Below are 88,419 nucleotides of genomic sequence, written 5' to 3'. Positions count from 1 at the left end.
ACCCGGCCTTCCCTGCGCAATGGCTTTACGGCTTATGCCGTGCTCTCCCCGGAGACGAGTTCTTGGTTGACTCCGTCACCACCGGTTCAGCTTGCGCTTAGCCGACAGCTTGACACCTGCAACGGGTGCCAGGACCACACGGTTTTGCCGTACGCTTATCCACGCCGTCGTCTCAGCGTAAACAAGCGTCCACCGCAACCCGTCCAACGTCCGTGACGACGGCCGACGCCCTTCTGAGTAGGACGGGATGGGCGAATATATGCCCCTGATTTGTGTTCTGGTAAACAGAAATATTTTTTATTTCGGGGCTTGACACGATTTCCGTAAATCAGAACTGATTTGCCCGACGGGCCAGATGTTGTGGTCCGTAGCCCGGAGGAGCAGAGTGATTTTCAGGAATTCTCGCACCGGCCGCGCCTTGGCACGCGTTCTGCACTGTGCCGAGCAACAGGGTAACGGATCAAAGGAAAGACAGTGGCAAGATTTGTGAACGTCGCAGCGGGACAGTTGGGCCCTGTCGCCCGAAGCGAAACGAGGACCGAGGTTGTCGCGCGGCTGATGGCGTTGATGCGCCAGGCGCACGCCAACGGATGCGACCTGATCGTCTATCCCGAGCTGGCGCTGACGACGTTTTTTCCGCGCTGGTACATGGAGGATCAGGCGGAAATCGATTCCTTCTTCGAGCATGAGATGCCCGGTCCGCAGACGCGCGCTTTGTTCGACCTGGCCCGGGAACTGGGCATCGGATTTTGCCTGGGTTACGCCGAACTGGCGGTCGAGAACGGCGAAACCCATCGGCACAACACCTCTATCCTCGTGGACAAGCGCGGCAAAACCATTTCCAGGTATCGCAAAGTGCATTTGCCCGGCCACGCCGAACACGAGCCCTGGCGTCGATTTCAGCATCTGGAAAAGCGCTACTTCGAGCCCGGCTCCGGCTTTGTCGTGGCCGACGCGTTCAATGGCGCGATCGGCATGGCGATCTGCAATGATCGCCGCTGGCCCGAAACCTATCGCGTCATGGGACTGCAGGGCGTCGAAATGGTGCTGATCGGCTACAACACGCCGGTGCATAATCCGCCCGCGCCTGATCATGACGACCTCTCGCTGTTCCACAATCGTCTTGTGATGCAGTCCGGCGCCTACCAGAACGGGACTTGGGTCGTCGGCGTCGCCAAGGCCGGGATCGAAGAGGGCGTCGACCAGATTGGCGGTAGCTGCATTGTGGCGCCATCAGGTGAAATCGTCGCCGCCTGCACGACCAAAGGTGACGAAATCGCATTGGCGCGCTGTGATCTGGATTTGTGCAACTCCTACAAGCGCACCACCTTCAACTTCGACGTCCACCGGCAGCCCCATGCCTACGGGCTGATTGTCGAACGAAGGGGACAGCACATGATGGCGGATGGAACGCCCGTGCCTTCGGGCAAAAGCGGTCGCGGCCTGTAGCCTGGATGAACCAACGGGTCGCGCGAATGCACGCCCGATGACAGGCTCCCCGCTATCCGGGTATTTTCCCGCACGGCCCCGCATGTCGCGCGCTCATGCGGGCTACGCGCTCAACGTCGTCATGCCCGGGCTGAAGCGCGAAGCGCGTCTTCGCGCAAGATTTCCCGATTACCGAAAAATTCCGACGCGAGAGTCAGAAAGCGAACGGAAGCCCCGGCGTTAGTCAGCCATATCTTGTTCAGGCAGGCGCGAGGCGGATGTCCCAGGCAGCACCTTTAGGAAGCTCCCTCGGAAGGTCCAAGCGCAAATCCGTTGACGACTTGAAAGGATGAAAACCCGTGGGAAAGGCCGATATTAAAGCCAAAGCGAACACCGATACGCCGAATGCGAAGGTCGATACGAATGAAAAGCGGAACTTTGACGGTTTCACGATGCCGGGAATTTTCCGCGGGATCGCCGAGCAGGGTATGGTGCGGACAAAGGACAACTACGAGAAGTTACAGGCTGCCTCGGGGGAGATAGCCGACATTCTCAGCGAAACCTATTCGACCAATGCAAAGACCTCCGCGGATTACGGGATCAAGGTCATCGAGATCGCGGGCGCCAACACCAACTCCGCCTTCGATTTTCTCGCCAAACTCATGGACACGAAGTCGCTCTCGGAAATCATGCAGCTGTCAGCCGCGCAGACCCGCAAGAACTTCGAAGCCACGTCCGCGCAGAACAAGGAACTTTGGCAGCTCGCCCAGAAAGTCGCGACCGAGACGGCCGAGCCGATCAAGAAGGGCCTCACCAAGGTCCTGCAGAAAGCCTCCTAAAATCGAACTTCCCAGGTCGCCGGGATCGGCTGGAACAAGAGCCTTTTCCGTTCCGATGGAATCGGAACGGGGCTCTAGATTCCTATTTTGACGCGTTTTCTTCACGCGAACCGGTGTCCACTTCGCTGGAAAGAGCTCTAGCCGCCTCCGGTGAGAAGAGGTGCGTCCAGCCGATGGCGAACGGACACGTTGCTGCGACACGACAACGGAACAGGGAGAAACAACATGGGTATCGTCATGATCAAGTGCCCTCAAACGGGACGCGAGATCCCGACGGGTATCAAGGCGGATCGGGAAAAGTTTCGGTGCAGCGTGGTGTTCTTCGCGCGCACCTTCTGCTCACTCTGCAAAGCCAATCACGAATGGTTCGCCAAGGGTTCATGAGCCAAGCGGGGCGGCGGAGATCAATGGCCTCTTGGCCGCGGGCTAGTCCCATGCGTTCGCGGGTGCCGCTGCGCGACATCCACCTTGGCCAAAAGCGGATCTGGCGCGCGGAGGATTTTATGTACCGGAGGCATGTGAGGCTTCATTCCTTCAGGCGAAACGATATGATCGATTCTGCGGCGCATGACGTCGTAGCACTCGCATGCCGCGGATTCGAGCCGCGGCCTGTCAATCTCGATCAGGCCCCGCCGATTAGACCGGATAGCCCGCAACGTCCGCAGCTTGTGCACGACATGCGTCACGGTCGTTCGACGTACGCCAAGCAGCTCCGCAAGCGCCTCTTGCGTCAGCGGCAGGAAATCACTGTCGACGCGATCGTGGATGTGGAGCAACCACCGGGCCAAGCGGGCCTCGACCGAGTGCAGCGCATTGCAGGCGGCGACGTGCTGGAATTGCGCCAATAGCACCCTGGTGTAGATCTGGACCGCCTCTCTGATGGCGGCACTGCGGCTGAGGGCCGCCTCAAATCTTGCCGGAGAAATTTGCAACGAGGTTCCGGCCACGCGGACGACCGCCGTCATCGGAGAGCGGGAAGGTCCCAGCGCGGACAAGATGCCCACGGCGCCCTCATTGCCGACGACCGCGGTTGCCACCGTTTGTCCGTTTGGCATGTCCATGATGAACGCGATCGTCCCGCTGAGGGGGAAATAGATCTGTTCAACCAGGTCTCCCGATCGAACCAGCACTGCATCGCCTTCAAGCGACACTTTGCGCAGGTGAGGCGCAAGCAAATCAAAATCTGCCGCTGGCAACGCAGCTAACAGTCGATTACCTACCCTGGTAGTGGGCTCCATCACGGGAAACTCCTCCCTCGACGGCCGGCTCTCCGCAGAGTACTCTTGGCACCACGCTGCGCAAGTAGCAGATTGGGCCTTGGTACCGAAACCTACTGCGCCAGAGATAGTTCCAGCCTGTAGCCCGGATGAGGTATTGTCCCGGCACCGCCCGCATGTCGCTGCGCTCATGCGGGCTACGCGTTGCGCTCGATACCGCCCGCCCCCGTCATTGCGAGCGAAGCGAAGCAATCCATCGCGCCGCAAGCGGAGAAATGGATTGCTTCGTCGCTGCGCTCCCTTGCGCAAACGCATCGCGTTTATCGCAGGCAATGACGGCGCACGGCGATATCCCCTCACCCAAACCGGTGATCGTATCGGCTAAGCGCCAGCTCCTTCACATCGATATCCGGCTTGCGGCCCGAGAGCATGTCCGCGAGCACCCTCCCCGAACCGCACGCCATGGTCCAGCCGAGCGTGCCGTGTCCGGTGTTGAGATGGAGATTACTGTAGCGCGTCGGGCCGATTACCGGCGGGCCGTCGGGCGTCATCGGCCGCAGGCCGCTCCAGAATGTCGCCTTGTCGATGTCGCCGCCGCGCGGAAACAGTTCGGTCAGTGAATAATCGAGCGTCGCGCGCCGCGCCGGATAGAGCCTGTCGGAGTACCCCGAAATTTCCGCGGTGCCGCCGACACGGATTCGATCACCGAGTCGCGTGATCGCGACCTTGTAGCTTTCGTCCATCACGGTCGATACCGGTGCGGCGTCGGGATCCGATATCGGCACCGTGATCGAATAGCCTTTTACGGGATAGACCGGCAGCGAAATGCCCACCGGCCGCAGCAGCCGCGGCGACCAGCTGCCGAGTGCGACGACATAGGCATCGGCCTGCAACACGCCATTGGAGGTGGCGACGCCTGATATGCGCGACGCATCCGCGATCAACCCGTCGATGCCGACATTGAAGGCAAAGCGCACGCCGAGCTTTTCGGCTTCGAGCGCGAGCGCCTGCGTGAACATGTGGCAATCGCCGGTTTCGTCCTGCGGCAGGCGAAGCCCGCCGGCGATCTTTTCCGAAACCTTCGCTAGCGCCGGCTCCGCGGCAATGCAGCCGGCGCGATCGAGCACTTCATAAGGCACGCCGTTTTGTTTCAGTACGGCGATATCGTCGGCCGTGCCGTCGAGCTGTGCCGCGTAGCGGAACAGCTGCAACGTGCCGCGCTCGCGCTCGTCATAGCGAATGCCGATCTCGCTGCGCAACGCGCGCAAGGCATCGCGGCTGTATTCGGCGATCGGAATCATCCGCCGCTTGTTGACCGCGTAGCGCTCCGATGTGCAGTTGCGCAGCATCTTCAGCAGCCAGAGCCACATCACGGGATCGACCTTCGGCCGGATCACCAGCGGACCGTGCTTCATCAGAAGCCATTTGATCGCCTTGACCGGCACGCCGGGCCCCGCCCATGGCGATGAATAGCCGGGCGACACTTCGCCGGCGTTGGCAAAACTGGTCTCAAGCGCAGGCTTCGGCTGACGGTCGACGACCGTCACCTCGTGGCCGGCTTTGGCGAGATAATAGGCTGACGTGACGCCGATGACGCCACTGCCGAGAATCAAAACTTTCACGATCCCTCATGCTTCTGCCGCGGCATCGTTCGATCACCGCACGATAGTCGATGCCGCAGTTAGAGCAAGGATCAGGCCACGCGCTTGATCGCGTCGCCGAGGATCGAGACCATTTCGTCGATGTGGCTCTTCTCGACGATCAAGGGCGGCGATACCGCAAGGGAGTCGCCGCTCTGGCGCAAATAGAGGCCGTTGTTGAAGCAATCGACCATCAGATCATAGCCGCGCGCGGCCGGCGCGTCCTTGCGCGGTGCGACCTCGATGGCGCCCATCAGGCCGACATTGCGGATGTCGATCACGTTCGGCAGGCCCTTGAGCGAATGCAGGCCCTGTTCCCAGTAATCGGCCATCGAGGCGCCGCGCGTCAGCAGCCCCTCGTCCTTGTAGATGTCGAGCGTCGCGATACCGGCGGCGCAGGCCACCGGATGCGCCGAATAGGTGTAGCCGTGGAACAGCTCGATCTGGGCCTGCGGACCCGTCATCAGTGTGTCGTGAATCTTGCGGCTGGCGAACACCGCGCCGCAGGGAACGGTGCCGTTGGTGATGCCCTTGGCGGTCGTCATCATGTCGGGCGTAACGCCGAAATAATTGGCGGCGAACGGGGTGCCGAGGCGGCCAAAACCGGTGATGACTTCGTCGAAGATCAGGAGGATGCCGTGCTTGTCGCACAGGGTGCGCAGCCGCTGCAGGTAGTTCTTCGGCGGCGGCAGCACCGCGGTCGAGCCAGGCACCGGCTCGACGATGACGGCGGCAATGGTCTCGGCGCCATGCAACGCCACCAGCCGCTCGACATCGTCGGCGAGTTCGGCGCCGTGCTCGGGCTGACCCTTGGCGAACGCGTTGCGGGCGAGATCATGGGTGTGGCTGATATGGTCGACACCCGGCAGATGGGTCGCGAAGGCGCGCCGGTTGTTCACCATGCCGCCGACCGACATGCCGCCGAAGCCGACGCCGTGATAGCCGCGCTCGCGGCCGATCAGGCGGGTGCGGGTCGGCTGACCTGCGGCGCGCTGATAGGCCAGCGCGATCTTCAGCGCGGTATCGACCGATTCAGAGCCGGAATTGGTGAAGAAGATGCGATCGAGGCCATCAGGGGCGATCGCGGCAAGGCGCTCGGCGAAGTCGAATGCGAGCGGATGGCCCATGTTGAACGAGGGCGCAAAATCGAGGTTCATCAGCTGGCGCTCGACGGCGGCGGCGATCTCCTTGCGGCCGTGGCCGGCATTGACGCACCAGAGGCCGGCGGAACCGTCGATCACCTTGCGGCCGTCGATGGTGGTGTAATGCATGCCCGAGGCGGAGGCGAACAGCCGCGGCTCGGCCTTGAACTGCCGGTTCGCCGTGAACGGCATCCAGAACGATTCGAGCTTCACGGTGTTGGGAATCTGGTGAATCGTCATGGGGCGCTCCTGTGCGGTTTCCCTACCCGACATCATGTTGATGATGTGCAGCAAGTCCTTTTCTGATACCATCCAAGCCACTGAATTTGCTGGGGACGCTGGGTAGCATTCGTTCGATCCGCAACACACTCAACACCCCAAACCAACCCCTCGAGGCTTTGATGAGCATAGATGTCGGCGAACGGTTGCGCTTCGTTCGCGCCCGCAACAAGATATCGCAGCGTGAACTTGCCAAGCGTTCGGGGGTGACCAACTCGACGATCTCGCTGATCGAATCCAACCAGATGAACCCGTCCGTCGGCGCGCTGAAACGCATTCTCGACGGCATTCCGATGGGGATGGCTGAATTCTTCGCCCTCGAACCCGACCAGCCGCGCACGGCGTTTTACCGCGCCGACGAATTGAGCGAGATCGGCAAGGGCAAGATCTCCTTTCGCCAGGTCGGCGACAATCTGTTCGGCCGGAGCTTGCAGATATTGAAAGAGCGCTACGAGCCAGGTGGCGACACCGGACGCATTCCGCTGGTACACGACGGCGAGGAAGGCGGCATCGTTCTCTCGGGCCGGCTGGAAGTGACTGTCGATAGCGAACGCCGCATCCTCGGGCCCGGCGACGCCTATTATTTCGAGAGCCGGCGGCCGCATCGGTTTCGCTGCGTCGGCGCCAAGCCGTGCGAAGTGATCAGCGCCTGCACGCCGCCGACATTCTGAGGGCGGGCAACATCAATAGCTGGCGGCCATCAGCTTCAGGCGCGGGTAAAGCTTGTCGATCGCCACGATGTCGCTGCGCATTTGCGCGATGATCCAGTCCCTGATTTCGACCGCAACGGGACGGATCGGCCGGTTGCGCGGCGTGACGAGTTCGCAGACCCGCCGCGTGCTGACGAGTTTTGCCGACGCCGGCACCAGCGCACCGGTCAGCAGCCAATGCGCGACGACGGTGATCCAGCCGAGCGTCACGCCCTGCCCGAGCAGCGCCGCCTGCACCACGACGGCATAATCCGAGAAGCTCAGCGCCTTGGCGGGACCTGATGCGCCGGTGAGCGCGCCCGGATACTGCAGCACCCAGTCTTCGGGCGTGTCGGCCAGCTTGATGATGGTGCGTCCTTCGGCCGGCTTGCGCGAAACATTCGTATCCCGGTAGCCGGGGCTGCAGATCGGCAGCATGACTTCCTTCATGACAAGGGCGCCGTTGGTCTCGGGGTCGTCCTGGTCGCGAAACCGCATCCCGACGTCGACGTTCTCGACGGCGCCGCGCAGCGAGCCCGAGATCAACTGGAACCGGAGGTCGACATTCGGAAATGCGCGCTGCAGCTTGTCGATGCGCGGCATCAGCCAATGGTTGGTGAAGGCCGAGGAGACCGACAACGTGACGGTTTCGGTGCCCCGCCGCCGCCGCTCGATCTCGACCAGGCCGCTCTCGATGCTGCGAAAACCGTCCGTGACGCGCCGATAGAGCAGCTCGCCCTCTTCCGTCAGGGTCGCGCCCCCGGCGCTGCGGTCGAACAGGCGGACCCCGAGGTAATCCTCGAACCGCCCCAGCATGCGGCTGACCGCCGGCTGGGTCACGTTCAACTCGGCCGCCGCCGCCGTGAAGCTGCCGTTGCGCGCGGCGGCGTCGAAGACGAACAGCGCATTGCTGGAAGGCAGCATCCGGCGAAGCTCAGGCATAACTCCAGGTTATGACGCAAGTGATAATTTGGCAATTGCCGGGCCGCCCTAATTTTGATTGCCTTGCCGATCAAGGAGGCCTGCCGGGAAGCGGAGCATTCCGAGCAAACCACGGTCGGGGAGATCGCCCCTGTAGCGCGGGAAGCGTCCGCCTATAAATTGAGATCATGCCAGTTCAACCCCCTTGGCCTTGCGGCAGGGGCGCCGGGAAGCCGCATTCATGCGGCCAGCGGCGAAGCGCAACAGGAAGGTCGTTCATTGGGCAGCGGTGGCGAAAGCGTCGAAATCAAATCCGCGAGCAAGCACTATGGTGCTGTCGTGGCGCTCGACAATGTCACGCTGGGCGTCGCACCACGTGAATTCGTCTCGCTGCTGGGGCCATCCGGATCCGGCAAGACCACCCTGCTCGGCCTGCTCGGCGGCTTCATCCAGCCCACATCAGGTTCGATCCATTTCGGCGAGCGCGACGTCACGCTGGAGCCGCCGCACAAGCGCAACATCGGCGTCGTGTTCCAGAACTACGCGCTGTTTCCGCATATGAGCGTCGGCGAGAACGTCGCCTTCCCGCTGCGCGCGCGGCGGCTGCCGAAGGCCGATTGGCCCGCGAAAGTGCGCGGCGCTCTGGCGATGGTCGGCCTCGCCGGTTACGAGGAACGCGGCGTGGCCCAGCTCTCCGGCGGTCAGCGCCAGCGCGTGGCACTGGCTCGCGCGATGATCTTCGAGCCGCGTTTGATCCTGATGGACGAGCCGCTTTCCGCACTCGACAAGCAGCTGCGGGAATCGATGCAGATCGAGCTGCGCCAGCTCCACAAGCGTATCGGCGCCACCATCATCTACGTTACCCACGACCAGCGCGAAGCGCTGACGATGAGCGACCGCGTCGCCATTCTCAAAGACGGCCGCCTGATCCAGATCGACCAGCCCGCGCGGCTGCACGATCATCCCGCGGATTCCTTCGTCGCGAGTTTCATCGGCGAGGCAAGCCTGTTGCCGGTCCGGCGCATCGATTCCGGCAGCGTTGCGCTAGGCCCCTCCACCCTGCGTAGCGCGAGGGCGATCCCGAATGGCGAGGCGCTGATGCTGGCGGTGCACAGCGAAAAACTGCTGATCGACGACGGCGCTGGTGATGCCGCGCTCAACCGGCTGACCGGCACCGTCACCGACGTCGTCTACCAGGGCGAAAGCCTGCGCATTTTTATCGCCCTGCCGGACGGTACCGCGCTGAGCCTGCGCCAGCCCAGCCATCACGAAGCCTATCGCCGCATCCCGCCGGTCGGCGGCCCCCTCACCGTGACCCTCCACCCCGAGGACACGATCATCGTGCCGAAAGCACCGGAATGAACGTCCACCACCAACGCAGTTCCAACACCAGAGAAGAAACGCCCATGTCGTTCAGCAATTTCAAGGTTCTCACTTTCGATGTCGTCGGCACCCTGATCGACTTCGAAACCGGCGTACTCGACGCCGTCCGCAACATATCCGGAAGAAGCGCCGCTGAACTCAGCGACGACAAAATCTTTGCCTCCTACAAGCGCGGCCGCGATGCGCATCCGGAGCGCTCCAGCGAAGTAATGTTCGACGTCTACCGCTATCTTGCAAAAGAACTCGGCTTGCCGGCGGATGATGCCGCCTGCGATTCCTTCCAGCTGGCGGTGCTGCGCTGGCAGCCGTTTTCGGATTCGGTCGAGGCGCTGAAGCGACTGCGCACCAAATTCCGGCTGGTGGCGATGACCAATGCCGACCGCGTCGCACTGTCCTGCTACGCCTACGCGCTCGGCGACCCCTTCGACGACAGCGTCTGCGCCGACGAGACCGGCGTCGCCAAGCCGAACCCGGAATTTTTCGCCTACAATAAAGGGCGGCAATCGGCCTTCGGCTACAAGCAGTCCGACATCCTGCATGTGGCGCAGAGCCAGCACCATGATATCGGGATCGCACGCAAGCTCGGCTATAAAGTGTGCTGGATCGAGCGCCGCCAGGGTATGGCCGGATTCGGCGGCACCCCCGAAGTGCCCGTTCTGACAAAACCCGATTTTCATTTCGCCACCATGAAGGCCTTCGCCGACGCGGCGGTCGGGCACTGAGGGGCACGCGGATGGCTGAGGTCTGGACCCCAATGGCATCGGCGAACTCGCTGTGGGCGAGCACGGCGACGCCGTTGCGGACCTTTCCTGTGCTGTCGGGCGAGGTTCAGGCCGACGTCGTGATCATCGGCGCCGGCTATACCGGACTCTCCGCCGCGCATCACATCGCCAAGAGCGGCCTCGTGCCTGTCGTGCTCGAAGCCAACCGTCCCGGCTGGGGCGCGAGCGGCCGCAATGGTGGCGTCATCACCGCAAAGTTCCGGCAGTCGTTCCGCGGCATCGATGCGGCCCATGGCCGCGCGATGGCCAAGCGCATGTACGAGATCGCGTATGAATCGACCGAGATCGTCGAGGAACTGGTTTCGGAATTCGGCATCACCGCCGCACGGCTGACGCGGACCGGGCAGGTCAAGGCCGCGCATAACCACGCGACGCTGAAAGCTGCGATCGATGAAGCCGAATGGATGAAGCGCGAGATGGGCGATGCGGATGTTCGCATCCTTGACGCCCATGAAGTACGCGAGGAAACCGGTTCGCAGGCGTTCGTCGGCGGCGTGCTCAATCCGGGCTCCGGCGGCATCCATCCGCTGAACTATCTGCATGGCCTCGCCGAAGGCTTGGCGCAGCGCGGCGTCAGCATCTTCCAGGAGAGCCCTGCACTTCGGCTACGGCGGGAGAATGGGCGCGCTGTCGTTGAGACACCTGCAGGCGCGGTGCGCGCGCGGCAAGTCATCATCGCCACCAACAGCTATTCCGACCTGACCGACGCAACGCGCCATATGCAGCACACTTTGGTGCCGTTCCGCAGCGCCATCATCGCCACCGACCGGCTGCCGCATAACCTAGCGGGCAGCCTGATGCCGACCGGGCGAACCTATACCGAGACCAAGCGCATGATGCGCTGGTTCCGCATGGTCGACGATCGCGTGATCTTCGGCGGCCGCGGCGCCTTCGGCAAACAGGATTCGGAGGCCGCCTTCGACGCGCTGCGCAAGGCCATGGTCGGCATCTTCCCGGAACTGAACGACACGCCGCTGGGGTTCAAATGGTCGGGCCTCGTCGGCATGACGCTGGATTCCATGCCGCATATCGGCCGGCTCGACGACCACACCCTGTTCTCGATGGGCTACAACGGCGCCGGTGTCGCGATGTCGAGCCTGATGGGGCGTTACCTCGCGGCCTTCGTGCGCGGCGAGCAGCCGGACGTCGGCCTGCTAGATGCCAGCCGCCTCAAGGTCATTCCATTTTATCCGCTGCGCGAACCGGCCGTCCGAATGGTGGCCGGCTGGTATCAGTTTTTGGACGCGATCGGGCAATAGCAAAGACTAAGCCCGGTCATAACAGGAGGGAACGGAAGATGGCAGTTGCATCCAACACAGGACTAGGACGCGCGTTGTTCGGCGCAGCGCTCGGGCTCTTCGCGTCAACCAGCATCGCGGCCAACGCCGCCGAGCAGATCACCTTCGTGTCGCAGGGCGGCGTCTATCAGAAGGCGCAGACGGTTGCGATCCTCGATCCCTCGGCCAAGAAGCTCGGCATCACAATCAACCAGGACAGCATTCCCGACGCCTGGCCGGTGATCAAATCGCAGGTCGCGAGCGGCAAGCCGATCTGGGACGTGGTTGACGTTCCGACCGGCTATTGCCTGCGCGGCGGCGAACAGGGGCTGATCGAAAAACTCGATTTCTCCAAGATCCCCAACGCCGCCGCCATGCCTGAAGCCTATCGCAATCCGTATTCGGTGGCGTACGAGTTCTATTCCAGCGTTCTGGCCTACAGCCAGAAGAAATATCCTGAAGGCGCCACGCCGAACAGCTGGGCCGACTTCTGGGACGTGAAGAAATTCCCCGGCCGCCGCGCGCTGCGCAACCACCCCATTGCGACGCTGGAAGCAGCGCTAATGGCCGACGGCGTCGCACCGGACAAGCTCTATCCGCTCGACGTCGACCGCGCCTTCAAGAAGCTCGAGGAGATCAAGCCCAACATCACGGTGTGGTGGACCTCGGGCGCGCAATCCGCGCAGCTCCTGAACGACGGCGAGGTCGACATGGTGATGGCCTGGAACGGCCGCGTCAGCGCGCTCACCAAGGAAGGCGCCAAGGTCGCCTATACCTATAATCAGGGCATCCTGCAGAGCACGTCCCTCTGCATCCTCAAGGGCGCGCCGAATCTGGCGACGGCGGTCAAGTTCCTCAACGAGGCCGTCGATCCCGTCCATCAAGCCAATCTGCCCCTGCACATCGATTACGGCCCGGCGAACCCGAAGGCGTTCGATACCGGCGTGGTCAAGCCGGAGCGCGTCGCGCAGCTGCCGAGCGCGCCCGACAACGCCAAGAAGCAGGCGCTGATGTCCTATGCGTGGTGGGCGTCGCCGGACGGCGAAGCCGCGGAGAAGCGCTGGGTCTCGTTCGTGCAGAAATAGACGGAATCAACTGGAGCGGGGTTCGACCGGCGCGCCCCGCTCCAGCCATCCGGCAATGACAGGAAAACGGCATTGACCCATTCCACACCAGACCTCTCGTTGCGTCACCATCGCCGCGAACAGGGCCTGATGCTGGCATTGGCATCGCCGGCGCTGCTGGTCATCCTGCTGCTGATCGTGCTCCCGGTAGGCTGGCTCGCCTGGCAATCGATCTATCATGACGGCTTCACGCTGGAGAACTACCGCCGCATCTTCAGCGAAGCCATCTACTGGCGCAGCTTCTCGCTGACCTTCCAGATCAGCCTGCTGGTGACGCTGCTGGCGCTGCTGCTCGGCTATCCCATCGCCTATGCCGCCAGCGTGGTGCCGAAGGGATGGAGCGTATTGATTCTGGCGCTGGTGATCCTGCCGTTCTGGACCAGCGTCTTGGTGCGCGCCTATGCCTGGCTGGCGCTGCTGCAGCGGACCGGGGTGATCAACCAGTTCCTGCAATATTTGGGGATTATCGACGAGCCGCTGGCGCTGGTGCACAACACGTTCGGCACTGTCGTGGCGACCGTGCATATCCTGCTGCCGTTCATGGTGCTGCCGCTCTACGCCACCATGCAGAAGATCCCGCACGATTTGATGCAGGCGGGCGCCAGCCTCGGCGGCAGTCCTTCGCATACATTCTGGCGGATCTTCCTGCCGCTGTCGCTGCCCGGCGTGCTCGCCGGCACGACGCTGGTGTTCGTGCTGTGCCTCGGCTTCTACATTACGCCCGAACTGCTCGGCGGCGGTCGTACCGTGATGGTGTCGCTGCTGGTCAGCCGCAACGTCGAGCTCTATGACCAATGGGGCGCCGCAAGCGCCGTCGGCGTGGTGCTGCTGCTCAGCGTTCTCGTCATTTTCCTCATCGTCGGCCGGTTCATTCCGCTCGACCGCATCCTGGGGCAAAAATGAAAACGCTGTCTTTTGGCCGCATCGTCTTCGTCGTGTTCTGCGCGCTGGTGCTGCTGTATCTGATCCTGCCGGTGCTGATCATCGTGCCGATGTCGTTTTCGAGCACGCGTTTCCTGACCTTCCCGCCGCCAGCGCTGTCGCTGCGCTGGTATGAGGAGTATATCGGCAATGCCGCCTGGATGCAGGCGACCCGCGTCACCTTTGCGGTGGCCGCCCTCACCGTCCTGATCGCAACGCCGCTCGGCGTCGCCGCGGCCTACGCCATCAGCAATTCGAAATTGCGCCTCATGCGCATCGTCCACATGATGCTGATGCTGCCTTTGGTGGTGCCGATCATCATCACGGCGGTCGGCATCTTCTTTGTTTATGCCAAGGTCGGGCTGGTTGCGACGATGTCGGGACTGGTGCTCGCCAACGTCATGCTCGGCCTGCCCTATGTCATCACGTCCGTGGTGGCGGGCCTGCAGAGTTTCGACCCGGCGCAGGAGATGGTGGCGCGCAGCCTCGGCATGAACCGCTTGCGCAGCTTCTTCGCCGTCACGCTGCCGCAGATCAAGGCCAGCGTGCTCACGGGCGCCATCTTCGCCTTCATCTCGGCGATGGACGAGACGGTCGTCGGCCTGTTCATATCAGGCGGCCAATACCAGCCGCTGACAAAACGGATGTTCACCGCGCTGCGCGACGAGATCGACCCGACGATCGCCGCGATCAGCACGCTGATGACGGCGGCCTCGTTCCTGCTGGTGCTGATCGCCAGCACCCGGCAGAAGAAGAGCGGCTGACGGCGTTCTGTTACTTCTCCAGACCGAAGGGGTCGTCGACCGAATGGGCCGGCTGGGTGAACCAGCGCGCGCCGGTTTCGGTGATGACCATGTGGTCCTCGAGCCGCACGCCGAATTCGCCGTAGATGCAGATGGTCGGCTCGTTGGAGAAGGTCATGCCGGGCTTCAGTACGGTCTTGTCGCCCTTCACGAGATAGGGCCATTCGTGCACGTCGAGGCCAATGCCGTGGCCGGTGCGGTGCGGCAGGCCCGGCGTGGCATAGCCGGGGCCGAAACCGGCGCCGTTGATGACGCCGCGCGCGGCGATGTCGATATCCTCGCATCGGTTGCCCGGCTTGGCGGCGGCAAAGCCGGCGGCCTGCGCCTCCTTCTCCAGGTTCCAGACGTCGCGCTGGCGCTTGCTCGGTTCGCCGAACACGTAGGAGCGCGTGATGTCGGAGAGATAGCCATCGACCGGCGCGCCGGTGTCGATCAGGATCATGTCGCCCTCCTTCAGCGTCTGCGGATAGGGCACGCCGTGCGGATATGCCGTCGCCTCGCCGAACAGCACCGCGTTGAACGGCGGATCGCCTTCCGAGCCGAGCTTGCGGTGCGCGGCGGTGAGGAAGGCCTGCACTTCGGTGGTGGTGATGCCTTCGCGCATGATGCGGGCAGCCAGCCTGTGGGCTTCGAGCGTGATGTTCTTGGCCGTCTGCATCAGCGCGAGCTCCTGCTCGGACTTGATCATGCGGCATCCGGCGGTCACGTCGATCGAATTGATGAAGGTGTAGGCGTTGCCGGCGCGGCGCAGCCCGTCAAAGGTGAAAAACGGCGTCGCCTCATCGACCGCGATCGTGCCGGAGGGATAGCCGAGTGAACGTACGGTCTCGGTGACGGTGGCGGTCGGGTCCTCGTCCTCCTCCCAGACCGCGATCTTTTCGCCGAACGTAGTCATGGTTTTGAGTTTCTCGACCTCGAAGGCCGGCGAGATATAGACGATCTCACCCTTGGCCGGCAGCACCGCGCTGTGCATGCGCTCGGTGCGGCGGAACTTCAATCCGGTGAAATAGGTCATGCTCGAGGAGACATCGAGATAGAGCGCGTCGATGCCCTTCTCGCGCATGATGGCCTGGGCGCGGGCGATGCGCTGCAGCCGCTCCTCGACGCCGATCGGCGGCACGTCGCCGCGCATGTTCTTGATGGCGGCGAGTTCCGCCTCCGCAGTCGAGCCGCCAACACCAATTGTCATGCCAAGTCCCCTTCAGTCTTCATCGCCGAAACCGGCGCTGTATCAGGATATTTGCCGCCGCCGTCAATCCGAGGGTAGCCGTCATCAGGACGAACGCGACGGACGCGCCGAACGGCCAGTTGTTGAGCTGAAACTGTCCGTACACCAGCGGCCCCATCATCTTGAATTTGGGGCCGCCGAGCAGCACCGGCGTCGCATAGGCATTCATGCCGAGGATGAAGGTCAGGATCGTGCCGGCGAGGATGCCCGGCAGCGACAGCGGCAGCAGCACGCGGCGAAACATCGTCGCCGGCCCGGCGCCGAGGCTGAAGGCCGCCTCCTCCACATTGCGGTTGATGCCCTCGATCACGCTCGAGAGCGTCAGCACCATGTAGGGCAGATTGACGGCAATGATGCCGGCAATGACGGCGCCCTCGGTAAACATGATCTGCAACGGTTGGGTAATGATTCCGATCTGCATCAGGGTGACGTTGAGAAAGCCCTTGGAACCGAACAGGGTCATCCAGCCGGCGGCGCGCACCGCATTGCCGACGAACAGCGGCAGCACCACCAGCATAATCAGCACGTTCTTGTACCGCGACTGGGTGCGCGCCAGCACATAGGCCAGCGGCAGGCCCATGGCGAGGCAGATGACGGTGCAAAGCGCGGCCACCCGCAATGTCGTCGCCAGCACGCCGGTGTAATAGGGGTCAGAGAAGAACTTGACGTAATTATCGAACGAGAACGTATCGATCATGATGCGCCGCGCGTCGACCTTGTCGAAGCTGTAGCGGAACAGGATCGCCAGCGGCAGCAGCAGACCGGCGACCACGAACACCGTCGCTGGCCCAATCAATGTCGTCGCCGAGAGCACCGACGTCGGCTTCTCGTCGGACTGGAACTGTGCTGCAGCGGTCGTGGCCATCGGCGGCTTCGCTAATGCCCGCTCAGCCCTTCAGTTCCTTGTCCCACCATTCCTTGAGCGCGACGTCGTTCTTGTTGAGATAGTTGTAGTCGAGATCGACCAGTTTCTTGACCTCGTCCGGGGTGAAGCCGATGCGCTTGTTCAGATCGGGCGCGACCACGGCGTTGCTGACCGTGGGATTGTAACCCATGTCGACGGCGAAGGCCTCCTGCGCGCTCTTGTCCAGCATGGCGTCGAGATAGGCGTAGGCACCTTCCTTGTTGGGCGAGTTTTTCGGGATGACGAAGCCCGAGACATAGGCCAGCGCGCCTTCGGTCGGGGTCATCGACGTCACTGAAATACCCGCGTTCTGCCATTGCACGACGCGCGCTTTCCACATCACTCCGAGACCGAATTCCTCCGACTTCAGACCTTGGGCAAACGCCTCGTTGGTCGGATAGATCCGCATACCGGCCTTCTTGCACTCCAGCAGCAGTTTCTTGGCGGGCTCGAGATCATCGACCTTGCCGCCGGCGGCGAGCGCCGCGCAGACCAACGTGTACTGATACTGGATGTCGATGATGCCGAGCTTGTTGCCTTGCTTGGGATCGAACACGTCCTTGTAACTGACCGGTGCTGTTGTGATCACCTTCGGATTGTAGACGCCGACCTTGCCCGAATAGATATGGCCGACGCCGTAGGGATATTTCATCCCCGGCAGCAGATTGCCGGCATTCTTGAGCTTGCCGTAGTCGATCGGCAGCACACTGCCGGCGTCGTGCATCTGGAACATGTTGATGGCCGATAGACCCTGCACATCAGTCGTGCCGCGCGGCAGCCGCATCTCGGCGAGCATCTTCGAGCGCCGCTCGGGATCGCCGGCCTGGTCCTGCACCACCTCCCAGCCATCCTTGATCAGGATCGGCGCCTCGATATTCTTGTTGAGCAGGCGGGCGTAGTCGCCGCCCCAGGTACCGACAACGATGCGGCCTTTGGCCTGCGCCGACGCCATACGTGGCAGGCTGGCGGTACCGGCAAGGGCTGCGGCACCGAGCAGGACTTCACGGCGAGATTTCGAGCTGGTCATGGTGGATGCCTCCGGGATGTTGGTTGGCAGAGATATTATGATTGAAATACGCGGCCTGTCGATTTGCTCCAGCCGATACGGACCTGTTCTCCGATCACCGGTAGCGGCTGTTCCGGCCGGTTCTGGATCTGCACGATGACACGTTCCTTGGGCGACAGGCGGACATGCAGATCCACCTGCGAGCCGAGATAGGAGATGAACTCCACGGAGCCTGGAAAACTGTTGTCCATCGCAGGCGCCGCAGCCGACATCAGTGCAAGCCGTTCGGGGCGCAGCGCCAGCGAGGCGTTGCCGGTAGCGGTCCCTTCGCAGGTGACGACGAGGCCGCCGGCCGAGACGAAGCGCCCGGGGCCGTCCATACGGCCATCGATGAAGGTGGAACGGCCGACGAAATCCGCGACGAATTTTTCCGAAGGCCGCTCATAGAGATCCTGCTGCGAGCCGATCTGGCGGATGCGGCCCTCGCTCATGACGACGAGGCGGTCGGCCATGGTGAGCGCCTCCTCCTGGTCGTGGGTGACCATGACGGTGGTCAGGCCGAGCTTGCGCTGCAGTTCGCGGATTTCGACGCGCACGTCCTGGCGCAGCTTGGCGTCGAGATTGGACAAGGGCTCATCGAGCAGCAGCACATCGGGGTGGAACACCAGCGCCCGGGCCAGCGCCACGCGCTGCTGCTGGCCGCCGGACAATTGCCGCGGCAGCCGGTCGCTGAGATGATCGAGCCGCACCAGGCGCAAGGCTTCCGTGATCTTCGGCGCCATCTCCGCCTTCGGTATCTTGCGCATCTCGAGCCCGAACGCGACGTTCTCGGCCACCGTCATATGCGGAAACAGCGCATAACTCTGGAACACGAGGCCGGTGTTGCGCTTCCATGGCGGCAGCGAAGTAATGTCGCGATCGCCCACGCGCACGCTGCCCGATGTCGGCTCGATGAAGCCGGCAATGATGCGCAAGGTCGTGGTCTTGCCGCAGCCGGACGGGCCGAGCAGAACCAGGAACTCGCCATCGGCGATGTCGAGCGAGACGTCATCGGCGGCCTTGAAGTCGCCATAGCGCTTGGTGATGCCGGTTAATTGCAGACGCGCCATGGTCAGACCACACGACCGATCTTGACGAAGCGATCGGTCAGCAGCATGGCCCCGCCGATAAACAGGATCTGCAGCACCGATACCGCGGCAATCGTCGGATCGATCTTCCATTCGAGATACTGCAGGATCGCGATCGGCAGCGTGGTGCGGCCGGGGCCGACCAGGAACAGACTCATTTCCAGATTCCCGAACGAGGCGATGAATCCGAACAGTGCCGCCGCAACAATGCCCGGCAAAATGCCGGGCAGCGTGATGCGCCGGAACGTGGTCAGGCGGTCGGCGCCGAGGCTCTGCGCGGCTTCCTCGACGGCGCGATCCATCCCGACGAGGCTCGCGGTGATCAGGCGCACCGTCCAGGGGATCGCGATCAGGACGTGACCGGCGACCAGGCCGCCGAGCGAACCGAGGATCGGCCAGCCGGTCACGATCTCGGTTTCGACATGGAAGACGTAAAGCGCGATGCCGAGCACGATGCCCGGCACGATCAGCGGCAGCAACAGCAGATTGTTCACCGCCTCACGCCCGGCAAAACGCCCGCGCACCAGGCAGACGGCGGCAGGAACGCCGATCGCCAAACCGATCGACGTGGCGAGCACGGCGACCTGCAGACTAAGGAAGAATCCCTTGACGAACCTGTCATTGCCGGGAACAGCGCGAAACCATTTCAGCGAATAGCCTTCCGGGGGGAATGACGGAATTTCCTGTGCGAAGAATGCCAGCCAGATCACGAAGAACATCGGCAGCAGGATATATGCAAGCGACACGCCAGCCGCCGTCCCGAGCGCCATCCGGCCGACAACGCGTGATGAGGTCCATCGGGGTACGACGGTCAAGATCGCCTCTTTATGGGAGCCTTCGATTAGTTCAGCCGGTTCTTATGCAAAATGCCGGCCTTCATGATCAGGGAGAGATGTTTGCCTTGATCGCCAAGCAGCGCAAGGTCTTTCAGCGGATTGCCGTCGACCAGGATGGCGTCGGAGAAGGCACCTGCCTGCAACGTACCCACCCTGCCCGGCATGCGCAGCACGTCGGCGCCGATCGTGGTCGCCGAACGGATGATCTCGATCGGCGAGACCACCTCCTGGCGGATGGTGAACTCCTTGGACTGGTCCCAGTGCAGCTCGCCCAGGAGGTCGCTGCCATAGGCGACGGGAATATTGTGGCGCTTGCAGATCTCCAGCGATTTCAGTCCGCCCTGCAGCACGATTTCGTTTTTGGCGAGGCTTTCGCCGATCATGCCGAACTGTTTTGCGCGATCCTTCATGGCATAATAAGTGACGAGGTTGGCCACCAGGAACATGCCTTTTTCGGCCATCAGCTTGGCGGAAGCATCATCGATCAGATTGCCATGCTCGATGGTGCGGACGCCGAGGCGCGCGGCGCGGGTGATGGATTCGGCGGAATAGGCATGCGCGCAGACGTAGCGGCCGAAGGCGGTCGCCTCCTCCACCGCCGCGCTGACCTCGCCATCCGAGAATTGCTGGCTGTCGAGCGGATCGTAAGGTGACGCGACGCCGCCGGACATCATGATCTTCACATGGTCGGCGCCCTGGCGCATCTGCTCGCGCGCGGATTTGCGGACCTCGTCAACGCCATCGGCGATCGCGGACTTGAACTGCAGGCCGTTGCAGCAGACGCACTCGTTGTTGCTGCTGTTGAAGCGGTTGGTGCGCCGGCGCGAATCCGAATGGCCGCCGGTGGGGCCGATCGACTGGCCGGCGATGTAGAGCCGTGGGCCGGTGATATGCCCGGTTTCGATCGCGGTCTTGATGCCCCAATCGGCGCCGCCGGTGTCGCGCACGGTGGTGAAGCCGCGGTCGAGCATGGCGCGAAGCCGCGTCGCCGCACGCGCGGTGACCAGCGTCAGCGGCAACGCCTCCATGAAGCGGACATTGACTTCGCTATGGATGGCGTGGACGTGGCAGTCGATCAGTCCCGGCATCAAGGTGCGCTTGCCGCAGTCGATCACCGTAGCCTCGGCCGCCTTAATCGGCGTTGTGCTGAGTTCCTTGATGGTATCGCCCTCGACCAGCAGCTGATAGCCGCCGCGGAGCTCGCCGAACGAAGGCTCGAGTAACTCAAAATTCTTGAACAGGATTTGTTGGGACACTGGCAGGCTCACTGCAGCCGGTTCTTGTGGAAGCGCCCTGCCTTCATGATGATTGAAAGGTGCCGGCCTTCCTCCCCGAACAGTTTCAGGTTCTTCAAGGGATCGCCGTCGACGACGAGCAGGTCGGCAAAGGCACCCGGCTTCAGGCAGCCGATCTTGCCCTCCATGCGGGTGACCTGGGCGCCGATCGTGGTCGCGGAACGGATGATCTCCGCCGGCGACAGCACCTGCGCCCGTAGCGAAAACTCCTCCGACTGCGCGACCTGCAATTCGCCGAGCAGATCGGTGCCGTAGGCGACCGGGACGCCGTGGCGCTTGCAGATTTCGAGCGATTTTAGAGCGCCATCGATCACGAGGTCGTTCTTGGCCAGCATGTCCGAATTCATGCCGTACTCTGCCGCATGCTTCTTCATCTCGAAGTAAGTGACGAGATTGGCGACCAGGAACATGCCCTTCTCGGCCATCAGCTTTGCCGAGGCATCGTCGATCAGATTGCCGTGCTCGATGGTGCGAACCCCGGCATGCGCCGCGCGCGTAATCGCTTCAGGCGTATAGGCGTGCGCACAGACATAGCGGCCAAAGGCGTGCGCTTCCTGCACGGCGGCCTCGACCTCGCCGACCGAGAACTGCAGGCTGTCGAGCGGATCGTAGGGTGACGCCACGCCGCCGGACATCATGATCTTGACCTGGTCGCAGCCCTGGCGCATTTCCTCGCGCACCGCGCGGCGGACCTCGGTGATACCGTCCGCGACGCCCATGGAAAACGACATGGCGTTGCAGCAATGGCAGCGCGAACCGAAATCGGTGCGACGACGTGCATCGCTATGGCCACCGGTCGGACCGATCGCACGCCCGGCGATAAACAGCCGCGGCCCTGGTATCAGCCCCTTGTCCGTCGCCTCCTTCAGGCCCCAATCGGCGCCGCCGGTGTCGCGCACACTGGTGAAGCCGCGGTCGAGCATCCTGTGCATCAAACGGGCCGCGCGCGCCGTCATCAACGTCAGGGGTACACTTTCCATGTTGCGGATCACGACCTCGGACAGCACCACATGGACATGGCTGTCAATCAGGCCGGGCATCAGCGTGCGCCCGCCGCAGTCGATCACGCTGGCGTTTTCGAGCTTGACCGGTTTGGCCGAGACTTCCCGGATCGTGTCGCCTTCGACCACCAGTTCATGGCCACCGCGTAACTCCCCGACCTCCGGGTCGAGCATTTCGAAATTCTTGAAATGGGTGACGTTCATGGCCGGCTTCCGATCGCTCGCACGTTGATCGGAATGTCCTATGCCGACTTGCCGGCGTCAATGGGCAAGCCATGCGCTCACGTGGTGAGCGCTGTGCCTTGGGCGATGTGGCTTTCCGGCGAATCGTGACCGCTGACGAAAGCAAGCGCGTCGTGATGCAAATTCACGCGCCAACGTTCGCGAAGTCACGATCATGAATCATGCCGTCCGCGCGCTTCAGCGCTTGGGCGGGTGCGAAAAGACGAACGACATATCCTCGAACTCCTCGATCGGGAGCTTGTTCGCGGCAGTCGAAAGGGAACGTTGCTGCGATGACGCCAGGCCGGTTGTCCCGGCGCGATGGCCCCAAAGCGAGTGCGACGGCAACATCGTGATGGTAACGGCAAGCAGAGCGACCGCAATGAATCCAGAGATCATCAAACGGTTCATGGGAAACCTCCGTTCGGAGAAGCCCACCCCGTGTGTGCCTTAGCGTGAAGCCCGGCGCGCGGATGTGAACTGCGTCACAGACGGCGTTCACGCTTTCTCTAGCGCTTCGTGGCGCGCTCCAGGAACTGCACCAAATCGGCACGGTCCTGTTCGGAACCGATGCGCTGCACTGGCTCCTGTTGCCGTCAGCGCCAAGGCAGACTTCACTGAGGGACGAGATCACGGCTCCGGCCTTGTTGCCAAACAAGGATCCAGAAGTACGTGATCGGCATCGCGCCGTCGGTATCCGCCTTTCACGATAATCCTGTCACCCGTCTCCATGCCATTGGACTGGTAGGTCACGCACATAATCCGGACATCGGGTGGAGAACACAGCACGAGATACCACAACACTCCATCTGTCTTCACCGCCGTGAGACTGCCAGCCACGGAAAGATCGATCCGGTAGTCGAGTTCCGGAATGCCATCCGACATCGGCCTCACCTCTCTGCACTCGGCGGCCATCCGCACAGGCTGGTCCGCCTCCGAGAACGCGGGCCGCTTGGCGAACATCCCGTTCGAGGCAAGCGATGGAACCGAACTCGGCATCACAAGGCATACGGCGACGACGGCTATCGATAGTGCGCCGGTCGTTTTCGCTGAAGGATTTGCCGGCATTCCGCACCTAGCCCAGTCTCATCGCCGCGACGGCGCGCGCGATCGAGGCGATGGTGGCGTTTTGTTGCGCGCTGGGAATGCTGGCGCCCGTCAGATAGGCCGCGACGATGACAGGGGCGCCGTCGGGAGGCCACACCACGGCAACGTCATTGTTCGTGCCATGGTCACCGGCGCCGGTCTTGTCACCGACACGCCAGCCTTTCGCAAACCCTGCGCGCAATCGTGTGTCGCCCGTCTTGTTGGCAACTAACCATGCCGTCAATTGCTCGCGCGATGCCGCCGACAGCGCCCCAGTCCCAAGGACGAGTGCCTGGAAATTCGAAGCCATCGCATTCGGTGTCGTGGTATCGCGGAGATCGTCGGGCAGTGCCTGGTTGAGCGACGGTTCATCCCGGTCCAGCCGCGTGACCTGATCGCCGAGCCCTCGCGCGAAGGCCGTCAGCCCCGGAGGTCCGCCGATACTGGCGAGCAGCAGGTTGCCCGCAGTGTTGTCGCTCCGTGTCATCGCCGCGTCGCAAATTTCAGCGAGCGTCATGCCATCGCCCCCGGCGTGCTTTTCAGTTACCGGCGAATTCACCACGATTGCTGATGCGTCGAAAGTTATGCGCCGCGTCAATTGCTCCTTCCTGGCATCCACCCGCGCCAGCACCGCCGCTGTCGCCAGCGCCTTAAAGGTGCTGCACATCGGGAAACGCTCGTCGCCCCGGTGGACATGACGCGCGCCGGTTGCCGTCTCCAGCACACAAACGCCGAGCCGGCCACCGCTCTCGCTCTCCAGACGCTTGATCTCGGCGATCAGTCGTTGATCCGTGGCCGCAGCGCGAGCCGTTTTTGGCAGGCCGCTCAGATCAGCGGCTATCAGTGCTGCGCCGAAACCAAGGTGAAATTGTCTCCTGCTGATCATTTCGAATCCCTCCGGGTTGCGGGCAGGAACGTGCCCAGAAGGCCCTGTCTTGACAAACGATCAGTTTTGAATGCAGGCATTAGAAAAACTAGGGTCGAACGAATGCGCCGCAGGACGAAGCTTTCCCACCTTCCGCTGAATGCATTACGGGCCTTTGAGGCGACGGCGCGCAACCTGAGTTTCACCCGTGCCGGCCTTGAACTCCGCGTTACGCAGGCCGCCGTCAGTCAGCAAGTGAAAGCACTGGAGGACAGGCTTGGCGCGCAGCTGTTTCGCCGGCTACCGCGCGGCGTCGCGCTGACCGACGAAGGACAAGCACTGCTGCCCCGCATCGTCGAAGCTTTCGGGCGGCTCAACGAAGCGGTCAATCGTTTTGAAGACGGTCGCTACCAGGACGTCATCACGATCGGCGTAGTCGGCACCTTCGCGTCGGGATGGCTGCTGCCGCGGCTCGACACTTTCAAGAAGGCGTATCCGCGGATCGACTTGCGTCTGTTCGCCAATAATAATCGCGTCGACATAGCGGGCGAAGGCCTCGATTACGCCATCAGGTTTGGCGACGGCCTCTGGCACGGTACGAACGCGACCCACCTGATGGGGGCGTCGTTTACTCCGCTCTGCGCCCCGGCACTGGCCCGCAGGCTGAGCCGGCCGGCCGATCTCAAACGCGAGGTGCTGCTGCGTTCCTATCGACAGGACGAATGGTCGCGCTGGTTTGCCGCGGCGGGACTGCTTAGTCCCGTCATCAAGGGAATGGTGTTCGACTCATCGATCACGATCGCAAGCGTTGCAGCGCGCGGTACCGGCGTTGCGTTGTTGCCGGCGGAGATGTTTCGGGACGAGGTCCGTCAACGGCGACTAGTACGTCCGTTCAAGACCGAAGTGACGCTTGGCGACTACTGGATTACGTCGCTGCATTCGCGGCAACCATCATCTGCGATGCTCTCGTTCAAGAACTGGTTGCTTGAAACGATCGCAGCGAAAGCAGAAGCTCCGGCTCGGAATACACGTAGCCGATAGTCGTGCGAACGCCGCCACTTGGCCCTGCAGCCGCGGTCGGCGGGCAAGGCGCGATAGAGTGCTCTCTAGCGCTTCGTGGCGCGCTCCAGGAACTGTACCAGGGCGGCACGGTCCTGTTCGGAGCCGATGCGCTGCTCGGGCATCTTGGTGCCCGGCGTGTAGGCCGCGGGCCCGATCTCGAACAATTTCGAAACCGTTTCCGGCGTCCAGACGATATCGAGCCGCTTGAGCGCGTCGGAAAAATCATATCCCGGCAAGGTCGCGATGCGCCGGCCGAATAGGCCGGCCAGCGTCGGCCCTGCCCGGTTGGCCTGATCGGCGCCGAGCGTGTGGCAGGCGACGCAGGCACGAAAAATATCCGCGCCGCGGTCGCCGGCATACGCGGCCAGCGGGTCTGCCGTGTGTTCAAACAGCAAGGGATCGACGGGATCTCCGGTCACCGCGTTCCAGCGGCGGATGGTGCTGTCAGCACCGCCGGTGAGCAGCGTGCGACTATCCGGCAGAAACGCCACCGACCAGACCGGCAGCCCGGGACCTACCAATGTGCGCGCGAGATTGCGCGTCTTGCGATCGATCACCGCGACCGCGCCACCAATGCCAGCGGCTGCGACCCATGCGCCGTCGGGCGAGATCGCCATCGAGATCACGGGCCTCGGGCCGGTTTCAACGTCACCGGCGCGCGCACCGTCGCTGCCCAGAAAATACAGTCTGCCGTCGGCGCCTCCGGCCGCGATTTCGCCATCACGGCCAATCGCGACGGCGTTGAGCGGGGTCGGCATCGCAATGACTGACGGCGGCGACGTGCCCGCCAGCGGCCAGATGCGAACGCTCTGATCATAGCTGACGCTGACCAGCGTGCGGCCGTCGGGCGAAAAAGCGACGCCATTGACGTTCTGGGTATGCCCTTCCAGCACGCGCGGCGCGCCGCCCGCGAGCGGCCACAGGCGCACGGTTTGATCCCACGACACCGAGGCCAATGTTGCGCCATCGGGCGAAACCACAAGGGCTGCGATCGGCGCGGTATGGCCTTCCAGCACCACGTCGGGCCGGGTGTTGCCGGCGGTCCAGATCGCAATGCGGCCATCGGCGCCCGCGGTCGCGGCCCGTCCATCCCGAAGCAGTGCCACCGCGTTGACGGCGTCGGCGTGGAAACGAAGCACCTGCTCGGCCGCATTTGATGTCAGCGACCAGCGGATCGCGGTTGAATCGAAGCTGCCTGAAATAACGCTCGCACCGTCAGGTGAAATCGCCAAGGCCCGCACCGGCCCGCCATGGCCGCGCAACTGCGCGTGGGCGGCGCTGGTTCCAAGCGCCGTCAGGACCAGCAAAGCGATCCAGGTCAGCGCTACGAGGCGGCGGATGGTATGAGCACGGAGCATTCGCGGCGATCGTTTCGTCGGTTCGTGTCGCCGTCAAGGCAGAGGAAGAAGGATCAGCGCATGCCCGGTTTGTCGCGATCGAGGGCCTTGGCCTGGAGCTCGTCGAGATAATCCTGAAAACGCCGCTCGGCGTTGCTGCCGAGATCGTGCAGGAACGCCCAGGAATAGATGCCGGTATTGTGCATGTCGTCGAAGCCGAGCCGCACGGCGTAATTGCCGACGGGATCGACGGAGAGAATGGTCACGTTGCGCTTGCCGCCGACCGTCTTGCGCTGCGCTTCGGAATGCCCCTGCACCTCGGCGGACGGGCTGGTCACCCGGAGCAGTTCGGCCGACAGGTTGAAATCCGCACCGTCGTCAAAGGTGACGTGAAGGGCGCGGCGGTCCTTCACCAGCCGGATTTCCACCGGCCACGCCGCAACTGCCTTAACTTGCTTGGGCGCGTTCAACATCCGATCCAGAAATCAGTTCGGCCCGATCAGATTCTTGCCGGGATCGCCGACCCTCGCCCCGGTGGTGGTGTAGGCAACCGAACTCGACTGCTGAATGGTGTCGAGCACGGACGACACACAGAACGCGGCGATCGCCGCAAACGCCAAAGCCGCCAGAAAGCTCTTCATCGTATTTCCCTCGAACTGTTCTGTACTCGCATCGTCATTCGGCCGCCACGGCGTGCGTGCCATCTTTCGACGGCGCGCGGCCCTTGGCCTGCTCCTCCGCGACCCAGAGCGCGTGATGCTCCTTGGCCCAGTTGAGGTCGACCTCGCCGGTGCCCATCGCATCGAACGCGCCCTCCATCCCGACCGAACCGATATAGATGTGGGCCAGCATGACCGCGATGAAGAGCATCGCGATCACGGCATGGATCACGGTCCAGAACTGCAACGCCGTGACGTTGGCCGGAAGATACGGGAACAGCATGAACCAGCCCGACACCGACATCAGCACGCCGCCGATGATGACGATCCAGAAAATGCCTTTCTGACCGGCGTTGAATCGTTTGGCCGGCGGATGTTTGCCGTTGGGCAGGATGCCGCCACCCTGCTTAATCCATTGCCAGTCGAGCTTCCCTGGGATGTTATCCTTGATCCAGATCAGGAACATGATCGCGAGGCCAAGCATGAACGGAAACGCCAGGTAATCGTGCGCGATCTTGGCCCAGCCCGACATGGTCGCAAATGCCTGGGCGCCGAACAGCGGCATGATCAGGACCCGCCCGAAGCTGATGTTGAGGCCCGACAGCGCCAGCACGACGAAACAGCTCGCCGTCAGCCAATGGGTGAAGCGCTCGAAGCTCGCAAAACGCAGAATCTTGGTGCCGGAAAAACCGTGATCGACGCGAATCCTGCCGCGCACCATCAGGAAGATCGCCAGCAGCACGATCATTCCAAGGATGGCGACGCCGCCGATGATCGGCAGCTTGCTGCGTTGAAAATCGCGCCAGTCGCGGCCCGCGGGCTGGATCAGGCTGGAGGCCATGGTATCCGGGATCGATATCCGCCCGGTGATCTTGTCGCCCTCCTTCAGCGCGTTCAGGAGTTTGTCTTCCTGAACCGCTTCGGCGGTCGGCTTGAACGTCAGCTGCGCTGAGGCGGGATGTGCGAACACAAACAGCAGCGCGATGGCGGCGCATAGCGCCCGGAGGTGTGAAAGAGAGCTTGGCATAGGCCCGTGACCTTCCCGTTTCTCGTGACATGTGCGCCGCCGCGCGCCGCGCGACGGCCAAGGCATCAGCCGGTCGGTGAATCCGCGTAAGCCGTTTTCCAGCCCCACATGCCCGAACCGTAACCGCGCTTCATCACGCGCTCCTTGTAGATTTCGGCGATGATGGCGCCGTCGCCGGCGAGCAGCGACTTGGTCGAGCACATCTCTGCGCAAATCGGCAGCTTGCCCTCGGCCAGACGATTGGCGCCGTATTTGGCGTATTCGGCCGGGGTGGAGTCCGCTTCCGGGCCGCCCGCGCAATAGGTGCACTTGTCCATCTTGCCGCGTGAGCCGAAATTGCCGACCTTCGGGTATTGCGGCGCGCCGAACGGGCACGCGTAGAAGCAATAGCCGCAGCCGATGCACAGGTCCTTGGAGTGGAGCACCACGCCGTCGGCGGTGGTGTAGAAGCACGACACCGGACAAACCGCGGCGCATGGCGCATCGGTGCAATGCATGCAGGCCATCGACACCGAGCGTTCGCCGGGCTTGCCGTCATTGATGGTGACGACGCGGCGGCGATTGATGCCCCACGGCACTTCATGTTCGTTCTTGCAGGCCGTCACGCAGGCGTTGCACTCAATGCAACGGTCGGCATCACAGAGAAATTTGACGCGAGCCATGATCTATTCTCCCCTCACGCCGATTGAATCTGGCACAGGGTCACCTTGCCCTCGTGCATGCCGGTGACCGGATCGTAGCCGTAGCTCGTGATCGAGTTCACGCTTTCGCCGAGCACGATCGGATCGCTGCCCTTTGGATATTTGCTGCGCTGGTCGACGCCCTGGAACCAGCCGGAGAAGTGGAACGGCATGAATGCGACGCCCTTGCCGACGCGGTCGGTGACGAGCGCCTTGACGCGCGCCTTCGAGCTGTTTTCCGGGCCGTAGACCCAGACCCAGCCGCCATCCTTGATGCCGCGTTCGGCTGCATCTGATGTGTTGACCTCGACGAACATGTCCTGCTGCAATTCGGCAAGCCATTTGTTCGACCGGGTTTCCTCGCCGCCGCCTTCATATTCGACGAGACGACCCGACGTGAGGATGATCGGGAATTGCTTGGCAAGCCCCTTGTCTACCGCCGCCTTTTGAACCGAGAAGCCGAGATTGGCCATCCGGAACTGGCGGCCGTCCGGACGCGTCGGGTATTTGGCGACGAGTTCGGGGCGAGAGGTGTAGATCGGCTCGCGATGAACCGGCACCGGATCCGGCAGGTTCCACGCCACCGCGCGCGCCTTGCCGTTGCCATAGGCCATCACGCCGTGTTCGAGCGTAACGCGGATGATGCCGCCCGACAGGTCGACGGCCCAGCCGACGCCGTCGGGATTGTTGCCGCCGATCTTGTTGATCGTCGCCAGTTCGGCCGCGGTGAGGTCCTTGTCCCAGCCGAGCTTCTTCAGCACGCCGTAGGTAAACTCCGGATAGCCATCGGTGAGTTCCGAACCCTTGCTGTAGGAACCTTCCGACAGCAGGTTGACGTTCTTCACCGAACCGTCCGGCTGCTTCTCTTCATAGACGACGCCGAACCGCGCCCGGAACGTGCCGCCGCCGTCCTTGACGTGCAGGTTGGTGTTGTAGAGCGTATGCGTTCCCGGATGCTTGATCTCCGGCGTGCCCCAGCACGGCCACGGCAGGCCGTAATAGTCGCCGCCGATTTCGGGCTCGTCGGCCTTGGCGCGCAGGGTCACCAGGTCGAACTTGCCCTGGTTCTTCATATGCGCCTTCAGCCGCTCCGGCGACTGGCCGGAATAGCCGGTCGAGAATCCCCCGCGGTTGATTTCGCGCAGCAGCTCTTCCGGCGACGGACGGTTGTTCTCCACCTTGAGGTTCTTGAACATCGGATCCGCGAAGCCGAGCTTCTTGGAAAGCAGGTAGATGATCTCGTAATCGTCCTTGGATTCGAAGATCGGCTTGACGACCTGCTCGCCCCACTGCAGCGAGCGGTTGGAGGCGGTGCGCGAGCCCGAGGTTTCGAACTGGGTGCAGGCCGGCAACAGATAGGTGCCGTTCTTGCGCTCCGAGATCGCCGCGAACGTGGTCGGATGCGGATCGGCAACCACAAGCAGTTCGAGCTTCTCCAGGCCCTTCACCATCTCGGTCATGCGCGGGATGGTATTGCCGCCATGCCCCATGATGACCACGCCCTTGATGGTGTCGCGTTGATCGACATCATCAGGATTGGCCAGCGTCGCATCGAACCAGCGGGTCCACGGGATGCCCGGCAATTCCATGTTCTGCTTGCGGGTGCGGGCCGGACGGCCCGCCTTGGCCGGCACTTCGTCGAAGCGCGCCTGCAGATAATCGTATTCGACCTCCCAGACCCGCGCCCAGTGCTTCCAGGCGCCTTCGACAAGGCCGTAATAGAGCGGCAGCGTCACGATATCGAGGCCGATATCGGTGGCGCCCTGCACGTTGCAATGGCCGCGGAAAATGTTGGCGCCGCCGCCGAAAGTGCCGACATTGCCGGTCGCCAGCAGCAAGGTGCAATAGGCGCGGACGTTGGCGGTGCCGACGGTGTGCTGGGTGCCGCCCATGCACCAGACAAAGGCCGACGGCTTCTGCTTGGCGAAGGTCTCGGCGACCTTCTTCAACTGCTCGCCGGGAATCCCCGACACGCGCTCGACCTCTTCCGGCGTCCACTTCGCGACTTCGGCGCGGATCTGGTCCATGCCGTAAACGCGCTGCTTGATGTATTCCTTGTCTTCCCAGCCATTGTTAAAGATGTGGTGCAGCATGCCCCAGATCACCGCGATGTCGGTGCCGCTGCGGAAGCGCACATATTCGGTGGCGTGGGCCGCGGTGCGGGTGAAGCGCGGATCGAGCACGAATACGTTGGCGCGGTTGATCTCCTTGCCGGTCAGGATGTGCTGCAGCGACACCGGATGCGCTTCGGCGGCATTCGAACCCATGAAGATAACGGTCTTCGAGTTGCGCATGTCGTTGTAGGAATTGGTCATCGCGCCGTAGCCCCAGGTATTGGCGACGCCGGCGACGGTGGTCGAATGACAGATGCGGGCCTGATGGTCGATGGAGTTGGTGCCCCAGAACGCCGCGAATTTGCGGAACAGATAGCCGCCTTCGTTGGAGAATTTCGCCGAGCCGAGCAGATAGACGGAATCGGCGCCGGACTTGGCGCGGATCTCCAGCATCTTGTCGCCGATCTCGTTGATGGCGACGTCCCACGATATTTTCTGCCACTCGCCGTTGACGAGCTTCATCGGGTATTTCAGGCGGCGATCGCCGTGCACGAGTTCGCGCACTGACGCACCCTTGGCGCAATGCGAGCCGCGATTGATCGGGCTGTCCCAAGCCGGCTCCTGGCCGACCCAGACGCCGTTTTGCACTTCGGCGATCACCGTGCAGCCGACCGAACAATGCGTGCAGATGTTCTTTTTGATTTCGGTCGGCGCCCCGACGATTTTCGGACCGGCCTCCGCCTTGCGCACCGAGCCGAGCGGCATCAAGCCGAGGGCGGCGCCGGCGCCTGCAGCCAGACCGGACCGGCGGAGGAACGTGCGGCGGTCGAGAACTCCCGAAGCCAGGCCGGCGGCGACACCTTGCAAACGCGCCTTGCCTGCGGATCCGTCTTTTCGCTTCATCAACATGTGCGTGTTCCCATCAATAGCGGTTGACGCGGTAGAAATTCTTGACGTGATCGGTTTCCTTGTAGCGGGCCTTGACGCGCTCGGCCTGCGACTCGTCCGCGACCGCCTCGCCGCCCGCCAGCGGCACCACGGCGGCTGCAGCGACTGCCGATCCGCCCATCATGAACAAACGGCGGCGATCGAGCCCCTTGGCATCGAGCGGCTTGTCGGCCGGCGCCTTGTTGGATGGTTTGCTCATCGCGGTCTCCTCCACTTCAAACTTTCGATTACCTTTGCGCGTCACGCGGACAGCGTGAAGGCCTCGGCTTCCAGTTCCATAAACACGCGGCCGACGCGGCCGACGGCACGGTAGAATTTGGCGGTCCCGGACATCTCCAGATCAGCGAACATCCGCGCCGCCCACGGCTTGAGATGCCGGTCGAAGAAGCGCGCCTGTTCGGCGAATGGAGCCTCGAAGTCGCCGCGCGCCAGACCCGCCATCACCTCAAGCAGAATCGCGATGTGGTCTTCCGGCTCGCGCGAGGGGCCGGCACGCTCGATGCCGAGCAGGTCCAGATCCTCGCGGACGCGCGCCAGCGGGCGCTCGTGCAGGAAGCCGGTCAGGTAATAGGAGGCATAGGGCAGCAGCTCGCCGCGCCCGAGCCCGATGAACAGGTCGAAGAATTCCTTGCTGGCGGCGCGGTCGTCCACAGCTGACGCAGCCACGGCGAGCTCGACATGCGCCATGCCGAGATCGGAGGCGTCGCCCTTCAATTGCGCGACGCGCGCCAGCGTGCCCGCGTCCGGCGCCTTGCCGAGCAGCAGCGACAGCAAGCCGTATTCCGCGGCGCGCAGCTGATCGATCTCGTCGATTTCCGGTTTCGCTGACACGTTGGACGACACCTGGGATGGCACCTGAGCCTCGGTTGATCCGTAGAGATCGGGGCGAAGCACGGAACGCTCCACACGCGTCAAGGCCTCGACCGCGAGAACCCGCTCGGCGGGAATCCGCGACCACGATGAAACCGAAGGCTGCGCAATGCCGATCGCTCGCGCTAACGACGCGACGCCACCCGCTGCCCTGATTGCCTGTTCCAGTCCGGCGTCACGCATGGTGAACCCGACTTCTCCCCAGCCTCGCGCCCAGTGTCCCGTATCCTGTGTCCGATGCCTCTTAATCGGGCATACAAATTAGAACTGGAATTATTCCAGTCCTAAATTTGTATCATAGGCTTTGCCTATGTCTCGAAAACTTTTGTCTAAACAAGAGGTTTTGCCGAGCCATGGCGTCGCACCGGCTGCTGCGGTGCAGCAGAATCGGAGGTCACGGAGACCGGTTGCCGCTCCGTTTCGAGCCCGACTGGCTCGTCGGCGCTCGAATGATTCGGCTCCGCGGGCTCTGGCTGACTGCTCAATCTCAGCGGTTGATCCGGCAGATCAGGCTTTGGCTGGTCGGAAGATTCAGCGTCGTTCGCGATTTCTGTCGGGGCCTCGGCGGCAACCGGCGGCTCGGCGGGCGCTTCGCCGGTGCCCATGATCTGGGTGACCATCCGGGCGATATCGATGCCCGCGCCGAGTTCGCTGTTGCCCGGCACGCCGCCCGGCGTGTTCCAGTCATAGGCGTATTCGAGCGCGGGATTGACGTAGTTGCGGATCGCGGGATCCAGCGCCCAGGATTTTCTCAAAGCCGCATTGCGCAGATGTTCGGGAACGCCCTTGCGCAGAAAGCCGGTGATGTCAGTCTCCGACGTCAATTCTTCGAGCGATGGCAGGCTGGAGAGATCGAACTCAGGCGCAGCCTCCTTCACAGCCTCGGCCTCAGTCGCCGGAGCAGCAGCGATTTCGGCGTCGGCAACCGGCGCTTCGCGCTCGGGCTGCTTGGCCTCCTGCTTGCGCTGCGACCATCGCGCCAAAAAGCCCTTGTCGTCGCCCTGGTCCTGGTCACTCATCCGCGCCCTGTCCCTTCATCCGGGCCGCGATCCCTTGGGCCAGGCTGGCGCTCGCCGCCGGCACGATCGCGCTTGCGTTTGTGGAACACCCGCTCGACATGAAACTCGTCGACAAAGGCGGCGATCCAGGCCTCGATCTCCGGAGACATCGGAACGGTGCCGATGACGTCGCAACCGCTTTCGAAGATCGCCTCCCCTTCGGTCGGATCGGCCGTCACCTTGGTCAGTTCGAGTTCGGATCCGCCGGCCTGTCGCCGCAGCGCGACCCAGATGCGCGGTTCGCCGTCGGCGAGATTGTCGCGGTAATTGGCGGTGTCGGAACTGAACAGGTCGATGCTGGCGGCGCCTGCGTAATACAGCGTCGCACCCGGTTCAGTGGACAGCACGGTCCATGGCGCGGTTGCCGGCACCTCGTCGAGCACCATCGCCGGCGACCACATATGATCGATCCATGGATTATCGACGGCGCGGCGCCGCACCACCACACCCACTTCGCGGGATGCGGTCATCGCCATGCGAGATCCTCCGTGCGCCGGCCGATCATGCCACGTTCGCCTGTTGCGCGAGCGGCAGCCCGGCGACCAGATTTTGCGGCTTCAGGCGCACGACCTTGTCCGCGCCCATCGCCAGGATGAGGTACACCGGTTTGCTGCCGACGCGTTCGTCCACCAGCTGCGTATCCGCGATGGTCAGGCGCATCAGCGCGACGATGCGCTCGGCGGCGTTGGCGTCCACCGACGTGCCGTTCCACAGCGCATTGCCGATTTTAGTGCCCTCGCTGTCGAGACCGACAAACCAGCGCCAGTCGCGGTCTTCGATCGAAGGAACCGTCTCGACGCTGACGGCAACGCCGAGCAGGTGGGCGATCCATCGTTCGATCACCCGGCAAAGCCCGGCACGCGCCTTCGGATTGCCGCCGATGTTCATGACCATCGCATGCGCATCCGAACGTGACCAATAGGTCCAGGCGTTCTCGTCGTCCATCACATCCATCTCGCCGAACGCCTTCGGCGGCGCCAGCATCGCCGTGAGCGGCGACGCATGCAGGTCATGTTCGGCCTGTTGCTGCGCCTCGACGATTTCGGCGTCCGCAAGCAACAGCGTGCCCTCATGAAACGCCGCCTGCTGGCTGCGATAGAACAGTTCCGCCGCACGCAGCATGTAGGGATCGTCGCAGCCTTCGAGCGCGTTGCGCAGGATCAGATGGCAGAGCTGCGAGACAAAGATCGGCGGCAGGTCGCCGGCGCCATTGCGGGCGATATTCACATAAACAGCCTCAAGCGACGGAGCCGCGACCAGCCGATCGCGAAAATTCATCATGAAGGTCCAGTTCTCGCGCGCATCGGGATCGGCGAGCGCGGCGATATCGGCTTTCGAAACCGAACGGAGCGGATCGACCAACAGGCCCGCGTGCAGGTTCCGCTCGGCCTCGCAGGCGTCCTCCGGCGGCATCAATTCGGGCCGCGCCAGATAGGCCATGATCAGTTCGGGCGTCGCGATCAACCCGCCGTGATCGGCGCGCCGGGTCAGATGATGGCCGGACGCTACCCAGAATTCTCTCATTTGCGATTTCCGGTTTTCTGTTCAGTTCCCATCAATCCCAACAGATCGACCTCCTCGGCAGGTTCATCGTCGCCTTCGATCTCATGAAAGGTAAAGGCGCTGGCATGCGCGTGCAACCGGTCGGCATCACCTGCGGCTTCGCGCGGCTTGAGGGTGCGAAAGCGCTCGCGGATTTCACCGTCCTCGATGCTGCGTTGCACGGCGAGCAAGGTCTGCGCCGGGTGATCGCACAGCGAGGCCGCAAACGCGACCTCTTCTTCGGCGGCGCCGCGCGCGGCTTTCAGATCCGGCGCGCCGAATTTTTCCAGCAATTGCGCCGCCAGCCGATCGACCGCGGCTTGCCGCTCCGCGTGCGTCGCCTCGGTCACGATCGCAAGCGTCGACCAGCCCAGGCTTTCGACCCCGAGAAATCCGGACCGCAGCGCCACGCGCTGCTTCTGCGCCAGCGTCGCCGAATCCTGGTTCCAGAACACGAACGCGCCGGAAACCGCCCATTCTCCGGGTTCCGCGGCACGCTCGAATACGAACGTATCCGATGGGTCGAGCCTGATGGTTCGCGGCAGCTTCAGCATGTCAGCCTCATCCGAACTTCGGACCGCGCGATTGCGGATCATACCAGTCCGCTTTCGCCAGCGCATCCACGAGGCTGGATCGATCGGGGGGCCCGCTGCCGGCCGGCAGCTTGACCAGCAGATCGCCGTTGACGTCGATGGCCCTGATCTCGCCGGCCTCGCGCCTCGGAAGCCGTTCCAGATAATCCCGGGCGATGGCCTCAAAACCGCGCTCGTTCCAGCGATCGAACGCGGTCATCAGATGACGGGCGAAGCTGCCGATGATCGCGTCGGTATCGACCATCTCAAAGCCTGCGCCCAGCATCGAAACGCCGGACGCGGCCTGCACCTCGTCGAGATGCACCATGTCGGCGGCGCGCAGGATCACAGCGAATACCAGCCAGTTCGGCACGTCGGTCTCCGCGCAATCGGCGGGCCAGCCGAGCCGCGCGCCGCCCAGCAATCCCGCGTCGAACCGGATCGTATCGGGCCAGTCGAAACTGACATCCCGCTCGGGCGGACAATGGGCGGCAATCGCGTCCGCCAGCGCGTTCATGCCGGCGAACAACGCCCGGCGCGCCGAGGTCAAGGGTTCGTCGGGTTCGAGCACCACGGCGAATTCGACCAGGTCGTAGCGCCGCACCCAGATCAGCGTTCCGGCACCCGCTTCGGCCGCGATTTCGCATCCATGGGCAAACGCGTCGCCGAGTTCGCGTAACGCGACCAAAGTATAACCGGGGGGCAGATCGGGTGCCTGATCCACTTCCCCGCGACGCGACATCATCGAAAAGCTCATCCTGCGTTGCTTTGCTAAATTGCTTTGCAATCCGCCGGTGTATGCTATCCCCGTCGGGCTCGCAACGCGAGCGGAACCAGAAAAACGAACCGTGCGATGTGCGCGCCGGTTCAGGAAGTTAACGATGGCTACGGCGTCTCATCTTCTGATTTGCAGCTGCGAGAAGACCATGCCGCTCGACGTGCCGGCGATCAGCCGTGGCTGCGCCGGGAAGATCACGCAAGCCAACCAGCTCTGCGGCCTCGAACTCGACCGCTTCAAGCAAGCGCTTGCCGACGGCGCGCCGATCACGGTGGCCTGCACGCAGGAAGCGCCGCTGTTCCGCGAAGTCGCCGAAGATTTCCCGCAGGCCCAGCTCACCTTTGCCAACATCCGCGAAGCCGGCGGCTGGTCGAATGATGCGGCGGCGGCCGGCCCGAAAGCTGCGGCGCTGATCGCGGCCGCGCAGGAAGACATGCCGCCGATTTCGCTGGTGACGATGGAGAGCAGCGGCGTCGCGCTGATCTATGGAAGCGACGAACTCGCCATCGACGCCGCGCAGCGCCTCGCCGACCGTCTAGACATCACCGTGCTGCTCAGCAAGCCCGGCGACGTCATGCCGCGCCGGAGCAATGAGTTTCCGGTGCTCAAGGGCACCATCCGCAACGCGCGCGGTCATCTCGGCGCGTTTGAGCTTGCGGTCGACGACTATGCGCTGCCGCTGCCATCTTCGCGCGCCAAGCTCGTGTTCGGCCCCGCACGCAACGGCGCGACGTCGACCTGCGATTTGATCCTCGATCTTAGCGGCGCCCCGCCGCTGTTTCCCGCACACGAACTGCGTCCGGGATATCTGCGCGCCGATCCGCGCGACCGCGGCGCCGTCGAGCGCGCGATCGCGGATGCGGGCAATCTGGTCGGCACCTTCGACAAGCCGCGCTTCATACAGTTCGAGGAAGCGCTGTGCGCCCATTCGCGCTCCGGCATTACCGGATGCACGCGCTGCCTCGATCTCTGTCCGACCGGGGCGATCACGCCGAACGGAAAGGCCGTCGCGATCGACGCCAACGTATGCGCCGGCTGCGGCGCCTGCGCCTCGGTGTGTCCGACCGGTGCGGCTTCATATGCACTGCCCAGTGCAGACGCGCTCATGCGGCGATTGCGCACGCTGCTGCAGACCTATCGTAAAGCCGGCGGCAACAACGCGATCGTGCTGTTCCACGACGGCGAGCATGGCGACGCGCTGATCGACGCGTTGGCAAGGTTCGGCGCCGGACTGCCGGCCCATGTGCTGCCGCTGCGCGTCAATGAAGTGACGCAACTCGGACCGGAGAGTATCGCGGCGGTGTTCGCCTATGGCGGCAGTGGTGTCGCGATCCTGACGCGCGGCAAACCCAAGCACGATATTACCGGACTGCGCCGGACCGTCGGGACATCCGACACCGTGGTTGCCGCGCTCGGCTTCGGCGCAGGCTTGGTGCGTATCCTCGAGACCGACGATCCGGACCAGCTGCGCGCAATGCTCGATGCGGCGCCAGGCGGCGTCGCGACGCCAAAGCCGGCCGGCTTCGTGCCGCGCGGCGCCAAACGCAGCGTGCTCGAAACGACGTTTCGCGAACTTCACCTGGCGGCACCCGCGCCGGTGGATAGCGTCCCGCTGGCGCCGGGCGCGCCGTTCGGCGGCGTCAATCTCAAAGTCGAAGGCTGCACGCTCTGTCACGCCTGCGTCACCGCCTGCCCGACCGGCGCGCTATCGGACAATCCCGATCGTGCCATGCTGCGCTTCACCGAAAGCCTGTGCGTGCAGTGCGGGCTTTGCGAAGCGACCTGCCCCGAAAAAGTCATCACGCTAGAGCCGCGGCTGGATTTTGCGGCATGGAACGCGCCGCTGCGCGTTCTGAAGGAGGAAGAACCGTTCAACTGCATCGCCTGCGGCAAGCCGTTCGGGACCAAAAGTTCGATAGAACGCGTACTGGCAAAACTCGGCGAGAAGCACTGGATGTTCCAGGGCGCCAACGCCAAACGGATCGATGTCATCAAGATGTGCGCGGATTGCCGCGTCGAAGCCGTGGTCAATGAGGGTTTTGACCCGCACGGGGCGCCGCAGCGGCCGCCGGTGATGTCGACGGAAGATTATTTGCGCGCGCGCGATGGCAAGAAGGGCGATCCCGTTGGATCGTAAGGAGCCCGCCGTGTCCGCCACCCAGCCTGCCCCTGCAGCCCGCGCGACGTCGCGCGCGTCAGGCATTCCCGGCGTCAAGCACGTTATCGCCGTCGCGTCCGGCAAGGGCGGCGTCGGCAAATCCACCACCGCGTGCAATCTCGCGCTCGGCTTTGCCGCCCTAGGGCTGAAAGCCGGTATCCTCGACGCCGATATTTATGGCCCATCGCAGCCAAAACTGTTCGGGCTGCGCGGCAAGCCACGCCAGGTCGGCCCGCGCATGCTGGAGCCGCTGGAGCGGTTTGGCGTCAAGGTGATGTCGATCGGCTTTCTGGTCGAGGAAGACCTCGCGATGATCTGGCGCGGGGCGATGGTGATCTCGGCGATCACGCAATTGCTGCGCGAGGTGGCGTGGGGCGATCTCGATATTTTGGTCATCGACCTGCCGCCGGGCACCGGAGACGCGCAGCTCACGATGGCCCAGCAGGCGCCGCTGGCCGGAGCGGTGATCGTCTCCACGCCGCAGGACATCGCGCTGATCGACGCGCGGCGCGGCATCGCGATGTTCGAGAAGGTGAACATCCCGATCCTGGGTCTGATCGAAAACATGTCGGCGTTCTGCTGCCCGGCCTGCCAGAAGCTCACGCCGATCTTCGGCCATGGCGGCGCACGCCAGGAGGCCGAACGGCGCGGGATTCCGTATCTCGGCGAGATACCGCTCGATATCAAGATTCGCGAGACCTCAGACGATGGCCGCCCGGTGGTGGCGACCGAACCGGACGGCGTTCATGCGCGCCACTACATCGCGATCGCCCGCGATGTCTGGACGACGATCACCTCCGGCGCGGCAAGCCGGCCGCCACCTCGCATTATCATTGAGTGAACGAGTTCATTGCATCGCAGCGAAGCTGCGGGATCGCCACGCGATTGTGCCGCCCGGATTTTCGAGATACGAGAGAGTCATAATTTTTTCTTCAAAGCATTTAGGGGAGCAAATCGTGCGCATATTGAGACATCTGGGATTAATGACCGCGATCCTCATGTTCGCTGTGACGGCCCACGCACCCGCAGCCCATGCCGACAGCTTGAAGGAAGCCACGGCCGCGTTTGCGAAAAAGCAGTATGCGGCGGCGATCAAGCTGTTCCGGCCGCTCGCGGAAAAAGGCAACGCCATCGCGCAATACAAGGTCGCGGTGATGCACAGGATGGGTCTCGGCGTTCCCAAGAGCGAAAAGGAAGCGCGGAAGTGGAGCCGGCTCGCCGCCAAGCAAGGCAACCCCCAAGCCCAGACGTTGCTCGGCAGCCTCTACTACAAGGCCAGCGGCGAGGAATCGCCCGACACCGTTCGTGCCTACATGTGGTATGAAGTGGCGGCTGCGCAGGGCAATGCCGAGGCCAAGAAGGATCTCGCTTTGCTCACCAAGGAGCTGACCCCGCAACAGGTCACGGAAGCGCGCGAGAAGGCGCAGAAATGCAAATCGTCCGGCTACGAGCAGTGCGATTGATCGAACGTACTTCTCACGACAGGCAGGCCGGCATCATCCTCGCGCCGGCTCTTTAGCGAAGGCAGAACGAGCATTCGCAAGGCGCGTCGATGCGCTCATCCCTTCGGTTTGGAATCCGGCGGGCAGTCCTTTCGGACCACCATGGGCTTGCCGCCGCTCTGCACGGTGGGCGCGGCCGAATCGGCGCCGCCGGCGTCGGGCAGGATCGCGCTCTTTTCCACGGCCATCGAATTCGACGTCTTTTCGTCGCCGTGTCCCGAGGTCGCGGACCCGGTTGTCGTGCAACTGGTCTCCGGCTTTTCGCTCGAGGGCGTCGTCGATTGCGCGGCCGCAGGTCCAATGACCAACGATCCCACGAGAATTGCTGCGGCAGCACGAATCATTTTGCTCTCCCGTAAAAAAACAGGCTTTCGAAATTCGGAAGACAAACGTTCTGCGGCAGCGATGGTTCCCGGCCCCCTCTCAGAATGGCAGCGCGACGTCGCACTTGATCTCCTTGAGGATGACGTTGGTCCGGACGTGACGGATGCCCGGAATCTTGAACATGAATTCGTCGAGAAACCGGTTGTAGGCAGCCATGTCGGCGACGACGACGCGCAGGTGATAATCGGCATCCCCCGTCGTCGCAAAACACTCGAGCACCTCGGGGCGCCGTTTCACGCGCGCCACGAACTGGGTGACGAAAGTGGCGTCGTGGCGATCGAGCGACACATGCAGAATGGCTGAAGTCAGGAAGCCGGCCCGCTCGCGGTCGACCAGCGCCGCATAGCCGGTAATGACGCCGGACTCTTCGAGCGCCCGCACCCGGCGCCAGCACGCCGAAGACGACATGCCGACATCGTCAGCCAGATCCTGGTTGCTGCGGCGGCCATCTTTCTGGAGGTGGGTCAGCAATCGTCGATCCTGTCCTTCAATCATGATGAGCCTTTCCTGGACTACCGTGGCAGATCATACCGAATGATACGTCACTGCTGGTAATTTCTACCATAACAGACGGAAATATCGAACAATTAGAACAGCTCTTCCACCCGATCGGGTCGACACTTTCACCAACCTGATACGGCGGGAGGCCGACATGACCCTGACCCTGACGACAGGCAGAGACCTCGACGATTACGCCTTGATGGACCGATACACGCGCCAGACCGGGCGTGTGCTGCTGACGGGCACGCAGGCGCTGGTGCGCATCCTGCTCGACCAGCGCGACCGCGATTCTGCCGACGGCATCAACTCGGCCGGATTCGTCTCCGGTTATCGCGGCTCGCCGCTCGGCGGCGTCGATCTGGAACTCTGGCGCGCCAAAAAACTCCTGAGCCAGCGGCGCATCGAATTCCTGCCCGCCGTCAACGAAGACCTCGCCGCCACCGCCGTGCTGGGATCGCAGCAGGTCGAAACCAACCCGGCGCGCGAAGTCGATGGCGTGTTCGGCCTCTGGTACGGCAAGGGCCCCGGCGTCGATCGATCCGGCGATGCCTTGAAGCACGGCAACGCCTACGGCTCCTCGCCGCATGGCGGCGTGCTGGTCGTTGCCGGCGACGATCATGGCTGCGTGTCGTCATCGATGCCGCATCAGTCGGACGTCGCCTTCATGGCATGGTTCATGCCGACGCTTAGCCCGTCGAGCGTGGCCGAATATCTTTCCTTCGGCGAATATGGTTACGCGCTGAGCCGCTTTTCCGGCATGTGGGTCGGCTTCAAGGCGATATCGGAAACGGTCGAGTCCTGCGCCTCGGTCGAACTGCCGCCGCGCCGCCTGTTCAACCCGCCGGCATTCGAACCGCCCGCGGGCGGCCTGCACTACCGCTGGCCGGACCTTCCCGGGCCGCAGATCGAGCAGCGGCTGGAAGCCAAGAAGAACGCAGTGCTCGCCTTTGCCGCCGCCAACCCGATCGATCGCCGGATTTACGACATCCCCGACGCCACCTACGGCATCGTCACGACAGGCAAGGCTCATCTCGACCTGATGGAGGCCTTGCAACTCCTGGGCTTAACCGAATTCGAATGCCGGCGGATTGGCATCGATATCTACAAGGTCGGGATGGTGTGGCCGCTGGCGCATCACGACGCACTGGAATTCGTCCGGGAGAAGCGCGAGATCCTCGTGATCGAGGAAAAACGCGGCATCATCGAAAGCCAGTTCAAGGAATATTTCTACGACTATCCCGGCCACAAGCCCGAACACATGGCCGGCAAGAGCGATGAAAACAATGATCCGCTGGTGCCCTGGGTCGGCGAGTTGTCGCCGCGGCTGCTGGCGCCGATCGTCGCCAAGCGGCTTGACCTGATTTTCCCCGGCCTCGACCTCACATCGCGCGCCGAAAAACTGCTCCGCCCAAGTGCGGAGATCATCAACATATCCGGCGCAACGCGCACACCCTATTTTTGCTCGGGCTGTCCGCACAACACGTCAACGAAGGTGCCCGAGGGATCGCAGGCACTGGCCGGCATCGGCTGTCATTTCATGGCGAGCTGGATGGATCGCGATACGAGTTCGCTGATCCAGATGGGCGGCGAAGGCGTCAACTGGATCGCCTCCTCGCGTTTCACCGGCGGCAAGCACGTGTTCCAGAATCTCGGCGAAGGCACCTACTATCACTCGGGATCAATGGCGATCCGCCAGGCCGTGGCCGCCAAGGCCAATATTACCTACAAGATCCTGTTCAACGATGCGGTCGCCATGACGGGCGGCCAGCCCGTCGACGGGCCGATCAGCGTGACCGCCATCGCCCACGAAGTTCGTGCCAACGGGGTGGCGCGGATTGCGATCGTGTCCGACGCGCCCGATCAATTGCACGCGAGCGATTTTCCGAAAGGCGTAACGATCCATCCCCGCGCGCAGCTGGATGCCGTGCAGCGCGAACTGCGGCAGATCTCGGGCGTCTCAGTCCTGATCTATGAACAGGAATGCGCCACCGAGCGGCGGCGCAAGCGCAAGCGCGGCCAGGCGCCCGAGCTGAAGAAATTCGCCGTCATCAATGATCTCGTCTGCGAAGGCTGCGGCGATTGTTCGGTCGAGTCCAACTGTCTGAGCGTCGAGCCAAAGGAGACGCCGTTCGGCCGCAAGCGCCAGATCAATCTCTCGACCTGCAACCAGGACTTTTCCTGCGTCAACGGCTTTTGCCCGAGCTTTGTCACCGTTGAAGGCGCGACCCGGCGCAAGAAGCAAGGCGCCGGCATCGACGCGATGGCCCGCACGACCGCGCTGCCCGAGCCAAATTTCGTTTCACTCGAAAAACCGTTCAACCTGCTCGTGACCGGCGTCGGCGGCACCGGCGTCATCACCGTCGGCGCGTTGATCACGATGGCGGCGCATCTGGAGGGCAAGGGTGCATCGGTGCTCGACTTCACCGGCTTCGCGCAGAAATTTGGACCCGTCCTGAGTTTCATCCGGCTCTCGAATAGCCCCGACGATATCCACCAGGTCCGGATCGATCAGGGCGCCGCCAACGCGCTGATCGGTTGCGACATCGTGGTCAGTTCCTCGCCGAAGGCGTCTGGTACTTACGGGCCTGACATGCGCGCTGTCATCAACACGGCTGAAATGCCGACCGGCGACATCGTACGCAATCGCGACGCCAGCCTGGAGGCGGCGGCGAGGCTTCGGCACCTCGAACGCGTCGTCGGATCGGACAATTTGAGGAGTCTTGACGCGAACCGGCTATCCGACGCGCTGTTCGGCGACACGGTTTTTGCCAATGTGATCATGCTCGGAACGGCGTGGCAGCAAGGATTGGTGCCGGTCACACTGGAAGCGCTGATGCGCGCAATCGAGTTGAATGGCGTTGCGATCGAACAGAACAAGCAGGCTTTTGCCAGCGGGCGCCTCGCCGCAGCGGATAGTGATTTTGTGACGTCGCTATTTGGGCAGGCCAAAAAGGAAGAGACGCTGGACGATATCATCTCTCGCCGTGTCGACTTCCTCACCGCCTATCAGAATGCAGCCTATGCCGATCGTTACCTCAAATTCGTCGGTCAAGTCCGCGCCGCCGAGGAACGCCACGTACCCGGCTCGCAGGTGCTAACGACCACCGTCGCGCGGACCCTCTTCAAGCTGATGGCCTACAAGGACGAGTACGAGGTGGCGCGGCTGCACATGGAGACCGGGTTTCAGGACAAGCTGCGGCAGGAATTCGAGGGCGACTTCGCGATCAAGTATCATCTGGCGCCGCCGGTCCTGTCGTCCGGAAAGGACGCCCGCGGACGGCCGCTCAAGCGTCAATTCGGGCAATGGATCCAGACACCATTCCGAATTCTGGCGCGGCTCAAATTCCTGCGTGGCACGCCGTTGGACGTGTTCGGCTATACGCACGAACGCCAGATGGAGCGCGGCCTGATCGACTGGTACGAAAGGCTCGTGAGCGATCTCACACCCTGGATTTCACCTGACACCATCGAACGCCTGGCCAAGATCGCAGCCGCACCGATGGACATTCGTGGCTATGGCCCCGTGAAGCTGGAAGCGGTGGCGAAAGTGCAAAAGGAGACGGAAGATTTATTCCGTCTCCTGAAGTCGTCGATATCAGAAAGGCGCGCGGCCTAGCGGGCTTCTTCGAAGCCGGCGAGAACGGATGTCAGGTTGGCGCCTAGAATGTCGGAGAGGTATCCGCCCTCCTGAACGAACACGGTCGGGAGCCCGAGCCGCGCGATGGCGGCGCCAATGCGCCGGAAGCCGGGCGTGGTCACGGCGAGGCCTGCCAACGGATCATGCTCCGATGCGTCGAGGCCAAGTGCAACGACCAGCGCGCCGGGCGCGAAGGCATCGATGGCTTTCTTTGCAACGCCAAGCGCGCCCATGTAGCCGTCATCGCCGGTGCCGATCGGCAAAGGAATATTGAGGTTGGTGCCGAGGCCAGGACCCGTGCCGCGCTCGTGCGCGTAACCCCACACGAACGGATAATACGACGTGGGGTCGGCATGGATCGAAACGGTGAACACGTCGGGTTGTTCGTAGAAAATGCCCTGCGTGCCGTTGCCATGGTGGACGTCGACATCGAGGATGACAACACGTTCATGGCGCTGGCGCAGATGCGCAGCTGCAATCGCACTGTTGTTGAAGAAGCAGAAGCCGCCGGCCATGTCGCGGTAGGCGTGATGACCGGGCGGACGGCAGAGCGCATAGGTCGCGTCCTCGCCGTCCATGACAAGCTGCGCCGCCGTCGTCGCCACATCCGTTGCCGCGCAGGCCGCGGCAAAGGTGCCGGGACCGATCGGAGCGGCGGTATCGGCCGTATGCCAGCCGAGTCGGCCGACGATATGGGTCGGATAGGTCGCAGCATGGCGCACCGGGTGGATGTTGGCGATCATTTCCGGACCGGCATTGCCGAGCGCGGACCAGGCCTCCCAGGCCTCGGCGAGAAAGCCGAGATATTCCGGACTGTGAATCCTTGCACGTGGGCCCTGCCCGAATAGTGTAGGCGCAACCAGTTCGTGCTTGCCGGCCTTCAATCCTGCGAGCAGCCGGTCGGCGCGTTCGGGCTGTTCGGTGGTGCGCTGGATGATACCGCGCACCAGAAAGAATTGCGGATCGTGACTGCGGTGCAGTTCAGTGTAGACGGCCTTCACGCGGATACTCCTGTTTCCTGTCAATGAAATCTGGCGCGCACCAGCGTGCGCCGCCGGCTAAGCGGGAATCTCCCGCACGAGTTTTCCGACTTCGCGCCACGCATGACCGATGTGATAGTCGATATGCGCCACGATGCGTTCGGGATGGCCTTGTTCGATGGCAGCTAACACGGGTTCATGCGTGCGGGCGATTTCATGCGGATCGTCGTACAGCCGTCCGATCAGGCCGATCACCATGCGCATTTCCGATGCGAGATCGTCGAACAACCGCAACAGCCGCCGGTTCGCCGCGATCTCGCAGATCAGGCGGTGAAAGCGGTAGTCCTCCTCGACCTGCCTTGCGGGATCTTCCAGATCAGCGGTCTGGTGCAGCACGTCGATCTGCCGCCGCAGCATGTCGCGCGTCTCCGGCGTCAGGTTGCGCGCAGCGAGCACGGCCGCGTGCCGCTCGACGCACAGCCGCAAGTCATAGATGTCGTCGATATCGTCGGCGGCGAATTTGCGCACGAAGAAGCCGCGGCGCGGACTGGCCACCAGCAGTCCCTGCTGTTCCAGCAGCCGCGCGGCCTCGCGCACCGGCGCCCGGCTCACCCCTAGCTCCCTCGCGATCCCCGCTTCCACGACCTTGGAACCCGGCGCCAGCCGGCCTTCGACCACCGCCTGGGTCAAAAGACGGGCGACCTGGCCGACGAGATCGGTGTCGGCGAGGGCGGGCAATCCGACCGGCGGGGACAATGTGCGCATCAAAATGGGTCCATTTTGGCCGGTTCTTACCCGATTTTGGCCGGTTTTACTACTTGTACATAATTTAAGCGTCGATTGTCGACAGTTTAGTCTTGTCATGAGCCTAGTTGCGATGCAACCCTTAGACCTGTTCAAAAAGGGTGCATTCCAATAATGACAGCGCACGTACCGCCCCCGGCCATCAAGGACGGAACCCGGCAAGCCCGAATCGATCTCGCCGCCGCCTACCGGCTGATTCACCGGCTCGGCCTCGACGACAGCATCTACACCCATATCTCGGCCCGGCTGCCGGGCGCCCATGACCGTTTTCTGATCAACCCGTACGGCCTGCGGTTTGAAGAGGTCACCGCGTCCAATCTGGTCACCGTCGATATCGACGGCAACGTCATCGACGACCCGATGAACCTCGGCATCAACCCGGCCGGATTCACCATTCACAGCGCCGTGCATGCGGCGCGAACGGATGCTGCCTGCGTACTGCACACCCACACCGTCGCCGGCGTCGCGGTGTCCTGCCAGAAGCAGGGACTGCTGCCGCTCAATCAATGGTCGATGCAGTTCACCGATCGCCTCGCCTATCACGACTACGAAGGCATCGCGCTCGATCTGGATGAGCGCGAGCGGCTGGTCGCCGACCTCGGCGACAAGTTCGTCATGGTTTTGCGCAACCACGGCATGCTCACCTGCGGCCGCTCAGTCGCCGAGGCCTTCAAGCTGATGCACAATCTGGAACGCTCGTGCCGCGCCCAGCTCGCGGTTCAGGGCGCTGGCGCCGAGATCGTGCCGCTCTCGGCAAGCGTCGCCCGCAAGACCGCGGGTCAATATGAGACCTTCTATGACAGCATCGAACTCAACGGTGTTCCGGATATCGAATGGGTCGCCTTCAAGCGGATGCTGGAACGGTCCGATCCGGATTTCATGAACTAGCCGCACACTCAAACTTCAACACAACGCGCGCCGCTCAGGCGATCAAGAGAGAGATGTCATGCTAAAGCAATTTGTTATGGGTCTTGCTGTGGTAGGCGGCCTTTCCGGAGCAGCCCTTTCAAGCACAGCCTTTACCAGCACAGCCTTTGCGCAAGAGCCGAAGGCAGGCGGCGTCGTCAATGCCGTTATCCAGCCCGAACCGCCCGGCCTGATGATGGGCATCGTGCAGAACGGCCCGACCCAGATGGTATCAGGCAATATTTACGAAGGCCTGCTGCGCTATAGCCCGAAGCTGGAGCCGCAGCCGGGTCTGGCCGAGAGCTGGAGCGTCAGCGAAGACGGCAAGGTCTACTCGTTCAAGCTCAGGAAGGGTGTCACCTGGCATGACGGCAAACCGTTCACGTCAGCCGACGTGGCGTTCTCGATCGAATTCCTCAAGCAGACCCATCCGCGTGGGCGCAACAATCTGGTCCAGGTCGACAAGGTCGAAACACCAGACGAATCCACCGTCGTGTTCACGCTGAAGCAGCCGTTCGGGCCGTTCCTCGGTATCTTCGAAGTCGGCTCGATGCCGATGATTCCGAAGCACATCTATGAAGGAACCGATTTCAAGACCAACCCGGCCAACAACACGCCCATCGGCACTGGCCCCTTCATGTTCAAGGAATGGCAGAAGGGCTCCTTCATCCGGCTGGTCAAGAACCCGAACTACTACATCAAGGGCAAGCCCAACCTCGACGAAATCTACTGGCACGTCATTCCCGACGCCGCGGCGCGATCGGTGGCGTTCGAAACCGGCAAGGTCGACGTGCTGCCGGGCGGTTCGGTCGAGAATTTCGACGTTCCGCGCCTGAGCAAACTCAAGAACGTGTGCGTCACCGGCGCCGGCTGGGAATTCTTCAGCCCGCATTCGTGGCTGTGGCTCAACAACCGCTCCGGGCCGACGGCCAACAAGAAATTCCGTCAGGCCGTGATGTTCGCCATCGACCGCAATTTTGCAAAGGACGTGATCTGGAACGGCCTCGGCAAGGTCGCCACCGGGCCGTCCGGCTCTTCGATCAAGTACTACACGGACGCGGTGACGAAATACGATTTCAATCCGGCGAAGGCGAAGGCACTGCTGAAGGAGGCCGGCTACAATGGCGAGAAGGTTCGCCTGCTGCCGCTGCCCTATGGAGAAACCTGGCAGCGTTGGGCCGAGGCCGTGAAGCAGAATCTGCAGGACGTCGGCATCAATATCGAAATGGTGGCGACCGATGTCCCCGGCTGGAATCAGAAAACCGCCGACTGGGACTACGATATCGCCTTCACCTATCTGTACCAGTACGGCGACCCCGCGCTCGGCGTCGGCCGCAATTACGTCTCGAGCCAGATAACGAAGGGCTCGCCGTTCAACAACGTCGAGGGCTATTCGAATCCGGAGATCGATCAACTGTTCGCGGACGGCGCCGTCGCCTTCCCGGATTCCAAGCGCCAGGAGATCTACACCAAGGCGCAGAAGATCCTGACCGACGACGTGCCGGTGGCATGGCTGCTCGAACTGCAGTTCCCCACCATCACCCGCTGCAACGTCAAGAACCTCGTCACGACCGCGATCGGCGTCAATGACGGCTTCCGGGACGCGTGGATCGAAAAGTAACTCCGTAACATCCAGATCGCGGCGGCGGCGCTCCGGCGTCTCGCCGCGATCGGAAATTCCAACACCAAGCCTCGAACGCAGCGGAAATCCACACGATGCTCGCATTCATTGCCCAGCGCATTGGCAAGGCCGTCATCGTCCTGCTGGCAATTGTCGTCCTCAACTTTTTCCTGATCCGGCTGGCGCCCGGCGATCCGGCGCTGGTGATGGCCGGTGAAGCCGGCGCCGGCGACCAGATCTTCCTCGCCCAGCTCCGCGAAAAATTCGGCCTCGACCAGCCTCTGCCGGTGCAACTGTTTCTCTACGTCAAGGGCATCGTCAGTCTCGATCTCGGCTTTTCGTTCCGCCAGCAAATGCCGGTTTCAAAGCTGATCCTCGACCGGCTTCCGGCCACCCTACTGCTGACCGGCACCGCGTTTGCGATTTCACTTGCGTTCGGCGTCCTGTTCGGAACGCTGGCGGCGCGCCGCGCCGGCAGCTGGACCGACACCCTTATCACGGTGCTGGCGCTGATCTTCTACGCCACGCCGCTGTTCTGGGTCGCGCTGATGGCGATCCTGCTGTTCTCGGTGACGATGGATTGGCTGCCGAGCTTTGGCTACGAGACGGTGGGCGCTGGTTACACCGGGCTCGCTCACGTGCTGGATGTCGGCGCCCATCTGATCATGCCGGCGACGACGATCGGCCTGTTCTTCATGGCTACCTACGCCCGCATGACCCGCGCCTCGATGCTCGAGGTCAAGCGGCTCGACTTCGTCAAGACCGCGCGCGCCAAGGGGTTGCGCGATGCCGTGATCCAGCGCCGCCACGTGCTGCGAAACGCGCTGCTGCCCGTGGTGACGCTGGCGGGCTTGCAGGCGGGCACGCTGGTCGGCGGCGCCGTGCTGACCGAAACCGTGTTCGCCTGGCCCGGCATCGGCCGGCTGATGTACGAGGCGCTGCTGCAGCGCGACTATAACCTTTTGCTCGGCGTCTTCGTGGTCTGTTCGGCGATGGTGCTGGCCTTCAACCTGATCACCGACCTGATCTACCGTTCGGTCGATCCCCGCATCGAGTTCGCCGCATGAGACAGTTCTGGAGATTGATGCTCCGCAATCCCGGTGGCCTGATCGGCCTCGTGATCCTGACGGTCGCGATCGTAATTGCTGTGTTCGGTCCCCTGCTGTTTCCGACCTCGCCCTGGCGCATGGTGCAGCGGCCGTTCCTGCCGCCGTTCACGCTGGCCGGCCTGCCGCTCGGCACCGACGCGCTCGGTCGCGACGTGATGGCGGGCATCATCTATGGCGCCCGCGTCTCGCTGCTGGTCGGCCTCGTCTCGACGCTGGCGGCGCTAGCGGTCGGCATTCCCGTGGGCGCTGCCGCCGGCTATTTCGGCGGCCGGATCGGTGACGCCCTGATGCGCTTCACCGAATTCTTCCAGACCGTGCCGAGCTTTGCGCTCGCGATCGTGCTGGTCGCCGTGCTGCAGCCGTCGATCGTCTCGATCGTGATTGCGATTGCCATCGTCAGCTGGCCGCCGGTGGCGCGCCTCGTCCGCGGCGAGGTGCTGTCACTGCGCACCCGTGAATATGTCCAGGCCGCGATCGTGACCGGGCAGACCAATAGCTGGATCATCTGGCGCGAGATCCTGCCCAACGCCCTCTCCCCGGTGATCGTATTGGCGTCATTGATGGTTGCCACCGCGATCCTGCTCGAATCCTCGCTGTCGTTTCTCGGCCTTGGCGATCCCAATCTGATGTCGTGGGGCTACATGGTCGGCGCCGGCCGCACCGTTATTCGCCAGGCCTGGTGGATCACGGTGTTTCCCGGCGTCGCCATCCTGATCTCGGTACTGGCGCTGAACCTGATCGGCGAAGGCCTCAACGATGCGCTCAACCCGCGTCTCAACAAGGACGGGCGCTGAGCATGTCTGACGCCGCTGTAGTCATCAAAGACCTCAAACTGGCCCTGCCGCCCGGCAGCGACCGTGCTTACGCCGTGGACGGGGTTTCGTTCGATCTCACCGCCGGCAAGATCCTTTGCGTCGTCGGCGAATCCGGGTCCGGCAAGTCGATGTGCGCGCATGCCCTGATGGGTCTGCTGCCCGACACCGTGATCGCCGAGACCGGCGAAATCACCTTTGGCGGCCAAAACCTGCTGACCCTCGACGCGGATGGCTGGCTCGGTCTGCGCGGCCGCCGACTTGCGATGGTGTTCCAGGAGCCGATGACGGCGCTCAACCCCTTGATGCGGATCGGCGACCAGATCGCCGAGATGTTCGAGGCGCACGGCCTGCTGACGCCGAAAGAACGGAAGCAAAAGGCCCTCGGCCTGCTGCGCGAAGTCGGCCTGCCCGACCCCGAACGCAGCGTGCGCGCCTATCCGCACCAGCTCTCGGGCGGCCAGCGGCAGCGCGCGATGATCGCGATGGCATTGGCGCTCGAACCGGCGGTGCTGGTCGCTGATGAACCGACGACCGCGCTCGACGTCACCACGCAGGCGCAGATCCTCAAACTGATCCGCGACCTGCAACGCAGCCGCAACATGGCGGTGATGTTCATCACCCACGATTTCGGCGTCGTCACCGATATCGCCGATCGCGTCGTCGTGCTCCAGCACGGCAAGGTGGTCGAACAGGGCGCAGCCGACGACGTGCTGCAGCGTCCGCAACACCCCTACACTCGAGCGCTGCTCGCCGCTGTCCCAAAACTGCAGCCGCCGGCGCGCGTTTCCCGGCTCGATCGGCCGAAGGTGGTCGAGGTGATCGGTATCGAAAAAACCTATGTCAGCGGCGGCGGCTGGTTTCAGCCGACGCGCAGTGTCCAGGCCGCCAAGGAAGTCAGTTTCGACATTTTTCAGGGCGAGACGCTCGGCCTGGTCGGCGAATCCGGTTCCGGCAAATCGTCCATCGCGCGCCTGATCATGCGCCTGATCGAGCCGGATCGCGGCACCGTTCGCCTTGGCGAAACCGACCTGACGCGCATCAACGGCAAGGCGTTGCGCGAGCAGCGCAAGCGCATCCAGATGGTGTTTCAGGACCCGTTCGCCTCGCTCAATCCGCGCCGCAAGGTCGGCAACATCATCACCGATGGCCCGATCGCGCACGGCGCGGAGCCTGCGGCGGCGCGACAACGCGCTCATGAATTGCTGGGTCTGGTGGGCCTCAATGCGAGTGCGATGGAACGTTTCCCGCACGAATTCTCCGGCGGCCAGCGGCAACGGATCGGGATCGCGCGGGCGCTGGCGCTCGACCCCGAAATCCTGGTGGCGGATGAGGCCGTCTCCGCGCTCGACGTCTCCGTGCAGGCGCAGGTTCTGAACCTGCTCGAAGACCTCAAGACGCGCCTTGGGCTGTCGATGCTGTTCATCACCCATGATTTGCGGGTGGCAGCCCAGATCTGCGACCGCATCGCGGTGATGCAGCGCGGGTCGATCGTCGAGCTCAGGCCTGCCGCAGCACTGTTCTCCGCCCCCGAGCACCCCTATACGCGCGAACTTCTTGCCGCGGTGCCCGGCCAGATATCATCTTCCAAGGCGGCGTGAACGATGCGTTGTGCGCTCGTGAGTAGCAGCCTCGATATCAGAGGCTACCTCGGAACAGAATTCGCTCGCATCGCCGACCGCATCGAAATCGTCGATCATCGCGGCAACGGGTCCGACGCGGACATCAGCCTTGCGATCGCATGGCATCCGCCGGCCGACGCCTTTGAGCATTACCCGAACCTGAAGGCGGTCTGTTCGCTCGGTGCCGGCGTCGACAATATTGTCGCCTGCCCGAGCCTGCGGCCGGATATCGACGTCGTTCGCATCGTCGATCCCCTGCAGGCGCAGACGATGTCAGGCTTTGTCATCTGGCATGTGATCTCGCATCAGCGGCGTTTTGCAACTTATCTGGCCCAGCAGCGTGACGGAATCTGGAAGCGCCTCCCGCAGCGTGCCGCGCAGGACGTGCCGGTCGGCATCCTCGGTTACGGCGAAATCGGCCAGCGCGTTGCCGCCGACCTTGCACAGCTCGGTTTCCCCGTCATGGCGTGGAGCCGGACGGCGAAGCCGACGCCCGCCTCCGTCCGGGGATTCCACGGCCCCGCCGGCCTCGCCGCCATGCTTGGTGAAAGCGAGGCGCTGGTGAACCTGCTGCCGTTGACGCAGGAGACCCAGGGCATTCTCAACGCGGAACTGTTCGCCCGCATGCGCCGCGGCGGCTACCTCATCCAGGTCGGACGCGGCGAACATCTGGTCGATGCGGCCCTGCTGGCCGCGCTGGAGAGCGGTCAACTCGACGGCGCCGCGCTCGACGTGTTCGCGGCCGAACCGCTGGCGCCGGCGCACCCGTTCTGGCATCATCCCAAAATCGTCGTGACGCCACACGACGCCTGCGAAGTCCGGGTCGAGGCCGTTGCGACCACGGTCGTCGCAACCGCCGACGCAATACAAACCGGCCGACGGCCGCCGAACGCCATCGACCGCCAACGCGGCTATTGACCGGTCGTACGCCCCAAAGGATCACGGCCTAAAGGACACTGCGGTGCCAGACTCCTCTCCCGCAATTGACGCGGCACATCCGATCGATGGCCTGCGCGCCGCATCAAGCATTCCGGAATCGCTTGCCAAGGAACTGGCGGCCGAACATTACGGCCTGCCCGTCACGGTGCGTCGCCTCGACAGCGAGCGCGATCAGAATTTCCGGCTGCGGACGTCGGATGGCCGCGAATATGTACTGAAGATCGCGAATCCCACAGAGGATCGCGCGGTCACGAATCTGCAGACCGAAGCCCTGGTGCAGCTGGCCGCCGCCGACCCCGGCCTGCCGGTGCCGCGCATCTTTCCGGCGTTGAACGGCGCAACGGAACTCGATATCGGCTTCGACGACGGTTCGACGCGGATCGTGCGTCTGTTGTCGTTTCTTGCCGGAACGCCCTTCCACACCGTCGAGAGTTCAACGGCGCTGCGGCGCGACCTCGGCCAATGCGCCGCACGGATGGCGCGGGGGCTTCGCGACTTCCGGCATCCCGGCGCCAACCACAAGCTGCTGTGGGACCTTCAGCACGCCGCCGAATTGCGTCCATTGATCGACGCCGTCCCGGCCGACCGACGCACTCTCGTCGAGCGCACCCTCGACCGGTTCGAGACGCACGCCCTTCCCGTGCTGTCGGGCCTGCCCAAACAGCCGCTTCACAACGATCTCAACCCGCACAACATCGTCGTCGATTCCGCCAATAGCGAGCGCATCGCGGGAATCATCGACTTTGGCGACATGACGTCGACCGCCCGGGTCGTCGACCTCGCCGTGACCGCGGCGTACCAGGTCGTCGATGGCAACGATCCGCTCGCGCCCGCCTGCGAGATGATCGCGGCTTACCATGCGGTCACGCCGCTCGACCCGATCGAGTTCGAGATCTTGTTCGACCTGATCGCGACGCGCATGGTGATGACCATCGTGATCAGCAGCTGGCGGGCCATCCGCTATCCCGGGAATCGGGATTATATTCTACGCAACAATCCGGCGGCCTGGGGCAGACTGCAGCGAATCGCTGGTATCTCCCGGGCACAGGCCCGGCAGCAGATTCAGTCTGCCTGCAATTCGGAGTAAAACAGATGTCCACCAACCATGAGGCTGCTTCGGCCAACGACTTGATCGCACGGCGCAAGCGGCTGCTCGGTCCGGCCTACCGTCTGTTCTACGAACAACCGGTGCAATTTGTCCGCGGCGAAGGCGTGTGGCTCTACGATCCCGCCGGCAATGCCTATCTGGACGCCTATAACAATGTCGCGTCGGTCGGACACTCGCATCCCCACGTCGTGCAGGCGATCGCGCGGCAGGCCGCGGTGCTGAACACCCATACGCGCTATCTGCACGAGACCGTGCTCGACTATGCCGAAAAACTCCTCGCCACCTTCCCGGCCGAGATCAGCCAGATCATGTTCACCTGCACCGGCAGCGAGGCCAACGACCTCGCGCTGCGTGTGGCCCGCACCTGCACCGGCGGCACCGGCTTCATCGTGACGGAAACCGCCTATCACGGCGTCACCAGCGCGCTGGCCGAGCTGTCGCCTTCGCTCGGGCTGCCGCTGGCAAAGGACAGCCACGCCCGGTTGGTGCCGGCGCCACGCTCCGCCGGCGACGATACCGGCGAGACCTTTGCGCGGCACGTTCGCGGCGCGCTCGACGACATGCGCAAAAACGGAATTCGTCCGGCCGGACTGTTGGTCGACACGATCTTCTCCAGCGACGGGGTGTTCGCGGACCCTGCGGGCTTCCTGCGCCCCGCCGTCGAAGCGGTGCGTGCGGCCGGCGGCATCTTTATCGCCGACGAGGTGCAGCCAGGCTTCGGGCGCACCGGCGAGCAGATGTGGGGTTTTGCCCGCCACGGTCTCATTCCCGATCTGGTCACGATGGGCAAGCCGATGGGCAATGGCCATCCAGTCGCCGGAATGGCGGCGCGTCCGGAAGTGCTGGCCGAATTCGGCGCGCGGTCACGCTATTTCAACACCTTTGGCGGCAATCCCGTCTCGGCGGCGGCCGGAATAGCCGTGCTTGAAGTGATCGAGTCCGAAGGCTTGCTTGCGAATGCACAGCGCGTCGGCGCCTATCTGCGTGAACAGTTCCGGCAACTGCACGCGCGCCATCCATTGATATCAGAGGTGCGCGGCGCCGGATTGTTCTTTGGCGTGGAGCTGCGGCACGGCGGTCCCACCGGAACGCCGGCCGCCAGCGAAACAGCAGCCATCGTCAATATGCTGCGCGAGCGGCACGTGCTGATCAGCGCCGCCGGACCGCAAGCCAACGTTCTCAAGATCCGGCCGCAGCTGGTGTTCACCACTGCGCATGCGGACGTGCTGGTCGAGAAACTCGATCAGGTTTTGCAGGCGCTGAAATAGCCGCAAAGCAACTAGGATGCGGACTCATTAAGGCGCAGCCATAGCCTGATTGACGCGAGTTGAACGAACGCAAGGTAGTTGGCAGCAAGCCTGTCATAGCGTGTCGCCACCCGACGACATTGTTTGATCCTGTTGAAGAACCGCTCGATCCGGTTGCGAGCGCGGTAGAGATGGGGGCTGAAGCAGATCGGATCGCGTCGGTTGCTTTTCGGCGGGATGTTGGCCCACGCGCCCTTCTTCATGGCCAGCTCCTGATCCAGTCCGCGTCATAGCCACGGTCGGCAAGCAGCATTGACCCGGATTTCAGACGAGACAGCAGTTTTCCGGCAAGTCGAACGTCATGAGCCTCACCGGGGCTCAATGCCAGCCGTACCGGCAGACCATTGCTATCGACCAACGCATGGATTTTGCTCGTCAAGCCGCCGCGGGACCTTCCCATCGACTGGCGCTGGTTCCTTGTGATGCAGGATCCATGTTGATGCACGCGGACAATGGAGGTGTCGATCATCTGGACAGCGGCATCATGGGTAGCGGCAAGTCTGTCTATGATGCGCCCCCAGACACCAGCCCGCCGCCAGCGGACGAACCGGTTGTAGCAAGTGGTGTATGGGCCAAACCCCGCCGGCAGATCACGCCAGGGGGCTCCTGATCGGAGGACCCAGAAGATGCCATTGAGGACACGTCGGTCGTTCACCCGAGGAACGCCACGCGGCTTGTTGGGCAGCATCAGCCTTATGGCATTCCATTCATGGTCGGCGAGTTCGTAGCGCATGATTCGAGCCCTCAGTTTGGGGGCTTGAATCACGGGAGTCCGGCCATACGCAACGCTTCTGGCTCGGCCCGGTTCGGCGCTTACGGGCAGAAGCGGACGTTAACCTGCCAACAATCCCTGATGAATCGGTCGAAAATGAACCAAAGCCGACATGCCTGTTTCCTGTACCCCCGATAGCTTATTCGAGACTCAAAAATGCGGTACACAAGCAGATAAACGATGCGACTTGACCTAATGTGCTTCGACCGATGGATGAATATTGACTACATGACAAGCACCGCATGCAAGATCATCTCAGGAGTGCGAGCTTGGTGGGGAATTCCCTTCGCTACAGCGGAGCGATTTCGCCACCCAGCCATCGCAGCGTTCGACGCCGACCGGCCCTATGACCGAAAGGGCGTAGCCCCTATCCAACCTCGCGCTATCGATTGGCTCGAGGCGGACAGCGGGACTGGCGAAGACTGCCTGAACTTGAACGTGTGGGCCCCCGATCGGCCAGCCGCGCGCGCGCTTCCGGTGGTCGTGTACATCTACGGTGGCGGGTTCGAACATGGCGCAAACACGCAGACGACCTCCAACGCTTCCGGTCTTGCTGCGACAGGTCGAGTGGTTAGTGTGTCGGTTAACTACCGGCTCGGCGCGCTTGGATTCCTTAAGCTTTCTCAGTACGGCGGCCGACTCGCCGAGGCCAGCAACCTCGGTTTTCAGGACGTCATTGCCGCGCTCGGATGGGTCAAGTGGAACATCGCGTTCTTCGGCGGTGACCCCAACAACGTCACGGTGTTCGGCCATAGCGCTGGTGGTTTTCAATCGCTCGCCCTCCTAGGGGCGCCCTCCGCGGACGGCCTCTACAAGCGCGTCGGCGGTTTCTCCGGAGGCCCCTCACGACTCGTCCCTGCCTCGTGGGCCGAGGAACTCGCGGCGCTCTTCCTTACTGAACTCGGCATTGCGAATGCTCCCGAACGGCTCGTCGAGATGGACACGTCTCTTATGGTCGCGGCGCTGCAGAAGGTTGGCCCGCAGGACATCGGCGATCGCAACGGGGCCGACAACCGGACCCTCGGCCTCGTCCTGGACGGCGGCCAACCCGGCGGAGTCCTCCACACCCACCCGATGGACGTCCTAGCCGCGGGGACTCACCAGGACATCGACGTACTGCTCAGCACGGCCAGCAACGATATCGGCTGGTGGGTGGCCAACGATCTGGACCGCTTCAACCCCCACGCCATCGACAACGTCACCGCCGAGGTGGCGAGGTGGCGCGTTCCGGCGTCCCGCGCCCGAAGCATCGTCAACACCTATAATCATGGCGGCCGCTCGCCGGCTGAAGTTCGGGCGGCGATCTTGACCGACTGGATTTACGCCTTACCCGCAGCCCGTGGCGTGCTTGCGCACGCCGCTGCCGGCGGCAAAGCGCACCTGCTCATGATAGGCCCTGCCGATGGTGCGCCCGCCGTTCACGGCACGGAGATGTACGCCCTGGTCGGACAGGACCAGCCGAACCGCAGCCCCGAGCAGGCTGACCGGGACACTCGCATCCGCGACATCGTACTCGATTTTGCTACCGGCGAACAGATCAACTTGTGGCCCGCGGTTACCGACCGGCCGGTTTCAGGAAGCGTCGGTAAGCCGCCCCATGACCCGGCGGCCCACTACACAGATGTGCTCAATCTTTTCGAGAACATCGCACGCCGTTGACGGCCCCTTTCGGACGTCGACGAAGATTTATGAGTACGCGCCCTAGGTAAGCGCGCGGACGGCCTTGAAGCCGTGCGAGGCCGCCTCCAGCGCCGCGTCGATATCGGCGGCCTGATGGGCCGACGACAGGAACATGTTGTGCACGGGATGAAAGAACGCGCCGTGGCGCAAAGCCGCTGAACAGAACGCCCGGCCCTTCTTCACATCCGGATCGGCGTCGAACAGCATCAGCGGCATCTGCGGCGGGCCGCTCTGCCGGATCGCGACGCCGTGCTGGTTCGCCAGCGACGCCAGCCCCTCGCGCATCCGCAAGCCCATGGTGCGGAGTTGCCCGGGCACATCGGTTTCACGCGCGATCCGCAGCGTCGTCCGAGCCGCTGCCATCGCCACGGTGCCGCACCAGAACGAGCCGGTCACGAACACCTTTGTTGCCGCCTCGCGGAATTTGTCATTGCCGGTCACTGCCGCCAGCGCGTAGCCGTTGGCGATTGCCTTGCTCCAGGCGGCCAGATCCGGCCGCACGCCGAGCGCCTCCCAGCTTCCCCTGATATCGAGCCGCAGCCCGGTGCGCACCTCGTCGAGAATGAGCGCGGCGTCAGCGGCGTCGCACGCGGCGCGTGCAGCGGCGGCGAATTCGCGCGTCGGCAATTCGAGATCGCGGGCGATGTCATGCCGGAAGCCGGTGACCAGGATCGCGGCAAGGTCCTTGCCCGCTTCGACGACCGCCGCCTGCAGGCTCGCGACGTCGTTGTATTCGAAGTGCAGCAGGTGCGCGCGGTCCTCGCTGGTGACGCCGGCCACGCTCGGCGAGCACCAGGGCAGCGCGCCGTGATAGCTGCCCTTGGCGACCAGCACCTTGCGCCGACCGGTGCCGGCCCGCGCGATGGTCACGCAAGCCGTGGTCGCGTCACCACCGTTCTTCTGGAACATCGCCCAATCCGCATGCGGCACCATCGCAACGAAATCTTCGGCCAGATCCACCATCACCTCGCCCGGGCCGTTCAGACAATCGCCCAAGGCAGCCTGCGCCTCGGCCGCGGCCTGCACTTCGGGGTGGCGATGGCCGAGCAGCACCGGTCCCCAGCTGCACATGAAGTCGATATATTCGCGCCCGTCGACGTCGCGCACCCGGCATCCCTCGGCGGAGGCGAAGAACTGCGGATAACCTTCCGGCAGCCGCGCGGCGTTGAGATGTCCCCACATGCCGCCGGGCACCACGCGCTGGGCTCGCGCCCGCAACATCGCATCCGCGCTCTGTGTTTCACTCAATACCGTTGCTTGCTTGTTCATGGGCGTCCTCTTGGTGTGCGCTTATTGTTTTTCTCGCGTGCCGCAGACGTGGTAGCTCCCCGCTTCGATGAAGAGGGAGGCTCCATCCCGCCATCAAAGCATCGCACGCGAACAACGGCAAGATGCCGACGAAATGCGAGCCCGTTCCGGCGCAGCTATCAGGCATGGCTTTGCATGCGCGCTTGCGTATGATGCCTCCGCCGCAAGAACAACAAATCAGAAAAACTCGGGAGCGCCCTGTGACCGCAACCACCACCCGGATCAACCCAACCGATCACCTGCCGGACTATGTCAGCCCGGCGCAGGTGAAGGGGCTGCTCGGCCATGTCGACATCTGGCGCGACGCGTGGGGCATCCCGCATGTCCGCGGCGGCACCTATCAGGATGCGTTCGCCGGGCTTGGATTTGCGCAGGCGCAGGACCGGCTCTGGCAGATGGAGGCGTTGTTGCGGCGTGGCACCGGCCGCTATGCCGAATGGCTCGGTGCCCGCGCTGTTGCCGGCGATGTAATTGCCCGGCAGATGAATGGCGACGCCGCCTCGCGCCGTGACTACGCCCTGCTCGGCGACGAGGCCAAGGCGATGCTGGTGGCGTACGCGCGCGGCGTCAACGCGGTCATCGCGCTGCGCCGATGGCCGGTCGAATACAAAATCCTCGGCTGCGAACCGATGGCCTGGGAGCCCTGGCATTCCATCGCTGTCATGCGGCAGATCGGATTCCTGATGGGATCGGTGTGGTGGAAGCTCTGGCGGGCCGCGGCGCTGCCGATCGTCGGCGCCGACAACATCGCAAAGCTGCGCTTCGATGATGGCGGCAGCGATCTGCTGTGCGTGCCGCCGGGCGTCGAAGGCAAGCGGCTCGCGGCAGCCCTTGCCGATCTCAAGCCCGGCATCTCCGCGCTGCTGGCGACCGCGCAGGAGCAGATGGGCGCTGAGCTCGACGGCGGCAGCAACAATTGGGCGATCTCGGCCGAGCGCACCGCGACCGGCCGGGCGATCGTCGCCGGCGATCCGCATCGCGTATTGGAAATGCCGAACATGTACGCACAGGCCCATCTCGCCTGCGACGAGTTCGACGTCATCGGCCTGACGGTGCCAGGCGTGCCCGGTTTCCCGCATTTCGGGCACACGGGCCATGTCGCCTGGTGCGTGACGCATGCCTTTGTCGACATCCACGATCTCTATGTCGAGCAATTCGACGCCGGCGCCCGCCACTATCGCTTCAAAGGAGAGATGCTGCCCGCGACGCATCGCCCCGAGACCATCAAGGTGCGCAACGGCAATGACGTCACGATCAACGTGATCGAAACCCAGCATGGTCCCGTCATCGCCGGCGATCCCATGAAGGGCACCGCGCTGGCGCTCAAGTCCGTGCAGTTCGCGGTGCCCGACGCCTCATTCGATTGCATGGTGCGGATGCTGCGCGCCAAATCGGTCGAGCAACTATACGAAGCGACGCGCGGCTTTGCGCTGATGGACCACAATGTCGTCGCCGGCGACACGTCAGGAAAAATCGGCCATCGCGTGCGCGCCTTGGTGCCGAAGCGGCCGCGCTCCAATGGCTGGTTGCCGGTGCCGGGCTGGACCGGCGAACACGAATGGGACGGCATGGTGCCGTTCGAAGACATGCCGCATACGATCGCGCCGGATAAGGGGATGATCGTGACCGCCAACAACCGCGTGGTGGAGCCCGAGCGCGAGCCATATCTCTCGACCGACCCGATGCCACCGCACCGCACCCGCCGCATCTGGCTGCGGCTCAAGGAACTGAAGCGGCCATCGCCCGAGCAGATGCCGGCCATTCACCGCGACCTCCTGAGCATTCCCGCCATCGAAATCCGCGAACGCCTACGCGCGATCGGGCTGCCGGCGGAGACGAAGCATTTGTGCGACCTGATCCTCGGCTGGGACGGCGAGATGCGCGGCGATTCGGTCGCGGCCGCGGCCTATTCCGCCGTTCGGCTGGAATTGACAAAGCTCGCGCTTCGCCGATCGGGCCTCGACAAGACCGCCGACAGCGATTTCACCAAGGTGGCACCGGGACTGTTTCCGGAAGTCCAGTTCTGGTGGACGCTGCCGCAACTGCTGCGCAGCAATGACGAGAGCCTCTTGAACGGCGCGACATGGAATGAGCTGCTGCGCGAGGCCGTTGTCACGGTGGCGAAGAATGCGCCGACCGCCGATTGGGGCACGCTGCATACACCGAAGCTCAAGCACGCGCTCTCGGTCGCTTTCCCCGACTATGCCGGTCAGCTCGACAAGGACTGCGCCAAGATATCCGGAGACAATGATTGCGTGTTCATGGCGGGATATTCGATGAAGTTTGGCTTCCAGGCCACCTCGTCCGCATTGTCCCGTTACGTCTTCGACGTCGGCGCATGGAACAACTGCCGGTGGATCGTCTTCCATGGCGCGTCGGGCCATCCGGCCAGTCCGCATTACGCGAACCAGAACGCGACATGGGCGAAAGGTGAAATGGTGCCGATGCTTTACGATTGGGAAGCGATCAAGCGCGGGGCGAGTTCACACCAGATGCTCAGCAGGTGAGCTAGCGCGGCACCACGGCCGTCGCCTCGATTTCGACCCGTGCGGCTTTCTCGACAAGCCGCACCACCTGTACCAGCGCCATCGCCGGGTAATGCGCGCCAAAAATTTCGCGATACACTTTTCCGAGCGCTTTCAGGTTCGCCAGATATTCCTCGATGTCGACGACGTACCAGGTCAGCCGCACGAGGTGTTCAGGCTTCGCGCCGCCCTCGGCGAGGATCGCGGCTATGTTCTCCAGCGTCTGGCGCACCTGCGCGATGAAGCCGTCGGCCAGAACGTTGCTGGCGTCCCAGCCGATCACGCCGCCGGTCACCACCAGCCGGCCGTCGGCGGCCATGCCGTTGGCGTAACCTCTCGGCACCGGCCAGCCGCTCGGCTGCAGGATCTGCAAGCCCGAAGCCGGCACCTCATCCTTCGCCACCGGCAACACCGCCAGCGTGGGCCCTTTTTGCGTGCTCACAAAAATCTCTCCATCACTTCCAAATTGTCGTTTGACGCGTTTTCTTTACGCGAACCGGTACCCACTTCGCTCGAAAACGCTATGCGCTTCATTCCGCAGCCATGCCGGCCGAGGCCGAACCGGTCTGCGCCATCTGCCGCAAGGCGAACCGCCGCAACTTGCCGGTCTCGGTCTTGGGCAGTTGCGCGACGAATTCGATCGCGCGCGGATATTTGTAGGGCGCGATCTCGCGCTTGACGTGCTCCTGCAACGCGGTCACCAGCGCCGCATCGGCGTCGATGCCGGAGGCGACCACGATGTAAGCCTTGACGATCATGCCGCGCGCCTCGTCGGGCGCGCCGACGACGCCGCACTCGGCGACCGCCGGATGCGTCAGCAGTGCGGCCTCGATCTCGGGGCCCGCGATGTTGTAGCCGGAGGAGACGATCATATCGTCCGACCGCGCCACGAACGACAAGCGTCCCGTCTCGTCGCGGACGAAGGAATCGCCGGTCAGGTTCCAGCCGTCGCGGACGTAATTCGATTGCCTGCTATCCGCGAGATAGCGGCATCCGGTCGGGCCGCGAACCGCGAGCTTGCCGACCGTGCCCGCCGGCAACTCGTTCATGTCATCGTCAACGATCTTGGCCTCGTAACCTGAGACCGGGAGCCCGGTCGTTCCCGCGACGGCCTCTCCAACCCGGTTGGTGATGAAGATATGCAGCAATTCGGTGCTGCCTATGCCGTCGAGAATTGGCTTTCCGGTCTTGCGGGTCCAGCTGTCGAACACCGGCGCAGGCAAGGTCTCGCCGGCCGACACCGCCAGCCGCAACGACGACAGATCCGCACCCTTGTCCATCGCGGCCATCATCGCGCGATATGCCGTCGGCGAGGTAAAGCAGATCGTGGCCTTGTAGGTCTCGATGATCTTGACCATCTCGGGAGGTGAAGCGTTTTCCAGCAAAGTCGCCGTCGCGCCGAACCGCAGCGGAAAGATCGCAAGGCCGCCGAGGCCGAACGTAAAGGCCAGCGGCGGCGAGCCGACGAACACGTCGTCTTCGGTGACGTTGAGGACTTCGCGCGCATAGCCATCGGCCACGATCAGGAGATCGCGATGGAAATGCATCGTCGCCTTCGGCTCGCCCGTGGTGCCCGAGGTAAATCCCAGCAGCGCAACATCATCCCGTCCGGTCTTGACGGCGTCGAAGCGGACCGGCTTGTTGAGCGCCACCCGGTCGAGCTCGGCGTCATGGTTCGACGTACCGTCGAAATTCACCACCTGCTTGAGAAACTTGCTGGTCTTGGCGCAGGCAACCAGTTCGTCGGCGATGCGGCTGTCGGTCAGCGCCAGCGCGATCTCAGCCTTGTCGACGATTTTGGACAACTCGCCGGCACGCAGCATCGGCATGGTGTTGACGACAACGGCGCCCGCTTTGGTCGCCGCGAGCCATGCCGCCACCAGCGCGGGATTGTTGCCGGAGCGGATCAGCACGCGGTTGCCGGGCTTGACGCCGTAATTCTCCACCAGCGCATGCGCCAGGCGGTTCGACCAATCGGCGAGTTCCTTGTAGGTCCGCTGGCGGCCATTGCCGATCAGCGCCGTGCGGTCACCGAAGCCCTTCTCTACGATCCGGTCGGTCAGCTCGACCGCGGCGTTGAGATATTCGGGGTATTGAAATTCCGGCCGGTCGAGAACCAGTTCCGGCCATTGCTCCGGCGGCGGCAGGTTGCGCCGCGCAAAATCATCGACGTGACCCGATGGGCCAAGTTCTAAATTTCTACCTGACATTTCCATCGCCCTCGCGTTCGGGATGAAAGGCTTGTGAAGACCGTCCGGCAGTGCTCCATTGGCAATCATTTTATACTTAAAGTAATTTGGCGCAAGGGCCCAGATCAGGGCCGTTCCACTCTTTTTTGGAAGCCGGCGCGCCGGCAGGTCGAGGCTGCGCCTACGCCGTCCGCGCCTTCGCGGATTTCTGCGCCGATGCTTTGGTCTTGGCCAGGAGCCGCATCAGTTCGCGGACATCCTTCGGTGTCAAATCCCCGAAGATGTCGGCGATCCACAACTCATGCTCGGCAGCCATCTTGCGGAACTCGACACGGCCGGCCTTGGTCAGGCGGATCACCTGGACGCGGCGGTCGGCATCCGAGGTGCGCCGGTCGAGATGGCCGGATTCGACGAGGCGTTCGACCAGTCCGGTGACGTTGCCGTTCGACACCATCATCCGCTTCGAAACGTCTGATAGCGTCATGCCGTCGGGCACCTTGTCGAGCTGGGCCATCAGGTCGAAGCGCGGCAGCGTCACATCGAAGCGTTCGCGCAGCCGGCTGCGAACCTCGCCCTCGATCAGGGTGGTACAGGTCAGAAGGCGGAGCCACAGCCTGATTTCATCCCCGTGATCCTCGGGGAGCTCGACAGCCTTGGTCTCTGAATCAAGCATCATGACGCCAACTTGTCTGATTTGCGCGTGCGGGGAATCGAGCAGGACCGCAGCTTGCTATCATGGTCCAGATTTCTTTAGGGTTCAAGCATTTGGCGCGCAGCTTGCATGGCTTTCTTACATGGATTCTTATTTGCGGGCTTGTTGCTTGCGGCCGAAGTCATCCTCAGAATAAGCTGGATCTTAGGATTTGGTGGGTTGGTTTCGGCGATGGCCGAATGAAGGAGTTAATGATGATGCAGCCGTTGAAATTGGCGGGACCTAAGTTAGCCTTGCTTGCGGTCTTGCTGAGTGCCGCCGCAGGACAAGTCGCGGCGCAGGAGAAGATCAAGATCGGCGTCATCGTGACGTTGTCCGGCCCTCCGGCGGCGCTCGGCCAGCAGGTCCGCGACGGCTTTGCGCTCGCGGTCAAGGATCTCGGTGGCAAGATGGCAGGCAAGGACGTCGAACTCGTCGTGGTCGACGACGAACTCAAGCCGGACGGCGCTGTGACCAAGGTCAAGGGCCTCCTGGAACGCGAAAAGGTCGATTTCGTCGTAGGCCCAATCTTCTCCAACATCCTCCAGGCCATCCACAGGCCGGTCACAGAAAACAAGACGTTCCTGATCAGCCCTAACGCGGGTCCGTCGACCTATGCCGGCAAGGAGTGCAGCCCGTTTTTCTACGTCACCTCCTACCAGAACGATCAGGTCCATCAGGTCCTCGGCAAGGTTGCCCAGGATCGCGGCTACAAGCGTGTCTATGTGCTGGTGCCGAACTATCAGGCCGGCAAGGATTCCGCCGCCGGATTCAAGATCGACTACAAGGGCGAGATCGTCGAGGAAAGCTACTTGCCGCTGAACACCTCCGATTTCCAGGTTGAGCTGACCAAGATCTCCTCCTCGAAGCCCGACGCGCTGTTCACCTTCATGCCGGGTGGCCTCGGTGTCGGCCTTGTCAAGCAATACCGGCAGGCCGGCCTTGCCGATCGCATTCCCGTGCTGTCCGCCTTCACCGTCGATGAATCGACGCTGCCGGCACAGCAGGACGCCGCCGTCGGCATGTTCGGCGGTTCCAACTGGGCGCCCAATCTCGACAATCCGCAGAACAAGAAATTCGTGGCCGGCTATGAAGCGGCCTACAACATCGTGCCCGGCACCTATGCCTTCCAGGCCTATGATGCGGCGATGCTGATCGACAGTGCCGTCAAGGCGGTGAAGGGCGATCTCGCCAACAAGGACGCGGTGTCGGCGGCGCTGAAGAAGGCCGACTTCACCTCGCTGCGCGGCGACTTCAAGTTCAACGTCAACGGCTATCCGATCCAGAATTTCTACCTGACCAAGGTGGCAAAACGCCCGGACGGCAAGTTCCAGACCGAGATCGTCGAAAAGGTCTTTTCGAATTACGGCGACCGCTACGCCAAGGATTGCGCATCCGGCAAATAACCGGGCGAAGAAAACGCTGGCAAGAAAATCTGGGAGGAAACAACACAATGAAAACTGAAATCGCCGGCATCACGCGCGCCAATGAAGGCATCCAGGGAATCTCCTGGAGCATCCTTGGCCAAACCTATGTGCCGAAAAGCGTCACCGAGCATTCCTTCTCATGGCACGCGACCTTCCCGCCCGACACCTTCGTGCCGCCGCACATCCACCCCGATCAGGACGAATATCTATACATCCTGGAAGGCAAGCTCGACTTCTTCCTCGACGGTGCCGAGACGCAGGCCTCGCCGGGCGATCTGGTGCGCCTGCCGATGGGCAAGCCGCACGGCATCTTCAACAAGTCGGGCCGGACCTCGAAGGTGCTGTTCTGGGTCTCGCCGACGCGGCGGCTCTATGACCTGTTCTGGGGCATCCACAACATGAAAGAGCAGACGCCCGACGCCGTCGTGGCGCTGGCGGCCGAGCACAACATCCACTTCCTGCCGCCGCCCCCGGGAGCGTGAGGTTGTCATGCCCCGCCACCGGGTCGGCCGAATGGCCGCCCGATGACAGGCTCCAGCGGGGCATCCAGTACGCCGCGGCTTCACGATTCAACCACTGACGTCTCTGGAATACTGGATCGCCCGCTTTCGCGGGCGATGACAGTTTAGCGTGTCGCGCTTACGCTGGCCCTACCGCACGGCCGCCAATGACGGCGCGGCAAAACCGGCCTTTGACGCATAGCCGCGTACGATGGCTTCGCGCTGGCCGTAGCTCAGCACCTTCTCGATATCAGTAAAACCGTCCGGCGCCAGTTGCTCGACCGCGTCGATGACGCCCTCGGGACCGCCGCGGCGGTTCGCGCGCACGATCTCCGCCGTCATCGGCAGCCGCTTCTGCTCGTAGGCCAGCAGCGCCTGGCGCGGATGCTCGGCATGGGCCAGCGAATCCGCAAGCGCCCGCGCATCGAGGATCGCCTGCGAGGCGCCGTTGGATCCGACCGGATACATCGGATGCGCGGCGTCGCCGAGCAGCGTGACCCGTCCCCATGTCCAGTATGGCAGGGGATCGCGATCGCAGCAGGGGTATTCATAAAATTCCGGCGTCGCCGAGATCAGGTTGCGGACGTCGACATGCGGCACCGAGAAGCGTGCCACATGCGGCATCAATTCCTCGCGCTTGCCTTGCCGCGACCAGTCCTCGCGGCGCGGCGGCGGCGCATTGCCTTCGCCAACCCTGACCATCACGGCCCAGTTGGTCAGCCGGCTGGCGGGGCTCGATCCCTCCGCGATCGGATAGACCACAACCTTGGCATTGAGCCCACCGGCCACGATCATCGAACTGCCGGTCAGGAACATCGGCCAGTCGCGCGCGCCGCGCCACAGCATCAACCCGTTCCAGCATGGCGGCCCCTCGTCCGGAAACAGCATTTCGCGCACGCGCGAATGGATGCCATCGGCCCCGATCAGGACATCGCCGCGTGCGGTCTTGATATGCGCGCCTGTGCGGTCGAAGAAATGCGCGATCACGCCGCCTTCGTGCTGCGCGAATGCGCCAAGCCGGCAGCCGGTGTGGATCGCCTCCTTGCCGAGCCGCTCCTCGACGGCGCGATGGATGACGCTCTGCAGGCGGCCGCGATGAACCGAGAATTGCGGAACGTCGTGACCGGCGCCGAGGCCGCGCGGTTCGCGCCAGACTTCCTGGCCGTGACGGTTCAGATAATACAAATCATCGGTACGAACAGCGGCCGCATCCAGCCGGTCCAACAGGCCAAGGCCTGCGAGTTCGCGGATCGCATGCGGCAGCGTGTTGATGCCGACGCCGAGCTCGCGAATGCTGTCGGCCTGTTCGAACAATTCGCAGTCGATGCCGCGGGCGCGCAGCATCAGCGCGGTGGTGAGGCCTCCGATGCCGCCTCCGACGATGATCGCCTTCATCCGCTCAAACTCCACTCAACTGTCTTCCCCTCTCCCCGCAAGAGCGGGGCGAGGGAGAGATAGAGGGTGCCATCCAGCCTATTCGGCCGCAAGCGGCTTTGTCGCCTCGGCCTTGAGCTCGGCGCGGGTTTTCGGCTTACCCTTAATTTTGAGGTCGTCGAAATCCTGCCGGTCGCGGACAGAGTTGCGGAAAATCTGCTCTTTTCCGGGAAGATATTGCGGCGGACAGGCGATATCGGAGGCGCCATACCAGGCCGCCGCCCGCATGGTGAAGGAAGGATCAACCAGATGCGGACGGCCCAGCGCCACCAAGTCGGCGCGGCCGGCGGCCAAGATCGTATTGACCTGATCTGACGTCGTGATGTTCCCGACGCACATGGTCGCAACCCTTGCCTCGTTGCGGACCTGTTCGGAGAACGGCGTCTGGAACATGCGGCCGTAAATCGGCTGCGCGTCGCGCACGGTCTGTCCGGTGGAGACGTCCACGAGATCGACGCCGGCCTCGCCGAACGCGCGGGCAATCGCCACCGCATCGTCGCCGGTGACGCCGCCTTCGGCCCAGTCGGTGGCGGAGATGCGCACCGACATCGGCTTGTGCGCCGGCCACGCCGCGCGCATCGCCTCGAATATTTCGAGCGGATAACGCAACCGGTTCTCGAGCGTGCCGCCATATTCATCCGTCCGGGTGTTGGTCAGCGGCGAGATGAAACTTGCGAGCAGATAACCGTGGGCGCAGTGCAGCTCCAGCATGTCGAAGCCGCAGGCGTCGCCGCGCTGCGCGGAGGCCACGAATTCGGCCTTGACGCGATCCATCGCTGATCGGTCCATCTCGCGCGGCACCTGGCTGTCCGGGAAATAGGGGATCGGCGATGCCGACAGCGTGTCCCAGCCGCCCTGCTCCAGCGGCCGGTCCATGCCATCCCACATCAGCTTGGTGGCGCCCTTGCGCCCGGCATGGCCGAGCTGCAGGCAGATCTTGGCGGCCGAATTGGCGTGGACGAAATCCACGATCCGCGTCCATGCGGCCTGCTGCGTGTCGTTCCACAGTCCGGTGCAACCCGGCGTGATCCGGGCGTCGCGGCCGACGCAGGTCATTTCGGTGAAGATCAGACCTGCGCCGCCGATCGCGCGCGAGCCGTAATGCACCAGATGGAAATCGCCGGGCACGCCCTCCTCGGCCGAATACATGCACATCGGCGACACCACCGCGCGGTTGGCCACCACCATCTCGCGCAGTTTGAACGGCTGGAACATCGGCGCGACAGGTTTTTCGATGTCGACGTCAAACCCTTTGGCGCGGACGGTCTTCGCAAACGCCTTGTCGACCTCGCTGACGAAATCAGGCGCACGCAGCGTGAGGTTATCGTAGGTGATCGCCTTGGCGCGGGTCATGACGCCGAACGCGAACTGCACGGGATCGAAATCCCAGAACCGGTCGACATGCTCGAACCAGACCAGCGACACGTCGGCGGCGTGCTGGGTCTTCTCGACCTCCTCGCGCCGCCCCTGCTCGTAGGTCTGCAAGGCCGCATCCACCGTCGGCGCCTGCGCCATCGCCTCTGCGAGCGCGATGGCGTCCTCCATCGCGAGCTTGGTGCCGGAGCCGATCGAGAAATGCGCGGTCGCCTTGGCGTCGCCAAGCAGCACCATGTTGTCCTTGACCCAGCGCTCGCTGCGGATCATCGGAAAATTGCGCCACATCGAACGGTTGATCAGCAGCTTGTGCTCGCCGAGGAACCATCCGAAGATTTCCGCCATGCGATCGGCGGATTGCTGCTCGCTCAGGCCTTCCAGGCCGGCGCGCGCGAAGGTCTCGGCATCGGTCTCGAATATCCAGGTCGAGCGGCCGGCTTCATATTGGTAGGCGTGGGCGATGAACGGACCCCACTCCGTCTCCTGGAAGATGAAGGTGAAGGCATCGAGCGGCCGGGTCGAGCCCATCCAGGTGAACTTGTTGGAGCGCAGATCGATCTCGGGGCGGAAATGCCCGATATGTTTGTCGCGAAAACGGCTGTTGATGCCGTCGGCGAGCACGATCAGATCGGCATCGGCAAAACGGGTCTCGTCGTCGACATCGGTTTCGAACAGCAGCGTGACGCCGAGTTCGCGGGCGCGTTCCTGCAGGATCAGCAGCAGCATGCGGCGCGAACAGCCGCAAAAGCCGTTGCCGCCCACCCGGTGCACGGTGCCGCGGAAATGCACCGCGATATCGTCCCAATAGGCGAATTCCTGGGTGATGCGACGGTAGCTCGGCGGGTCGTACTTTTCGAAGTTGTCCAGCGTCGCGTCGGAGAACACCACGCCGAAGCCGAACGTGTCGTCGGCGCGGTTGCGCTCGTACACCGTGATCTCGGCCTGCGGCCGCTGCTTCTTCAAAAGGATCGCGGCATAGAGACCCGCCGGTCCCCCGCCGATTATCGCCACCTTCATCAGCGCCTCCGAAGCAAGCTAACGGGCCATCCGGAAATTACTTTAAACCTAAAGCAATTTTCCCGCAAGTCCCTACCTGTAGCCCGGATGAGCGGAGCGACATCCGGGATTCAAGCCGCACGATCACCCCCGGGCCACTCCGCTCTCACCGGGCTACTCGGTTGCTCAATTCCCCTGGAACACCGGTGACCGCTTGTTGGAAAACGCCTCGAACGCCCGGGCAAAATCCTCCGTGGTCATGCACAGCGCCTGGGCGACGGCTTCCGCCTCGATCGCCTCCTCCACCGACATCGCCCATTCCATCGCCAGCATCCGCTTGGTCATGGTGTTGGCGTAGGTCGGCCCGTCGGATACCTGTTTCGCCAGCGCTTGCGCCTGCGCCAGCACCTGGTCGGCGGCCACGATCCGGCTGAAGAAACCCCAGCGTTCGCCCTCCTCCGCGGTCATGAAGCGGCCGGTGTAGAGCAGTTCCGACGCCCGCGACTGGCCGATGATACGCGGCAGGATCGCACAGGCGCCCATGTCGCAGCCGGAGAGCCCGACCTTGTTGAAGAGGAAGGCGACCTTGGCGCCGGGCGCTGCCAGGCGCATATCCGAGGCCATCGCGATGATCGCGCCGGCACCGGCGCAGATGCCGTCGACAGCGGCGATGATGGGTTGCGGGCAAGCGCGCATCGCCTTCACGAGATCGCCGGTCATCCGCGTGAAGGCGGTGAGGCCCTTGGTGTCCATCTGCACCAGCGGACCGATGATCTCGAAGACGTCGCCGCCCGAAGAGAAGTTCCCGCCAGCGCCTGACACCACGATGGTCTTGACTTCATCATCCATCGCGCAGGCGCGGAAGAAATCCGTCAGTTCGCGGTAGCTGTCGAAGGTCAGCGGATTTTTCCGCTCCGGACGGTTCAGCGTCACGGTGGCGATCTTGCCGTCAACGGCGAGCAAGAAATGCTTCGGCGAATATTCTGATAGCGGCAGCGTGACGGGGTTGGCGGGTCTGCTCATGGGATCTCCCTTGTCTTGCTATTCGTCATTGCGAGCGCAGCGAAGCAATCCATTCTTTCTTTTTGCGGCGAGATGGATTGCTTCGCTTCGCTCGCAATGACGGTTTCAATTTCAAACTTCGCCGCCGGCGACCGCGACCGCCTGTCCGGTAATGGCGCCGGCGCCCGCGCCGCACAACCACAGCACGGCATCGGCGACTTCCGACGGCGCAACGAGGCGGCCCTGCGGATTGTGCTTCGAGAGCTCGGCGACCGCCTGCTCGCGGCTGCGCCCGGTCTTCTTGATGATGTTGTCGATCGAGCCTTCGAGCAGATCGGTCTCGGTGAATCCGGGACATACCGCATTGACGGTGACGCCGCTCTTGGCCGTTTCCAGCGCCAGCGAACGGACCAGACCAATCACCGCGTGTTTTGCAGCGCTGTAGGCGCTGACATAGGCGTAGCCCTTCAGGCCGGCGGTCGAAGCGATCGCGACCACCCGCCCCCGGCGGCGCTCCAGCATGCCGGGCAACACGGCCTGCGTGGCGTGGACCACGCCCATGAAATTGACGTCCATCATGCGCTGGAACAGCGCCGCATCGGAACGGCCGAACGGCGCGGATTCCGCCGCGCCCGCGTTGGCGACCAGGATATCGATCGGCTGCCGTGCCGCGGCCTCGGCAACGGCTGATTTCACGGAAGCAGCATCGGCGACATCGGCAGCAACCGCGAACTGCGCGGCTCCTGACGCAACGGCTTCATCCAGCGTCGTCCGATTACGGCCGAGCACGGTGACGACAGCGCCGGCTTCGGACAGTGCTGCGGCGACCGCGCGGCCAATGCCTCGCCCGCCGCCGGTGACGAGCGCATGCTGGGAATGCAACGGTTTGGACATCGGTCGGCCTCCCGGAACTGACCTCCGACATTTATTTTAAACTTCAAGCTTTTGCAAGGAAGCAAGTTACGGAAGCATTCCTAGCCCTGCCACATCCGCTTGACAGACGGCCGGCCGGGGGTAGCGTCGTCGCGACAGCCAAAGAGGGATCAATAACATGGCGGCGCTCGAAAAAGGCATCACACAGAACGGCACCGGTTATTCCGGCAAAACCTGGAACATCCTCGGCCAGGTGTATTTCCCCGAGGCCGTGACGGATTCGACCTTTGCGTTCGAGACCAACAGTGATCCCGGCCAGTTCGTGCCGGTGCACATCCACCCCACGCAGGACGAGTTCATCCTGGTACAGGATGGCATACTCGACCTGAAACTCGATGGCGTCTGGGTGCAGGCCAAGGCCGGCGATCTGGTCCGGCTGCCGCGCGGAATCCCGCACGGTTATTTCAACAAGTCGGACAAGCCGGCGCGGGCGCTGTTCTGGGTTTCACCGACCCAGAAGCTGGAAGCACTTTTCAACCAGCTACACAATCTGAGCGACGTCGCCGAAATCGTGCGCATCTCGGCCGAGCATGAAGTGAATTTTCTTCCGCCGGAAGCCAACGACTAAATTTGTTCGCGCGATTTCGCGGAGCCCGCGCGCAATGCGCCGCGGGCGACGATGGCAAAGCTCTGACGCTGCGCGAGAGTATTTGCGCCAGACATGGCGCGACAAGCCCGGTATCCGCGAACCGCAGAGTTCGCGCGACGAAAAGCTTTCAACTTTCAAGATTGACGTAAGCGGCCTTAAGCCCCGGCAGCCGGCAGGCTGGCAGCGGCGATCGCGACGATCTGGGCCAGGCGACGTCCGATCCGGGACGGCGCGTTGCGCAGAAATGTACCTACCTGTCGCATCTCATCTTCCATGGCGCCCGGCGGAACGGTTGTTCCCAGAAACGGGGCGCACTACGGAAAATGGTCGTAACGGGCTAACTAGTCGAGATGCCTACGAAAATAGCAATGCGCGCGTCGTCCGGGCGCCCTTTGGCAGTGGAATTATTGCCATGATCGCGCCCGCCGCGGGGGAAATTTTCTCCGCAGATTTGAGCCGCACTTTCGGCACTGAACCCGCCCCGGAGAGGACGGGTTCCAGGCCGCCTCGCCCTACTTCGGCATCACGATCCAGGACGTGCCGTCAAAGCGCGCCAGCCGCATCTGCTTGATGGGGAAAAAATCCTTGGCACTGGTGCTGAGGTTGATGCCCGGCAGCAGCATCGGAAGCTCCAGATCCTTCATGGAAGCCGCCTGCTGCATGACGTTCTCGCGCGTCAGCACGTCGCCGCATTGCCTGAGGACTTGGACGATGGTCTGGGCCATGGAGTAGCCATAGACATTGCTGCCGTCGATCAGGCTCCCGCGCGGATACCATCGCTTCATGAAGGCGAGCCAGTCCTGAAAGCCCTTGTCGCTTTCCCACACCTTGTCGGTGGGATCCTTCATATAGGCCGCCGTCACGGCGCCGATCGATTTCTCCAGACCGGCCGGAGCCAGCGCCGCGCCGACCGACGCGCCAACGCTCGGCAGGATGATCGCGGGCTTCCAGGTCAGCTCAAACGTCCGGCGGATCGCCTGGGCGACGAATCTCGGATTCGCGTGCAGGAAAAACACGTCGGCGCCGGCAGTCTTCAACGTGATGACTTGCGAGTCGACCGTAGGATCCGACAATTCATACGACGTCTCGGCCACAATCAGCTTGGCGGCGTCACCGAGGCCCGCCTTGAAACCCTTGATGTAATCCTTTCCGGAATCGTCGTTCTGATACAGCACACCGATTTTTGCCGTCGGATATTTGGCAGCCGTGTAACGGCCGAGAATGGCGCCTTCGATCTGGTAGCTGGGCTGCCATCCCATGGTCCACGGAAAATGTTCGGGATCGCCCCACCGCGTCGCGCCGGTCGCAACGAAAAGCTGCGGCACCTTCTTGATGTTCAGGTATTTCTGAACCGCGGCGTTCGGCGCCGTGCCGAGCGAGCCGGCGATGAACAGAACATCATCCTGCTCGACCAGCTTGCGGGTGGCTTCCACCGTCTTCGACGAAACAAACCCGTCGTCCTGCGACAGCAGCGTGATCTTCCGGCCGTTGACGCCGCCCTCCGCATTGATCTTGTCGAAATAGGCCTTCATCACCAGGCCGATCGTGGAATAGGATGAAGCCGGCCCGCTGTACGGCATGGTCTGGCCGATCTTGATCTCGGTGTCGGATGCGCCGGGATCGTATTTCTTCTGCGCGAATGCGGTTCCCGTCCAGACGACGGCACTGACAATTCCGGCAACGACGGCCGGGCACAACGACTTACCCAACATACGCTCACTCCCCTGATTTTACTTTTCTTTCCGACACGATGCGGTGCCGGTTACTGCTTGACCCGTTGCCTCACCGTGCTCATAGCCCGGTGATGCCGCTGTCGACCGCCAGCGTCTGCGCGTTGACGTAAACGCTCTCGTCCGACATGAAGAACAGCGCCGCGTAGGCGATCTCCCACCCCGTCGCCATCCGCCCGAACGGCGCGCCGGACGCACTGCGCGACGGCCGGCCGGCGCTGGTGTGGCGTCCAAGCGGCGTATCGACCAGTCCGGGGCAGATGATGTTGGCGCGGATGCCGCGGCGCGCGCCTTCCTTGGCGACGTTGCGCATCAAGCCGCCAAGCGCTGCTTTCGAGGTGTCATAGGCAATCAGCCGTGAGCCGGAGCGAAGCCCGGCGATCGACGAGATGAACACGATCGACGCCCCATCGGCGATATGCTTCAGCGCCTTGCGGCAGCAAAGCATCGGACCGGTCAAGTTGACCGCGAACGTGTCATTCCACTCCTTGAGATCGACACCGTCGAGCCCCAGCGCCCCGACGCCGATGCCGACGTTGAGCACCATGCCGTCGAGCCCGCCGAGACCATCAACCGCCTCGTCGATCATCCTGTTCACATCGGCTTCGCGCGCGATATCCGCCTTGATCGAAAAGGCGAGACCGCCCTCGCCCGCAATGCGCTTTACGGTGTCATCGGCGCTGGCGCGGTGCAGGTCGGCGACCGCGACATGGGCGCCTTCCCGGGCAAACAACATCGACATGGCCCGGCCGTTTCCAACCGGATCGGTCGCGGCGTCGAACGTCCGCTGACCGCCGCCGACGACCAGGATCCTGCGGCCGCGAAGCCGGCCGCGGCCCGGAGCCTGACCTTCGGACGCCGCGCTAAGCTGGCGGACATAGCGCATTTTCTCTGTCATCTTTACCTCGACCCGTGTTGGCGCGCCGAGCCATTGCCGACCCGCATCGCCGGGATCACGCCGGCTTCGGCGTGCGCCATTATTTGAAAGATGCTCGGCTTGACCGCCATCCGGTCAAAGGATGCGCGGATGTCTCCGATCGTCGCGTCCGGATCAATCAGGGATAACCTTGCCACGCACTTCTCCCTTAGCTTTTCGTTTTTTTGTATTTGTTGGGTCTGCGACGTCGCTGATGGCGATCAACGAGAAGAAGAAACCGAGAAACCGCTCGATGGCTTCCATCACCTTGTCGCGCGGTGACGACTGCGCGCCCATCACATAGTGCTCGAGGCGGATGTAGATCAGGCCGGCCGCGAACAGCCGCGCCGTCTCGCGCGGATCCGGTGTCTTGACGAGACCGGCCAGCGTGAAACCGCGGAAATAGTCCGTCATCAGGCGCTGCTCGCGCGCATAGAACTGATCGGCGAATTTCGCGCGAATGCCCGGGACACGGTTTCGTTCCGCCGTGATGACCTTCTGGAATTGATGCTCGCGCGGGTCCGACCATTGGTCGACGAGGTCGAGGGCAAACTGCCGGCAAAACGCCGCGGGCTGGTCGCGCAACTGGCGATAGCGCGGCTGCTCGAGGCGGCTCGCCGAACTCGCCGGCCCGTGCTCGCTGACGATCGCTTCCAGGATCGCCGCCTTGCCCGGGAAGTGGTTGTAAAGGCTGCTTTCGCGGACACCGACCCGGCGCGCCAGTTCGCGCATCGAGGCGCCGCCATACCCGCTCTCGGCAAACAGGCTGAGCGCTTCGGCAAGAATGCGCTCGCGGGTGGAGGTCGCGACCGTTTCGGCCGCACTGGAAGCAGAGGAAATCATGCACATTGACTAACGAACGATCGTTCGATAGTCAACCAAACGAACGATCGTTCGTACGCCCGAACGACCGGAAAGCCCGCCCGAAGAGGCGGGAAAACTGGGAGGAGTTACAAAGTGCGCCGTTTTCCTGGATCCCGACTTCACGCCCTCGGCATCGCCCTATCGGTGCTGGCGGCCATCCCCGCGCAGGCGCAAGGCGCCGCGAAATACGACACGGGCGCTGACGACAAGACGATCAAGATCGGCACCACGGCCCCCCTCAGCGGGCCGGTTTCCGCCTTCGCGCAGATCGCGAAATCCGCCGAAGCCTATTTTCGCAAGATCAATGACGAAGGCGGCGTCAACGGGCGCCGGATCCAGATGATCATCGCGGACGACGCCTACAGTCCCCCAAAGACCGTCGAACAGACCCGCCGCCTGGTCGAAAGCGATGAGGTGCTGCTGATCTTCGGCGGCGTCGGAACGCCGACCAACAACGCCGTGCACAAATATCTCAACGACAAGAAGGTGCCGCAACTCTTCCTCGGCTCCGGCGCCGCGAAGTGGGACGATCCGAAGAGTTTCCCGTGGACGGTCGGCTGGCAGCCGACCTATCGCGACGAGGCTCTCGCCTATTCCAAATACATCAGGGACAGCCACCCGAGGGCAAAGATCGGCGTTCTCTATCAAAACGACGATCTAGGAAAAGACTATCTGAAGGCGCTGGAGGAAGGTCTCGGCGGCAGCGATCAGATCGTCTCCAAGGCCCCCTATGAAACCACCTCCCCCACCATCGATACCCAGATACTGCTCTTGAAGAGCAGCGGCGCCGATGTCGTGCTGGTGGCGGCCACACCGAAATTCGCCGCGCAAGCGATCCGGAAGATCGCCGAGATCGGATGGAAGCCGACCACGATTATTTCAAACGTATCTGCCTCCATCAGCGGCGTGCTCGAACCGGCGGGGCGCGAGAATTCGGTCGGCGTCGTCTCCAGCCAGTATCTGAAAGACAGCACCGATCCCGGCCTGAAGGACGACCCTGGCTACAAGGAATGGCTGGCCTTCATGGAGAAATATCTGCCGGACGCCAACAAGAGCGACTGGCTGAACGTGTATGGCTACACCATCGCCCAGACATTGGTAACGACGCTCAAGGCCGCCGGTAACGATCTGACCCGCGCCAATGTGATGAAGCAGGCGACCAACCTGAAAGACGTTCGCCTGCCGATGCTGATCAACGGCACCGCGGTGAATAATTCGCCGGAACGCTATACGCCGATGACGAGCATGCGGCTGATCCGCTACGACGGAACACGCTGGGTGCCGTTCGGCGATTTGCTGCAGAACTGACAGGCCCAGCATGGAGACACTGAAAATTGGCAGCATGCGGATCGACCGGCTGGTCGAGATTGCCAGTCTGCCGTTTGAAAGGGACTGGTTGTTCGCCAACGTTGATGACGAGGTGATCGCGGCTAACAGCGACTGGCTGGACGAGCGATACATCGAGCCCGGCACCGGGCGGATGATCCTCAGCCACCACTCCTATGTGGTCCGCACCGAGCGATGGACCGCCCTGGTCGACACCTGCTGCGGCAATCACAAGCCGCGGCCGCGCGTCCCGGTATGGAACCAGCTCAACCAGCCTTATCTTGAAAAACTGCAAGCACTCGGCGTTCGTCCCGAAGACGTCGACTTCGTGATGTGCACCCATCTGCATGTCGATCACGTCGGCTGGAACACGCGGCTCATCGACGGGCGCTGGGTCCCGACCTTCCCGAACGCGCGGTACCTGATGGGCCGCACCGAGTATCGCCATTGGGAGCAGGCGCACGCCGCCACACCCAACAATCCGGTCAATCACGGATCGTTCGCAGATTCGGTGTTGCCGGTGGTTGCCGCCGGACAGGCGGAATTCGTGGAAACCGACCATCTGCTGTTCGACGATCGAAACGCGATGATGCACTTTGAGCCCGCCCCGGGCCATACGATCGGCAATATGCAGATACATTTGAACGGCAGGCATGATCATGCGGTCATGTCCGGCGACATCATCCATCATCCGATCCAGTGCGCGGCGCCCTGGCTGTCGAACGCGGCGGATTTCGATAGGGAGGCCGCGCGGACCACCCGTATCAAACTGCTCGAGCGGCTCGCGGACACGCCGAGCATCCTTCTTGCGGCGCACTTTCCGGCACCGACCGCCGGCCGCGTGGTATCGAAGGGATCCGCCTTCCGGTTCGTTTTCCTGTAGCGCCTATTTCGGCGCAAACCCGAACGTCCGCTCAAAGCGCTTGGCATAGGCCGGCCAGACCTCGGGATTGACGATGCGCGGCGGCCGCTTGCCGTCGAGCGCGTCGAGGATCTGTTCGGCGGCGATCCTGCCCATGTTGACGCGGGCTTCCCTGGTGACACCTGCCGTATGCGGGCTGGCCAGCACATTGTCGAACTGCAGCAGAGGGTGTTCCGGCGGCGGCGGCTCTTTGTCCCAGACGTCGAGCCCGGCACCGGCGATCCGCTTGTCGCGCAGCGCATCGTACAACGCGGCCTCGTCGTGAATGAAGCCGCGCGCGGTGGTGATGAAGAACGCATGCGGCTGCATCAGCGCAAACTGTTTTGCGCCGATCATGCGGCGATTGTCTTTTGTCAGTGGGCAGGAAATCGAAACGAAGTCCGAGCGGCGCATCAGATCGTCGAGCTCGACCTTCTCCGCGCCCCGCGCCGCGATTTCCTCTGCCGTGAGATAAGGATCGTAGGCGATCACCTTCATGTGCAGCAGTCCCTTGCAGAGTTCGGCGATGCGGCGGCCGACATTGCCGATCCCGACGATGCCGATGGTCTTGCCCTGCGCTTCGTTGCCGATCAGCGCATTGCGATTGACATTGGCCTCGCGGCGAAGCGCACGGTCGGATTCGAGGATGCGCTTCGACAGCGTCAGCAGCATGCCAAGCGCGTGCTCGGCCACGGAATTGGCGTTGCCGCCGGTCTGGTTGACCACCAGCACGCCGGCCGCGGTGCAGGCATCGACATCGACGGGGTCAAAGCCCGCGCCGTTGCTGGAGACGATGAGCAAATTCGGCGCCCGCTTCAGAAGATCTGCATGGGCATGGAAATGCGGCGCCAGTTCATCGCGCGCCGCCCCGATCTGATAGGCGTGCGCCGCGGCCAGAATCGGCGCCGCGACGGATTCAGGGCTCTCGTTTTCCAGCTTGTCGAGCCGCACATCGGCCCTGGCCTTCAGGATCTCGGTGTAGATCTCGTGGGCGAGATATTTGACGTAGAACACGCGCTTGTTGTTGACGGTCATCTTGTTGTGCAACTTTCAGTTCGGGAAACCGTAGAGTGTAGCGGGATTGCTGACGAGGATGCGCTGCTGCGTTGCCTTATCAGGCGTCCACATCTGAAACAATTCGAGAAGGTGTCCGGCGTCCGGCATTTCACCCTCGACCCGCGGATGCGGCCAGTCGCCGCCCCAGACCAGGCGCTCCGGATTTATCTTGACCAGCATCTCGTGGAACGGCCGCGCTTCGGGATAGTCAGGCGCGTTTTGGCTCAGCCGATGCGCGCCCGACAATTTCGCCCAGCACCAGCCCTCGCCGACCGCACGCAACAGGCTCTGGAAACCTTCGGTGCCTGTGCCGGCGCGCGCATCGGTGCGGCCCATGTGATCGATCACGACAGGCAGGCCGAGTTTTTTGAGGATCGGAATCGTCTGCGGCAGATCCTTGACATCGATCCAGAGCTGCAGGTGCCAGCCAAGCTCGGCCATGACAGGCGCAAGCTTCTCGGCCTCCGTCAACGGCACGCCGCCGCGATAGTGCAACTGACCATCACGAAAGAAGTGATTGAAGCGCAGGCCTCGGACGCCGGCGCCGTGCCACGCGCGCAGTTCGTCAGGCGAGACATTGGCGTCGGCCACCGCGACGCCGCGCAGGCGGCCGGGCCCTCGCCGCAGCGCATCGAGCATCGCCGCATTGTCGCGGCCGTGCGCACTGCCCTGCACCAGCACGCCGCGCGCAAAGCCGAGCGCGTCGAGCATGCCGAGATATTTTTCCAGCGGCGCATCCGGCGGGGTGTAGCTGCGATCATCCGCATAGGGAAAGCGATCCGATGGGCCGAATACATGGGCATGGGTATCGCAGGCATCAGGCGGCAGCGGCACCTTGGGACGACTGACAGGACGAGGCGGCAGGCAGGCTGGAATCATCGGGCGCTCCACATCGTTATTCCGCCTTCATCCCGGAAGCTTTGATGATCGGCTCCCATTTTTCGTAATCGGCACGGATCCTGGCGTCGAATTGTTGCGGTGAGCTGCCGATCGGCTGCGCGCCGAGCTTGCCAAGGCGCTCCTTCACGGCCTCCGTGTTCAAGGCTGCGACGAAATCATGTGAGAGTTTTGCGAGGATCTCCGGCGGCATGCCGGCCGGTCCAAGCAGGCCCCACCACACGCCGGTGTCATAGCCCGGCACGGCTTCCGACATACTCGGCACGTTGGGCAGGAGCGGCGCGCGATCGGCCGTGGTGACGGCGAGCGCACGAAGCGTGCCGGCCTGAAGCTGCGCGACCGATTCCGGGCCGTTGTTGAACGACATCGGAATTTGCCCGCCGAGCAGATCGTTGATCGCGGGTGCCCCGCCCTGTACGGAATGGCGTTGAGATCGATTTTCGCGAGATTCTTCAGGAGTTCGCCAGCCAGATGCGTCGACGTGCCGGTGCCGGCATGGGCAAATGAAAGACTGCCCGGCTTTGCCTTCGCCGCCGCGATCACATCGGCCACCGCCTTGAACGGAGAATCCGCGCGCACCAGCAGGATATTGGGCGACGACCCGCGTAGCGAAATCGGCGTGAAGTCCTTGAAGGTGTCGTAGGGAATTTTGGGATACAGCAACGGATTGGTGGCATGACCGCTCGCCACCATGATCAGCGTGTAGCCGTCAGGCGGCGAGGTCACGACCGCCTGCGAGGCAATGACGCCGCCGGCGCCCGGGCGGTTCTCGACCACGACCGACTGGCCCCATTGCTTGGACACCACCTCACCCAGCGTGCGCGTCAGGACATCGACGCCGCCGCCCGCAGGATAGGGCACGAGAATACGCACGGGCTTTGAAGGGAACGATTGCGCGGATGCGGCGCCCGGCGCAGCGAGCATCAATGCCGCAACCGCAGCCATCCGGAACCAACTTGCCACGGCAGCCCTCCCGATGTTCTCGTTATCTCACATTGTCGCATGCCGGCGCGTTGAAGCCATCGCCAAGCCTGCAGATCACGGTAACGATGAAGGCATGTTGACAATCTCGTCCGCGGCGTCAAGTTTCGGCGCAGCAAAAGCTGCGCGACGGCACCACGTCGCGAACGAGAATTTTCGGAAGATCGAGGGAGAAGACAGTATGGCGGTTGCGGAGGAAAAAACCTCGCCCGAGATCTCGCAGGAGAAGAGCTGGCACGGCATCGTGCTGCAATCGCTCAAGCGCAACGATGTCAGCCTGGTGCCCTATGTGCCCGATCGCATCCTGACGACGCTGATCAAGAACCTGCATGCCGATCCGTTTTTCACGACCTTTCCGACCGCGCGCGAGGAAGAAGCTGTCGGCATCGTCTCCGGCGCCTGGATGGGCGGGCGGCGCGGCGCGGTGCTGATGCAGACGTCAGGCTTTGCGACGCTCGCCAACGTGCTGGCCTCGCTGGCGATGCCCTACCAGATCCCGCTGATCATGTTCGTGACCGAACGCGGCACGCTCGGCGAGTTCAACTACGGCCAGTCGCTGGTGTGCCGCACCATGCGCCCGGTGCTGGATTCGCTCGCGATGGAGCATCACACCTGCACACGCCTCGACGAGTTCGAGTTCATCTGCGACCGCTCGATCAAGCAGTCCATCACCACGCAGGCGCCGGTGGCGCTGATCCTCTCGCCGCTTTTGACCGGCGGCAAGACCTTCGACAAGTGAGCGATGTCATGAACAGCACCCCTGTCCGCAATACCAAGATCATGAACCGCTTCGATCTCACCTCGCGGCTGGTCGCCAAGCTGAAGAACGAGGAAGCCGTGGTCGGCGGTATCGGCAACACCAATTTCGACCTGTGGGCCGCCGGCCACCGGCCGCAGAATTTTTACATGCTCGGCAGCATGGGCCTCGCCTTTCCAATCGCGCTCGGCGTGGCGCTGGCGCAACCGGAGCGCCGCATCTTCGCGCTCGAGGGCGACGGCTCGCTGTTGATGCAACTGGGCGCGCTGTCGACGATCGCGACCCTGGCGCCGAAGAATCTCACCATGGTGGTGATGGACAACGGCGTCTACCAGATCACCGGCGCACAGCCGACGCCGGGCGCTGTTGTGGCCGATATCGTTGCGATCGCGATCGCCAGCGGCCTCGGCAACAGCGCCTGGGCCGCCGACGAAGAGGATTTCGAGCGTTTGATCGATCAATCGATGTCGGCCGCGGGGCCGACGCTGATCGGCGTGCGGATCGACGACAAGCCGGGCGTCGGCACCACCCGCCGCGATCCCGTGCAGATCAGGGAGCGCTTCATGCACGGGCTGGGCGTGCGGGAACCGCTTTAGAATTGGGCATTAACCACACGGCATTGTGGCTTTTCGCAGGTGCAATATTCGCGCCCTGAACATGCTAAGCCGAGGCGATGTCAATTGCCCTCAAGCTCTTCGCCTGGTGTCTTGCCGCAGCCGTTGCATTCGCAACGCTCGGGCCGCCCGGATACCGGCCGCACGCCAGTGTTCTCGGACAGGACGGCGAGCATGCGCTCGCCTTCGCGTTGCTTGGCCTCGCGTTCGGGCTGGCCTACACGCGCAACCGCTTGTTCACGGCGGCCATTGCCGTCGGCCTGACCGGCGTGATCGAGATCCTGCAATTCTGGGCGCCGGGGCGACACGCGCGGCTGGAGGATTTTCTGGTCGACGCGTTTGCAGTCTGCGTTGGCCTCGCCGCTGCGGCCGCCTTCGATTTGATCGTCAAGCGCACGCAGCGATCGAGCGCCGGTGCGTCCTAACGCAACAACCCCCGCGGGAGGATTGCCCCCGCGAGGATCAATTGCAAGCTGCGCGCTTAGTCGATGATCTTGATGACCCGGCGCGTGCGCGGCTCCACGATCACGCGGCGATCATTGACGATCGCATAGCGATATTCGGTGTGGCTCGGCACCGTGCGCAATTCGACGGTCGACGGCAGCGGCTCGCCCACGACGACCCGCTCACGCACCACGACCGACGGCCCGCGCTCCGCCTGGATCGACGTGATCACGGCATTCGGAATTTCCAGGCCAAGGCCTACGGCCGCACCCACGGTGCCGCCAACGACCTCGCCGACCGGACCTCCGACCTGACCACCCGCTCGGGCGCCGTCCTGCGCGCCCTGAACGGTGGTGGATTGGGCAAACGCCGCGCCCGAAGTCAGCAGCGAAGCGGCAATCAGCGAAACAGCTAAACGATTGTTCATCATGTCCTCCAGTGAATTGATGGTGCGTTTCAACCATCGGAGGCATCGGATGTTCCGGTTCCACGCGCGCCAATAAAGGGCACATGGAACAGCAAGTTCCGCATCAGGTTCCGCGTTCGATCAAGTCTTTCCAATCTCGTGGTTAGCCATCATCTCCAGCGCCTTCACCATGCCGGAATGATCCCACGCCTTGCCGCCATGCGCCGCGCAGGAACTGAACAGCTGCTGTGCGATCGCCGTGTTCGGCAAGGATATGCCGAGCGAGCGCGCGCCTTCGAGTGCGAGGTTGAGATCCTTCTGATGCAGCTCGATGCGGAAACCCGGATCGAAATTGCGCTTGATCATGCGCTCGCCATGCACCTCGAGAATCCGCGACGACGCAAAGCCGCCCATCAGCGCCTGCCGCACCAGGGCCGGATCGGCACCGGCCTTCGATGCGAACAACAGCGCTTCGCCGACCGCCTCGATCGTCAGCGCGACGATGATCTGGTTGGCGACCTTGGTGGTCTGGCCGTCGCCATTGCCGCCGACCAGCGTGACGTTCTTGCCCATCTTGTCGAACACCGGCTTCATGGTGTTGAACGCGCGCTCGGGTCCACCCACCATGATGGTCAGGCTCGCGGCCTTGGCGCCGACCTCGCCGCCGGAAACCGGGGCATCGAGATAATCGGCGCCGAGCGCCTCGATCTTTTTGGCGAATTCTTTCGTGGCAAGCGGCGAGATCGAACTCATGTCGACCACGATCTGGCCCTTTGAAATCCCCTGCGCGACGCCGCCCTCGGAGAACAACACCGCTTCGACATGCGGCGTGTCCGGCACCATGATGATGACGACGTCGGATTTTTCCGCGACCTCCTTGCCCGATTTGCAGGCCACCCCACCCTCAGCGACAAGCTCGGGCGGGATCGGCGCAACGTCGTGCAGGAACAGGCGATGGCCGGCAGTCTGGAGATGTTTTGCCATCGGACGTCCCATGGTGCCGAGGCCGATAAAGCCGATATCGATCATTTGGATTTTCCCTTGTTATTGACCAATCAGGTATCGAGCGTCAGGGCCGCGTGCCAGCCGAGGCCGTCGACGGTCGTCGTCCTCGGTTTATACTCGCATCCGACCCAGCCGCGATAGCCGATCGCGTCGAGATGCCGGAACAGGAACGGATAATTGATTTCACCGGTGCCGGGCTCGTTGCGGCCGGGGTTGTCGGCGAGTTGGACGTGGGCGATGCGCGGCAGATGCTTCTGCAGGCTGCGCGCGATGTCCCCTTCCATGATCTGCATGTGGTAGATATCGTATTGCACGAACAGGTTGCTCGATCGCACGTCCGATATGAGCTGGATCGCCTGTTCGGTGCCGTTGAGGAAAAAGCCCGGAATGTCTGTTGTGTTGATCGGCTCGACCAGCAGCCTGATCCGTTCCTTGGCCAGCGCGTCGGCGGCAAAGCGCAGATTGCCGACCAGCACCTCGTTGAGCTCGCGCGCATCGGCGCCATCAGGTGCGATTCCGACCAGGCAATTGAGCTGACGGCAATCCAGTGCCCTGGCGTAATCGATGGCGCGCGTGACGCCGTCGCGGAATTCCTCGACCCGTTCCGGAAAAATCGCGATGCCGCGCTCACCCGCCGCCCAATTGCCCGCGGGGAGATTATGCAACACTTGGGTTAGCCCGTGCTGCTGCAATTGCTCGCTGAGCTCGGCCTTGTCGAAATCATAGGGAAACAGATATTCGACGCCGCTGAAGCCGGCGGCCTTGGCGGCCGCAAAGCGATCTGGGAATGGCAGTTCGCCGAACAGCATGGTGAGGTTGGCGGCAAATTTGGGCATCGTCGATATCCCCCTTAAGCCGGCAACAATGTGCCAGATGTGTTCGACTTCGCCGGCGCATCGTCCAGCGGCAGATCGAGCACTTCCTCGAACTCGATGATGTTGTCGATCTCGGTGCCCATGGAGATGTTGGTGACGCGCTCGAGGATGAACTCGACCACCACAGGCACCTTGTGCTCCGCCATCCATTCGCGCGCAGTCGCGAACGCCGCCTGGGCGTCGTGCGGATCGGTGACGCGAATCGCCTTGCAGCCGAGGCCTTGCGCGACGGCGACGTGATCGACACCGTAGACGCCGAGCTCCGGCGCGTTGATGTTCTCGAACGAGAGCTGCACCTGATAGTCCATCTCGAAGCCGCGCTGCGCCTGACGGATCAGGCCGAGATAGGAATTGTTCACGACGACGTGGATGTAAGGCAGCTTGAACTGCGCGCCGACCGCGAGCTCCTCGATCAGGAACTGGAAGTCATAGTCGCCCGACAGCGCCACGATCTCGCGGGTCGGATCGGCGGCGCGCACGCCGAGCGCCGCGGGCAATGTCCAGCCGAGCGGACCGGCCTGCCCGGCGTTGATCCAGTTGCGCGGACCGTAGACGCCGAGGAATTGCGCGCCGGCGATCTGCGACAGGCCGATCACGCTGACATAGCAGGTGTCGCGCCCGAACGCCCGGCTCATCTCCTCATAGACCCGCTGCGGCTTGATCGGGATGTCGTCAAAGCGGCTCCTGCGCAGCATCGTGCGCTTGCGGTCCTGGCATGCGGCCGGCCAGGCCTGACGGTCACGAAGCTTGCCGTCCCTGCGCCACTCCTTGGCCACGGTGACGAACAATTCGAGCGCCGCCTTGGCGTCGGAGACGATGCCGAAATCCGGGTTGAAGACACGGCCGATCTGCGTCGGCTCGATGTCGACATGCACGAAGGTGCGGCCCTTGGTGTAGGTCTCGATCGAGCCGGTGTGGCGGTTGGCCCAGCGGTTGCCGATCCCGAGCACGAAGTCGGATTGCAGCATGGTGGCGTTGCCGTAACGGTGGCTGGTCTGCAGCCCGACCATGCCCGCCATCAGCACGTGGTCATCGGGGATGGCGCCCCACCCCATCAGCGTCGGCACCACGGGAACGTTGACAGCCTCGGCAAACGCCACCAGCAATTCGGATGCGTCGGCATTGATGACGCCGCCGCCCGCCACGATCAGCGGACGCTCCGCGGCGTTGAGCATCGCCAGCGCCTTCTCGATCTGCCTGCGCGTCGCTGATGGTTTGTAGACCGGCAGCGGCTCGTAGGTCTCGTCGTCGAACTCGATCTCGGCAAGCTGCACGTCGAGCGGCAGGTCGATTAGCACAGGCCCGGGACGGCCCGAACGCATGATGTGAAAGGCCTGGCTGAACACGCGCGGTACCAGCGCGGGCTCGCGCACCGTGACAGCCCATTTCGTCACAGGCTTTGCGATCGATTCAATATCGACCGCCTGAAAGTCTTCCTTGTACAGCCGCGCGCGCGGCGCCTGCCCGGTGATGCACAGGATCGGGATCGAATCCGCAATCGCCGAATAAAGCCCGGTGATCATGTCGGTGCCGGCCGGACCTGACGTGCCGATGCAGACGCCGATATTGCCGGCTTTGGCGCGGGTATAGCCCTCGGCCATGTGGGACGCGCCCTCGACATGGCGCGCCAGGATGTGGCTGATCGAACCGCGCCGCTTCAGCGCGGAGTAAAGCGGGTTGATCGCCGCTCCCGGCACGCCGAAGGCGGTCACCACGCCTTCCTTTTCGAGGATACGTACCGCGGCATCGATCGCTCGCATCTTCGCCATTTTGCACCTCGCTTGACCGTGTTGCTCTGGCGCGATCATCACGGCTGCCACCTTCGATCTCAACGACGTCGCATTTGTTTCCCGCGATGTGGGAGGAATTGGGAAAAGCACGGTGGATCATGTGGTTGGATGGAAGGATCGGTGAAACGATGAGATCGGCGAACGAGAGCCGAAGCTCTATCAGCCGTCGTCCCGGCCTAGTGCGCAATTGCGCACGGGGGCTGGGTCCCATAACCACCAGCGATCATTGTTTTGCACGCTGGTCGTCATCTTCCTTTTTTAGCAACGGGGGCCGCGGCGTATGGGTCCCGGCCTTCGCCGGGACGACAAAAATTATTCTCGCGACGCATTGCGCCCGAGCTTTGCCAGTAACTTCCCGCCCTCTCATCAAGAGGGCGCAGGGAAGACCGGGTGCGCGCTGCACCCGCGGTCTCGCGTGCGGTTTGCACAAAACAAAGTGCACACG

Annotated in this window: 82 protein-coding genes and 2 pseudogenes; 33 read left to right on the top strand and 51 right to left on the bottom strand. The window is 63.2% G+C overall.

All coding sequences use genetic code 11. The features are described 5' to 3' along the window. Positions 1–474 precede the first annotated feature (474 nt). The 3 genes from JQ597_RS30280 to JQ597_RS30270 all read left to right on the top strand — a co-directional run bounded on the left by JQ597_RS30280 (position 475) and on the right by JQ597_RS30270 (position 2,651). Positions 475–1,449 (top strand): N-carbamoyl-D-amino-acid hydrolase, encoded by a 975-nt coding sequence (locus tag JQ597_RS30280; RefSeq protein ID WP_212269130.1) that lies wholly within the window; start codon positions 475–477, stop codon positions 1,447–1,449. Between the two features lie 338 nt (positions 1,450–1,787). Further along, positions 1,788–2,267, top strand: a complete 480-nt coding sequence (locus tag JQ597_RS30275) for a phasin (protein WP_312011097.1) — start codon at positions 1,788–1,790, stop codon at positions 2,265–2,267. 225 nt (positions 2,268–2,492) lie between these two features. Next, the gene (locus JQ597_RS30270; protein WP_212269129.1) at positions 2,493–2,651 is read left to right on the top strand and encodes a hypothetical protein; all 159 of its coding nucleotides are present in this window, start codon (positions 2,493–2,495) and stop codon (positions 2,649–2,651) included. Positions 2,652–2,671: 20 nt separating this feature from the next. Here JQ597_RS30270 and JQ597_RS30265 read toward each other — a convergent pair whose 3' ends face one another. The 3 genes from JQ597_RS30265 to aptA all read right to left on the bottom strand — a co-directional run bounded on the left by JQ597_RS30265 (position 2,672) and on the right by aptA (position 6,506). Then, entirely contained in the window at positions 2,672–3,505 is an 834-nt protein-coding gene (locus tag JQ597_RS30265; protein WP_212269139.1) for a Crp/Fnr family transcriptional regulator, read from the bottom strand. A gap of 335 nt (positions 3,506–3,840) precedes the next feature. Then, positions 3,841–5,106, bottom strand: a complete 1,266-nt coding sequence (locus JQ597_RS30260) for a D-amino acid dehydrogenase (protein ID WP_212269128.1) — start codon at positions 5,104–5,106, stop codon at positions 3,841–3,843. Positions 5,107–5,177: 71 nt separating this feature from the next. Then, positions 5,178–6,506: an omega-aminotransferase AptA gene (gene aptA / locus JQ597_RS30255; RefSeq protein ID WP_212269127.1), complete on the bottom strand. Its 1,329-nt coding sequence runs from the start codon at positions 6,504–6,506 to the stop codon at positions 5,178–5,180. 161 nt (positions 6,507–6,667) lie between these two features. Between aptA and JQ597_RS30250 the strand changes: the two genes are divergently transcribed. After that, the gene (locus JQ597_RS30250; RefSeq protein ID WP_212269126.1) at positions 6,668–7,216 is read left to right on the top strand and encodes a cupin domain-containing protein; all 549 of its coding nucleotides are present in this window, start codon (positions 6,668–6,670) and stop codon (positions 7,214–7,216) included. 12 nt (positions 7,217–7,228) lie between these two features. On the opposite strand, the gene JQ597_RS30245 is transcribed toward JQ597_RS30250, so the two are convergent. Continuing rightward, a complete protein-coding gene (locus tag JQ597_RS30245) occupies positions 7,229–8,176 on the bottom strand; it encodes a LysR family transcriptional regulator (RefSeq protein WP_212269125.1) in 948 nt (315 codons plus the stop codon). A 258-nt stretch (positions 8,177–8,434) separates the two neighbouring features. Here JQ597_RS30245 and JQ597_RS30240 point away from each other — a divergent pair, with 258 nt between their 5' ends. From JQ597_RS30240 to JQ597_RS30215, 6 genes are all read left to right on the top strand, one after another. Further along, positions 8,435–9,517 carry an ABC transporter ATP-binding protein gene (locus tag JQ597_RS30240; RefSeq protein ID WP_212269124.1) on the top strand — a complete coding sequence of 361 codons (1,083 nt, stop codon included), beginning with the start codon at positions 8,435–8,437 and terminating at the stop codon, positions 9,515–9,517. A gap of 44 nt (positions 9,518–9,561) precedes the next feature. Then, complete coding sequence (locus JQ597_RS30235; protein WP_212269123.1) at positions 9,562–10,260, top strand: HAD family hydrolase; 699 nt, start codon at positions 9,562–9,564, stop codon at positions 10,258–10,260. Between the two features lie 11 nt (positions 10,261–10,271). After that, positions 10,272–11,579 (top strand): NAD(P)/FAD-dependent oxidoreductase, encoded by a 1,308-nt coding sequence (locus JQ597_RS30230; RefSeq protein ID WP_212269122.1) that lies wholly within the window; start codon positions 10,272–10,274, stop codon positions 11,577–11,579. A 38-nt stretch (positions 11,580–11,617) separates the two neighbouring features. Further along, entirely contained in the window at positions 11,618–12,682 is a 1,065-nt protein-coding gene (locus JQ597_RS30225) for an ABC transporter substrate-binding protein (protein WP_212269121.1), read from the top strand. Between the two features lie 129 nt (positions 12,683–12,811). Continuing rightward, a complete protein-coding gene (locus JQ597_RS30220) occupies positions 12,812–13,624 on the top strand; it encodes an ABC transporter permease (RefSeq protein ID WP_212269138.1) in 813 nt (270 codons plus the stop codon). Then, entirely contained in the window at positions 13,621–14,406 is a 786-nt protein-coding gene (locus JQ597_RS30215) for an ABC transporter permease (protein WP_212269120.1), read from the top strand. Before JQ597_RS30220 ends, JQ597_RS30215 begins: the two co-directional genes overlap by 4 nt. 10 nt (positions 14,407–14,416) lie before the next feature. Here the strand turns inward: JQ597_RS30215 and JQ597_RS30210 are convergent, their stop codons facing one another. From JQ597_RS30210 to bla, 10 genes are all read right to left on the bottom strand, one after another. Further along, the gene (locus tag JQ597_RS30210; protein ID WP_212269119.1) at positions 14,417–15,634 is read right to left on the bottom strand and encodes a M24 family metallopeptidase; all 1,218 of its coding nucleotides are present in this window, start codon (positions 15,632–15,634) and stop codon (positions 14,417–14,419) included. A 19-nt stretch (positions 15,635–15,653) separates the two neighbouring features. Next, positions 15,654–16,538, bottom strand: a complete 885-nt coding sequence (locus tag JQ597_RS30205; RefSeq protein WP_212269118.1) for an ABC transporter permease — start codon at positions 16,536–16,538, stop codon at positions 15,654–15,656. Positions 16,539–16,560: 22 nt separating this feature from the next. Next, the gene (locus JQ597_RS30200) at positions 16,561–17,604 is read right to left on the bottom strand and encodes an ABC transporter substrate-binding protein (RefSeq protein ID WP_212035243.1); all 1,044 of its coding nucleotides are present in this window, start codon (positions 17,602–17,604) and stop codon (positions 16,561–16,563) included. A gap of 35 nt (positions 17,605–17,639) precedes the next feature. After that, on the bottom strand, positions 17,640–18,692 hold the full coding sequence (locus JQ597_RS30195; RefSeq protein ID WP_212269117.1) for an ABC transporter ATP-binding protein: 1,053 nt from the start codon (positions 18,690–18,692) through the stop codon (positions 17,640–17,642). A 2-nt stretch (positions 18,693–18,694) separates the two neighbouring features. Next, positions 18,695–19,525, bottom strand: coding sequence for an ABC transporter permease (locus JQ597_RS30190; RefSeq protein WP_249133558.1), 831 nt, complete (start codon positions 19,523–19,525; stop codon positions 18,695–18,697). Between the two features lie 26 nt (positions 19,526–19,551). Continuing rightward, a complete protein-coding gene (locus JQ597_RS30185; protein WP_312011096.1) occupies positions 19,552–20,802 on the bottom strand; it encodes a metal-dependent hydrolase family protein in 1,251 nt (416 codons plus the stop codon). An 8-nt stretch (positions 20,803–20,810) separates the two neighbouring features. Continuing rightward, positions 20,811–22,046: a metal-dependent hydrolase family protein gene (locus JQ597_RS30180; RefSeq protein WP_212269116.1), complete on the bottom strand. Its 1,236-nt coding sequence runs from the start codon at positions 22,044–22,046 to the stop codon at positions 20,811–20,813. 216 nt (positions 22,047–22,262) lie between these two features. Then, positions 22,263–22,475 (bottom strand): hypothetical protein, encoded by a 213-nt coding sequence (locus tag JQ597_RS30175; RefSeq protein WP_212269115.1) that lies wholly within the window; start codon positions 22,473–22,475, stop codon positions 22,263–22,265. 219 nt (positions 22,476–22,694) lie between these two features. Beyond that, entirely contained in the window at positions 22,695–23,132 is a 438-nt protein-coding gene (locus tag JQ597_RS30170; protein ID WP_212269114.1) for a hypothetical protein, read from the bottom strand. Positions 23,133–23,139: 7 nt separating this feature from the next. Next, complete coding sequence (bla, locus tag JQ597_RS30165) at positions 23,140–24,036, bottom strand: class A beta-lactamase (protein WP_212269113.1); 897 nt, start codon at positions 24,034–24,036, stop codon at positions 23,140–23,142. A gap of 102 nt (positions 24,037–24,138) precedes the next feature. Here bla and JQ597_RS30160 point away from each other — a divergent pair, with 102 nt between their 5' ends. Then, on the top strand, positions 24,139–25,056 hold the full coding sequence (locus JQ597_RS30160; RefSeq protein ID WP_212269112.1) for a LysR substrate-binding domain-containing protein: 918 nt from the start codon (positions 24,139–24,141) through the stop codon (positions 25,054–25,056). Positions 25,057–25,121: 65 nt separating this feature from the next. Here the strand turns inward: JQ597_RS30160 and JQ597_RS30155 are convergent, their stop codons facing one another. From JQ597_RS30155 to JQ597_RS30095, 13 genes are all read right to left on the bottom strand, one after another. After that, a complete protein-coding gene (locus tag JQ597_RS30155) occupies positions 25,122–26,435 on the bottom strand; it encodes a c-type cytochrome (RefSeq protein ID WP_212269111.1) in 1,314 nt (437 codons plus the stop codon). A 53-nt stretch (positions 26,436–26,488) separates the two neighbouring features. Continuing rightward, a complete protein-coding gene (locus JQ597_RS30150) occupies positions 26,489–26,884 on the bottom strand; it encodes a gamma-butyrobetaine hydroxylase family protein (protein ID WP_249133557.1) in 396 nt (131 codons plus the stop codon). A gap of 15 nt (positions 26,885–26,899) precedes the next feature. Next, positions 26,900–27,055: a hypothetical protein gene (locus JQ597_RS30145; protein ID WP_212269109.1), complete on the bottom strand. Its 156-nt coding sequence runs from the start codon at positions 27,053–27,055 to the stop codon at positions 26,900–26,902. A gap of 34 nt (positions 27,056–27,089) precedes the next feature. Next, positions 27,090–28,100, bottom strand: coding sequence for a formate dehydrogenase subunit gamma (locus JQ597_RS30140; protein ID WP_212269108.1), 1,011 nt, complete (start codon positions 28,098–28,100; stop codon positions 27,090–27,092). A gap of 65 nt (positions 28,101–28,165) precedes the next feature. Further along, on the bottom strand, positions 28,166–28,762 hold the full coding sequence (fdh3B, locus tag JQ597_RS30135) for a formate dehydrogenase FDH3 subunit beta (RefSeq protein ID WP_100418683.1): 597 nt from the start codon (positions 28,760–28,762) through the stop codon (positions 28,166–28,168). A gap of 14 nt (positions 28,763–28,776) precedes the next feature. Beyond that, positions 28,777–31,743: a formate dehydrogenase subunit alpha gene (locus JQ597_RS30130; RefSeq protein WP_212269107.1), complete on the bottom strand. Its 2,967-nt coding sequence runs from the start codon at positions 31,741–31,743 to the stop codon at positions 28,777–28,779. 13 nt (positions 31,744–31,756) lie between these two features. After that, the gene (locus tag JQ597_RS30125) at positions 31,757–31,981 is read right to left on the bottom strand and encodes a hypothetical protein (protein ID WP_212269106.1); all 225 of its coding nucleotides are present in this window, start codon (positions 31,979–31,981) and stop codon (positions 31,757–31,759) included. Positions 31,982–32,022: 41 nt separating this feature from the next. After that, a complete protein-coding gene (locus tag JQ597_RS30120; RefSeq protein WP_212269105.1) occupies positions 32,023–32,835 on the bottom strand; it encodes a Cro/CI family transcriptional regulator in 813 nt (270 codons plus the stop codon). A gap of 146 nt (positions 32,836–32,981) precedes the next feature. Continuing rightward, a complete protein-coding gene (locus JQ597_RS30115; RefSeq protein WP_212269104.1) occupies positions 32,982–33,671 on the bottom strand; it encodes a DUF3306 domain-containing protein in 690 nt (229 codons plus the stop codon). Beyond that, positions 33,668–34,186, bottom strand: a complete 519-nt coding sequence (locus tag JQ597_RS30110; RefSeq protein ID WP_502754697.1) for a DUF3305 domain-containing protein — start codon at positions 34,184–34,186, stop codon at positions 33,668–33,670. The genes JQ597_RS30115 and JQ597_RS30110 overlap by 4 nt, the downstream gene beginning before the upstream one ends. Before the next feature lie 25 nt (positions 34,187–34,211). Continuing rightward, positions 34,212–35,234 (bottom strand): DUF6352 family protein, encoded by a 1,023-nt coding sequence (locus JQ597_RS30105; protein WP_212269103.1) that lies wholly within the window; start codon positions 35,232–35,234, stop codon positions 34,212–34,214. Beyond that, positions 35,231–35,806, bottom strand: a complete 576-nt coding sequence (locus JQ597_RS30100) for a DUF6505 family protein (protein ID WP_212269102.1) — start codon at positions 35,804–35,806, stop codon at positions 35,231–35,233. Before JQ597_RS30100 ends, JQ597_RS30105 begins: the two co-directional genes overlap by 4 nt. A 7-nt stretch (positions 35,807–35,813) precedes the next feature. After that, positions 35,814–36,569, bottom strand: coding sequence for a biotin/lipoate--protein ligase family protein (locus JQ597_RS30095; protein ID WP_212269101.1), 756 nt, complete (start codon positions 36,567–36,569; stop codon positions 35,814–35,816). A 136-nt stretch (positions 36,570–36,705) separates the two neighbouring features. Here JQ597_RS30095 and JQ597_RS30090 point away from each other — a divergent pair, with 136 nt between their 5' ends. The 3 genes and pseudogenes from JQ597_RS30090 (at position 36,706) to JQ597_RS30080 (ending at position 40,223) form a co-directional block, all read left to right on the top strand. Next, positions 36,706–38,739 carry a 4Fe-4S binding protein gene (locus JQ597_RS30090; RefSeq protein WP_249148323.1) on the top strand — a complete coding sequence of 678 codons (2,034 nt, stop codon included), beginning with the start codon at positions 36,706–36,708 and terminating at the stop codon, positions 38,737–38,739. Then, positions 38,702–39,601: pseudogene (locus JQ597_RS30085) on the top strand (Mrp/NBP35 family ATP-binding protein); the annotation flags it as partial. The gene JQ597_RS30090 and the pseudogene JQ597_RS30085, both read left to right, overlap by 38 nt. Positions 39,602–39,716: 115 nt before the next feature. Beyond that, entirely contained in the window at positions 39,717–40,223 is a 507-nt protein-coding gene (locus JQ597_RS30080; RefSeq protein WP_312011095.1) for a tetratricopeptide repeat protein, read from the top strand. 95 nt (positions 40,224–40,318) lie between these two features. On the opposite strand, the gene JQ597_RS30075 is transcribed toward JQ597_RS30080, so the two are convergent. Continuing rightward, complete coding sequence (locus tag JQ597_RS30075) at positions 40,319–40,606, bottom strand: hypothetical protein (RefSeq protein ID WP_212269099.1); 288 nt, start codon at positions 40,604–40,606, stop codon at positions 40,319–40,321. A 79-nt stretch (positions 40,607–40,685) separates the two neighbouring features. Beyond that, positions 40,686–41,141, bottom strand: a complete 456-nt coding sequence (locus tag JQ597_RS30070) for an Lrp/AsnC family transcriptional regulator (RefSeq protein ID WP_192734397.1) — start codon at positions 41,139–41,141, stop codon at positions 40,686–40,688. A 157-nt stretch (positions 41,142–41,298) separates the two neighbouring features. Between JQ597_RS30070 and JQ597_RS30065 the strand changes: the two genes are divergently transcribed. Then, entirely contained in the window at positions 41,299–44,763 is a 3,465-nt protein-coding gene (locus tag JQ597_RS30065; RefSeq protein ID WP_212269098.1) for an indolepyruvate ferredoxin oxidoreductase family protein, read from the top strand. Here the strand turns inward: JQ597_RS30065 and JQ597_RS30060 are convergent. Then, entirely contained in the window at positions 44,760–45,785 is a 1,026-nt protein-coding gene (locus tag JQ597_RS30060; RefSeq protein ID WP_212269097.1) for a histone deacetylase family protein, read from the bottom strand. The genes JQ597_RS30065 and JQ597_RS30060 overlap by 4 nt on opposite strands. Positions 45,786–45,842: 57 nt before the next feature. Next, on the bottom strand, positions 45,843–46,529 hold the full coding sequence (locus tag JQ597_RS30055; protein ID WP_212205668.1) for a GntR family transcriptional regulator: 687 nt from the start codon (positions 46,527–46,529) through the stop codon (positions 45,843–45,845). A 153-nt stretch (positions 46,530–46,682) separates the two neighbouring features. Between JQ597_RS30055 and JQ597_RS30050 the strand changes: the two genes are divergently transcribed. The 8 genes from JQ597_RS30050 (at position 46,683) to JQ597_RS30015 (ending at position 55,953) form a co-directional block, all read left to right on the top strand. Next, positions 46,683–47,456, top strand: coding sequence for a class II aldolase/adducin family protein (locus tag JQ597_RS30050; protein WP_212269096.1), 774 nt, complete (start codon positions 46,683–46,685; stop codon positions 47,454–47,456). A 58-nt stretch (positions 47,457–47,514) separates the two neighbouring features. Then, a complete protein-coding gene (locus tag JQ597_RS30045) occupies positions 47,515–49,095 on the top strand; it encodes an ABC transporter substrate-binding protein (protein WP_212269095.1) in 1,581 nt (526 codons plus the stop codon). 95 nt (positions 49,096–49,190) lie between these two features. After that, entirely contained in the window at positions 49,191–50,162 is a 972-nt protein-coding gene (locus JQ597_RS30040) for an ABC transporter permease (RefSeq protein ID WP_212269094.1), read from the top strand. Further along, on the top strand, positions 50,159–50,998 hold the full coding sequence (locus JQ597_RS30035; RefSeq protein WP_212269093.1) for an ABC transporter permease: 840 nt from the start codon (positions 50,159–50,161) through the stop codon (positions 50,996–50,998). The genes JQ597_RS30040 and JQ597_RS30035 overlap by 4 nt, the downstream gene beginning before the upstream one ends. 2 nt (positions 50,999–51,000) lie before the next feature. Further along, the gene (locus JQ597_RS30030) at positions 51,001–52,617 is read left to right on the top strand and encodes an ABC transporter ATP-binding protein (protein ID WP_212269092.1); all 1,617 of its coding nucleotides are present in this window, start codon (positions 51,001–51,003) and stop codon (positions 52,615–52,617) included. Positions 52,618–52,620: 3 nt separating this feature from the next. Next, positions 52,621–53,556 carry a 2-hydroxyacid dehydrogenase gene (locus JQ597_RS30025; protein WP_212269091.1) on the top strand — a complete coding sequence of 312 codons (936 nt, stop codon included), beginning with the start codon at positions 52,621–52,623 and terminating at the stop codon, positions 53,554–53,556. A gap of 43 nt (positions 53,557–53,599) precedes the next feature. Further along, positions 53,600–54,664 (top strand): phosphotransferase, encoded by a 1,065-nt coding sequence (locus JQ597_RS30020; protein WP_212269090.1) that lies wholly within the window; start codon positions 53,600–53,602, stop codon positions 54,662–54,664. A 5-nt stretch (positions 54,665–54,669) separates the two neighbouring features. Continuing rightward, on the top strand, positions 54,670–55,953 hold the full coding sequence (locus tag JQ597_RS30015; protein ID WP_212269089.1) for an aspartate aminotransferase family protein: 1,284 nt from the start codon (positions 54,670–54,672) through the stop codon (positions 55,951–55,953). Between the two features lie 11 nt (positions 55,954–55,964). On the opposite strand, the gene JQ597_RS30010 is transcribed toward JQ597_RS30015, so the two are convergent. Next, a protein-coding gene (locus JQ597_RS30010; protein WP_249148319.1) for an IS5 family transposase occupies positions 55,965–56,725 on the bottom strand; the annotation gives its coding sequence in 2 pieces (ribosomal slippage) (positions 55,965–56,200 and positions 56,200–56,725; 762 coding nt in all). A 252-nt stretch (positions 56,726–56,977) separates the two neighbouring features. On the opposite strand from JQ597_RS30010, the gene JQ597_RS30005 reads away from it, so the two are divergent. Next, complete coding sequence (locus JQ597_RS30005; protein ID WP_212269087.1) at positions 56,978–58,423, top strand: carboxylesterase family protein; 1,446 nt, start codon at positions 56,978–56,980, stop codon at positions 58,421–58,423. A 42-nt stretch (positions 58,424–58,465) separates the two neighbouring features. Here JQ597_RS30005 and JQ597_RS30000 read toward each other — a convergent pair whose 3' ends face one another. After that, entirely contained in the window at positions 58,466–59,713 is a 1,248-nt protein-coding gene (locus JQ597_RS30000) for an aminotransferase class III-fold pyridoxal phosphate-dependent enzyme (RefSeq protein ID WP_212269086.1), read from the bottom strand. Positions 59,714–59,952: 239 nt separating this feature from the next. On the opposite strand from JQ597_RS30000, the gene JQ597_RS29995 reads away from it, so the two are divergent. Next, the gene (locus tag JQ597_RS29995) at positions 59,953–62,259 is read left to right on the top strand and encodes a penicillin acylase family protein (RefSeq protein ID WP_349628904.1); all 2,307 of its coding nucleotides are present in this window, start codon (positions 59,953–59,955) and stop codon (positions 62,257–62,259) included. A gap of 1 nt (position 62,260) precedes the next feature. On the opposite strand, the gene JQ597_RS29990 is transcribed toward JQ597_RS29995, so the two are convergent. From JQ597_RS29990 to JQ597_RS29980, 3 genes are all read right to left on the bottom strand, one after another. Then, positions 62,261–62,719 carry a RidA family protein gene (locus JQ597_RS29990; protein ID WP_212269085.1) on the bottom strand — a complete coding sequence of 153 codons (459 nt, stop codon included), beginning with the start codon at positions 62,717–62,719 and terminating at the stop codon, positions 62,261–62,263. Between the two features lie 88 nt (positions 62,720–62,807). Then, positions 62,808–64,487, bottom strand: coding sequence for a benzoate-CoA ligase family protein (locus JQ597_RS29985; protein ID WP_212269084.1), 1,680 nt, complete (start codon positions 64,485–64,487; stop codon positions 62,808–62,810). A 160-nt stretch (positions 64,488–64,647) separates the two neighbouring features. After that, positions 64,648–65,142, bottom strand: coding sequence for a MarR family winged helix-turn-helix transcriptional regulator (locus tag JQ597_RS29980; protein WP_192734383.1), 495 nt, complete (start codon positions 65,140–65,142; stop codon positions 64,648–64,650). Positions 65,143–65,372: 230 nt separating this feature from the next. Between JQ597_RS29980 and JQ597_RS29975 the strand changes: the two genes are divergently transcribed. Together JQ597_RS29975 and JQ597_RS29970 are read left to right on the top strand one after the other, a co-directional pair. Continuing rightward, positions 65,373–66,563, top strand: a complete 1,191-nt coding sequence (locus JQ597_RS29975; RefSeq protein WP_249148318.1) for an ABC transporter substrate-binding protein — start codon at positions 65,373–65,375, stop codon at positions 66,561–66,563. Positions 66,564–66,610: 47 nt separating this feature from the next. Further along, positions 66,611–67,066 (top strand): cupin domain-containing protein, encoded by a 456-nt coding sequence (locus tag JQ597_RS29970; RefSeq protein WP_212269083.1) that lies wholly within the window; start codon positions 66,611–66,613, stop codon positions 67,064–67,066. A 168-nt stretch (positions 67,067–67,234) separates the two neighbouring features. On the opposite strand, the gene JQ597_RS29965 is transcribed toward JQ597_RS29970, so the two are convergent. From JQ597_RS29965 to JQ597_RS29950, 4 genes are all read right to left on the bottom strand, one after another. Then, positions 67,235–68,479 (bottom strand): flavin-dependent oxidoreductase, encoded by a 1,245-nt coding sequence (locus JQ597_RS29965; RefSeq protein WP_212269082.1) that lies wholly within the window; start codon positions 68,477–68,479, stop codon positions 67,235–67,237. A 78-nt stretch (positions 68,480–68,557) separates the two neighbouring features. Then, positions 68,558–70,909 (bottom strand): bifunctional salicylyl-CoA 5-hydroxylase/oxidoreductase, encoded by a 2,352-nt coding sequence (locus JQ597_RS29960; protein ID WP_212269081.1) that lies wholly within the window; start codon positions 70,907–70,909, stop codon positions 68,558–68,560. A gap of 165 nt (positions 70,910–71,074) precedes the next feature. After that, positions 71,075–71,911, bottom strand: coding sequence for an enoyl-CoA hydratase family protein (locus JQ597_RS29955; RefSeq protein ID WP_212269080.1), 837 nt, complete (start codon positions 71,909–71,911; stop codon positions 71,075–71,077). Positions 71,912–72,022: 111 nt separating this feature from the next. Continuing rightward, entirely contained in the window at positions 72,023–72,784 is a 762-nt protein-coding gene (locus tag JQ597_RS29950; protein ID WP_212269079.1) for an SDR family NAD(P)-dependent oxidoreductase, read from the bottom strand. A gap of 157 nt (positions 72,785–72,941) precedes the next feature. On the opposite strand from JQ597_RS29950, the gene JQ597_RS29945 reads away from it, so the two are divergent. Beyond that, on the top strand, positions 72,942–73,391 hold the full coding sequence (locus JQ597_RS29945) for a cupin domain-containing protein (protein ID WP_212269078.1): 450 nt from the start codon (positions 72,942–72,944) through the stop codon (positions 73,389–73,391). A 533-nt stretch (positions 73,392–73,924) separates the two neighbouring features. Here JQ597_RS29945 and JQ597_RS29940 read toward each other — a convergent pair. From JQ597_RS29940 to JQ597_RS29925, 4 genes are all read right to left on the bottom strand, one after another. Continuing rightward, positions 73,925–75,124, bottom strand: coding sequence for an ABC transporter substrate-binding protein (locus tag JQ597_RS29940; RefSeq protein WP_212269077.1), 1,200 nt, complete (start codon positions 75,122–75,124; stop codon positions 73,925–73,927). A 79-nt stretch (positions 75,125–75,203) separates the two neighbouring features. After that, positions 75,204–76,040, bottom strand: a complete 837-nt coding sequence (locus JQ597_RS29935; RefSeq protein ID WP_212269076.1) for an SDR family NAD(P)-dependent oxidoreductase — start codon at positions 76,038–76,040, stop codon at positions 75,204–75,206. A 2-nt stretch (positions 76,041–76,042) separates the two neighbouring features. After that, the gene (locus JQ597_RS29930; protein ID WP_409410655.1) at positions 76,043–76,216 is read right to left on the bottom strand and encodes a hypothetical protein; all 174 of its coding nucleotides are present in this window, start codon (positions 76,214–76,216) and stop codon (positions 76,043–76,045) included. Continuing rightward, positions 76,194–76,901, bottom strand: a complete 708-nt coding sequence (locus JQ597_RS29925) for a TetR/AcrR family transcriptional regulator (protein WP_212269075.1) — start codon at positions 76,899–76,901, stop codon at positions 76,194–76,196. The genes JQ597_RS29930 and JQ597_RS29925 overlap by 23 nt, the downstream gene beginning before the upstream one ends. Before the next feature lie 114 nt (positions 76,902–77,015). On the opposite strand from JQ597_RS29925, the gene JQ597_RS29920 reads away from it, so the two are divergent. Both JQ597_RS29920 and JQ597_RS29915 read left to right on the top strand, forming a co-directional pair. Next, the gene (locus JQ597_RS29920) at positions 77,016–78,230 is read left to right on the top strand and encodes an ABC transporter substrate-binding protein (RefSeq protein ID WP_212269074.1); all 1,215 of its coding nucleotides are present in this window, start codon (positions 77,016–77,018) and stop codon (positions 78,228–78,230) included. A 10-nt stretch (positions 78,231–78,240) separates the two neighbouring features. Then, positions 78,241–79,131, top strand: coding sequence for an MBL fold metallo-hydrolase (locus tag JQ597_RS29915; protein ID WP_212269073.1), 891 nt, complete (start codon positions 78,241–78,243; stop codon positions 79,129–79,131). A gap of 3 nt (positions 79,132–79,134) precedes the next feature. Here the strand turns inward: JQ597_RS29915 and JQ597_RS29910 are convergent, their stop codons facing one another. The 3 genes and pseudogenes from JQ597_RS29910 to JQ597_RS29900 form a co-directional block, all read right to left on the bottom strand. Continuing rightward, on the bottom strand, positions 79,135–80,184 hold the full coding sequence (locus JQ597_RS29910; protein WP_212269072.1) for a hydroxyacid dehydrogenase: 1,050 nt from the start codon (positions 80,182–80,184) through the stop codon (positions 79,135–79,137). 15 nt (positions 80,185–80,199) lie between these two features. Continuing rightward, a complete protein-coding gene (locus JQ597_RS29905; protein WP_212269071.1) occupies positions 80,200–81,084 on the bottom strand; it encodes an amidohydrolase family protein in 885 nt (294 codons plus the stop codon). Between the two features lie 16 nt (positions 81,085–81,100). Then, a pseudogene (locus tag JQ597_RS29900) lies at positions 81,101–82,026 on the bottom strand (Bug family tripartite tricarboxylate transporter substrate binding protein). A gap of 238 nt (positions 82,027–82,264) precedes the next feature. On the opposite strand from JQ597_RS29900, the gene JQ597_RS29895 reads away from it, so the two are divergent. From JQ597_RS29895 to JQ597_RS29885, 3 genes are all read left to right on the top strand, one after another. Beyond that, positions 82,265–82,822, top strand: a complete 558-nt coding sequence (locus JQ597_RS29895) for a thiamine pyrophosphate-binding protein (RefSeq protein WP_212269070.1) — start codon at positions 82,265–82,267, stop codon at positions 82,820–82,822. A gap of 8 nt (positions 82,823–82,830) precedes the next feature. Further along, positions 82,831–83,436, top strand: a complete 606-nt coding sequence (locus JQ597_RS29890) for a thiamine pyrophosphate-dependent enzyme (RefSeq protein WP_212269069.1) — start codon at positions 82,831–82,833, stop codon at positions 83,434–83,436. Between the two features lie 77 nt (positions 83,437–83,513). Further along, entirely contained in the window at positions 83,514–83,879 is a 366-nt protein-coding gene (locus tag JQ597_RS29885) for a VanZ family protein (protein ID WP_212269068.1), read from the top strand. A 56-nt stretch (positions 83,880–83,935) separates the two neighbouring features. Here JQ597_RS29885 and JQ597_RS29880 read toward each other — a convergent pair whose 3' ends face one another. The 4 genes from JQ597_RS29880 to gcl all read right to left on the bottom strand — a co-directional run bounded on the left by JQ597_RS29880 (position 83,936) and on the right by gcl (position 87,953). Then, positions 83,936–84,325 carry a DUF1236 domain-containing protein gene (locus JQ597_RS29880; RefSeq protein ID WP_212269067.1) on the bottom strand — a complete coding sequence of 130 codons (390 nt, stop codon included), beginning with the start codon at positions 84,323–84,325 and terminating at the stop codon, positions 83,936–83,938. A 120-nt stretch (positions 84,326–84,445) separates the two neighbouring features. Beyond that, positions 84,446–85,333, bottom strand: a complete 888-nt coding sequence (locus tag JQ597_RS29875; RefSeq protein ID WP_212269066.1) for a 2-hydroxy-3-oxopropionate reductase — start codon at positions 85,331–85,333, stop codon at positions 84,446–84,448. A 26-nt stretch (positions 85,334–85,359) separates the two neighbouring features. Continuing rightward, the gene (gene hyi / locus JQ597_RS29870; RefSeq protein WP_212269065.1) at positions 85,360–86,145 is read right to left on the bottom strand and encodes a hydroxypyruvate isomerase; all 786 of its coding nucleotides are present in this window, start codon (positions 86,143–86,145) and stop codon (positions 85,360–85,362) included. A 14-nt stretch (positions 86,146–86,159) separates the two neighbouring features. After that, positions 86,160–87,953, bottom strand: coding sequence for a glyoxylate carboligase (gene gcl / locus JQ597_RS29865; protein WP_212269064.1), 1,794 nt, complete (start codon positions 87,951–87,953; stop codon positions 86,160–86,162). Positions 87,954–88,419: the final 466 nt, after the last annotated feature.

This window comes from Bradyrhizobium sp. AUGA SZCCT0177, assembly GCF_018130125.1.
Classification (GTDB): domain Bacteria; phylum Pseudomonadota; class Alphaproteobacteria; order Rhizobiales; family Xanthobacteraceae; genus Bradyrhizobium.
Note: the sequence above shows the minus strand (reverse complement) of the source record. Positions and strands in the feature narration are given on the sequence as shown.

Excerpts from the sequence above, each read along its gene's own strand:
- JQ597_RS30270 (WP_212269129.1), top strand. The coding sequence starts at position 2,493 with ATGGGTATCGTCATGATCAAGTGCCCTCAAACGGGACGCGAGATCCCG.
- JQ597_RS30265 (WP_212269139.1), bottom strand. The coding sequence starts at position 3,505 with ATGGAGCCCACTACCAGGGTAGGTAATCGACTGTTAGCTGCGTTGCCA.
- aptA (WP_212269127.1), bottom strand. The coding sequence starts at position 6,506 with ATGACGATTCACCAGATTCCCAACACCGTGAAGCTCGAATCGTTCTGG.
- JQ597_RS30250 (WP_212269126.1), top strand. The coding sequence starts at position 6,668 with ATGAGCATAGATGTCGGCGAACGGTTGCGCTTCGTTCGCGCCCGCAAC.
- JQ597_RS30245 (WP_212269125.1), bottom strand. The coding sequence starts at position 8,176 with ATGCCTGAGCTTCGCCGGATGCTGCCTTCCAGCAATGCGCTGTTCGTC.
- JQ597_RS30235 (WP_212269123.1), top strand. The coding sequence starts at position 9,562 with ATGTCGTTCAGCAATTTCAAGGTTCTCACTTTCGATGTCGTCGGCACC.
- JQ597_RS30230 (WP_212269122.1), top strand. The coding sequence starts at position 10,272 with ATGGCTGAGGTCTGGACCCCAATGGCATCGGCGAACTCGCTGTGGGCG.
- JQ597_RS30225 (WP_212269121.1), top strand. The coding sequence starts at position 11,618 with ATGGCAGTTGCATCCAACACAGGACTAGGACGCGCGTTGTTCGGCGCA.
- JQ597_RS30220 (WP_212269138.1), top strand. The coding sequence starts at position 12,812 with ATGCTGGCATTGGCATCGCCGGCGCTGCTGGTCATCCTGCTGCTGATC.
- JQ597_RS30215 (WP_212269120.1), top strand. The coding sequence starts at position 13,621 with ATGAAAACGCTGTCTTTTGGCCGCATCGTCTTCGTCGTGTTCTGCGCG.
- JQ597_RS30210 (WP_212269119.1), bottom strand. The coding sequence starts at position 15,634 with ATGACAATTGGTGTTGGCGGCTCGACTGCGGAGGCGGAACTCGCCGCC.
- JQ597_RS30205 (WP_212269118.1), bottom strand. The coding sequence starts at position 16,538 with ATGGCCACGACCGCTGCAGCACAGTTCCAGTCCGACGAGAAGCCGACG.
- JQ597_RS30200 (WP_212035243.1), bottom strand. The coding sequence starts at position 17,604 with ATGACCAGCTCGAAATCTCGCCGTGAAGTCCTGCTCGGTGCCGCAGCC.
- JQ597_RS30195 (WP_212269117.1), bottom strand. The coding sequence starts at position 18,692 with ATGGCGCGTCTGCAATTAACCGGCATCACCAAGCGCTATGGCGACTTC.
- JQ597_RS30180 (WP_212269116.1), bottom strand. The coding sequence starts at position 22,046 with ATGAACGTCACCCATTTCAAGAATTTCGAAATGCTCGACCCGGAGGTC.
- JQ597_RS30175 (WP_212269115.1), bottom strand. The coding sequence starts at position 22,475 with ATGAACCGTTTGATGATCTCTGGATTCATTGCGGTCGCTCTGCTTGCC.
- JQ597_RS30170 (WP_212269114.1), bottom strand. The coding sequence starts at position 23,132 with ATGCCGGCAAATCCTTCAGCGAAAACGACCGGCGCACTATCGATAGCC.
- bla (WP_212269113.1), bottom strand. The coding sequence starts at position 24,036 with ATGATCAGCAGGAGACAATTTCACCTTGGTTTCGGCGCAGCACTGATA.
- JQ597_RS30160 (WP_212269112.1), top strand. The coding sequence starts at position 24,139 with ATGCGCCGCAGGACGAAGCTTTCCCACCTTCCGCTGAATGCATTACGG.
- JQ597_RS30155 (WP_212269111.1), bottom strand. The coding sequence starts at position 26,435 with ATGCTCCGTGCTCATACCATCCGCCGCCTCGTAGCGCTGACCTGGATC.
- JQ597_RS30145 (WP_212269109.1), bottom strand. The coding sequence starts at position 27,055 with ATGAAGAGCTTTCTGGCGGCTTTGGCGTTTGCGGCGATCGCCGCGTTC.
- JQ597_RS30140 (WP_212269108.1), bottom strand. The coding sequence starts at position 28,100 with ATGCCAAGCTCTCTTTCACACCTCCGGGCGCTATGCGCCGCCATCGCG.
- fdh3B (WP_100418683.1), bottom strand. The coding sequence starts at position 28,762 with ATGGCTCGCGTCAAATTTCTCTGTGATGCCGACCGTTGCATTGAGTGC.
- JQ597_RS30130 (WP_212269107.1), bottom strand. The coding sequence starts at position 31,743 with ATGTTGATGAAGCGAAAAGACGGATCCGCAGGCAAGGCGCGTTTGCAA.
- JQ597_RS30125 (WP_212269106.1), bottom strand. The coding sequence starts at position 31,981 with ATGAGCAAACCATCCAACAAGGCGCCGGCCGACAAGCCGCTCGATGCC.
- JQ597_RS30120 (WP_212269105.1), bottom strand. The coding sequence starts at position 32,835 with ATGCGTGACGCCGGACTGGAACAGGCAATCAGGGCAGCGGGTGGCGTC.
- JQ597_RS30115 (WP_212269104.1), bottom strand. The coding sequence starts at position 33,671 with ATGAGTGACCAGGACCAGGGCGACGACAAGGGCTTTTTGGCGCGATGG.
- JQ597_RS30110 (WP_502754697.1), bottom strand. The coding sequence starts at position 34,186 with ATGGCGATGACCGCATCCCGCGAAGTGGGTGTGGTGGTGCGGCGCCGC.
- JQ597_RS30105 (WP_212269103.1), bottom strand. The coding sequence starts at position 35,234 with ATGAGAGAATTCTGGGTAGCGTCCGGCCATCATCTGACCCGGCGCGCC.
- JQ597_RS30100 (WP_212269102.1), bottom strand. The coding sequence starts at position 35,806 with ATGCTGAAGCTGCCGCGAACCATCAGGCTCGACCCATCGGATACGTTC.
- JQ597_RS30095 (WP_212269101.1), bottom strand. The coding sequence starts at position 36,569 with ATGATGTCGCGTCGCGGGGAAGTGGATCAGGCACCCGATCTGCCCCCC.
- JQ597_RS30090 (WP_249148323.1), top strand. The coding sequence starts at position 36,706 with ATGGCTACGGCGTCTCATCTTCTGATTTGCAGCTGCGAGAAGACCATG.
- JQ597_RS30075 (WP_212269099.1), bottom strand. The coding sequence starts at position 40,606 with ATGATTCGTGCTGCCGCAGCAATTCTCGTGGGATCGTTGGTCATTGGA.
- JQ597_RS30070 (WP_192734397.1), bottom strand. The coding sequence starts at position 41,141 with ATGATTGAAGGACAGGATCGACGATTGCTGACCCACCTCCAGAAAGAT.
- JQ597_RS30065 (WP_212269098.1), top strand. The coding sequence starts at position 41,299 with ATGACCCTGACCCTGACGACAGGCAGAGACCTCGACGATTACGCCTTG.
- JQ597_RS30055 (WP_212205668.1), bottom strand. The coding sequence starts at position 46,529 with ATGCGCACATTGTCCCCGCCGGTCGGATTGCCCGCCCTCGCCGACACC.
- JQ597_RS30050 (WP_212269096.1), top strand. The coding sequence starts at position 46,683 with ATGACAGCGCACGTACCGCCCCCGGCCATCAAGGACGGAACCCGGCAA.
- JQ597_RS30045 (WP_212269095.1), top strand. The coding sequence starts at position 47,515 with ATGCTAAAGCAATTTGTTATGGGTCTTGCTGTGGTAGGCGGCCTTTCC.
- JQ597_RS30040 (WP_212269094.1), top strand. The coding sequence starts at position 49,191 with ATGCTCGCATTCATTGCCCAGCGCATTGGCAAGGCCGTCATCGTCCTG.
- JQ597_RS30035 (WP_212269093.1), top strand. The coding sequence starts at position 50,159 with ATGAGACAGTTCTGGAGATTGATGCTCCGCAATCCCGGTGGCCTGATC.
- JQ597_RS30030 (WP_212269092.1), top strand. The coding sequence starts at position 51,001 with ATGTCTGACGCCGCTGTAGTCATCAAAGACCTCAAACTGGCCCTGCCG.
- JQ597_RS30025 (WP_212269091.1), top strand. The coding sequence starts at position 52,621 with ATGCGTTGTGCGCTCGTGAGTAGCAGCCTCGATATCAGAGGCTACCTC.
- JQ597_RS30015 (WP_212269089.1), top strand. The coding sequence starts at position 54,670 with ATGTCCACCAACCATGAGGCTGCTTCGGCCAACGACTTGATCGCACGG.
- JQ597_RS30005 (WP_212269087.1), top strand. The coding sequence starts at position 56,978 with ATGAATATTGACTACATGACAAGCACCGCATGCAAGATCATCTCAGGA.
- JQ597_RS30000 (WP_212269086.1), bottom strand. The coding sequence starts at position 59,713 with ATGAACAAGCAAGCAACGGTATTGAGTGAAACACAGAGCGCGGATGCG.
- JQ597_RS29985 (WP_212269084.1), bottom strand. The coding sequence starts at position 64,487 with ATGTCAGGTAGAAATTTAGAACTTGGCCCATCGGGTCACGTCGATGAT.
- JQ597_RS29980 (WP_192734383.1), bottom strand. The coding sequence starts at position 65,142 with ATGATGCTTGATTCAGAGACCAAGGCTGTCGAGCTCCCCGAGGATCAC.
- JQ597_RS29975 (WP_249148318.1), top strand. The coding sequence starts at position 65,373 with ATGATGCAGCCGTTGAAATTGGCGGGACCTAAGTTAGCCTTGCTTGCG.
- JQ597_RS29970 (WP_212269083.1), top strand. The coding sequence starts at position 66,611 with ATGAAAACTGAAATCGCCGGCATCACGCGCGCCAATGAAGGCATCCAG.
- JQ597_RS29965 (WP_212269082.1), bottom strand. The coding sequence starts at position 68,479 with ATGAAGGCGATCATCGTCGGAGGCGGCATCGGAGGCCTCACCACCGCG.
- JQ597_RS29960 (WP_212269081.1), bottom strand. The coding sequence starts at position 70,909 with ATGAAGGTGGCGATAATCGGCGGGGGACCGGCGGGTCTCTATGCCGCG.
- JQ597_RS29955 (WP_212269080.1), bottom strand. The coding sequence starts at position 71,911 with ATGAGCAGACCCGCCAACCCCGTCACGCTGCCGCTATCAGAATATTCG.
- JQ597_RS29950 (WP_212269079.1), bottom strand. The coding sequence starts at position 72,784 with ATGTCCAAACCGTTGCATTCCCAGCATGCGCTCGTCACCGGCGGCGGG.
- JQ597_RS29945 (WP_212269078.1), top strand. The coding sequence starts at position 72,942 with ATGGCGGCGCTCGAAAAAGGCATCACACAGAACGGCACCGGTTATTCC.
- JQ597_RS29940 (WP_212269077.1), bottom strand. The coding sequence starts at position 75,124 with ATGTTGGGTAAGTCGTTGTGCCCGGCCGTCGTTGCCGGAATTGTCAGT.
- JQ597_RS29935 (WP_212269076.1), bottom strand. The coding sequence starts at position 76,040 with ATGACAGAGAAAATGCGCTATGTCCGCCAGCTTAGCGCGGCGTCCGAA.
- JQ597_RS29925 (WP_212269075.1), bottom strand. The coding sequence starts at position 76,901 with ATGATTTCCTCTGCTTCCAGTGCGGCCGAAACGGTCGCGACCTCCACC.
- JQ597_RS29915 (WP_212269073.1), top strand. The coding sequence starts at position 78,241 with ATGGAGACACTGAAAATTGGCAGCATGCGGATCGACCGGCTGGTCGAG.
- JQ597_RS29910 (WP_212269072.1), bottom strand. The coding sequence starts at position 80,184 with ATGACCGTCAACAACAAGCGCGTGTTCTACGTCAAATATCTCGCCCAC.
- JQ597_RS29905 (WP_212269071.1), bottom strand. The coding sequence starts at position 81,084 with ATGATTCCAGCCTGCCTGCCGCCTCGTCCTGTCAGTCGTCCCAAGGTG.
- JQ597_RS29895 (WP_212269070.1), top strand. The coding sequence starts at position 82,265 with ATGGCGGTTGCGGAGGAAAAAACCTCGCCCGAGATCTCGCAGGAGAAG.
- JQ597_RS29890 (WP_212269069.1), top strand. The coding sequence starts at position 82,831 with ATGAACAGCACCCCTGTCCGCAATACCAAGATCATGAACCGCTTCGAT.
- JQ597_RS29885 (WP_212269068.1), top strand. The coding sequence starts at position 83,514 with ATGTCAATTGCCCTCAAGCTCTTCGCCTGGTGTCTTGCCGCAGCCGTT.
- JQ597_RS29880 (WP_212269067.1), bottom strand. The coding sequence starts at position 84,325 with ATGAACAATCGTTTAGCTGTTTCGCTGATTGCCGCTTCGCTGCTGACT.
- JQ597_RS29875 (WP_212269066.1), bottom strand. The coding sequence starts at position 85,333 with ATGATCGATATCGGCTTTATCGGCCTCGGCACCATGGGACGTCCGATG.
- hyi (WP_212269065.1), bottom strand. The coding sequence starts at position 86,145 with ATGCCCAAATTTGCCGCCAACCTCACCATGCTGTTCGGCGAACTGCCA.
- gcl (WP_212269064.1), bottom strand. The coding sequence starts at position 87,953 with ATGGCGAAGATGCGAGCGATCGATGCCGCGGTACGTATCCTCGAAAAG.